This window comes from Paraburkholderia sp. GAS82 (assembly GCF_050436285.1).
GTDB classification, from domain to species: domain Bacteria; phylum Pseudomonadota; class Gammaproteobacteria; order Burkholderiales; family Burkholderiaceae; genus Paraburkholderia; species Paraburkholderia phenazinium_B.
On the sequence record NZ_JBNDLX010000004.1, the window covers coordinates 517958 to 633300 of the forward strand.

At 61.5% G+C, this 115343-nt stretch carries 104 protein-coding genes (2 of these 104 running past the window's edge); 55 read left to right on the top strand and 49 right to left on the bottom strand.

Annotation, left to right across the window (positions count from 1 at the left end; all coding sequences use genetic code 11):
- Window positions 1–279, top strand: partial view of a phosphate ABC transporter substrate-binding protein PstS gene (pstS, locus tag P3T17_RS15685; RefSeq protein ID WP_429407710.1) — the 3' end only. It extends 813 nt beyond the left edge of the window; only the last 279 of its 1092 coding nucleotides appear in the window; its start codon lies beyond the left edge, outside the window; it ends in the stop codon at window positions 277–279.
- Between the two features lie 72 nt (window positions 280–351).
- On the opposite strand, the gene P3T17_RS15690 is transcribed toward pstS, so the two are convergent.
- The 6 genes from P3T17_RS15690 to P3T17_RS15715 form a co-directional block, all read right to left on the bottom strand.
- On the bottom strand, window positions 352–570 hold the full coding sequence (locus P3T17_RS15690) for a hypothetical protein (RefSeq protein WP_429287507.1): 219 nt from the start codon (window positions 568–570) through the stop codon (window positions 352–354).
- A 212-nt stretch (window positions 571–782) separates the two neighbouring features.
- The gene (locus P3T17_RS15695; RefSeq protein WP_429407712.1) at window positions 783–1436 is read right to left on the bottom strand and encodes a hypothetical protein; all 654 of its coding nucleotides are present in this window, start codon (window positions 1434–1436) and stop codon (window positions 783–785) included.
- 312 nt (window positions 1437–1748) lie between these two features.
- The gene (locus P3T17_RS15700; RefSeq protein ID WP_429407714.1) at window positions 1749–2246 is read right to left on the bottom strand and encodes a hypothetical protein; all 498 of its coding nucleotides are present in this window, start codon (window positions 2244–2246) and stop codon (window positions 1749–1751) included.
- 41 nt (window positions 2247–2287) lie between these two features.
- Window positions 2288–4042, bottom strand: coding sequence for a ShlB/FhaC/HecB family hemolysin secretion/activation protein (locus P3T17_RS15705; protein WP_429407716.1), 1755 nt, complete (start codon window positions 4040–4042; stop codon window positions 2288–2290).
- A gap of 71 nt (window positions 4043–4113) precedes the next feature.
- Window positions 4114–4380, bottom strand: a complete 267-nt coding sequence (locus tag P3T17_RS15710; protein ID WP_429407718.1) for a hypothetical protein — start codon at window positions 4378–4380, stop codon at window positions 4114–4116.
- A complete protein-coding gene (locus P3T17_RS15715) occupies window positions 4377–5234 on the bottom strand; it encodes a hypothetical protein (protein WP_429407720.1) in 858 nt (285 codons plus the stop codon). The genes P3T17_RS15710 and P3T17_RS15715 overlap by 4 nt, the downstream gene beginning before the upstream one ends.
- Window positions 5235–5324: 90 nt before the next feature.
- Between P3T17_RS15715 and P3T17_RS15720 the strand changes: the two genes are divergently transcribed.
- Window positions 5325–5492, top strand: a complete 168-nt coding sequence (locus P3T17_RS15720) for a hypothetical protein (protein WP_429407722.1) — start codon at window positions 5325–5327, stop codon at window positions 5490–5492.
- A gap of 42 nt (window positions 5493–5534) precedes the next feature.
- Here P3T17_RS15720 and P3T17_RS15725 read toward each other — a convergent pair whose 3' ends face one another.
- Genes P3T17_RS15725 through P3T17_RS15740 form a run of 4 tightly spaced genes read right to left on the bottom strand, consistent with a single transcriptional unit; the run spans window position 5535 to window position 16139 of the window.
- The gene (locus P3T17_RS15725) at window positions 5535–5786 is read right to left on the bottom strand and encodes a hypothetical protein (RefSeq protein ID WP_429407724.1); all 252 of its coding nucleotides are present in this window, start codon (window positions 5784–5786) and stop codon (window positions 5535–5537) included.
- Window positions 5783–6592, bottom strand: coding sequence for a hemolysin (locus tag P3T17_RS15730; protein WP_429407726.1), 810 nt, complete (start codon window positions 6590–6592; stop codon window positions 5783–5785). The genes P3T17_RS15725 and P3T17_RS15730 overlap by 4 nt, the downstream gene beginning before the upstream one ends.
- Before the next feature lie 20 nt (window positions 6593–6612).
- Window positions 6613–6837 carry a hypothetical protein gene (locus P3T17_RS15735; RefSeq protein WP_429407728.1) on the bottom strand — a complete coding sequence of 75 codons (225 nt, stop codon included), beginning with the start codon at window positions 6835–6837 and terminating at the stop codon, window positions 6613–6615.
- Window positions 6834–16139, bottom strand: a complete 9306-nt coding sequence (locus P3T17_RS15740; protein ID WP_429407730.1) for a hemagglutinin repeat-containing protein — start codon at window positions 16137–16139, stop codon at window positions 6834–6836. Before P3T17_RS15740 ends, P3T17_RS15735 begins: the two co-directional genes overlap by 4 nt.
- Before the next feature lie 406 nt (window positions 16140–16545).
- On the opposite strand from P3T17_RS15740, the gene P3T17_RS15745 reads away from it, so the two are divergent.
- The gene (locus P3T17_RS15745; protein ID WP_429407732.1) at window positions 16546–17484 is read left to right on the top strand and encodes an aldo/keto reductase; all 939 of its coding nucleotides are present in this window, start codon (window positions 16546–16548) and stop codon (window positions 17482–17484) included.
- Window positions 17485–17516: 32 nt separating this feature from the next.
- Here P3T17_RS15745 and P3T17_RS15750 read toward each other — a convergent pair whose 3' ends face one another.
- A complete protein-coding gene (locus P3T17_RS15750) occupies window positions 17517–18056 on the bottom strand; it encodes a YbaK/EbsC family protein (RefSeq protein ID WP_074266127.1) in 540 nt (179 codons plus the stop codon).
- Between the two features lie 172 nt (window positions 18057–18228).
- Here P3T17_RS15750 and P3T17_RS15755 point away from each other — a divergent pair, with 172 nt between their 5' ends.
- Window positions 18229–19089: an alpha/beta hydrolase gene (locus P3T17_RS15755; protein ID WP_429407734.1), complete on the top strand. Its 861-nt coding sequence runs from the start codon at window positions 18229–18231 to the stop codon at window positions 19087–19089.
- 70 nt (window positions 19090–19159) lie between these two features.
- Here P3T17_RS15755 and P3T17_RS15760 read toward each other — a convergent pair whose 3' ends face one another.
- Window positions 19160–19462: a DUF4148 domain-containing protein gene (locus P3T17_RS15760; protein ID WP_429407736.1), complete on the bottom strand. Its 303-nt coding sequence runs from the start codon at window positions 19460–19462 to the stop codon at window positions 19160–19162.
- A gap of 164 nt (window positions 19463–19626) precedes the next feature.
- A complete protein-coding gene (locus P3T17_RS15765) occupies window positions 19627–19827 on the bottom strand; it encodes a hypothetical protein (protein WP_429407738.1) in 201 nt (66 codons plus the stop codon).
- Between the two features lie 314 nt (window positions 19828–20141).
- Here P3T17_RS15765 and P3T17_RS15770 point away from each other — a divergent pair, with 314 nt between their 5' ends.
- On the top strand, window positions 20142–20594 hold the full coding sequence (locus P3T17_RS15770; RefSeq protein ID WP_429287501.1) for a hypothetical protein: 453 nt from the start codon (window positions 20142–20144) through the stop codon (window positions 20592–20594).
- Between the two features lie 90 nt (window positions 20595–20684).
- On the opposite strand, the gene P3T17_RS15775 is transcribed toward P3T17_RS15770, so the two are convergent.
- Window positions 20685–24221, bottom strand: a complete 3537-nt coding sequence (locus tag P3T17_RS15775) for an ABC transporter ATP-binding protein (RefSeq protein ID WP_429407740.1) — start codon at window positions 24219–24221, stop codon at window positions 20685–20687.
- 128 nt (window positions 24222–24349) lie between these two features.
- Between P3T17_RS15775 and P3T17_RS15780 the strand changes: the two genes are divergently transcribed.
- Complete coding sequence (locus P3T17_RS15780; protein WP_074265155.1) at window positions 24350–25261, top strand: LysR family transcriptional regulator; 912 nt, start codon at window positions 24350–24352, stop codon at window positions 25259–25261.
- 13 nt (window positions 25262–25274) lie between these two features.
- Here P3T17_RS15780 and P3T17_RS15785 read toward each other — a convergent pair whose 3' ends face one another.
- Both P3T17_RS15785 and P3T17_RS15790 read right to left on the bottom strand, forming a co-directional pair.
- On the bottom strand, window positions 25275–26771 hold the full coding sequence (locus P3T17_RS15785) for a M81 family metallopeptidase (protein ID WP_429407742.1): 1497 nt from the start codon (window positions 26769–26771) through the stop codon (window positions 25275–25277).
- Window positions 26772–26816: 45 nt separating this feature from the next.
- On the bottom strand, window positions 26817–28130 hold the full coding sequence (locus P3T17_RS15790) for an MFS transporter (RefSeq protein WP_074265157.1): 1314 nt from the start codon (window positions 28128–28130) through the stop codon (window positions 26817–26819).
- A gap of 135 nt (window positions 28131–28265) precedes the next feature.
- On the opposite strand from P3T17_RS15790, the gene P3T17_RS15795 reads away from it, so the two are divergent.
- A complete protein-coding gene (locus P3T17_RS15795) occupies window positions 28266–29201 on the top strand; it encodes a LysR family transcriptional regulator (RefSeq protein WP_074265158.1) in 936 nt (311 codons plus the stop codon).
- 24 nt (window positions 29202–29225) lie between these two features.
- Here the strand turns inward: P3T17_RS15795 and P3T17_RS15800 are convergent, their stop codons facing one another.
- From P3T17_RS15800 to P3T17_RS15810, 3 genes are all read right to left on the bottom strand, one after another.
- Entirely contained in the window at window positions 29226–29786 is a 561-nt protein-coding gene (locus tag P3T17_RS15800; RefSeq protein ID WP_074265159.1) for a GNAT family N-acetyltransferase, read from the bottom strand.
- Between the two features lie 117 nt (window positions 29787–29903).
- Window positions 29904–30704 carry a phosphodiesterase gene (locus tag P3T17_RS15805; protein WP_429407745.1) on the bottom strand — a complete coding sequence of 267 codons (801 nt, stop codon included), beginning with the start codon at window positions 30702–30704 and terminating at the stop codon, window positions 29904–29906.
- Window positions 30705–30875: 171 nt separating this feature from the next.
- Entirely contained in the window at window positions 30876–31766 is an 891-nt protein-coding gene (locus P3T17_RS15810) for a LysR family transcriptional regulator (RefSeq protein WP_429407907.1), read from the bottom strand.
- Between the two features lie 122 nt (window positions 31767–31888).
- Between P3T17_RS15810 and P3T17_RS15815 the strand changes: the two genes are divergently transcribed.
- Both P3T17_RS15815 and P3T17_RS15820 read left to right on the top strand, forming a co-directional pair.
- Window positions 31889–32629, top strand: a complete 741-nt coding sequence (locus tag P3T17_RS15815) for an SDR family NAD(P)-dependent oxidoreductase (RefSeq protein ID WP_429407746.1) — start codon at window positions 31889–31891, stop codon at window positions 32627–32629.
- Between the two features lie 48 nt (window positions 32630–32677).
- The gene (locus P3T17_RS15820; RefSeq protein WP_429407748.1) at window positions 32678–33271 is read left to right on the top strand and encodes an NADPH-dependent F420 reductase; all 594 of its coding nucleotides are present in this window, start codon (window positions 32678–32680) and stop codon (window positions 33269–33271) included.
- Here the strand turns inward: P3T17_RS15820 and P3T17_RS15825 are convergent.
- Window positions 33240–34898: a tetratricopeptide repeat protein gene (locus P3T17_RS15825; RefSeq protein ID WP_429407750.1), complete on the bottom strand. Its 1659-nt coding sequence runs from the start codon at window positions 34896–34898 to the stop codon at window positions 33240–33242. The two genes, P3T17_RS15820 and P3T17_RS15825, sit on opposite strands and share 32 nt — an antisense overlap.
- 238 nt (window positions 34899–35136) lie before the next feature.
- On the opposite strand from P3T17_RS15825, the gene P3T17_RS15830 reads away from it, so the two are divergent.
- The 3 genes from P3T17_RS15830 to P3T17_RS15840 are packed head-to-tail and all read left to right on the top strand — an operon-like array spanning window position 35137 to window position 39223.
- Window positions 35137–36507 carry a cytochrome c gene (locus P3T17_RS15830; protein ID WP_429407752.1) on the top strand — a complete coding sequence of 457 codons (1371 nt, stop codon included), beginning with the start codon at window positions 35137–35139 and terminating at the stop codon, window positions 36505–36507.
- The gene (locus P3T17_RS15835) at window positions 36504–36959 is read left to right on the top strand and encodes a (2Fe-2S)-binding protein (protein WP_074265166.1); all 456 of its coding nucleotides are present in this window, start codon (window positions 36504–36506) and stop codon (window positions 36957–36959) included. The genes P3T17_RS15830 and P3T17_RS15835 overlap by 4 nt, the downstream gene beginning before the upstream one ends.
- The gene (locus P3T17_RS15840) at window positions 36956–39223 is read left to right on the top strand and encodes a molybdopterin cofactor-binding domain-containing protein (protein ID WP_429407754.1); all 2268 of its coding nucleotides are present in this window, start codon (window positions 36956–36958) and stop codon (window positions 39221–39223) included. The genes P3T17_RS15835 and P3T17_RS15840 overlap by 4 nt, the downstream gene beginning before the upstream one ends.
- An 83-nt stretch (window positions 39224–39306) precedes the next feature.
- Here P3T17_RS15840 and P3T17_RS15845 read toward each other — a convergent pair whose 3' ends face one another.
- Window positions 39307–40401 carry a porin gene (locus tag P3T17_RS15845; protein ID WP_429407756.1) on the bottom strand — a complete coding sequence of 365 codons (1095 nt, stop codon included), beginning with the start codon at window positions 40399–40401 and terminating at the stop codon, window positions 39307–39309.
- A gap of 486 nt (window positions 40402–40887) precedes the next feature.
- On the opposite strand from P3T17_RS15845, the gene P3T17_RS15850 reads away from it, so the two are divergent.
- The 3 genes from P3T17_RS15850 (at window position 40888) to P3T17_RS15860 (ending at window position 43830) form a co-directional block, all read left to right on the top strand.
- Window positions 40888–41706: an IclR family transcriptional regulator gene (locus P3T17_RS15850; protein ID WP_074265169.1), complete on the top strand. Its 819-nt coding sequence runs from the start codon at window positions 40888–40890 to the stop codon at window positions 41704–41706.
- A 36-nt stretch (window positions 41707–41742) separates the two neighbouring features.
- Window positions 41743–42771: a 2Fe-2S iron-sulfur cluster-binding protein gene (locus P3T17_RS15855; protein WP_429407757.1), complete on the top strand. Its 1029-nt coding sequence runs from the start codon at window positions 41743–41745 to the stop codon at window positions 42769–42771.
- 66 nt (window positions 42772–42837) lie between these two features.
- Complete coding sequence (locus P3T17_RS15860; protein WP_074265171.1) at window positions 42838–43830, top strand: 4,5-dihydroxyphthalate decarboxylase; 993 nt, start codon at window positions 42838–42840, stop codon at window positions 43828–43830.
- A gap of 84 nt (window positions 43831–43914) precedes the next feature.
- Here P3T17_RS15860 and P3T17_RS15865 read toward each other — a convergent pair whose 3' ends face one another.
- From P3T17_RS15865 to P3T17_RS15875, 3 genes are all read right to left on the bottom strand, one after another.
- Window positions 43915–45189 (bottom strand): MFS transporter, encoded by a 1275-nt coding sequence (locus P3T17_RS15865; RefSeq protein ID WP_429407759.1) that lies wholly within the window; start codon window positions 45187–45189, stop codon window positions 43915–43917.
- Between the two features lie 14 nt (window positions 45190–45203).
- Window positions 45204–45602, bottom strand: coding sequence for a hypothetical protein (locus P3T17_RS15870; RefSeq protein WP_429407761.1), 399 nt, complete (start codon window positions 45600–45602; stop codon window positions 45204–45206).
- 179 nt (window positions 45603–45781) lie between these two features.
- Window positions 45782–47068 (bottom strand): aromatic ring-hydroxylating dioxygenase subunit alpha, encoded by a 1287-nt coding sequence (locus P3T17_RS15875; RefSeq protein WP_074265172.1) that lies wholly within the window; start codon window positions 47066–47068, stop codon window positions 45782–45784.
- A 153-nt stretch (window positions 47069–47221) separates the two neighbouring features.
- Between P3T17_RS15875 and P3T17_RS15880 the strand changes: the two genes are divergently transcribed.
- The 7 genes from P3T17_RS15880 (at window position 47222) to P3T17_RS15910 (ending at window position 54845) form a co-directional block, all read left to right on the top strand.
- Entirely contained in the window at window positions 47222–47551 is a 330-nt protein-coding gene (locus P3T17_RS15880; RefSeq protein WP_429407762.1) for a non-heme iron oxygenase ferredoxin subunit, read from the top strand.
- Window positions 47552–48544 (top strand): PdxA family dehydrogenase, encoded by a 993-nt coding sequence (locus P3T17_RS15885; RefSeq protein WP_429407764.1) that lies wholly within the window; start codon window positions 47552–47554, stop codon window positions 48542–48544.
- Between the two features lie 100 nt (window positions 48545–48644).
- Window positions 48645–50273, top strand: coding sequence for a methyl-accepting chemotaxis protein (locus tag P3T17_RS15890; protein ID WP_429407766.1), 1629 nt, complete (start codon window positions 48645–48647; stop codon window positions 50271–50273).
- A 145-nt stretch (window positions 50274–50418) separates the two neighbouring features.
- Window positions 50419–51054, top strand: a complete 636-nt coding sequence (locus P3T17_RS15895) for a CoxG family protein (RefSeq protein WP_429407768.1) — start codon at window positions 50419–50421, stop codon at window positions 51052–51054.
- A gap of 14 nt (window positions 51055–51068) precedes the next feature.
- Complete coding sequence (locus tag P3T17_RS15900; protein ID WP_429407770.1) at window positions 51069–51959, top strand: FAD binding domain-containing protein; 891 nt, start codon at window positions 51069–51071, stop codon at window positions 51957–51959.
- A complete protein-coding gene (locus tag P3T17_RS15905) occupies window positions 51952–52455 on the top strand; it encodes a (2Fe-2S)-binding protein (protein WP_429407772.1) in 504 nt (167 codons plus the stop codon). The genes P3T17_RS15900 and P3T17_RS15905 overlap by 8 nt, the downstream gene beginning before the upstream one ends.
- Window positions 52449–54845 (top strand): xanthine dehydrogenase family protein molybdopterin-binding subunit, encoded by a 2397-nt coding sequence (locus tag P3T17_RS15910; RefSeq protein WP_429407774.1) that lies wholly within the window; start codon window positions 52449–52451, stop codon window positions 54843–54845. Before P3T17_RS15905 ends, P3T17_RS15910 begins: the two co-directional genes overlap by 7 nt.
- Here the strand turns inward: P3T17_RS15910 and P3T17_RS15915 are convergent.
- From P3T17_RS15915 to P3T17_RS15930, 4 genes are all read right to left on the bottom strand, one after another.
- On the bottom strand, window positions 54838–55473 hold the full coding sequence (locus P3T17_RS15915; RefSeq protein WP_074265180.1) for a TetR/AcrR family transcriptional regulator: 636 nt from the start codon (window positions 55471–55473) through the stop codon (window positions 54838–54840). The two genes, P3T17_RS15910 and P3T17_RS15915, sit on opposite strands and share 8 nt — an antisense overlap.
- The gene (locus tag P3T17_RS15920) at window positions 55470–57389 is read right to left on the bottom strand and encodes a S9 family peptidase (RefSeq protein ID WP_429407777.1); all 1920 of its coding nucleotides are present in this window, start codon (window positions 57387–57389) and stop codon (window positions 55470–55472) included. The genes P3T17_RS15915 and P3T17_RS15920 overlap by 4 nt, the downstream gene beginning before the upstream one ends.
- An 84-nt stretch (window positions 57390–57473) precedes the next feature.
- Window positions 57474–57953 (bottom strand): VOC family protein, encoded by a 480-nt coding sequence (locus P3T17_RS15925; protein WP_429407779.1) that lies wholly within the window; start codon window positions 57951–57953, stop codon window positions 57474–57476.
- Between the two features lie 136 nt (window positions 57954–58089).
- A complete protein-coding gene (locus P3T17_RS15930) occupies window positions 58090–59022 on the bottom strand; it encodes a LysR family transcriptional regulator (RefSeq protein ID WP_429407780.1) in 933 nt (310 codons plus the stop codon).
- A gap of 115 nt (window positions 59023–59137) precedes the next feature.
- On the opposite strand from P3T17_RS15930, the gene P3T17_RS15935 reads away from it, so the two are divergent.
- The 5 genes from P3T17_RS15935 (at window position 59138) to P3T17_RS15955 (ending at window position 64891) form a co-directional block, all read left to right on the top strand.
- Window positions 59138–60016 carry an alpha/beta fold hydrolase gene (locus tag P3T17_RS15935; RefSeq protein ID WP_074265184.1) on the top strand — a complete coding sequence of 293 codons (879 nt, stop codon included), beginning with the start codon at window positions 59138–59140 and terminating at the stop codon, window positions 60014–60016.
- A 46-nt stretch (window positions 60017–60062) separates the two neighbouring features.
- The gene (gene leuC / locus P3T17_RS15940; protein WP_429407782.1) at window positions 60063–61487 is read left to right on the top strand and encodes a 3-isopropylmalate dehydratase large subunit; all 1425 of its coding nucleotides are present in this window, start codon (window positions 60063–60065) and stop codon (window positions 61485–61487) included.
- Window positions 61480–62118, top strand: coding sequence for a 3-isopropylmalate dehydratase small subunit (leuD, locus tag P3T17_RS15945; protein WP_429407784.1), 639 nt, complete (start codon window positions 61480–61482; stop codon window positions 62116–62118). Before leuC ends, leuD begins: the two co-directional genes overlap by 8 nt.
- A gap of 49 nt (window positions 62119–62167) precedes the next feature.
- A complete protein-coding gene (locus P3T17_RS15950) occupies window positions 62168–63478 on the top strand; it encodes an MFS transporter (protein ID WP_429407786.1) in 1311 nt (436 codons plus the stop codon).
- A gap of 87 nt (window positions 63479–63565) precedes the next feature.
- The gene (locus P3T17_RS15955) at window positions 63566–64891 is read left to right on the top strand and encodes a hypothetical protein (RefSeq protein WP_429407787.1); all 1326 of its coding nucleotides are present in this window, start codon (window positions 63566–63568) and stop codon (window positions 64889–64891) included.
- A gap of 62 nt (window positions 64892–64953) precedes the next feature.
- On the opposite strand, the gene P3T17_RS15960 is transcribed toward P3T17_RS15955, so the two are convergent.
- Window positions 64954–65916 (bottom strand): GlxA family transcriptional regulator, encoded by a 963-nt coding sequence (locus P3T17_RS15960; RefSeq protein ID WP_429287476.1) that lies wholly within the window; start codon window positions 65914–65916, stop codon window positions 64954–64956.
- Window positions 65917–66043: 127 nt separating this feature from the next.
- Here P3T17_RS15960 and P3T17_RS15965 point away from each other — a divergent pair, with 127 nt between their 5' ends.
- Both P3T17_RS15965 and P3T17_RS15970 read left to right on the top strand, forming a co-directional pair.
- On the top strand, window positions 66044–66451 hold the full coding sequence (locus tag P3T17_RS15965; RefSeq protein WP_429407789.1) for an MAPEG family protein: 408 nt from the start codon (window positions 66044–66046) through the stop codon (window positions 66449–66451).
- Between the two features lie 13 nt (window positions 66452–66464).
- The gene (locus P3T17_RS15970; RefSeq protein ID WP_429407791.1) at window positions 66465–67376 is read left to right on the top strand and encodes a LysR substrate-binding domain-containing protein; all 912 of its coding nucleotides are present in this window, start codon (window positions 66465–66467) and stop codon (window positions 67374–67376) included.
- On the opposite strand, the gene P3T17_RS15975 is transcribed toward P3T17_RS15970, so the two are convergent.
- Window positions 67283–67978, bottom strand: a complete 696-nt coding sequence (locus P3T17_RS15975; protein WP_429407792.1) for a cupin domain-containing protein — start codon at window positions 67976–67978, stop codon at window positions 67283–67285. The two genes, P3T17_RS15970 and P3T17_RS15975, sit on opposite strands and share 94 nt — an antisense overlap.
- A gap of 270 nt (window positions 67979–68248) precedes the next feature.
- On the opposite strand from P3T17_RS15975, the gene P3T17_RS15980 reads away from it, so the two are divergent.
- Window positions 68249–69136, top strand: coding sequence for an SDR family oxidoreductase (locus P3T17_RS15980; RefSeq protein ID WP_429407909.1), 888 nt, complete (start codon window positions 68249–68251; stop codon window positions 69134–69136).
- Window positions 69137–69531: 395 nt separating this feature from the next.
- On the top strand, window positions 69532–70101 hold the full coding sequence (locus P3T17_RS15985) for a hypothetical protein (RefSeq protein ID WP_429407794.1): 570 nt from the start codon (window positions 69532–69534) through the stop codon (window positions 70099–70101).
- Window positions 70102–70294: 193 nt separating this feature from the next.
- On the opposite strand, the gene P3T17_RS15990 is transcribed toward P3T17_RS15985, so the two are convergent.
- Both P3T17_RS15990 and P3T17_RS15995 read right to left on the bottom strand, forming a co-directional pair.
- The gene (locus tag P3T17_RS15990) at window positions 70295–70993 is read right to left on the bottom strand and encodes a glutathione S-transferase (RefSeq protein ID WP_429407796.1); all 699 of its coding nucleotides are present in this window, start codon (window positions 70991–70993) and stop codon (window positions 70295–70297) included.
- Between the two features lie 217 nt (window positions 70994–71210).
- A complete protein-coding gene (locus P3T17_RS15995; protein ID WP_429407797.1) occupies window positions 71211–71891 on the bottom strand; it encodes a DJ-1/PfpI family protein in 681 nt (226 codons plus the stop codon).
- Window positions 71892–72013: 122 nt separating this feature from the next.
- On the opposite strand from P3T17_RS15995, the gene P3T17_RS16000 reads away from it, so the two are divergent.
- From P3T17_RS16000 to P3T17_RS16070, 15 genes are all read left to right on the top strand, one after another.
- Complete coding sequence (locus P3T17_RS16000) at window positions 72014–72988, top strand: GlxA family transcriptional regulator (RefSeq protein WP_074265201.1); 975 nt, start codon at window positions 72014–72016, stop codon at window positions 72986–72988.
- 336 nt (window positions 72989–73324) lie between these two features.
- A complete protein-coding gene (locus P3T17_RS16005; protein WP_429407799.1) occupies window positions 73325–74329 on the top strand; it encodes an ABC transporter substrate-binding protein in 1005 nt (334 codons plus the stop codon).
- A gap of 250 nt (window positions 74330–74579) precedes the next feature.
- The gene (locus tag P3T17_RS16010) at window positions 74580–75053 is read left to right on the top strand and encodes a MarR family winged helix-turn-helix transcriptional regulator (protein WP_074265204.1); all 474 of its coding nucleotides are present in this window, start codon (window positions 74580–74582) and stop codon (window positions 75051–75053) included.
- Between the two features lie 91 nt (window positions 75054–75144).
- On the top strand, window positions 75145–75555 hold the full coding sequence (locus tag P3T17_RS16015; RefSeq protein ID WP_074265205.1) for a MarR family winged helix-turn-helix transcriptional regulator: 411 nt from the start codon (window positions 75145–75147) through the stop codon (window positions 75553–75555).
- A 14-nt stretch (window positions 75556–75569) separates the two neighbouring features.
- Window positions 75570–77153 carry a DHA2 family efflux MFS transporter permease subunit gene (locus tag P3T17_RS16020; RefSeq protein ID WP_429407801.1) on the top strand — a complete coding sequence of 528 codons (1584 nt, stop codon included), beginning with the start codon at window positions 75570–75572 and terminating at the stop codon, window positions 77151–77153.
- A gap of 527 nt (window positions 77154–77680) precedes the next feature.
- Window positions 77681–78256 (top strand): TetR/AcrR family transcriptional regulator, encoded by a 576-nt coding sequence (locus P3T17_RS16025; protein ID WP_429407911.1) that lies wholly within the window; start codon window positions 77681–77683, stop codon window positions 78254–78256.
- Between the two features lie 122 nt (window positions 78257–78378).
- The gene (locus P3T17_RS16030) at window positions 78379–78963 is read left to right on the top strand and encodes a TetR/AcrR family transcriptional regulator (protein WP_429407803.1); all 585 of its coding nucleotides are present in this window, start codon (window positions 78379–78381) and stop codon (window positions 78961–78963) included.
- 69 nt (window positions 78964–79032) lie between these two features.
- The gene (locus P3T17_RS16035) at window positions 79033–79773 is read left to right on the top strand and encodes an SDR family NAD(P)-dependent oxidoreductase (protein WP_429407805.1); all 741 of its coding nucleotides are present in this window, start codon (window positions 79033–79035) and stop codon (window positions 79771–79773) included.
- 246 nt (window positions 79774–80019) lie between these two features.
- On the top strand, window positions 80020–80895 hold the full coding sequence (locus P3T17_RS16040) for a helix-turn-helix domain-containing protein (RefSeq protein ID WP_074265209.1): 876 nt from the start codon (window positions 80020–80022) through the stop codon (window positions 80893–80895).
- Window positions 80896–80981: 86 nt separating this feature from the next.
- Complete coding sequence (locus P3T17_RS16045) at window positions 80982–81893, top strand: PhzF family phenazine biosynthesis protein (RefSeq protein ID WP_429407806.1); 912 nt, start codon at window positions 80982–80984, stop codon at window positions 81891–81893.
- On the top strand, window positions 81890–82435 hold the full coding sequence (locus tag P3T17_RS16050) for a RidA family protein (protein WP_429407807.1): 546 nt from the start codon (window positions 81890–81892) through the stop codon (window positions 82433–82435). The genes P3T17_RS16045 and P3T17_RS16050 overlap by 4 nt, the downstream gene beginning before the upstream one ends.
- A 62-nt stretch (window positions 82436–82497) precedes the next feature.
- On the top strand, window positions 82498–83250 hold the full coding sequence (locus P3T17_RS16055; protein ID WP_429407809.1) for a transporter substrate-binding domain-containing protein: 753 nt from the start codon (window positions 82498–82500) through the stop codon (window positions 83248–83250).
- The gene (locus P3T17_RS16060) at window positions 83247–83903 is read left to right on the top strand and encodes an ABC transporter permease subunit (protein WP_429407810.1); all 657 of its coding nucleotides are present in this window, start codon (window positions 83247–83249) and stop codon (window positions 83901–83903) included. The genes P3T17_RS16055 and P3T17_RS16060 overlap by 4 nt, the downstream gene beginning before the upstream one ends.
- On the top strand, window positions 83900–84628 hold the full coding sequence (gene glnQ, locus P3T17_RS16065) for a glutamine ABC transporter ATP-binding protein GlnQ (protein ID WP_429407812.1): 729 nt from the start codon (window positions 83900–83902) through the stop codon (window positions 84626–84628). Before P3T17_RS16060 ends, glnQ begins: the two co-directional genes overlap by 4 nt.
- A gap of 46 nt (window positions 84629–84674) precedes the next feature.
- Entirely contained in the window at window positions 84675–85859 is a 1185-nt protein-coding gene (locus tag P3T17_RS16070; protein WP_429407814.1) for a serine hydrolase domain-containing protein, read from the top strand.
- 6 nt (window positions 85860–85865) lie between these two features.
- Here P3T17_RS16070 and P3T17_RS16075 read toward each other — a convergent pair whose 3' ends face one another.
- Window positions 85866–86699 carry an oxidoreductase gene (locus P3T17_RS16075; RefSeq protein WP_429407816.1) on the bottom strand — a complete coding sequence of 278 codons (834 nt, stop codon included), beginning with the start codon at window positions 86697–86699 and terminating at the stop codon, window positions 85866–85868.
- Window positions 86700–86793: 94 nt separating this feature from the next.
- On the opposite strand from P3T17_RS16075, the gene P3T17_RS16080 reads away from it, so the two are divergent.
- Window positions 86794–87765, top strand: a complete 972-nt coding sequence (locus P3T17_RS16080) for an AraC family transcriptional regulator (protein WP_429407818.1) — start codon at window positions 86794–86796, stop codon at window positions 87763–87765.
- A 381-nt stretch (window positions 87766–88146) separates the two neighbouring features.
- Window positions 88147–89418 carry a hypothetical protein gene (locus tag P3T17_RS16085; RefSeq protein ID WP_429407820.1) on the top strand — a complete coding sequence of 424 codons (1272 nt, stop codon included), beginning with the start codon at window positions 88147–88149 and terminating at the stop codon, window positions 89416–89418.
- 48 nt (window positions 89419–89466) lie between these two features.
- Here P3T17_RS16085 and dsdA read toward each other — a convergent pair whose 3' ends face one another.
- From dsdA to P3T17_RS16130, 9 genes are all read right to left on the bottom strand, one after another.
- Window positions 89467–90855: a D-serine ammonia-lyase gene (dsdA, locus tag P3T17_RS16090; protein ID WP_429407821.1), complete on the bottom strand. Its 1389-nt coding sequence runs from the start codon at window positions 90853–90855 to the stop codon at window positions 89467–89469.
- Between the two features lie 34 nt (window positions 90856–90889).
- Entirely contained in the window at window positions 90890–92419 is a 1530-nt protein-coding gene (locus tag P3T17_RS16095) for an amidase (protein ID WP_429407823.1), read from the bottom strand.
- A 126-nt stretch (window positions 92420–92545) separates the two neighbouring features.
- Complete coding sequence (locus P3T17_RS16100) at window positions 92546–93463, bottom strand: LysR substrate-binding domain-containing protein (protein WP_429407825.1); 918 nt, start codon at window positions 93461–93463, stop codon at window positions 92546–92548.
- 70 nt (window positions 93464–93533) lie between these two features.
- Complete coding sequence (locus tag P3T17_RS16105) at window positions 93534–94784, bottom strand: MFS transporter (protein WP_429407826.1); 1251 nt, start codon at window positions 94782–94784, stop codon at window positions 93534–93536.
- Window positions 94785–95028: 244 nt separating this feature from the next.
- Entirely contained in the window at window positions 95029–96345 is a 1317-nt protein-coding gene (locus P3T17_RS16110) for an aspartyl protease family protein (RefSeq protein ID WP_429407828.1), read from the bottom strand.
- Window positions 96346–96411: 66 nt separating this feature from the next.
- The gene (locus P3T17_RS16115) at window positions 96412–97179 is read right to left on the bottom strand and encodes an SDR family NAD(P)-dependent oxidoreductase (RefSeq protein WP_429407830.1); all 768 of its coding nucleotides are present in this window, start codon (window positions 97177–97179) and stop codon (window positions 96412–96414) included.
- Window positions 97180–97307: 128 nt separating this feature from the next.
- The gene (locus P3T17_RS16120; RefSeq protein WP_429407831.1) at window positions 97308–98225 is read right to left on the bottom strand and encodes a LysR substrate-binding domain-containing protein; all 918 of its coding nucleotides are present in this window, start codon (window positions 98223–98225) and stop codon (window positions 97308–97310) included.
- A 119-nt stretch (window positions 98226–98344) separates the two neighbouring features.
- Window positions 98345–98845: a DoxX family protein gene (locus P3T17_RS16125; protein ID WP_083611443.1), complete on the bottom strand. Its 501-nt coding sequence runs from the start codon at window positions 98843–98845 to the stop codon at window positions 98345–98347.
- Window positions 98846–99049: 204 nt separating this feature from the next.
- A complete protein-coding gene (locus P3T17_RS16130) occupies window positions 99050–100081 on the bottom strand; it encodes an NAD(P)H-quinone oxidoreductase (RefSeq protein WP_429407833.1) in 1032 nt (343 codons plus the stop codon).
- A 151-nt stretch (window positions 100082–100232) separates the two neighbouring features.
- On the opposite strand from P3T17_RS16130, the gene P3T17_RS16135 reads away from it, so the two are divergent.
- Window positions 100233–101108: a LysR family transcriptional regulator gene (locus tag P3T17_RS16135; protein ID WP_429407835.1), complete on the top strand. Its 876-nt coding sequence runs from the start codon at window positions 100233–100235 to the stop codon at window positions 101106–101108.
- Between the two features lie 26 nt (window positions 101109–101134).
- Here the strand turns inward: P3T17_RS16135 and P3T17_RS16140 are convergent, their stop codons facing one another.
- Window positions 101135–102373 carry a serine hydrolase domain-containing protein gene (locus P3T17_RS16140; protein WP_429407837.1) on the bottom strand — a complete coding sequence of 413 codons (1239 nt, stop codon included), beginning with the start codon at window positions 102371–102373 and terminating at the stop codon, window positions 101135–101137.
- Window positions 102374–102685: 312 nt separating this feature from the next.
- On the opposite strand from P3T17_RS16140, the gene P3T17_RS16145 reads away from it, so the two are divergent.
- Window positions 102686–102946, top strand: coding sequence for a hypothetical protein (locus P3T17_RS16145; RefSeq protein WP_074265230.1), 261 nt, complete (start codon window positions 102686–102688; stop codon window positions 102944–102946).
- A gap of 44 nt (window positions 102947–102990) precedes the next feature.
- Here P3T17_RS16145 and P3T17_RS16150 read toward each other — a convergent pair whose 3' ends face one another.
- Window positions 102991–104829, bottom strand: a complete 1839-nt coding sequence (locus P3T17_RS16150) for an FAD-binding oxidoreductase (protein WP_429407839.1) — start codon at window positions 104827–104829, stop codon at window positions 102991–102993.
- Between the two features lie 180 nt (window positions 104830–105009).
- Between P3T17_RS16150 and P3T17_RS16155 the strand changes: the two genes are divergently transcribed.
- A complete protein-coding gene (locus P3T17_RS16155; protein ID WP_429407841.1) occupies window positions 105010–105444 on the top strand; it encodes a GNAT family N-acetyltransferase in 435 nt (144 codons plus the stop codon).
- A gap of 65 nt (window positions 105445–105509) precedes the next feature.
- Here the strand turns inward: P3T17_RS16155 and P3T17_RS16160 are convergent, their stop codons facing one another.
- Window positions 105510–106523, bottom strand: coding sequence for an alpha/beta hydrolase family protein (locus tag P3T17_RS16160; protein WP_429407843.1), 1014 nt, complete (start codon window positions 106521–106523; stop codon window positions 105510–105512).
- Between the two features lie 115 nt (window positions 106524–106638).
- Between P3T17_RS16160 and P3T17_RS16165 the strand changes: the two genes are divergently transcribed.
- Window positions 106639–107586 (top strand): LysR substrate-binding domain-containing protein, encoded by a 948-nt coding sequence (locus tag P3T17_RS16165; protein WP_429407845.1) that lies wholly within the window; start codon window positions 106639–106641, stop codon window positions 107584–107586.
- 202 nt (window positions 107587–107788) lie between these two features.
- The gene (locus P3T17_RS16170) at window positions 107789–109018 is read left to right on the top strand and encodes an MFS transporter (protein WP_429407846.1); all 1230 of its coding nucleotides are present in this window, start codon (window positions 107789–107791) and stop codon (window positions 109016–109018) included.
- 252 nt (window positions 109019–109270) lie between these two features.
- On the opposite strand, the gene P3T17_RS16175 is transcribed toward P3T17_RS16170, so the two are convergent.
- The 3 genes from P3T17_RS16175 to P3T17_RS16185 all read right to left on the bottom strand — a co-directional run bounded on the left by P3T17_RS16175 (window position 109271) and on the right by P3T17_RS16185 (window position 111136).
- On the bottom strand, window positions 109271–109672 hold the full coding sequence (locus P3T17_RS16175) for a hypothetical protein (RefSeq protein WP_074265235.1): 402 nt from the start codon (window positions 109670–109672) through the stop codon (window positions 109271–109273).
- A 69-nt stretch (window positions 109673–109741) separates the two neighbouring features.
- A complete protein-coding gene (locus P3T17_RS16180; RefSeq protein WP_429407848.1) occupies window positions 109742–110554 on the bottom strand; it encodes a GNAT family N-acetyltransferase in 813 nt (270 codons plus the stop codon).
- A 165-nt stretch (window positions 110555–110719) separates the two neighbouring features.
- Window positions 110720–111136 (bottom strand): organic hydroperoxide resistance protein, encoded by a 417-nt coding sequence (locus P3T17_RS16185; RefSeq protein WP_429407850.1) that lies wholly within the window; start codon window positions 111134–111136, stop codon window positions 110720–110722.
- Window positions 111137–111602: 466 nt separating this feature from the next.
- Between P3T17_RS16185 and P3T17_RS16190 the strand changes: the two genes are divergently transcribed.
- Window positions 111603–111890, top strand: a complete 288-nt coding sequence (locus tag P3T17_RS16190; RefSeq protein ID WP_074265238.1) for a DUF1488 domain-containing protein — start codon at window positions 111603–111605, stop codon at window positions 111888–111890.
- On the opposite strand, the gene P3T17_RS16195 is transcribed toward P3T17_RS16190, so the two are convergent.
- Window positions 111856–114609, bottom strand: a complete 2754-nt coding sequence (locus P3T17_RS16195) for an excinuclease ABC subunit A (RefSeq protein WP_429407913.1) — start codon at window positions 114607–114609, stop codon at window positions 111856–111858. The two genes, P3T17_RS16190 and P3T17_RS16195, sit on opposite strands and share 35 nt — an antisense overlap.
- Window positions 114610–114868: 259 nt before the next feature.
- Between P3T17_RS16195 and nudC the strand changes: the two genes are divergently transcribed.
- On the top strand, window positions 114869–115343 hold the 5' end (the start) of the coding sequence (nudC, locus tag P3T17_RS16200) for an NAD(+) diphosphatase (RefSeq protein WP_429407852.1). The gene runs 476 nt beyond the window's last position; the window shows 475 of its 951 coding nt (coding positions 1–475); the start codon lies at window positions 114869–114871; its stop codon lies beyond the right edge, outside the window.

Sequence of the window (115343 nt, forward strand, 5' to 3'; positions counted from 1 at the left end):
GCGGGCGCCGCTTCGCTGGGTCCGCGCACGCCGGCCGACGAACGGCTGAGTCTGGTGTATGCGCCGGCCTCGGGGTCCTACCCGCTCGTCAACTACGAGTACGCGGTGGTCTCGACGAAACAGCCCGATCCGACGACGGCTGCGGCAGTGCGCCGCTTCCTGCTGTGGTCGATCGTGCCGTCCGAAACCAACGAGGCGTACCTCGATACCGTACATTTCATTCCGCTGCCGCCGCATACGTGGGAGCTGAGCCAGGCGCAGATCCAGTCGATCAAATAAGGACCCGCACAAACAGAACGGCGCACCCGGTTCGAGAGTGCGCCGTTTGTCTTTTAGCAGCGGCTAAATCGATTAATGGCCGCTATGCAGATGCGCCGCCTTCTTGGCCGCATGCTCGGCGTGCTCGCCAGCGTGCAGCCCGTGACCATGGGCGAGATGCGCATGGTGGCTTGCTGCCTCGTGATCGCCTGCCTCAGCATGCTTCGCTGCTTCGCGATGATGCTTGGCCGCTGAATCGAGATGCTTGGCTGCTTCGTGGTGATGGTGATGAACTTCGTGTTGATCGCTCATGGAAGTCTCCGGTATGTGCAACGGCTCACTCCACGATAGGAGTGAGCCTCTTCACGATAGTGAAGTGCAGTGTCACTTGCGTGACCCCGGAAGCGGTATACGAGATTGCCGCCGGCGAACGATACGATCAAGACGAGCGCGAAGTTCTTTGCGTCTTTTCCTCTTTGCCTATTTGCTTCTTTGCCGATACGACCCTGCGTTACGACTTCAAATTACGATTTTGCAGGGCGACCGGTTTTGACAGTTTCGACCGCCGAAATCGCAGCCAGCAGGCGTTGCGAGGTTGCGCCTTCGAGCAGCAGCAGACCGGCGCGCAGCACTTCGCTTTTCTTCACCGAAATGCCGACTTCGAGGCACTTTTGTTTCAGGACGGAGATCTTTGCATAGTCGGACTTGGGCATCGTGAAGCTGTCGCGGACGACTTTTTCTTTCTTGGCGACTTCTTTTTTCGCTACTTCTTTTTTCGCTACTTCCGTCTTCGCGACCACCTTCTTCGCCGTTTCCTTCTTGGCCCGCTTCGGCTTTTCAGCTGCAGCTACGCTGGCGTCGGCGGCCTTCTCTTTCGGTGCGGATTTTTGCTTCGGTGCGGCCTTGGACTTCGGTGCAGCTTTTTCTTTTGCTACGGCTTCGGCCTTTGGGGCGGCTTTTTCTTTCACTGCAGCCTCGGTCTTCGAGGTGGCAGCGGCCTTTTCAACGGACTTGCGACGCGATGCCTTCGGTGCTGCAGTTCCCTTCGTCTTCTCGGGTTTCGCGGTTACTTCCACCACTGCGTCGGTTTGACTGGCATCGGCCGTTACGCCTTCCGTAGCGCTCTTCGGAAAGTGGAAGGTCTTTTTGGTCGGTTTTTTCAGGCTAGGTTCGTTCATTTTCATCTCCATGTCATAAACAATATAAACAGTATATACCGTTTATATTGATTGGCGCAGGTTTGGGGATGAGGCGCGCAGGAACGCCGGGGTACGAGTTGTCCACACATTCCGTTCATAAGGATGTGGATAAATCACGCCCTGCGATAAACAGCCCCGCTATATAAGCCTTTCCGGTCGGCGTGCGGGGCAAACTTCTTTCCCCTCCCGCCCTCAAACATCCATTCCCCCGCGTTCCCCCCACGGCACGCCAGCACTGCGCCGTAGCCTACACTCCGGCTGTGACGCGGGAACATGCAATGCAGCCGCGATCTATTCGAGTTTCTGAAGGGCAAGATAGCCAAGTCGATCCTGGTAATCCCATCGAAAAGCCATCCGATAACCGTCTGGCAGGACGGACATCGTCCGCACCGGTGTGAACACGCCAGTGGGCGTAGGCGGATAATTTTCGCCATTGGGAAGTTCCTTCAACGAAACGTAAGGGTAGTCGCCCAAGACGAGCGCACTTTTTCCACAAGAAAGTTCGTCGGATGCCAGTGTGCACGATCGTGGACTGAAGCCACCGAGCAGCTTTCCGCTCTTGTCATAGAGCTTAAAAAGAGGTTTGTTCTTGTCGCTCGCATAAATCTCTACACGGCCAATTCTGTTCTGGAAATTGCTCGCATCCGTCACCTTGTAGTTACCGTACAGTCTTGGCATCTCCTCTAGATTTCCCGACATTTTCGTATCGAGTATGGGAAATTTCGAATAGTCAATCGCGCACGCCGACAACGAGACGCACAACGCTGCAATCGCAAATTTACTTAACATGGTTGGCTCGCAAAAAAGCATAGTTAAAAATTGGGTCCCACTCAGAACTGAGCCATGGCCTGCACTCCCACCGTCACGCGCGAGGTCGGGAAACCGCTGGGTTTGTAGACCGGCGTCCCGGCGAACAGGTCGTAGGAGAGACCGACAAAGCGCGAAGGCAGACCACCGCGTATGCCGATCACCGCACCCGCCAGTTGTGTTCCGGCCAGAAACGCCGTGTTCGGCCCGAACACGCGACCGTAGTCGATCCCCGCGTACAGCGCCTGTCCCGTCTGGCCAATGGGCCATTGCAACTCATTGCGCCAATAGAAACCTTTTTCTGCCGCCAGCATAGTTTCGCCGTCGAAGCCCCGCACCGTGTAACGGCTGCCGATGGTCAGGTCGTCCAGATAGAACAGCGTGTCGTTGGTGAACTGCGCGTGAACGGTCGTCACGTAGCGCAAGCTGTGTTGCGCGACCGCGAACGGCACTGACAGGTTCGCATCCAGCACCGCCATGTGGTAACGGTAAGTGGGACCGTCGGGGTACGGATCAGGCGTCGCGCCCAGCCCGCCAATCCCCTGACGGTACGCAAGCGTGCCGTCGAACTGCGACGCGCCAAAGTAGTGCCGGTCGGTCAGGCCCGCTTCGATGAACGTGTTGTTGCGCCGCTGCTGCGGTATGTCCTTGTCATCAATGAAGCTCTCACCGAAACGCTTCGATAGCTGGAACTCCACGCCGAATACATCGCTCTGGCTGCGGCTTAGTACGCGCGCGAGCCTCAGTGCGGCTGTCTGCGAGTTACCGCTGGACACGAACGTCTGGTTCACGCCCGCAATGTTCTGGTAGTAGGTGTTCGTGTTGCCAGACAGCGTTGCCGTCCAGTATCCCCACGGCAGCGAGTACGAACCGTTGAAGCCGTGCGAGCCGAGCGCCTTGTTGCCGAACGACAGGTCCTGATTTGCGCCGACCGTGAAAATGTCGTTGAGTCCCAGCGGATTGTCGATGCCAAGGCTCACGTTGCCCTGCCACTTGCCGGTCGCATCCGTACCCGAGTTATCAACCGATGCGACCAAGCTCCACGGTTTCGCGCGCTTCACGCTCACCACGACATCGCTTTCGCCGGGAGTATTGGTCGGCTCGATCTTCATGTCCACGTCCTGCGACGCGACGCGCTTCATCTGCTCCAGGCCCTGCTCAAGGTCGCGCAGGTCCAACAGGTCGCCGTCGCGGGCGGGGAATGCAGATTTAAGGGTGCCCCGTGTCTCAGCGTCCGCAAGACGGAGCTGGTGGACGACGCCAGGAACGAGCGCAAGGGCCAGCGTGCCGCTGGATAGGTCCTGCTGCGGGACAAGCACGCGCGTCGTGACATAGCCACGGCTCAGGATGGCCTGCTGCAGCCCCTTCGTCAGTGTGTCAATGCCGGACCTGCCGATGCATTGGCCCCTGTAGTGATCGAGCCATTCGCGCGCAAAGGCGAACAGGTCCAGTGATAGGGCCGACGCTCCCCTGCTGCGCACGGCAGCGGGCAGCGTTGTCGGGACATCGAGCGCGAATTTGCCTATGCGGAAGCATGGTGTCTCGACCGGCAGCAGCGGATAGCCCTCGAATGTGGGAAGGGTCGAACGCACGGCAGGTGCCTGCACGGTTGCGTCACGCTGCTGTGCGTCGAGCTGTTGCTGGACCTGCTGGTTCTGCTCGGCGTTGGCCCGGGCGGCGGCGGCTTCATCGGCCGGCGTCGGCGCATGCTGCGCGTTCGACGCGAGCGACACCAGGGCTGTGAGCGGCAGCACCGCCAGCCTCTTTCGGATTTTCATCGGTGTTTCATTCCGTGATTCGATACGACACGCAACAGCGGGCATCGTTAGCCCGCTGCTGTCTCAGCAGCTCATTTGCCGCTCCCGTCATCTTTCGACTTGTAGCTATCGCGCGCTTTCTTGTAGCTATTATCGAAGGGCTTGATATTAAGCAATTTAGCTCGACTGGTCATTCCGCCCACGAGCACTGAGAAAAAGCCAACTAACAAAAAAGCTCTCGCCCAAAAAACCGGGAGTTCACATCCAAGCGCGACCGCGGCAAGCCCTATTCCGATAACGATTAGCGTCAAACGAAGCCATGCGGCCAAGTTGCCGTTGTCGATGAATTTGACCTTCATTTTTTCACCTTGGAACTTTGAGGTCCAAAAATGGCATTTATCTTGTCTTGCATGTTCGTAGCCGCGCCACTTCCGTTTACTTGATTCACCAACTCATTCACAGCAGGGGTTAGCACGGGCGATGCCGCTGATATGTAGTTCGATGCAATAGACGTTGATCCGTTAAAAAGGTACTGCCCGGTATTCGGTCTAGCCAATTGCCCAACCGCATCTGCAGCGATACCTATGACTGTTCCAGTGTATGCGACACCTTCACAAACCAATGAGCAAGGCGTTAATGCCGCACCCGCTGCTGCAAGGGCCGACACACGTCCAGCGTTAGTCGAGACCATCCCCGACGCATCTGCCGTAGCGTTACGCATAAAGTCCGCGTCGCTCTTGTCGAACTTGGTAAACGGTCCCGTTATAGTTGATGACTTCGAGCCGGACAACGGGCTGTATGAAACTGTGCCCGGCACGTCGGTCGCATAGTTCGACAGAATATATGACTGCAACTCCGGATTCGCCAGTGCCGTTATCTGTGTCAGGACCGGCTTGCCGTCGGCGGTTGTTCCTGCCGACATCCACTGTGCACCAGAGTCCGTGGGTGCCTGACCAATTAAGGTCGTCGGTGCGCCCGACTCGTTGGTCCCGTTCGAGGTTGCACCCATGATGCGCATCTGGTCTTCAATCTGCGCCTCTGTGTATTTGCCGCCGCTCTTATCCGCGAGCTGCTTGGCGACTGTTTTTTCTTCGGGGTGCAGTTGTCGGTTGAACCGAACACCACACCCCGACACGCCCGCCGTTGTCGATACAGGTTTTCTCCTGACGCGACAGGAACTTGCAAACCGGTTTTCCATGATGCGCGTTTCCATCCGCAATTTTTTGCCCCGACACGGGTTCTGGCCAGAAGGCGCGAGTTTGCCAGAGGACGCATTGCACCCATCTCAATTACATCGCATACCATGCTCGAACACGCTGGCTTCCTGCCAGGGAACCAGGTCCTGTTCAGCATCGGTTACCGGTACCGGCACATCACCATCACACCCGACTATGACTACCTGGTCGCCGGCAGGTATATGAGCGCGCCAGAAGCCGAAGCCACGCGGCAACGACTCAGCAGACGCAAATGAACAACTCACAAACAACAAACCCGGCCAGCGCCGGGTTTGTTGCTAATGATCTTCACTGCTCGGAGATTCTTCCGCCTCACGCTCCTCATACTTCAGCGCACGAAGCTCCTTGGTAAATTGATAGGTAACTGCACCGACGAATGTCACATATGCTGGCAAGCCTATGAGCACCGGACGCCAACCGGCACCTTTTACCAAGGACACAAGCAGGATGAAGAATGGTAATGCACAAGCGGCAGCATAGGCTATAGCCGCTCGGCGATATATATTGCGCCGCTGTTCCGCCTGCGTCATTTGCCACCCTTCTTATCAACTGTTTTGGTGATTGCGTTCTGCGTCGGTCCGGATAGGATTTGATTGATCTGGTTTAAGAAGTTGCCCATTGGGCCAGGCATCATCGTCGTCATTACCGTTCCAAGCACAGCGGAACCTGCTCCTATACCACCAGATAAATCCGCATTCCCGGAATTCGTTATAGCTGTTGCCCCGAACGCTCCTGCCCCGCCTGCCGCAGCGTTGTATCCCCCAACAGCAACCTTGCTAGCCATACCCGTGCCTAGAACATCGAGCGGCAACAGAAGAGGTGTCATCGCCCCAGCTATCCCACCGACCGTGAACGACTTCGTAAAGTCCGGCGTATCGGATGATAGTCCCATCGCATGACTGATCGCATCGCCGACAAAGTCGTATGTCGTACCCAGCCCCCAAGCCATAGCAACCGCCGGAGCAACAGCACCAAGTGCGACCAGCCCAACTCCCGCGCCTGCGGCCACGCCGATCCGTGGATGCGCGTCGTGGCCTGGCAATGCATTCTGTTCCGGTGTCAGCGAACCGTTCTTGTTGCCATACAGGAACGGACTGTTGTACTCCGCTGGCGTCGTCGCTGTGAACAGGCCGTTGCTGTTCTGGCTAATAAACGCCACCGCAGTCGCGTCGCCACCAGGCCCCTTGCTTGCTGCTGCATCGACCAGACGGTAACCGTTCGCCAGCAACATGTTCTGCGCCTGATCCGCCGTGATCGACTGGCCAGTCTTCTCCTCGTAGAACTGGGCAAACTGTTTGGCGTTATCTCTCGCCCACTGTCGCTCGTCGGGATGCAACTGCCAGTTGAACCGTACTGCTACAGCCGATTTCTTACCCTGAGATATTGCACGACTGCAAACACACAGAAGACTGAACCTAATAAAAAACCCTTAACAAACACATCTTCAGCATCATGCCAGCCCCATAGGTGACTGCCACCATAAAACAACTTCGCCATGTAAGCAATCGTGACCTTCATGGCCGCCACACCAAGCAGCGAGATAGCGAAGGCATAAACAAAGAGAAGTAGCAACCGAATCATCTCTTGCCATCCACGTGATTTTTGATGCTGTTGATTTCAGCATTGCCGAACTCCGACCCGAAGCCTCCGCCAACAGAAGAGCCGATAGTTGGTAGATTGTTCGGTATAAGGAAGTTCAACCCCGACGGCCCAGCCCATTTTCCGACATCCGCCCAGCCCGAACTGTTGATCGTTGGCCGCAGGATGGAGTTGATCCCTGTCTCCATGCCTTTGCCAACACCATAACCGAAGGCCGCGCCAGCGCCGCTCACTGCGCCGCCAAATATGACGCTGTCGCTCTTACCATATACGGCGTTATTGATCGCCGTGCCTGTCGCACCACCCACGCCATTCACGAACACGTTCCATCCCAGCCCGCCGGATGCGCCAACGCCTCCCGATATCGCAGCAATGGCCACGTCAATGGGATTGACCGTCCCATTCTGGTAATACTGCGAGCCTGCATTGATCCCCGCGCTAATCGCGCCGGTCCCCACCGCCGAAGTCCATGCAGTCGAACCCAATGCCCCGTCAATCCCGAAGATCGGCGCACCCGGTATTGCTGCCAGTGCAGGAAGGACCGCTGGTGCGGCCAAGGCTCCCGCAATTGCGAGGCCGAGTTTAGGGTTAGCTACAGCTCCCGGTAAAGCCCGTTGTTCCGGCGTCAACGAACCATCCTTGTTTCCATAGAGGAAAGGACTGTTGTACTCGGCTGAAGTAGCGGTGAACATGCCGCCTGCGTTCTGACTGATAAACGCCACCGCAGTTGCATCGCCACCAGGCCCCTTGCTTGCTGCTGCATCGACCAGACGGTAACCGTTCGCCAGCAACATGTTCTGCGCCTGATCCGCCGTGATCGACTGGCCAGTCTTCTCCTCGTAGAACTGGGCAAACTGTTTGGCGTTATCTTTCGCCCACTGTCGCTCGTCGGGATGCAACTGCCGGTTGAACCGGTCAACGTTATAGCCTTCGAATGCACCTGCATTGCCGCCGACTGCCGCACCCGCGCCCGTAGCAATGGCGTTCGCCACGATGTTGCCGAGCGCGGTGTCGATGTCGGCGTTACCGGTCGGGTTCAATCCTGCAATTGCGCCGCTTAGTTTGTTCAGCTCGCCCCCTGCAATCGACGCGATACCCGCTCCTGCCGCACCACCGAGCGCGTTTCCACCTGCAAGGCCGGTCACGAGTGCCGCGCCTGCAGCTTGCATTTCTGCCCGATATGCACCGCCTTCTGCCCATGCCGGATCGCCCGTTGCCTTGGCCTGTGCGTCTGCGTAGTCACCAATGCGCCGCGACACCGCTTCACCCGCAGCGCTTGCCGCCGCCATCATGTCCGCCTGACGGTCCAGCAGGTTGTTCACGTCCGGCAGTTTGGCGACCGTGCCGTTCGTGTTCGACGTGTCACGGTTCAGGCTCGCGATGTCCTGCGTCTGGCTGGCTGCGTCGGTAACGCTGATGGTCCCCGCACTGATGCCGCTACGCGTGGTCGCGCTGTCACTGCCGCTGTCGTTCTGGCTCAACATCGGCGCACCGCCGCCTGCATTGGGCCCGTTCGCCGTTGAACCCGGGCCGTGGGTGCTGTAGTTCGCGCCACCGTCACCCGTTGTCACGCCTGCACTGAAGCCGCCCGAATGCGCGTCATAGCTGGACTGGTTCTGGATATCGCTGAAAGTCAACGTGCCAGTCGAGAGATTGTTCTTCGACGCGTCCGCATCACTGGCAATCACCGCACCCTTGAGGTCGGTGTTGCCCTTGACGCTGATATTGAACCCACCGTCGCCCGCCGAGATGCCAGCCTGTTCATTCACGCCCGCGTAACTACCGTTCGCGTTCGCATTGGTATGGCTGAAGCTAGCGCTGCCGCCGCCCTGGCTGATCGCGAAGCCACCGCCCGTGCTTTCCTGATGCGCGGCGCTCGACATCGTGTCCTGCACGCTCGCGATGTTCAGGTTGCCACCGACATCGGCATTCACCTGACGGCCATTCACATTCGACCCGATGATGCTGGTGTCGCCCCCCGAAATGATCGTTGCAGTGTTGGCCGCCGTCACATGCGTGTTGTTCTGCATGGCGGCATCGCTGTTGCCGTTGCCGTGCGCCTTCGACATCGACGCATCGACTCCCCAGCCTTGCGTGCCATAGGAGATACCGACACTCGCACTGCTGGATTCGTTGCTGCTGCGCGTCGAGTCGGTGTCGGTCGTGTTCACGAGATTGACCTGATTCTTTGCCGCCAGGATCACGTCATTCGCGTTCACGTTCGAACCCGCAATCGTCACATTGCCACTTCCCGGTGTGCCGTCTCCGGTCGCCACGAACGCGGCCGTGCCGCCCGCCGTGACACTTGAGCCGCGATTGGTCGTGCTGTCTTCCGCGTAGGTGTTCTTGCTGTGGCTGCTGCCATAACTGAGTTCGATCTTGGCCGAGGGCGTTTGTCCATTGGCAAGCTCGCCTAATGCAGTGCCAGCGGCGCCCATCGAATCAACCGCGCTACTCGCCGCCGCCATGCCGTGCAATGCCGCAGCACGGTCATCCTGACTGTGGCTCGCCGCATGTGCCTGGTCAACCGTGTTGTACACCGCATCAATCACCGGGGCCTTGATCGCGAGCGTAAAGCCGCTCTGTTTGACCTCGTGCGTCTCGTCGTGATGCATCGTATCGACGGCAGAGTCAATCGTGACGTTAGCGCCGGTGCCGGTGACATTCTGCGCGGCAACCAGCTCGCTGCCAGTAACGTGCAGGTCGTTGCCTGCGGTGATGTTCAGACTGCCATTCAGTGACCCGACCGTGCTGCCCGTATTCGTTACCTGAGTGGTATTGGCCGTGTCGGTCTGTGTCCTGCTGCCCACCGAAATACCGATCCCGCCGCTCGTGCCAAAGCCGGACTCATGCTTCTGGTAATAGCTCGATGTACTCTGCGTGTCCTGCGAGGTCGTGATGTTCACGTTGCCCGCCGCCGCCAGGTTCACGTCGTTCGTGCCTGCGATCGTCGAACCCTTCACGCCCAGATCCTTGCCTGCACTGACCGTGACCGTGTCGCCGGACACGGTGCTGCCCACGCCGATGTTCGCCTGCGTGTTCTGCATTGTGTCGGTGGTCGAGCCGTGGAAACTGCTGCCACGCTTCGATTCGGTCGCCGAGTAAGAATCGTGTTCCTCGCGGCCTTCGTTGATAGTCACGTCACCCGTGGCCGCAATGGTTGCCGCGCCGCTACCCGCTGCCAGCGACGAACCGGTGAGCGTGACATTGCCCTTCGCCGGATCGGCGCTCAGGGCCGCGAGCGTCGCGCTGCCGCCCGCGGCCAGGCTCGTCCCGACCGCCTGCTCGTCGTAGCTGCGGTCGGCCTGCTTGCGGGTTTTGTCGTCCGTTGCCACGTTGTTGTAGGTCGCGGTATTCGTGACGGTCGTTGCCGTGAGGTTGCCACCCGCGACCACCGCCATATCGCCACCCGCGCTGATCGTCGCGCCCTTGAGCATCGTATCGTTGCCGCTCTGCATCGCGAGACTGCCGCCTGCCGTGATCGCGCCAGTCTGGTTGATCGTGCTGCTGGCTTCCCAATGATGGTCCGCATTCTTCGTCACCGACTGCGACGTGTCCGACTGCACGGTATCCACCGTCATATCGTGACCCGCTGCGATCTGCGCATTACCACCTGCTGCGATGCTCGCGCCATGAACCGACAGGTCATTGCCCGCCACCACCAGCAGGTCCCCCGTCGATGCAATCGTGCCCTGTGCGCCGAGCAGGCTCTGGCTGACCTTGCTGTTGCCCACTGTCGAGCTGACGCCAACCGTGTCCACCAGCGTGGCGTTGACAATGTCATGACCGGCGAGCACGGCAACCCGGTTGCCGGTGATGCGTCCTGACGCGTTGACGACATCGTTCGTCGCGGACACCACGGTCGTGCCGTTGTCCGTGCTGCTGCCGATAGAGCCGCCCCGGTTCAGGATGTTGGTCGCGGCGACGACGGTCTGCGTACCGCCCTTGATAACGCCTGAGTTGGTCGCGTTACCGGTGGCGTGAATCTCGACGTCATCGGCGGCGATCAGTGCGCCGGTCGGCTGCAGGTCGTTCGCATGGGCGTGCGCCAGATAGACGACCGGCGCCAGCACCGTTTGCGTCGTACCATCCGGCAGCGTGACGCTCTGGCTGACCAGCCAGACGATATCGCTCGTCAGCGCGTCCATCTGCGCAGCGGTCAGCGCCAGCCCCGGTTCAAGGTTGAACTCCTTCGCGACGTTCACGCCGTTATTCATCAGCGCGCGGTACTCGTCCTCGTTGCTCGTGTAGCCCTGCAGGTAGACGTGGCCTGTGAGCTGCGTGATCTGGTTGCGCACCATCTGCTCTTCGTAGACGCCATCGCCCAGCCGCTTGATGAGCTTCGACGGATCGAGGCCGAGCGCTCCCAGCATGTAGTCGCTCGAAATGAAACTCGCGTAACTCGTCAGGCGCGGATCGGTAACGACGAGATATGACGCGCCCGGGGCCGCGTTGAACGTGTACAGGCCACTCGACGGCAGCGTGATACTGAGTGCGCCGTCCGGTCCGGCAATCGACTGCGGCGCGTTGATGGTCTGCGTCTGGCCGGTGGCGAGGTTGACGGTCTGCGCCCCTGTGCCGGTGATGCCGCCCACGGTTCCATTCGCCCCGAGTGTGCCGCCCGTCGCGCCGGTTGCCGAGTTGGCCGCCGCCACGTTGGTGTTGTTGATGTCGGTTGCGTCGATCTGCACCGAGTTGTTCGCGATGATCGTGCCACCCGTTCCGCCAATGGCAACCGGGGACAGGACTATCGACGGCTCAACCACGGTGCCGACATCGCGCGAAATGTTCTCGTTCCATGCGTAGGTCGAAACGATGTCCTGCGTCTGGTACTGGTAGAGCGTCTGGCCGATGTTGTTCACCAGCGTGCCGCCATAGTTGCCGCTCGCCACATCGCCGGCTGCGTCGGCGCTGCCAATCTGGATCGAGCCGCCCGCGCCGATGGCGCTATACGCGTTGTTCAGCGTGCCAACGTTGGCGAGCACCATGTTGCCGCCCGCCATGATCTGCGCCTGCTGCGCCTGCGGGCCGGTTACCTGGTCCTGCTGCGTGGTGGTGGTCGTGTCGCGTGCGATCTCGACGCGCTGGTAACCCTTGTGGGCGTCGTTGCGCGAAGCGTATTCGGTGCCGGGATCGTAATTGACGTTCGGATCGTAGCCGTCCCAGTAGCTGACGGTGATCGTGCCGTCGGTGTTGGTCGTCAGCGTGTTGTAGTAGATCGTCTGCGGCTGGCCGTTGACGTTCACCACCAGCACCTTGTCCGTCGCGTTTGGGCCGGTGGTCTGCGACACGACGTCTGAACTGGAGAAGGTCGCGTTGATCGGCGCGATGTAGCCGTCGTCCCACATGGCCTGCGTGCAGTAGCTCTTGTCGGCGTTTTCTGTCGTACAGGCCATGTACTTACTGCGCTTGGTCTGGTGGACGGTATCGACATCGGTTGTCACCGTTTCCACCGTCGGCGCGGGGCGGGCGTTGGTGATCGTCTGTGCGGCAATCTCGATGTTGCCCTGCGCCTCGATGGTGGACTGGTCGCTGGTGACGGAATTGCTGCGGTTGGCGAGCAGTCCGTTGGCATCGCGCGTGCCATCCGCCGCGATATTGATGTCGCCGAGGCTGAAGAGGTTCGCGCCGCCCGTGTTCGAAATGTCGCCGGGCGAATAGAGATTCAGTTGCGAAGCTGCGGCCATTACGGCGGCAGCGCCCGTGTTGGCGATCAAACCGGCATTGAGCGTAACCGTATTGCCGACAATCGTTGCGGTGTTGGTCAGCGACGCGCTATGCGTCGTCACATTGTCACCTTCGATGCGGCCTTCGTTGGTGATCCCATTCGCCGCATTGACCGTCGTAGCCGACGAATTCAGGTCCGCGCCCGCCTGGTTGTCCACGTTCGCCGCGTTCACCGTCAGCGCGTTCACCGCGCCGAGCGTGCCCTGGTTCGTGAAAGCGCCCCCCGTGGTAAAGATCAGGTTGTTGTTGGCCTGGATCTGGTTGCCGCCGGTGAGCGTGTAATCGCCGTTGACCGTGACCGTACCGTCGTTACCGGCGATGATCCTGCCATCGCCCGTGAGCTGGCTGGTTGTGACGCTCAGGTTCTGGTCGCTGCCGATTGCGCCGTCCTGGTTCGCGAGCGTACCGGCATTGACGGATATCGAACCGCCGCTTCCGGTATCGTTGCCGATCCGGCCCGAGGTATTGTCGAGCGAGGCCGTGTTCAGCGCAATCGCACCGTTGCCGTGGATCGAACCGCCCACATTGATGACCCCTGCGTTGGGGCCGTTCAGCGTGACGTTATTTGTACCCGACAGCGTGGCGCTCGTGTTGTCCGCGAGCTGCGCGATGTTCAGCGTCAGGTCGTGACCCGACACGAGCTGCGCGCCGTTCGTGTTCGACAGCGTGGCCGCATTCACGGTCAGGTCGCCGTTGCCGCCAATGGTGCCCGCGCCAGCGACACCGCCCGTATTGCTGTTCGCGATGGTGGCCGCGCTGATGGTCGTCGCGCCCGATCCGGTGTTGGCGATGCGGCCGTTCGTGTTGTCGAGCGACGCGCCTGTGACCGCGAGCGTGGCCGCCGTGCCGCCTGCCTCGATCTGCCCGCCGGTATTGTCGATAGCGCCCAGAGCCGACACCGACACGATGTCCGTACCCTGAATCAGGCCAGCCCGGTTATCGAGCGTGCTGCCGGACTGCACCATGGCCGCGCCACCCGCCGTAACGGTGCCACCCGCATTGCCGATGCTGCCACCCGATACCGATACATCGCCATTGCCACCAATCAGGCCGTTGCCCGTGTTCGCGATCGCACCGCCAGCGCTAACCGTCGTCGTGCCCGTACCGCCATTCGCAATGGAACCGCCGTCGTTGACGACTGACTGCGCCGAGACGGACAGCGTGTCGTCCGCCTGGATCGTCCCGCCGGCGTTGTTCAGCGCGCCCGAGTCTGTGAGTGAAACGGTCTGCGCGCCGATGTAGCCGCCCACGCTGTTGTCCAGCGAGGCGACGTGCAACGTCGCACCCGTTTGTGCGGCCAGCGTGCCGCCCCGGTTCGAAGCCGCACCCGACCGGACATCAAGCGCGCCATTCGTCGCGATCGTGCCGCCATTGTTCGACAACGTGCTCCCACTGATCGACAGCGTGCCGGTGCCGGAGCTGGCAATTGTGCCGTTATCGTTGACAAGCGCAGCGGGGCCGAGCGCCAGGTTGTCGCTGTTGGTCTGCAGCGTGCCGCCCGAATTGTCGAGCGTGCCCGTTACATCCATGGTCGTCGCGCCGTTGCCGGTTTGCGTGATAGTGCCGCCATGATTGACGAGGTTCGCCGCATGCAGTGCGATCTGATCCGCACCGAGGCTGCCACGGCTGTTGTCGAACGATGCCGCGGTGAGCGTAGCCAGATGGCCTGCTGCGATGGTATTCGCGTTGGTGAACGTCGAGCCTGCGGACACGGTCACGTTACCGTTCGCCGCGAGTGTCCCGCTGTTGAACAGCGTCTGCACGGCACTGGCAATCAGCGACTGCACTGCGGTGATCGAGCCCGCGTTCGCGATCTGACCGGCCTGCACGTTCACGTTACCGTTGCCGCCGATGGTCCCGCCCGCGCCATTGTTCAGCAGACCCGCCGCCGCCAGCGTGAGGCCGTCCGCGCCCAACGCAGTAACATGACCGCCTGTGTTGTCGAGCGAACCGGCGCTAACCGAAAGTGCGCCGGCTGCCTGCAATGTGCCGCCCTGGTTCTGCAAGTCACTTGTTGTCGCGACGTTAAGCGTGCTGCCCGAGACAATCTGCCCGTTGCGGTCGGACAGCGCGCCCGCCGTGACGCTCTGTGCGCCGCCCGAGGACAGTACACCGCCGTCGTTCGTGAGCGTCCCGGAGGCGCGCGTGTCCAGCGCAGCGCCTGCCGTCACGGTCGCGCCCGACAGGTTCAGGTCGCCGCCGCTGGCTGCAAGTTGGAGTGACCCATTGGCCGAGGCACTGCTGCCGGCGAGATTGACCGCCGTGCCGTTCAGCGACGCATCGCCGCCTGCCGCATTGCGTCCGGTCGTGGTCAATGTGCCGCCCGCCGTCACTGACAGATCGCCCGTCTGCGCAAGGCTGCCGTCGCCGTTCACGCCCGCGCCGAGCGTGCCGGTCGATGCCACGCTGCCCGCGTTGACCGTCGTGTTCTGCTGCGCCGCGAGCACACCGCTGTTCGTCAGCGCGCCAGACGTGTTGACGCTCACGCCCTGCTGCGCATACGTCGTCCCGCTATTGTCGATGCCGCCCGCCGCCGCGAGCGCCATGTTGCCGCTTGCATTGGTCTGCCCGGCCAGCGTCAGCAGCCCATTGGTGCTCAATACCAGATCACCCGCCTGCGCCGCCAGCACGCCTTTATTCGACACACCGACGCCATTCTCCGTGCCCACAAGCACAATCCGGTTCGCGTACATCCCGCCAAGCTGGCTCACGTCGATGGACACACCCGGCGCCGGACCGTCGCCCGCAATCGGCGTTGCATTGAGCGTGTCATGGCTAATGCTGTTCGCACCGGTCACGACATTCAGGTTCTTCGCGTAGATCGCGGCATTCGCCTGCACGGCGCGCGACAGCAGGTCGACCTGATCGGTGTCGCCCGCATTCAGTCCCGCGCCCTGGATGCTGATGTTGCCGCCCGTCACGTTAAAGCCCGCGAGCGAGCCGTCCGGCGCGAAATTCGGCGTGCCGGTGGTCAGGATGGCCCGCGACGTGTTGATGAAGCCGCCACCGTTCACGGAAATCCCGCTTCCGTTAGCAATGACCACCTCTGCGCGCTGGCCCGCAACTTCAAGATGCCCGTTGATCTGGCTCGCCGCGCTGCTATTGACCTGATTGACGATGACGCGCGCCGACTGGCCAGGGCCGAAGTTCGGATTGCCGTTAATCATGCCCGCCTGCTGCGTCTGCACGATCACCGGTGAGTTGTTCAGGATCGCGCCTTTCGACTGCACATCGAACCGACCATAAGTGTTCATCGACACACCCGCACCCGAGGGCCGGTTGACGTTGACCTGCGGCAAACCGTTCTGTGTCTGGATGACGGATGGAGCGTTAGCGCCACCCGGAACGATCTGCGCACCCGACCACGAAGGCAGCGTGCCAAGCAGGGCAAGCGCGGCAAACGCGACCTGCCGCAGCATAAAAATCACGCCCTGTGATTCTTCACTGCGCGCCGTGGTCTGCCCAGTTTCCTTTCCCGATGCCGCAGCGGTTTCCTCGACAGCCACGAGCATTCCGCGCAGGCGGTTATACACAAGTCGAAAGTTGTTCTTGTTCATCAGGTCTATTCCGCACGCCGCTTTTAACGACCGCGTAATCTAGCGCCAGATGAAACAACCCGGGTCAAACGGGCCGCCGTTCTTGAGCCGAAAACAACGAATCACATCAAATCGGAGTTGTCCTATAGGACGTTGACGGGAGATGAAGTAGCCCGGATCAAACGCTTGCGGGACCGGTGCGCTGCGCGACAAAGTTCTCCACAGAAACCGTTCATAAGGATGTGGACAACTACCGGGCAAACTTCGCAAGCCGTTGATGTGGTGGAGGATTTATGAGGCGCGTGGAGGTTGCGCAGGTGCCGCGCGCACGGGCACCTCCCGTCATGGGCGGCCGTTTCGTGAGAGCATCAGGTATGGCGTCGCGCAACTTACCGTGCGAACGGCACCCGGACGCAAGGAGGCAGGCGTGACCCCAGCACGAACGACCCCACACCCAACCCGCCGCACCCTCCTGCGCCTCGCCGCAGGCACCATCCTGACCGCACCGCTTAGCACCCTGCTCAAAGCGCAACCCACCCCATCCATGCACACACGCCCAATCCCGAGCACCGGCGAGCCACTCCCCGTAGTCGGCTGCGGCACATGGCGCACCTTCGACGTCGGCGACGACCTCACCGCCCAGGCACGTCTAGCCGAAGTACTCCGCATACTGTTCGCCGCCGGCGGCTCCGTCATCGATTCATCGCCCATGTACGGCACCTCCGAGGCGGTAACCGGCACCTTGCTGACCCAACTCGCCGCCCACCAGAAAGCGTTCGTCGCCACCAAGGTATGGACGCAAGGCCGCGAAGCAGGCATTGCGCAAATGGAAGAGTCGATGCGGCGCCTGCAGCAGCCGCATATCGATCTGATGCAGATTCACAACCTGCTCGACTGGCGCACGCAACTGCCAACGCTGCGCGACTGGAAAGCCAGCGGACGGATCCGTTACCTCGGCATCACGCACTACACCTCAGGCGCGTTCGACGAAGTCGAGGCCATCATGCGCAGCGAGAAACTCGATTTCGTGCAGATCGATTATTCGGCAGACGATCGCGCCGCTGAAGAACGCATCCTGCCGTTGGCAGCCGAGCGAGGCATAGGTGTGGTGATCAATCAGCCGTTCGGCGGCGGCAGCCTGCTCGCACAACTGCACGGGCGTCCATTGCCGGGATGGGCCGCGGAAATCGGCTGCACCTCATGGGCCCAGGTTCTGCTCAAGTTCGTGCTGGCGCATCCGGCGGTGACCTGCGTGATCCCCGGCACTGGACGCCCCGAATACATGATCGACAACTTGCACGCCGGTATCGGTGACTATCCCGACCAGGCGCTGCGCAAACAGATCGTCGCCGCGCTCAGCGCATGAGCGCGTAACCACGCAGCGGCAGCCAACGGCGCCTATTCCGCAGGCAACGTCAACTGCGCAACCTCGCAGTTTGGCAAACCGCGCAACACCGCTGGCGGCAACAACAGCTTGGCCACGCGCACACCGGCGCCCATCACGACCTGCTCACGCTCCATCACCGCAGCATCGACGAGAATGCGCCAGTCGTCAGGCACTCCAAACGCCGTGATACCGCCGAATTCCATTCCGCTATGTTCGACCGCAACCTCCCGCCTGGCGAACGAGAGCCGCTGCGCGCCGAGGTGTGCCTTCACCGCACCGTTGATATCGAGCCGCAACGAGCCGAGCGTCACAATCGCGGCATAGTGCTCTCCGCCATCCTTCCTGTAGCGAATCACGATGGTATTCGCGCAGTCTTCCAACCCGAAACCATAACGCTCGCTGAACGCGGCCGTATCCGAGGCGTCGTCGCTGACGGCGAATACGACGACACCATTGGGTGGCAAATGAGCGATGACCTGCGCCGGCAGATGGTCGGCGAGCTGATCGGCTTCGATAATGTCCAGCTTCTGAAGAGATTCGTGTGAGTGCATGATAGGCAGGCTGATTGTCTTGAGTCTATTTTGCGCCAGATTGCCATACCCTGAAAATATGGCAACCGTCGTTCACATGTATTTTCAATTTGGCGCGGTGTCTCGTATCCTCGCATGTGTCATCCACGGGATGGCAAGGAAGTCCTGAAGATACCCGACCTAGAGGCTTTGCGTGTTCTCACATCAAACTGGCCGCCTTCGCTCGGCCCTCGTTGCCGCCGTTCTCTGCACGCTGTCCATTGCCGCTGATGCATCCACCTTCGAGATCCATCACCACCACCCCGCGAACGAGGAAGCCATCAGCGCAGCGTCGCAAGGCGGTGTCCTCGTGCGGGACCTGCCGCTTGCAGACGGTGGCTTTCAGCGGGTCCTATACGACGCACCGCCCTCGGAACCGCGCGGCATCATCGTGATGTTTCCGGGCGGCGCAGACGACATCGGCATCGAGAAAGATGGTGTGATCAAACACGGCGACAATTTCGTCGTTCGCTCGCGGGACCTATGGAAAGCCAAGGGTTATGGCGTCGTGCTGGTGGACGCGATCGACCATGAGTCGATGCGCGGCAAGCGCAGCACCGCTGCCTACGCTGAAGTAACGCGGGAGATCGTGGCCTTCGCTCATGAGCAGGCCAACGTCCCCGTCTGGGTGATGGGCACGAGCCAGGGGTCGATTGCAGCGATGAACGCGGCTTCACACGAGAAAGGCTCGCGACTTGCGGGCGTGATCCTGACCGAATCGGTGTCGATCCTCGGCGCCTCGCACGAGACCGTCTTCGACGCGCATCCCGATGATGTGCACGTACCCGCGCTCGTGGTCGCGAACAAGGACGATCAGTGCTGGGTCGCACCACCTTCGATGGCCGACGCGATTGCAAAGTCGATGCGCAATACGCACAGCACCGTGATATTCGTGCAAGGGGGCACGGCGCATTCGTCGAACCAGTGTGCCTCGCTGTCACCACACGGCTACTACGGGATCGAGGGCGAGGTGGTCGACGCCATCGCTGGCTGGATGGAGCACGCAGGCGCCTGACACCAACGCGGTAAGCGCGCGCAGGCATCGAACGCCTGGCGCGACGCCCTTACCCGCAGCCTGAAACGAATCAGCTGTTCGACGGCGGTACCGCCGTGGCGTTCTGATCTGGTTTGCAGTCCGTAGCGTACTTCGCCATCAAACGCGCCCGCGCATCGGTGATATCGAGGGAATAGTTGTCAGTCGAAGGCCGGTACCCGACGGACTCCAGTTCGCGCAGTTCCCGGATCATGTCGCGGTGCGTCACCTCTCCCTGCGTGTGCTTGAATGGATACGAGTTGCACTCGTGCGGCGTGAGCTGGCCTGAGGCCATCGCGCAGGCGCTGGCCATCATCAGCCCGAGGGGCAATGCGTACTTCAACGGGGTCTTCATGGTGTCTTCCTCCAGTGTCTAATATTGCCCTGCGGCAAGACGGCCTGTGTCGCGATGGAATTGGACCGTTGCCGAAGTTGCGTATTCAGAATAGGCAGGAAGAGGTGTCGTTCCGGCTTCGGACACGTGAAGGTTTTTTCACGCTGTGATATAGATCGCGAACCTCAGGTGTACAGCCGGTCGATCACGACGCCGTCGTCCTTGCCGACCTCCGTCCGCCCTTTCTCGCCTGCCTCTGATCTGAACCGCTCCAGATACCCTTCCACCACGTCGTTATCGAGCACCCTGACAAGCTTTCGATTGGTAAGCCCGCTGGCGGAACGTGGTACCGTTACACCGCATCCTGCGGCGCAAGAAGCCGGCATGAAACGTTTCCGGTGCCGTCAGGATGGAATTGACATTTCGAACCTGCATTTCAGGGGTCAAGCGCGAGACGTATCGATGCTGCGTCTTTCGTGGACCGGAAACGCATATAGATAGGGGGGCACTAATGTTTTATCAGTCCAGTGGTCGTTCTTCCGTAGCACGGCGATCCGCAGCAATTGCGGTCGTACTAGGTCTGTCCTCGTGGCTTTCAATCTGCGCCGCGGCCGACAACACGGCTTCGGAACCGGCAGCCGCTTCGGCAGCGGCCGTCAGTTCACAAAGCGACAAAACCGTTGACCACGCAAACGGCACCGTGAGTTTCATCGACAAGAAGAATTCGATCATTGTCGTGACGCTCAAAAGCGGCCGCGAACTGAGTCTGAACGCGAAGGACCATAGCGACGTGCTCGACCGGGTTAGCGTAGGCAACAAAGTCGCCATCGCCTATCTGGAGCCGTACGTCACCGCGCTTACTCCCATGAAGGGTGCCAAACTCACGCGCTTGACGCACAGCGTCAAGGTGACCCAATCGGCAGCCGATTCCGGCCAGGACGGTTTTCGCGCAGTGCGAACCTATGACGGGGTGGTGGAAGTCACGGCGATCAATAGCAAGCTGAATCTCCTGACCATTGCCGACCGGACCGGCACGGCGCAGTCCGTGAAGGTGAGCCAGCCGGATCTCGTCACCGTGATGAATTCATTGGCGCGCCACGAGCACGTCCAGTTGACTTACGAGTCTGCCTTCAAGGTATCTATCACGCATTAAGGCCGGACGCGCGCCCGTTTGCGGGCGCGCGTCGCTGGTCACCGCCCTGCACCGCTGTACTGGCATCCTGATGCCAGCGCATACGTCCAATTACGCGGCCACCACGCCCGACTGGTGCGCGACGAGCCTTGCATAGGCACCGCGCGCAGCCAGCAGTTCGTCATGACTACCGGCCTCGACCACGCGTCCGCCATCCATCACGAGAATGGTGTCCGCGTTCTGAATGGTCGACAGACGATGCGCGATGATGATGGAGGTACGGTGCGCCATCAATTCTTCCAGCGCCGCGCGGATCTGCTGCTCGCTGATCGTGTCCAGATGCGAAGTCGCCTCGTCCATGATCAGGATCGGCGCGTCCTTGAGGAACGCCCGCGCAATCGCCACCCGCTGACGTTGACCGCCAGACAGTTGCACGCCGCGTTCGCCCACCCGGGTTGCAAGTCCCTCCGGCAAGCGGTCCACGAACTCGCTCAGCGCTGCCCGATCCAGTGCGCGGCGCACATCCTCGTCGGACACGTCACGTCCCGCGAGACGGATGTTCGCTTCCAGCGTGTCGTTGAACAGATAGGTGTCCTGCGCCACCAGCGCAATGTGGCTGCGCAGATCGTCAAGGCGCAGCTGGCGCAAATCGGTGCCGCCCAGCTTGATTGCGCCTTGCTGCGGATCCCAGAAACGCAACAGCAGATTCGCTACCGTCGACTTGCCCGCCCCCGATGCACCCACCAGCGCCACAGTGCTGCCCGGACGTACAACAAAGCTCACGCGGTCCAGCGCCGGCACGCTGCGTCCCGGGTACGAGAACGTCAACGCTTCGATCTGGATGGGCGGGTTCGCCGGCACCGGGAGGTCGCCGTCGGTCACCGGTTCGTTCTCGCTTTCGACTACATGCAAGCGGCGCGTGGAGGCGATCGTATCGGCCAACTGACGCGCTACCTGGCCGATCTCGGCGACGGGCATGAAGGCCGCGACGGCCACCAGCACCAGCAACGGCAGCCACTCGTGGGCAAACCAGCCGCGCGAAGCAAGCACGGCGCCCAGCAAGGCCACGGCGAGTCCACCGAGGCCGGTCGCGATTTCCAGCGCGGCGCTCTGACGCGACAGATCGTCGAGCAGAGCGGAGCGCTGCTTCTGGTAAGCCTGAAGGTCTGCGAGAAACACTGCGCGGCGGCGCCCCGTGGCCTGGAAAGCGGCGAGTTCGGCGAGGCCCTGGATCGTCTCCGTGAGATGCGCGCCAAGCTGTCCTAATGCGGCGCGTGCCTCGCCACCGAGACGGTCGATCTTGCTGCGCGCGAAGACCGGAGTGAGACCGGCCCACGCAAGGAAAGGCAGCAGCACCAGCGCGAGCGGCCAGGCCGCCCATGCGAGCAATGCGAGCACGCCAGCGGGAATCAACACTGCGACGAATGCCGGTGCCACGGTATGGGCATAGAAATATTCGACGGTCTCCACGTCCTGAGTGGCCAGCGCCACCAGGTCGCCGGAACGGCGACGCAGCAGATACGCGGGCGCGAGACGCTCCAGCTTCGCAAACAAGGCAATGCGCATTTCCGCCAGCAGACGATAAGCCATGTCATGGGCGAGCCAGGATTCCAGCCAGTGAAGCGTCGCCGCAACTGGCGCAGCAATTAGCAGTCCGATGGTCAACGCGAGGACTGGCCGCCCCGAAGAGACACCGGCCACAACCAGCGCAGCCAGCACGCCAACCCCGATGAAGCTCAGGACACGGCCGATGCCGCACAGCACGGTCAGCGTCAGCTTCGTGCGCCATGGTCGAACGAAGCGCAACAAGGTCCGCAACGTATCGCCCCAACCGATCGCCGCGGCGTCCTCGGCGAGCGCTCGCACTTGCGGCCCCGACGAAACTGCCGCGGTCCGTACCCGCTCGATCACAGCCGGCGCTTCGCCTCTCGCCGAGACCTGCGGTACCATCAGACGGCGATACGCCCCCGGACGATCGATCAACTCGGCATGCGTGCCGCTCTGCACCACGCGCCCCTGCTCCAGCACGAGAATCCGGTCGGCGCCGATCACGCTCGACAACCGGTGCGCGAGAATCAGCGTCGTGCGACCGCGCATCAAGCGGTCGAGCGCTTGCTGGATGACTGCTTCGTTCTCCGCATCGACTGCGGAAAGCGCCTCGTCGAGTACGAGGATCGGCGCGTCGCGCAGCAACGCCCGAGCAATCGCGATGCGCTGGCGCTGTCCGCCGGAGAGCGTGGCGCCACGTTCGCCGATACGCGTCGCGTAACCGTCGGGTAGCGCGCTAATGAAGTCGTGGATATTGGCCGCAGTCGCGGCGGCGATCATGTCCGCGTCGCTGGCATCGTGCCGGCCGAGCCGCAGGTTATCGGCGATCGTGCCGTCGAACAGCGTGGTGTCCTGAGCGACGATCGCAATCATGCCGCGCACCTGGTCGGGATTCAGCGTGCGAATGTCGTGACCGCCGATGCTGATTGCACCGGCCTGCGCATCGTGCTGGCGTAACAGCAGGCGCAGGATGGTCGATTTCCCCGCCCCGCTCGGCCCGACGATGCCCACCGTTTCGCCGGCGGCAATCGTAAAGCTCAGCCCGGCGTGGGCATCGGCGCGGCGGCCCGGGTAGGCAAAGCCGACGCTGTCGAATGCAATGCTGGGCGTCAGGTCCGGGACCTGCGCGCCGAGCGCAGCCGGAGCATCGCTACGGGCCTCCAGCAGCGTGTGGATAGCGTTCGCCGCCGACTGTCCGATCATGCCCGAGTGCAGCACCGACCGCAGATCGCGCAGCGGACGGAAGATCTCCGTGCCGGCCATCAGGATGATCAGCAAGGCTTCAAGGCTCATCTCGCCGTGACGCACCCGCCAGGCGCCTACCGCGATGGCAACCGCCGCGCCCAGCCCGGTGCCGAGATCGGTAAAGAAGCGGGTCAGCAGACCCAGGGCGAGCACCCAGAACGTGCTCCCGGACAAGGCTCGAGCGTGAGCCGCAAGCTTTTGCGCGAAGGCGCCGCTCTGGCCGAATGCCTTGAGTGTGGGCAGACCTTGCACCGCGTCGAGGAACTCTTCGCCGAACGCCTTGAACGCCGCCGCGCGAGCGATGGCCGCGCGCTTGTCGGCGTTGTGGACCAGCATCGGCAGTGCGAGCGTCGCGAGCGCGGCGACCAGCAGCACGGCGGCGGTGGGCACGTCCCACCAGGCCAGCACGGCGAAGATCACCACCGGCGCGCAAGCGGCGATAACGAGTTGCGGCACATAAGCGCCGAAGAAAGTCTGCAACTGCTCCACACCGTCGATGACGGCCAGCATCACGCCACCGGTGCGTTCGGCGCCGAACCAGGCGGGGCCGAGCTCGGCGATGCGGTCGAACAGGCGTGCGCGCAGCACCGACTGAACGCGTCCGGCGGTGCCCTGCGCCAGCACGACGCGGCGATGATCGAGTGCGGCCCGCAGCAGCATGCAGGCCACCGTAGCGGCTGCGGCGAGCGCAATCTGTTGCGGTGGTGCACCTTTGAACGCGAGCGCGAGAACCCGGCCGAGAAAGACGAAGCGCATCACGCCAAAGCCCATAGCGAGCAAGCCCAGCACCACCGCGCCGGCCACGCGTAACCGCAGCCCCGCCATCATCATCCATAACCTGCTATCGAAATACATCCGTTTCTCCGGTCGGTTCAGCGCAACGTCGCTTTTTATATTCGGGTTTATGCGACGTTACCAAGCGCCGGACCGGCAGGCAAAAGATGGTTTTTCAAGGGGTGTTGAATATCCTACAATACCCTCCTATGTCCAATATCCCTCCACTGTCGGCGTTGCGTGCGTTCGAGGCGGCGGTTCGGCTCGGCGGCTTTGCCCGCGCGGCGGTCGAACTGAGCGTGTCGACCAGCGCCGTGAGCCATCAGATCCGCAGTCTGGAAGAATCGCTGGGCACCCGTCTGCTCGAACGCAGCACAGGGCTGGGGGGAATTCGCCTGACACCGGCAGGTTCGAACCTGATGCCTTCGGTCAGCAACGCGCTGGCGCTGCTCGAGGACGCCTGTTCGCAGATCAAGGGGGTCTCCAGACGGCTGACCGTCTCTGCTAACGCATCGTTTTCGACAATGTGGCTGGCGCGCCGTCTCGCCGAGTTTTCTTCCAGCCATCCTGATGCCCCACTGAACGCCATCATTCAGGATGGCGAACCAGAATTCGCCCGCCACAGCATCGACCTCGCCATCCTGCACGTATCCGAACGCGCCCTGCGTCCCGATGACATCGTGCTGTTCCGCGAAGAGGTGTTTCCGGTCTGCAGTCCCGATCTGTATGAGTTCGCCTCTACGAGAGTTTGCCGTTGCCGTCTGCTGCAGGAAACGCACGAGGATTTCCCTGAGATCGATTGGCGCAACTGGTCAGCGGAGTTCGGGCTGCCTGGCGATTTCGAAACCAAAATCGTCCGCTATAGCAGCTTCAGTCAGGTGCTGAGTGCTGCCGTTGGCGGTGCGGGACTCGCGCTTGGGCGCTCGCCGCTGATCGACGCGGAATTGCGCAGCGGGCGTGTGGTGCGGCTGTTTCCCGACCGCTCCCGGCCGGCGTCGTGGTGCTTCGTTCTGCGGCGCGGACCGACGCGCCGGCATCGCAAGCTCGACGCGTTAATCGAGTTTCTCTGCTCGGAGGCGACCGTGCCTCCGATGCACACGCTGGTTGCAGCGAGAGCATAGCCTCAAGGCGCCCTCAGCCGCCAAACGACTTTCCCATAGGCCGAATCCTGATACCTCGCGCGAGCCGCTTCCATGGCAAGTCGGCGGGATCTGCCGTCATCGGACCCGGCGCCTTCGCGACCAGCACCGTGTGCGCGATCGGCTGGAAGTCGGCCCGAAAATGCACGGAGCTCTTGTTCACCAGTATTTTCATTTGCTCCGGTTCGATGCCCGCGACCCGATAGAGATTGCGATCGAGCATCTGTGCCTTGGTCGAACTTACGGCGATGCGCACCCCCCCTATCTTCAGGCAGGCCACCGGGCCCAGCTCTACCTGCATGCCGTGCATCATCGGACCATCGTAGCGGCAGCGGCCGTCGGAAAGTGCGACGACTTCGAATGTGCCAATGAAAGGAGCATCGCCCGGCGTTCCCGAGCGGCCTCCCAGTGCCAGCTCCAGCGTTGCGCCCACGCCCGCTGCGTGTGCCTGCGCGGCCGCCTCAGGGTCCCAGATCAGGCCGAGCGCGGCATCCTGTGCGCCGTTGTCGAGCAGCGCGCGCAGCATGCCGGTCGTGTTCGAATCGGCGCCGGCGCCGGGATTATCCTGCGTGTCCGCGATCACCACGGGCTTCTGCGCCGTTGCACTGAGGCGGATCGCTTCAGCCACGGCAGCATCGGGCGACAGGAACGGCACCGCCCATTGCGCTTCGTTGCGCAGCATTGTGTCGTACAACGAATCGACGGCGTCGCGCACCGCTGAGGCCTCCTCACCATAACCCCAGATGACAGGCCCGCATTCCGGAAAATCAGCGGCGGGAAAGCCCGGCGCGAACGACAGCGAGACGACCGGTCCCTGCTCCAGCGTGCCGAGCGCTTCGTACATCGAGCGAGCCGGTTCGAGCATCGTGCACATGCCATTGATCGGAATCAGGAACGGCAGACGACGGGCGGCTCGTGCAAGTGGCTTGCGCTCGTCGAGCAAGCGCACCAGCAGGCGCTCGGCCCGCGCGCCCGTGTCGGCCATGTCGACATGCGGATAAGTCCGGTAGGCGACGAGCGCATCGGCGCTGGCAAGCATGCGCTCGGTCACGTTCGCATGAAGGTCGAGCGAAGCGACGACCGGCACAGACGGACCGACCTTGGCACGGATGCGTGCGAGCAGTTCGCCTTCGCCGTCGTCCACATGCTGCGCCACCATCGCACCATGCAAGTCGAGGTAGATCGCGTCGAAGCCACCCTCGCCCGCTGCCGCCACGATCTCACCGACGATGCGTTCATAGGCGTCTTCCGTCACCTGCGCGGAAGGACTCGCGGCGGTCCAGATGACGGGCAGCAGCGTGTGCCCTTGCCGCTCGCTGGCCTGGATAAAGCCGCCGATCGGCAGGTTGACGTCGCGTATCGCGAGCACAGCGTCGCCTCGCGCCATCGGCGGATGACCCTCGCCACGTACGAAGCTTTCATAGGTCGCCGGGGACGGCGCAAACGTGTTGGTTTCGTGCTGGAAGCCAGCAATCAGGATCTTGTATGCCAAGTTCGTACTCTCCATTAAAGACAGCGCACCAGCGCGTGCATGGGATCAGGCCCGGGCACGCTGAGCGACGACCTCCGTGCGCGACGGCAAGCGGATCGCCAGCAGCAGGCCCGCGCCGAGCGCCAGCAACGCGACCATCACATATAGGCCAGCCTGCAGGCTGCCGGTCGCGGTCTTGGCCCAGCCGATGATGGTCGGGCTCAAAAAGCCGCCGAGCAAACCGATCGTATTGATCAAGGCAATACCGCCCGCAGCGACATCGCCTTTCAGATAGTCGGATGGAATGGCCCAGAAAACCGTGTAGGAAACCCACATCGCCGCCGTGGCGATGGTCATGAAAATGAGCGACAACGCAAGCTGACCGCTCGCCAGCGTCGCGATAGCCAGTGAGATCGCCGCGACAAGCGCCGGCACCGCGCTGTGCCAGCGGCGTTCGCGATAGCGATCCGAGCTACGTCCTCCTAAATACATGCCAATCACGGCAGCGATGTAGGGAATCGCCGAGTACAGGCCGATCTGCATGGTGTCCGTCACCTTGTCGGCCTTGATGATGGTCGGCAACCAGAAGTTGACCGTATAGATGCCGCAGATCACGCAGAAATAGCCCAGCGCCATCAGATAGACACGGGGGTCGCGCGCCACCTGAGCAAATGAATGATGCGCGGCGGCAGGTGTACCCAGGCTCGCCGTGTGTGCGCGCTTCTCTTCCGCCGACAGCCACTTCGCGTCGCCCGGCCGATCGACCAGGAAGAACCACGCCACCACACCGAGCACGATGCACGGCAAGCCTTCGACGAGAAACATCCATTGCCAGCCGGCGAGTCCGAACGCGCCGGCGAAGGTCGTCATGGTCCACGCCGATAGCGGCCCACCCACTACGCCGCTGAGCGGGCCGGCAATCATCACGGTCGCGATCGCGCGCGCCATGCGCTCCTCGCCGTACCAGTAGGTCAGGTAAAAAATCATCCCCGGCGCGAAGCCGGCTTCGAATACGCCAAGCAGAAACCGCAACCCGTAGAACATCGGCACGTTGTGGACGAACAGCATCGATGCGGATGTAAGGCCCCACAGCACCAGAATGCGGCTGATCGTTTTACGCGCGCCCAGTTTCGGCAGCAACAGGTTGCTCGGCACTTCGAACAGCACATAGCCGAGGAAGAAGATGCCCGCGGCGACGCCATAGACCGCGTCCGAAAAGTTCAGATCGGTCTGCATCTGCAGTTTCGCAAAGCCGATGTTGAGGCGGTCGAGACAGGCAAACAGGTAGCAGATCAGCAGAAACGGCAGCAGACGCAGATTGAGCCTGCTGTAGAGCGCCGTGGTCTGGTCTGCGCTCGGATTCGATGGAATGGCGGACACGGACGATCTCCGGAGAAGGGTCGTAGGGGACGGCTGAGGCACCGAATCATGGTCGGCAGCCAAAAACGGGATAGCAAGAGCAACTAATGTGAAGTAACGTTGCTCAATGGGCAACGGTCAGGAAAGGACCCGACAATGCGAGAGATCAATCAGCGCCGGCTACGCTACTTCCATGAAGTGCTGACCCACGGCTCGATCCGCGGCGCAGCGGACCGGCTGAATACGGCGGCTTCGGTGATTACGCGGCAGATCAGGCTGCTGGAGGAGGAAATCGGCGCACCGCTGTTCGAACGCCGTGCTCGCGGCGTCGCGCCAACCGAAGCGGCGCTGCATCTGGTCGAGTTCTGGCGTGGCTGCCAGGCGCAGCAGGAGCAGTTCGAACAGCGGTTACAAGCACTTCAGGGCTTGCAGCAAGGCCATGTGCGGCTCGCAATAAGCGAAGGGTATATCGACGGCCTGATGGACGAAGTGCTCACCGACTTCTGCGCGCAGTATCCGCAACTCGACATCACGGTCGACGCGCTGCCCGTCAACGATGTGGTCGGCGAAGTGGTGGAAAGCCGCGCGCACATCGGGCTGGCTTACAACCCGCCGACGCATCCGGACATCGAGTATCGTGCGACGTCGTCGCAGCGGGTGGAGTTGCTGGTCCACGCCGGCCATCCGCTCGCGCTGCGTGGCGGACCGGTGAGCGTCAGCGAAATGCTTCAGTGTCCACTCGCGCTGATGCCGCCCGCGTACGGACTGGGCCAGGCCGTGCAAATGCTCGCGTTCGCCGAAAATATCCCCATCCGGGCAACGGTTTCCACCAACTCGCTGGCGGTGATGAAGCGCTTCGTCAAGAAAGGCAATGGCGCGACGCTGATTGGGGGATTCGCGGCGATGCGTGAAATCGCCAGCGGCGAGCTGGTTGCATTGCCGATCGATCACCCGCTGTTTGCATCGGCGAAGGCTCGTTTGCTGATCCGGGGCGGGCGGCCGTTGAGTGCCGCGGCAGATGAAGTGCTGAAGTGGATGGTGAGCCGGATGTCCATGTTTAATCCGGCGGGTGCGTCAAGGGCTGGGGGCTGAGGCGTTCGCCTTTGCGGCGACGCTTCAGCGGCGAGGCAACGGCTTCCATTCCCGTTTGAGGAGCCCATACACCGAGGAATCCGATACCTCCCCGTCCACGATGCAATCTTCACGCAGCGTGCCTTCGTGCACGAACCCGAGTTTCTCCAGCACGCGGCCCGATGCCGTGTTGCGTGTATCGGTCTCGGCCTGAACACGGTTCAGGTCCAGCGTCTCGAAGGCCCATTGCAACAAAGCGTTCGCTGCTTCAGTGGCGAAGCCCTGGCCCCATGCCACGTCATCGAGGCAATAGCCCATCTTCGCGCTGCGATAGACCGGATCCCATTTGCCCAGAGAGCACCAGCCGATGAACACACCGTCGGCGGCCCGCTCGATGGCCAGCCGCGCGCCGGTGCCTTCCCGCTCAATCTGCCTGCAACCGGCGATAAAGCGCTCCGCTTGTGCGCGATTCTTCCAGGCCGGCGCGTCCCAGTAACGCAGCACGCGCGGGCTGCTTTGCAGCGCGAAGATAGCGTCCATATCGGCGTCGGTGAACGGGCGCAATAGCAGGCGGGCGGTATGCAGCGTCGGGGTTGGCAAGGACATGTGTGAGGTGTGTATTCGTCGAGTTCGATGTGCACGGAGTTCTCAAACCCGAAACGGAAGGTTACTGGCACCTACGTGCCAGGCGGCCAGTGGGGGGGGCCGTCCTGTTAGTGAAGTCTAGGCAAACGGCAGCGGTCCCTCAAAGCGCCCGATGTAGCACAAGTGCGAAACCGCGGAGCCCGCCGGGTCTGCCCAGCGATGCAACATAAATGCAGGCGGTTCAAGATAGGACGCCGGCTCGGCGTCCGGTTCGACGCGCAGCGCGATCTGCGTCGTCGTGCTCGGACACGTCAATACGGGCACAGATCCAACGCGCGTCTGCATCGAGCGGTGAACGTGACCTGCGACGATACGGTCGATATTGCCGTATCGAGACACGAGCTCGGCGAAGGCGCCAACATTTCGCAGGCCGTACTGATCAAGATACGGTATGCCGGTGATGAACGGCGGATGATGCATCGCGATGACGACCGGTCTATGCAAGTTTTCAGCAAGTTCCCGTTCGAGCCACGTGAGCGACGCGTGGCTTAGTTCACCGTGGTGGAGACCCGGCACGCTCGTGTCGAGCGCGAGAATCCGCACTGCGTCCACGTCGATGCCAAAGTGAAGCTCGCCTTCGGCAGGCAACCACAAGTGATCGTCGAAGGCGGCGCGCAAATGGTCCCGGTCATCGTGATTGCCGGGCATTACGGCAAACGCATGCTTTAACGGCGCGAGCAATTCACGCAGTGCCTCATATTCTTCGGGAGATCCCTCGTCCGTCAGATCACCAGTAATCAGCACGAGATCAGGAACGGGATGCAGCCGGTTGAGCGTTTCGATCGCGTGCGCGAACATCGCATTGGAGTCTACGAGATCCTGATAAAGCATTCCTCGCGGTCGAACATGAATATCTGAAAGTTGCGCGATCACTGTCATGGATACCCTGCTCTCCGGTCACGGTCTGTTGGAGGAAGACAATTCGATGTTGCGTGAAGGCTAAGCGACCAAAAATCGTTTGTGGCAAGCCAGTGCGCGGTAATCCAACGTCCATCGCGACTGCCCACATCCGCAGAGACGACACTCCGCGCTCCGGCGGGTTCCATTGGTCTAAAGTCGCTCCGCCAAAGCCGCAGCAAAAAAATCCGTCGCACGACGTACGCGTGCAGGCACAAATCGACGCTTCGGCCAGATGAGGCTCACATCCCGGGCATCGCTTATATATTCGTCGAAAATGCTGATCACGTCCGGATCCAGGAGCTCATCGGCAAGAGAGACTTTGGCGAACAGGCCAATTCCAACCCCGGCCAGCACACCTGAGCGAATCGTTTCGACGCTGTTGGACGAGAGATTTCCACGGACGGCCACACTGAACCGGCCTTGCGGCCCGACGAACGGCCAGTTCGCCGATTCGATCAGGCCTCCATATAAAAGGCAATTGTGATCGACGAGCTCGGCGGGGGTCTTCGGCATTCCGTGTTGCTCGAAGTAACGACGGGAGCCGACGCACACGAGCGGAGTGCTGCCCACGCGCCTGACGACCGCATCGGGATCGTCGACCGGGCCCACACGAATCGCCAGATCGATCCGGTCTTCCACCATATCTCGTACGAAGTCCGAAAGAATCAGATCGACCTGAAGGCCGGGATTCAGCGCCAACAGGTCGGGGATAAGCGGAAGAATGTGCAGGCGTCCGAAAGTTCCGGACGCGGCGATCCTGATCAGGCCGGATGCATTGAGCGTGCTGCTGGTCAGTTCGCTATCGGCTTCATCCATCTCGTCGACCAGCGGCTTGGTCCGATCGTAGTATCTCTGCCCTTGGTCCGTCAGCGTCACGCTGCGCGTGCTGCGGTTGAACAGCATCACGCCGAGGCGCTTTTCGAGCGCACCGATAGCCTTACTGATGGCGGACTGCGATTCGCCCGTTCGACGCGCCGCGGCGGAAAAGCCCCCCGCTTCGACAACAGCGATGAAGGCGTTCAATTCGTGAAACCGGTCCATTGCATCTCTCCCGTTTAACCCATTCTCTCTGAGAATGGATCTTATGGGAAATCGGCGGATTATCATCGCCGGCGATGACAATTACCATGAACTTGTCAATCACGAACAGGCAGAAGGTTTCAATGTCCACACTTACAGGCAAGATCGCCGTCATTAGCGGCGCAACGACCGGTATCGGTCTGGCGACGGCCAGGCGCTTTGTCGCTGAAGGCGCGCACGTGTTTATCTTTGGCCGTCGGCAGGCACAGCTCGACGAGGCCGCCAGACTGATCGGTCGCAACGTGACGGCTATCAAGGCCGACGCTGCGAATCTCGATGACCTCGACCGTGTCGCTGCGGCAGTCAAAGAAGAAAAGGGTGTCGTCGACATCATCGTGTCGAACGCGGGCTTTACGGAGCAGGCTCCGATCGACACCCTCACGCCCGAGCATTTCGACAAGGCGTTCAACCTCATGGCCCGCGGCCCCGTCTTCATGGTGCAGAAGCTGTTGCCGATGATGACAGGCAGCGGATCGATCATTCTGGTCTCGTCAGCCATGCATCAGATGGGTATTCCTGGCCACACCGCTTACGCGGCGACCAAGGCGGCATTGCGTTCCTATGCCCGCACCTGGGCTGCGGAATTTAAGGATCGCGGCATCCGCGTCAACATGCTCAGCCCCGGCGCTACCGACACTCCGATTCTCGATTCGCAGTCGGACACTCGCGAGAATCTCGTGAAGATGTACCAGGGCATGATCCCGCTCGGTCGACTCGCCCAGGCCGAGGAAATTGCCAGCGCGGCTCTATTCCTCGCGTCCGATCAGAGTTCTTACGTGACGGGCTCGGATCTGATGGCCGATGGCGGCATCAGTCAGGTCTGACACCAGAGAAGCGCCTCCAGGGCGTTCCGATACATCAAGGAAATTTCAATGAGCTATGCAATCATCGGGCTTGGCAAGATTGGCACGGCCATCGCCCAGGCATTTTCCCATCAGGACATCGAAGTAATCGTGGCAGGGAGACGACCGGTCGATGCGCTCGCGGCGAAGATCGGTCCGTTACTCGTGCCCCAGCGAATCGAGGACGCGGTCAAGGCGGACGTCGTCATCCTGGCCGTGCCCTTCGGCAATCACCGGGACATCGGGCGGGCTGCCGCCAACTGGGAAGGGAAGATCGTAATCGACGCAATGAACGCGTACGGCGTGCCTCCAGAGGAACTTGGCGGGTTGCCGTCGAGCGCTGCGGTGGCGAAGTCGTTTCCCGGAGCGAAGGTGGTGAAGGCCTTCAACCATCTGCCTGCTGCCACCCTGGCCCAAGGGGCGACGACACGGCAAGGCGGCCGGCGGGTCGTGTTCGTCTCCAGCGACCACGACGACGCTAGCGCCTCGGTGGCGGCCCTGGTCGATCGCCTGGGCTTCGCCCCCATCGAGCTTGGGAAGATCGGCGAAGGCGGTCTGCTCGTTCAGGCTCGCGGTAATACGTGGGCACAACTCATTTTCCAGGACCTGACAAAGTTCGACTGAGGTCATATTCCGGGAACCGCTCCGCACACGCTTGCCGCACCTGTTCGCTAACCGCGGGCCACTGTCCGTCCAAAGGTTGGCGGAACAGACGAATCGTCCCGGGATACCAGGGCGAGTCACTGCGTTCGTGCATCCAGCGCCAGTCGACCTCCTCTGCCGGCAGCATCACCCAGCAAGACGTTCCCACTGATGCTGCGAGATGCGCGATCGACGTATCCACGCAGATCACAAGATCGAGTTGCGCGACGATCGCGGCGGTGTCGGCCATGTCCGCGATGTCGGAGCCGAGATGCAACAGGGGTTGGTCGACCGGTGGTGCGGCAGCTTCATCCTCGCCCTCCCCCTTCTGCAGACTCACGAAACTGATTCCCGGCACACTCCAGAGCGGAGCCAGCATCGCAAGCGATCGCAGCGAGCGGTGCGCATCGCTCTGATGTTTGGCGTTGCCTTTCCATACGAGACCGATCCTTCGACCCGGCGGCAGCCCCGCGAGGCGCACACGCCAGGATTCGACGAGGGACGGGTTGGGCTTCAGCCGCATAGGCGATGGAATAGTTTCAAGCGTCGTACCCAGATACAGCGGCGCGCTCAAGAGACTCGTCCAGTAGTCGTAACAGGCCGCCTTGGCCCGCCCCGCTTCGTGACTCAGCACCGCATCGACGCCCTCAGCCCTCGCGAAGAGCCGCTGCAGCGCCGGCGCGCAGACAAACGCGACCTCCGCCGCTCCTTGCGCCTTCAGCAGCGAAAAGTAGCGCCCAAAGTGAATCGCATCGCCAAGACCACCTTCCTGCCAGACCAGCAGCCTTTTTCCCGCCAATGCTTCGCCACGCCAGCGCGGACGGCCAATGATCTTCTGCGTCCTGTGCTGGATGGAGTTGGGGTCCTCGTGACGCTCCTCGTATAGCTGCCATCCTTCTTCGAAGCGTCCCATGCTGATCAGCAGTGTAGCCAAGGCAAACTTCGCAACGTGATAATCGCCGTGGATAGCAAGTGCATCGCGGTAGGCATCCTCGGCTTCCGGCAGGCGGCCCAGCTCCTTCAATACATTGCCGAGGTTGCTGTAGCCCATGACAAAGCCCCGGTTCATTTCGACTGCCCGTTGATACGCTTGCGCAGCTTCGCGCCAACGGCCAAGCGGCCTCAGCACGACGCCCAGGTTGTAATGAAATTCGACGCGGTCAGGGCGAAGCAGCGCAGCCTGCCGATAAGCCGCCTCAGCTTCGGAGAAGCGCCCCTGGTCCTGCAGCAACGAACCAAGCTGGTTGTGGACATCCGCGAGATGGGGACGGACATGCAGCAATTGCCGAAACAGTGCCTCCACCTCAGGCAAGCGGTTTAGCTTTTTCAGCAGCGTGGCGAGGTTTAAGTACGCATCCACGAAGCCTGGGTTCGCAGCGATCGAACGGCGCCAATACGACTCGGCATCGTCGAACCGGCCCAGACCGAGCGAACTGACCGCTGCGATCTGCAACGCCTCAGCAAGCTGGTGCTCCGCTAACGGCGGCTCCATCTCGAGCAGCGGCGTCACCTTCGCGAGCGCGTCCGTGAATCGTGCTGCCTGGTCCGGATGCGCTGTCGACAAGTCATCGCGCGTGCTGGAGGGATCGCTTGTGGAGGATGAACTCATATCTGTTCAGAGAAATCAGGTTGCGACGCTTCGTGCTCGCGGCGGATAGCGTCCGCAGCGAGATGATAATCCTATCGGCTGCAGGCCGATCGCCTGGTGTATGTCACCTTCGCGTTACCTGCGCGCCATTCTCGTGCCATCATCGGTGTCAAAAGTTCGAACCGCAAGCGATGATGTTATTTGTGCGCGGCGTATGTGCTATACATGCCGACGGGTCGAACATAACGACAGAGACGCAATGAAGACGAGGTCGATCGGGTTGTCGGCATGGCTGTGCGTGTTGGCGTGCACCGCGTTCGTCGCGGCGACGTCGTGCTGGTTCGTGCATCCGCTCTTCGCGGCAACGGCTGTCGCGGAAGCGCCCATAGCACCGCCGGCGGCCGATGAAACGGCCACGCTTAAACGCGGCGCGGAACTGGCTGCGATCGGCGACTGCGTCGTGTGTCATACCGCGAAGCATGATGCGCCCTTCGCGGGCGGCCGTCCGCTCGATACGCCGTTCGGTGTGATCTATTCCACCAACATCACGCCCGACCGCCAGACCGGCATCGGCGCCTGGTCCCTCGACGACTTCAAGCAGGCGATGCGGCGCGGTGTCTCCCGCGACGGTCATCTGCTCTATCCAGCCTTTCCGTACCCGCACTTCACACATATGACGGATGCCGACATCGCCGCGGTCTACGCGTATCTGATGTCGCGCGATGCGGTGCAGGCCACCGCGCCTGCCAACCGTCTGATGTTTCCGCTTGGCTTTCGTCCGTTGATCGCGGTATGGAACCTGTTCTTCCTGAACCAAGGCGTCGAACCGGATGATGCGTCCTTTGCTGCGGCGGCAACGTCAACCTCGACGCCAACCGCATCGCACGAAGAACAGCTATTGCGCGGCCGATATCTGATCGATGGGCCAGCGCATTGCGCAGCGTGCCACACGCCGATGAATCTGCTCGGAGCCGAAAAGCGCGATGAGGCATTCGACGGAAACGTGATCGAAGGCTGGCAAGCACCCGCGCTGACCACTTTGCTGCGCGCGCCTAAGCCGTGGACACACGATCAGTTGACCGCGTATCTGCGTACCGGCCTAGCTGATCAACATGGCGCGTCGGCTGGGCCAATGCGGCCGGTCACGCAGTCTCTAGCGGATGCGTCCGATGCCGACGTCGACGCCATGGCCACCTATCTGCTCTCGCTGCAGACAGCAAGCGCTACAGCATTGACAGACGCGGCACCGCAAGAAGCACAAGCGCAAACTCAAACCACCCCGCCCGACAACATGCACGTGCAAAATGGCGCCGTGCTCTTTAGCGCCACGTGCGCATCATGTCACGCAGCCCATGCGCCGATGACGACCTTTGGCGACCGGCCATCGCTCGCGCTGAGCACAGCCGTCAATGCGCAAGACCCACGCAATGCCCTGCGGCTGATTCTCGACGGGATTCCTAACGAACGTGGCACGAGCGGCCCCTACATGCCGGCCTTCGCCGGCACGCTCACCGACGCGCAGATTGCCGATCTCGCCGCGTACCTGCGTGCCAACTTCAGCAGCCAACCCGCATGGAGCCTCGACGCAGCCAACGTCGAGAAACTGCGTCAGGAGACCAGCGAACCATGATGACACTCGTCGTGAATGGCGTACCGCATCAGCTCGATATCGATCCATCGACGCCGCTGCTCTACGCCTTGCGCAACCAGCTCGGCCTGCACGGCGCCAAGTTTGGTTGCGGTCTCGGCCAATGCGGTGCGTGCACGGTGATCGTCGGCGACGAGCCGGTGTTCTCGTGTCTGTTGCCCGTCGCAGCGGTCGGCACACGTCCCGTACGCACGATCGAAGGACTTGGTACCGTGGACAAGCCCGGCAAGCTGCAACAGGCGTTTATCGACAGGCAGGCAGCGCAGTGCGGCTACTGCATCGCCGGCATGGTGATGCGAGCTCAGGCGCTGCTCGAAAGGGTCCCCTCACCCACCGACGAACAGATCCGCGCACACATGGAGCCGAACCTGTGCCGCTGCGGCACGCATATGCGGATACTCGCAGCGATCCGTGAAGCGGGGCAACACGCATGAGCAACGACACACCCACCGCACCCGACAGCGTCAGCCGCCGCCGCTTTCTCGCGGCGGGCAGCGTGATGGTCGGCTTTACGCTGCTGCCTGCGGCGCGCGCGCTCGCGCAGACCACCACCACCGAAGCCGGCACCTTCACCGCGTCCGCGCCGAGCCTGCCGGGCAGTCTGAAAACGGCGCCGATGCTCGACGCGTGGGTCAAGATCGACGAGACGGGCCGCATCAGCGTGTTTACCGGCAAGGCGGAACTCGGCACCGGCATTCGCACTGCATTCATGCAGATCGCCGCCGAACAGTTCGGCGTGATGCCCGAACACATCGCGCTCGTGACCGCGGACACTAACTCGACACCGGATGAGGGCTACACCGCAGGCAGCCATTCGACGGCCGACAGCGGCACCGCAATCGCCAACGCCACGGCTCAGGTACGAGCGCTCCTGCTCGAGGCAGCGGCCGCTCGATTGAACGTGGACGTTGCCGCGTTGACGACCCACAACGGCGAAATCGTCGCCGCCGATGGCCGTCGTCTCACATTCGGCGAAGCTGTCAGCGGCGTCAATCTGCATCGCAATGCCCAGCCCGGCGTGCCGACCAAAGATCCCAGTACGTATAAGGTGATTGGTCAGTCGTTTCATCGGGTCGATATTCCGGGCAAGGTAACCGGCGCTCCGCGCTATGTGCAGGATATGAAGCTGCCCGGCATGGTGCACGCGCGTGTGGTGCGGCCGCCGTCGTACGGTGCGACGTTGAAGCCGGTAGATGTGACGTCGGTACGGTCGATGCCAGGTGTGATCGCCGTCGTGCAGGACGGCAGTTATCTCGCGGTCGTGGCCGACGATGAATGGCGCGCCATCACCGCCATGCGCGCGCTGACAGAGCTCGCGCAATGGCAAAGCGGGCCGCCGCTACCGGCACAGGCGACGATTCACGAGACGCTGGAAAAACTGCCCGCGCAGGAAATCTCGGTTGCCAACACGCAGGGCGCAGCGCCGCCCGCAGCGCAGACACTACACGCGCGCTTTACCAAACCGTATCTGACGCACGGTTCGATCGGTCCGTCGTGCGCCGTGGCATGGCTCAACGATGGACAGATGACGGTCTGGACTCACACGCAAGGTGTCTTCCCGATGCGCAAAGGGCTGGCCGAGATGCTGTCGATGCCGCCTGAGCGCGTGCGCTGCATCCATGTCGAAGGCTCCGGTTGCTACGGACACAACGGTGCCGACGATGTCGCCGCCGACGCCGCGCTGATCGCGCGCGCCGTGCCGGGCAAACCGGTGCGCGTGCAATGGATGCGCGAGCAGGAACACACGTGGGAGCCGTTCGGACCGGCGATGTCGAGCAACATTTCTGCGTCGCTGGATGCGAACGGGCAGATCGTCGACTGGAAGTACGAACTCTGGAGCAACACGCATAACAACCGCATCGAAAATGCCGGGCGCTTCATGCCGACATGGTCCCTTTCGAAACCCTTCACGCCCGCGCCACCGAAGCCGATTCCGATGCCGGAAGGCGGTGGCGACCGCAACAGCATTCCGTTGTATCGCGTGCCCAACCTGTACGTGCAGCATCATTTTTTGCCCGACATGCCAATCCGTGTGTCGGCGATGCGTTCGCTCGGCGCGTATCACAACATCTTTTCGATCGAAAGCTTCATCGACGAACTCGCGCTTGCTGCGCATACCGACCCGGTCGCGTTTCGGCTGAAGCATCTGGACGATCCGCGCGCGCATGCCGTGATCGAGCGCGCGGCGCAACGTTTCGGCTGGCCGCATCTCGCACACTCGGGCGCACCGTCGCGTGGCGTCGGCTTCGCCTTCGCGAAGTACAAGAATCTGATGGCGTACTGTGCACTGGCCATCGAAATCTCGATCGAACGCGAGACCGGTTACGTGACGATAGAACGCGTCGCGAGCGCGCTCGATTGCGGACAGATCGTGAATCCCGACGGCGTGCGCAATCAGATCGAAGGCGGCATCCTGCAATCGGCCAGCTGGACGCTGTTCGAAGCCACGACCTTCAACGAGCACAACATCACGAGTTTCGACTGGAGCGCCTATCCGATCCTGCGCTTTTCTTCCGTGCCGAAAGTACTCGATGTCGATCTGATCGACCGGCCGGGCACGCCGTTTCTCGGCGTTGGCGAAGCATCGCAAGGGCCGATGTCAGCGGCACTCGCGAATGCGATTGCCAACGCGACCGGAAAGCGCTTCAGGGATTTGCCTTTATCGCCGGAAAAGTTGCGCGCGGCGTTGCGGGTCTAATACCGGCGTCTTCAAACCAGAGCAATACGCGACGAGCTCGCGCAACCCAAAGAGGCGTTGCGCGAGGTTTTTCAAGCCACCGCTCAGAACACCGTGTGAATACCCACGCGGAACACGGTCTGGCTATTGCTGCTCGAACCGGGACCGGTATCCGTGATGCCGCTGATTTCCGCCGAAGCGCCTTCATTGGCGATCTGATAGATCGAACTCACGTAGACCGTCGTGCGTTTCGAGAGGATATAGAACAGTGTTGCGCCGACCTGATTGGCGTGATTGTTGTCGAGAAACGTATTGCCTTTCAGGTACATATACTCGCCACTCAACATCCAGGTCGGTGTGAATTGCCAGCGCACCCCCCCTGACATTTCAGCCGCGGCGGCGCTGTTACCCATGTTGTGTACGGTCGTGATCAGTCCGTGCAGCGTGATGTTGTCGAACGTGTACAAAGCGCCCACACCCCAGTTGCGTACGCTCACCTGCGGGCCGCCCGTGACCACATACTTCACATCGGTATAGGCCGCACCGAGCTTCAGATTGCCCACCAGGTAGTCAAGCCCGAAGCTCGATGAATTGCCCGTGCCGACCGACCCCGCCACATTACCGAAGCCATACATGGCGCCGACCGTCAAACCGCCCAACGACGGGCTCAGATACTTGACCGTGTTGGCGATCGCCGTGCCCTCGCTGCGATCCCAGTCGAGTTCGCCGGTGGGATTGTTCGGAATGCCGAGACGCTGGAACGGGCCCGCTGGAAAGCCGAAGAAGAAGCCGCCGTCGTCGGCCGTATCGATACCCGACGCCCACAGCGACATCGCCATGAAGTCGTACTGGCTACCCATCGTGAACGTTCCATAGCGGTCGTCCTGCAAGCCGATATACGACGTCTTCGAGAACAGTTGCTGACCAGGTGTGATGCTGCCCGTGTTGACCGAGAACTGGTCGGTCAACTGAAAGATCGCCCTGAGTCCGCCGCCCAGATCCTCGATACCCTTGATGCCCCACAGGTTCGGCGTGAACACACCGTCATTGGCCTTGACGAGGCCGTGCCCGTGCTCGTTGCTGATATAGCTGACGCCGTTGTCCATCAGGCCAAACAGCGTGACACTACTTTGCGCATACGCGGCACCGGTAAAGGTCAAACCCAGTGCTGCGAAAAGCCCCAACAGTCCTGCTCGCATCCTGCTATCTCCTCGTGTTTTTTTGATGCAACTGCGCCGAACAAACCTGTGTCAGACGGTGTTCGCAAGCTGGCATCCCTACCGCTCGCCACCACCACCCACGCTAGACGCGCGCCGTCCCCGTCGGCCGGCATCGCTCCGCGCCCGCTCGCCGTACGTTCCTTTATACGGAACGTCGTTCCTGTTTGCGAGCGGTGGTATTTGGCAATCTCCATTGATCTGTGTCAAGAAATATTCAGCCAGGGTAAGCCCTGAGAGCGTTTCTAGCGGCCCTTCCATTTTCGAGTCAGAGCCATGTGCCGTGCGGTTGTGGGAGGCCTTTCGTCAATTCGCCAGGCCGCCGTGGAGCGAATATCATTTGGCATGCCGCAACACTTTCGTCTTCGTGAGCAGTCACGTCCGCTACTGGACAGATCCTGTCAAAAACTGCACAATGTTCCCTTATACGGAACGATGTTCCATTCAATAACTTTTGAGGTAAAGTCTATGGCAACGAATGCATCTGAGGCGTCGCGTCCGAAAGAAGCGGCGGTTGAAAGTCCTGCAGAGGGGCGGCTGTCATCGGTCACCGCGGCGGTCCGCGTGCTCAAGGCATTTTCGGAGGAAGAGCCGGAAATCGGTATCAGCACGCTCGCCAAGCGGCTGAAACTCGCCAAGAGCACCGCGCACCGGCTTGCCACGACATTGCTTGCCGAGGGGCTGTTAGAGCAGAACCTGGAGAATGGCCGTTATCGGCTGGGGATCGAACTGTTCGCGCTCGGCGCGCTCGTGCGCCGGCGGCTCACCGTGTCCACCCAGGCGCTGCCGTTCCTTCACGAATTAAGAGAGAAGACCGATGAGACTGTTCACCTCGCCATCCTCGACGGCACCAGCATCATTTATCTGTTCAACCTCGAGAGCAATCAGGCCATCCGGGTGCGGTCATACATCGGGGTGCGCAAGCCCGCTTTCTGCACGTCCGAAGGTCTCGTCCTGCTCGCGCATAGCGCGCCCGACGTGGTCGGCCGGGTCATCAAGGAAGGTCTCGTGGCGCGCACGCTGAACACCAATACGAGTTCGGCCGCCCTGCTCAAGGTGCTCGAACAGGTTCGCGTCGAAGGCTTTTCGATGGACGACGAAGAATCGGAAGCCGGCATGCGCGGCATTGCCGCGCCCGTTCGCGATCTGACCGGACAGGTTGTGGCCGCCATCAGCGTCGGCGGTCCGACTCAACGTCTCACCAAAAAAGCATTGCGCGGATTCACTCCGCTATTGATCAACGCCGCCGAAGGTATCTCGACCCGACTGGGATACCGGCGCCCATAAATCTTGTTTCCTGCCCGGAAGGGGAATAGTGGATCCATGTCTGAACTGACTCATTGCATTACCCTGGAAGGCGGCGACGTCACATTTTCTTGCCCGCCCGACGACACCATTCTCCGATCCGCGCTGCGCGCAGGCATTGCCTTTCCCTACGAATGCAATGTGGGCGCCTGCGGAAACTGCAAGTTCCAGCTCGTCGACGGCGAGCTCCAGCAACGCTGGGCCGAAGCGCCGGCCTGGAGCGACAAGGATCGCGAACGCGGCCGATTCCTGGGCTGCCAGTCGGTGCCTGGCTCCGCCTGCACGATCAAGGTCAGGCCTTCGGCGCTCTACGCGCCCGTGCATCGGCCGCGCCGCGTGGCGGCGACCTTGACGCAAAGCCGGCCCATTACGCACGACATTCACGAATTCCACTTTTCGCTCGACGAACCGCTGCCGTTCGAACCCGGCCAGTACGCGCTGCTGTCGTTGCCCGGCGTGACCGGCGTGCGCGCGTATTCGATGAGCAATGTCGCTGAAGCGCCGGCCTTGACCCTGCAGTTCCAGGTGCGTCGCGTACCGGGCGGAAAAGGTACCGCCGCGCTCTTCGAGGGCTTGCAGCCCGGCATGCGTATCGAGATCGACGGCCCCTATGGCCGCGCCTATCTGCGGCGTGATGCGCAGCGCGACATTGTGTGCATTGCCGGCGGTTCGGGTCTTGCGCCGATGATTTCGATTGCCCGTGGTTTTGCTTTCGACCCCAATCTTCAGGACACCAAACTGCACTTCCTGTATGGCGCCCGCACCAGCAAGGACATCTGCGGCCGCGACATGCTCGAAGTTCTGCCCGGCTTCGGCGAACGAATCCAGTTTCATGCGGTGGTCTCGACGCCCGAACCAGGCGATGCTGACGCTGCTACCAGCTACACCGGCTTCGTGCATGAACTGGCCGACACATTGCTCGGCGACAGCCTTCGCGACATGGAGATCTATTTCGCAGGACCGCCGGCAATGGGCGAGGCCATCCAGCGCATGTTGCTTGCCCGGAAGATTTCCTTCGATCGCGTGCATTTCGATCAGTTTTATTGAACCCACTGCGCAACGGCGACGCGCGCCGTCGGTCGCGCGCGCTGCGCAGGCCTCAGGAGCGACCACGTGTCAAAGCTTAAACTCACCTTCGGCTGCTGGAACTACGACCGCACTCGCGGGCTGATGGACGGATCTGTCCAACCCGACGGCATCGATCTGAACTATCTGAACATGCCGGTCGAAGAGACCTTCTTCCGGATGCTGCGCAACCGTGAATTCGATGCGGCGGAAATGTCGCTGTCGTCGTACACCATGTCGTGCTTCAAGGATCCGCAGCCGTTCATTGCCATCCCGGTGTTTCCCTCGCGCTTTTTCCGGCACTCGTGCATCTATGTCAACGCGAACTCTGGCATCAAGAGTCCTAAGGATCTGATTGGAAAGCGCATCGGCAACCCTGAATACCAGATGACGGCGCCGGTCTGGATTCGTGGCATCCTGTCCGACCATTACGGCGTGCCGGTCGACAGCGTCACCTACTTCACCGGTGGCGAAGAAGAACCGAACCGTTCGGAAAAGCTCAAGCTCGACTTGCCGGACAACATCCGCGTGGAACGGATCGGCCCGGACAAGACCCTGTCGCAAATGCTCTACGACGGCGAAATCGATGCGCTCTACACGGCGCGTATGCCCTCTTCGTACCGGAAGGGCGACGGCAAGGTGACGCGGCTGTTCGAAAATTACGTCGATGTCGAGCGCGAGTACTTCAAGGAAACGGGGCTCTTCCCGATCATGCACACGGTCGTCGTGCGCCGCGAGATTTACGAGGCGAACCGCTGGGTCGCACAATCGCTTTACAAGGCGCTCGTAGAATCGCAACGCCGAACCTACGAAGATCTCAACGAGACTGCTGCGCTAAAGGCAATGCTGCCGTGGCTGAACTCGCACGTCGAGGAAGTCCGCAAAGAGATGGGCGACGACTTCTGGCCGTACGGCTTGCAGAAGAATCGCGCGAATCTGGAAGTGTTCCTGCGCTATTCGTACGAGCAAGGTCTTTCCAGGAAACTCCTGACGCCGGAAGACCTGTTCGCACCCGAGACGTTCGAGTCGTTCAAGATCTAAGATCTGACGCGTATGTAGCAAAACGCGCGGCACGGAGAGAATTCACCGTGCCGCGCGAACATCTGTACTGCTCTTCTGTTCTGCCTAGCGCACGGGCTCCTGAACTCCCGCATCGTCATCAGGTACAGGTGCGTACACCGCGTAGACGTCCCGCCGTTCGGGATAAACGTACGGCCCGAGGCGGCAAATCGACACGATCGATACGGCAGTCAGCCCCACAAAAGCCCACAGCGCGACGTGGTACGAATGCAGCAGGTCGTAGCACAGACCGGTCAGGAAGATCATGATGCCGGCGCCCCATCCCCAGCAGGCCCAGATACCGCCGCAGACGCGCCCAAACAGTCTCAGGTCGAAATAGCGGCTGACGATGAAGGTGATGATATCGGCTTCGGCACCGATGCTCACGCCGATCAAACCAGCCGCTACCATCGCCGAAGTCCCCGTAGCGCCGTTCGCCAGAATCAGCACACCGATCATGGTGATCGAGAACGACACCGCAGCCACATACGGCGCGTGCACGCGGTCCATCAGATACCCGGCCAGCAAACGCCCGACCGCGGACGACAGGCCGGCGATCGATAGCATGCTGGTTGCGACACGGATCGTCGCGCCGCGGTCCATCATCATCGGCACCAGTTGCGATAGCAGCGCGAGCATCACCCCCGACATGCAGAAGATGGCCAGGCCCAGCTGACGAAAACTGCGGCTCGTCCGCGCGATCTGCGAAAGCTTCGGCAGGTCCGCATTGTTCTTTCGGGTGCGCGGCGTGAGCTGCGAATCACGGGGCATCTTCACGAGAAAGTACAGCGCGGGTAGAGAGAACGCGGCAACCGCAACCGCGACGCCGAGATAGCCGACACGCCAGCCGAAATTTCGCAGCAGATAGCCTGCGTACTGCGGCATCAGCGCGCCGCCCACTGCAGTGCCGCCGACCGTCAAGCCGAGCGCAAGACCGCGATGACGGTCAAAGCGGGCACACACGACCTTTGCGTACGGCAACGCATTGCTGCCGGGCGCAAAAAATCCGACCAGCACGAACGCGAGGCAGAACAGCGGCACCGATGGCGGCATCACACTGACGAGCGCGATCGAAAGTGCGAACAACGTCAGGAACAGCAGCGTGGGTTTGCGCACACCCCAGCGGTCGACCAGCGAGCCGAGCACGATCGTGCCCGGCCCCATCGCGAATTCGAAAATGGTCAGGCCGAGCGATACCTCCGATCGTCCCCAGTGATTCTGTGCGGCGATGGCACGGATGAAGGTGCCAAACATGAATGCCGAGATCACCCCGGCGCCCACCGAGAGGCAGATGGCGCCGCCTACGACGGTCCACCATCGATTCAATTCTTTACTGTTCAAGTCTCACTCCACAATTATTCGCCGACGCCCAGTGCGTCCAGCAAATCGTCGAGATAGCCGGTGTCGTTCACCAGCATCATCGTCGTACACAAAGGCCGCAACGTGTCCGAAGTCCGCGAGTCTGTCGACGCGGTACCGGGACGCCGGCGGATCAGCCCTGAGATCGTGACAGACCGGCCGCGGTAAGCACGCGCGGCCAGCACACCTGCAGCCGGATCATCCCCTTCGTCGCCGACGATGAGGACAAGGTCCACGGGGTCCGCCCACTGCGCGAGGCGTTCGGCCGCTGTCGAGCCGGAGCCGGAGCCGGAGCCGGAGCCGGAGCCGGAGCCGGAGCCAGGCTCGGCGAACGCATGAAGCTCCGCCGGCCCCGAGACTCGCACATGCGCCGACGGCGCCCGCGAGCGGCACAAGGCCATCTCCGGGTCTGCCCCGTTCAGGAAGATTACCCGAGCCGTGCGGGGCGACGCATTCGCTGCCCGTATCCGGAAGCGCGCTTCCGGCCAGCCGGAGGAAGAGGATCGCGCCTGAGCGCGCCTGGATTCGGATTCGCCTGTTTGCATCAGTGGACGTTTTTGCCGTTTGTCCGGTATCAGACCGTGGTATGGGACTTGCCCGGTTCGGCGCGCAGCGCGTCTTTCGCGCCTTCCTTGAACGGAACATCGCGCGCGAGCACCGTGGCAACCGAACGGATGCTCTGCGCCGCGGCGTCGCGGCCCGGCGGCAATTGCCCTTGCTCGGCCAGTGCACGGGCGGCTTTCATCAAGCGGTTGCGAACCATGATGATGCCGTTGTCGGTCGACACGAGGTTTTCTCGCGTGCGGTCCTGGATCGCCCCCATGCTTTCCTGCAGCGACGCATCCTGCATGCCGATGCCTTCCACACCACTGTATGTATGACCCGCCTTTTGCGCCGCGCGGTCCATCAGGTAATCGTTGTCCTTGTTCTGCAGCGGACGATAGGTACCCGGCACGTATTTGACGTGAATGCCGTGGCCTTCCTTCATTGCCTGGATTTCCCCCTGCGTCAGGTCGCGTGTAGGGTGGTAATCGAAGCTCCAGGCCCAGCAATGCTCGTCGTCGATCGGCACCCAGAAATGCCCGTGCACCGGATGGTCGCCGCGCGGCGGCACCAGTGTGAAGCAGGGCATCACCCACGGCGTGATGCGCCAGTAGTACTGCTCGTTCTCCGCATTGCGGCGCGCACCGATGAAAAGGCCACCCTCTGTGTCGACCACTTCGAACACCGGGCTCAGGTCGCTGAGGTTGTACTGATTACCTTTTGCCCCTTTAAACAAGGGGTCGTGATGCAGGCTGGCGCTGTGCAGAAACGAGACGTGGCTCGAGTCGACGCCGCCTTCGAGCGCCTGCAGCCAGTTGGTTTCCTGAAAGCGCTTGGTAATGAAGCTGCGACCGAGCGGCAACGTCGCAAACTCGAATTCCGGCGGGGGCGGCTGATCTTCCGGCGGACCCATATACACCCAGACAATGCCGCCGCGCTCGATCAGCGGATACGACTTGAGTTTGATGCGGTTGCAAAAGCCGCTTTCAGCAGGCTCCGAAGGCACCTCCATACACTGGCCGTTCACGTCGTACTTCCAGCCGTGGTAGGGACAGCGAATGCCGCCCTCTTCGTTGCGCCCAAACCAGAGTGATACGCCACGGTGCGCGCAGAACTCGTCGATCAGGCCGAGACGTCCCTCGGAATCGCGAAACGCCAGCATCCGCTCCGACAGCAACTGCAGTTTGACCGGCGCCCCACCCGCTTCCGCAACTTCCTCGGCCAGCAGCGCCGGCAACCAGTAACGGCGGAACAACTCGCCCATCGGCGTGCCATTACCCGTTTGCGTCAGCAGATCGTTTTGTTCTTTCCTCAACATGTTTTGCCCTTGCGTTCTTGATAGCAATTCTTCCGTCCGGCGCCGTGCCAGTAGGACCTCAAAATTTCACTTGTTCCATATGTAAGAACAGTGTTCTTTTCAATAGAACAAAGTTATCATCCGCTCGAATCCTTTGTCAAACGGAGATTTCCGATGCCGCAGTCGTGTACCCGCATGGGGCTTTGTAAAATTTCAGATGTCAGTTCCGGGAAGGCCATCAAGATCGAGAAGCAAGGTCTGACGCTCGCCGTGTTCAATGTCGCCGGTGACTATCTGGTCACGGACGACGCCTGTACACATGGCCCAGGTTCACTGTCGGAGGGGTGTATCGATGGGGAAGTCGTGGAATGCGACTTCCACAATGGCGCCTTCAATATCCGCACGGGTGAAGTAGTGGCGCCGCCATGCATGATCCCGCTAAAGACGTACAAGACCTATGTGGAAAACGACGAGGTCGGAATCGAACTGGTGGAGTCCGAGTAAATGAGCCGCCCCAAAATTGCCATCGCACTAGGCGACCCCGCCGGGATTGGCCCGGAAATCGCGCTCAAAGCGGCGCTTGACCCACGCGTTCTGGAAATCTGCGAACCGATCCTCGTGGGCGATGCTCAGGCACTCGCCTATCACGCGAAGGCCAGCCAGATCGATGCTCACATTCATTCGGTTCAGTCGGCGAAGCAGCCGGCGATTACCGGTCCCGCAGATGTCACGCTCATGGCGCTCGACCACTTCTCGGCCGAACCGCTGCGTGTCGGCAAGATCGCGGCGGCGCATGGACGCTCGGCTATCGAGTCGGCACGCGTTGCCATCGAAGCGGCCATGGCGGGCGACGTTCGCGCCGTGGTCGCCTGCCCGCAGACCGAGTACGCCATCAAGGAGGCGGGCATCGAGTTCGACGGTTATCCGTCGTTTGTCGCGCGTTGCACGGGCACGCCCGTCGACGATGCCTATCTGATGTTGTGCTTCGATTCCACGCGCATCGTGCATACGACGCTGCACGTGAGTCTGCGCCACGCCCTGGATCTGATTACCGAAGCACGTGTCCTGAGCGTGATCACGGCGACGCATGCGGTGCTCGCGCGCCACGGCAAGCCCGTGCGGATCGCTGTCGCGGGTCTTAATCCGCACGCCAGCGAAAGCGGCATGTTTGGCGACGATGAGGCTCGCATCATCGAGCCCGCGCTGAAAGCGGCACGCGAGCGCGGCATCGATGTCGACGGTCCATTCGGCGCCGATACGATGTTCAAGAAGTCCGGCTACGACGCGTTCATCGTGATGTACCACGATCAAGGGCATATCGCCGCCAAGCTGCTGGCTACCAACCGGACGGCAGGCATGACGATCGGCACGCCCATCCTGTTTTCCTCTGTGGCGCACGGTAGCGCGCTGGATATCGCCGGCCTCAATCAGGCAAGCCCGGAAGCCGTCGTAGAAGCGGTACATCGCCTCGTGCACGCCTCGCCGGATCAGGTCTGAGCGTTGGGTACGAGACCGGCTTGATTGTCGTGACGGCGCGCGCAAGACGCCGCTAACAAAAAGAAGTTCCTTTCCACAGGTCGCTGTGCAGGAGACACCCATGAGCCGCCTGAGCCTGAATGCGAAACTATGGTCGGTCCTCGTCATCATGTGGATCGGGCTACTGTTGCTAGCCTGCTCCACGGCGTGGGAATCGCGCCAGAGGATGCTCGACGATCGCAAGAGCGCCATCGAGAACATCGTTGAAGCAGCAACCGGTGTAGTCGACGATCTCGCCGCTCAGGCGGCGACGCATGCAATCAGTGAGGATGAGGCAAAGAAGCAGGCGCTGGCCCGCCTGCAGTCGATGCGTTACGGCAAGGACGGATTCGTGATGGTCACCGACTCGCATCCCGTCGTGCTCATGCACCCCACCCTGCCTGATTTACGCAACAAGGATGTCAGCGCGTTCAAGGGACCAAACGGCACGCTGGTCTTCGTCAATATGGTGCAGACGGCGCAGGCGCATGGGCAAGGCTACGTCGAGTATCTGGGGCGTATCCAGAAGGCCTCAGGCTACGTCGCCGCAAATAAGCTCACCTTTGTCAAACGGTTCAAACCATGGGACTGGTATATCGAATCGGGTCTCTATCTGAACGACATCGACGACCTGTTTCATGCCATGTTGCTGCAATACCTGCTGATCGTTCTCACGATTGGCGCGCTGGTCTCGGCGGCGATGCTGCTCATCAGCCGTAACGTGCGGCGCAGCCTGGGTGGCGAGCCGTCCTACGCCGCTGAAATCGCCAACCGGATTGCCAATAACGATCTGACCGCGGTAGTCGATACCACGCCGGGTGACCGCTCGAGCATGCTGTTTTCAATGAAGCTCATGCAGGACCACCTCACGCGAACCATCGGCACGATTAAAAATTCTGCCGACTCGATTGCCACTGCCTCGCAGCAGATAGCGGCAGGCAACCTCGACCTCTCGCAGCGGACCGAAGAACAGGCCGCGTCGCTCCAGGAAACTGCCACGAGTATGGAAGAACTGACGAGCACGGTTCATCACAACACGGAAAACGCCCTGCAAGCGAGCGCGCTGGCCAATAGCGCCTCTGATACCGCGCAGCGTGGCGGGGCAGTCGTGGGACGCGTCGTCGAGACGATGCACGGGATCTCCAGCAGTTCCGCCAGAGTGGCCGACATTATCAACGTCATCGAAGGCATCGCGTTCCAGACCAACATACTCGCGCTCAACGCGGCGGTCGAGGCAGCGCGAGCCGGCGAGCAAGGCCGCGGCTTCGCCGTGGTTGCCAGCGAGGTACGCAATCTCGCGCAACGCAGCGCGACCGCCGCCAAGGAAATCAAGGCGCTTATCGGCGAGTCAGTGGATCGGGTACAAGCCGGCGCCAGGCTGGTCGAAGAGGCCGGCAATACGATCGAAGAAATCGTCCATGCCGTGAAGCGCGTGACCGAGATCATGAGCGCAATCTCGTCGGCATCGCAAGAACAGAGCACTGGCATCGAGCAGGTCAACCGGGCGGTCACGCAAATGGACCAGGTAACCCAGCAGAACGCTGCGCTCGTCGAAGAGGCCTCGGCGGCGGCGCAGTCGATGGCCGATCAGGCTCAGGAACTGCGTCACGCTGTGGCGGGCTTCAAGGTCGGCAATCTCGACCCGGCGCGTACTACCGGCGCCGGAACCGCGCACCTGGCATCCCCACTGCCCTCGTTTGGGCCATCCTGACCCCATCAAATCCCCCGTTAAGCGGGCGTCGCGCTGCGATTTCACATGATCCGGCAACGCGTCTAAAAACACTCCCATATTTACCAACCGGTTAATAAGGCGCAGAATAGCGCATGAAATTGGGGTTTATATCAGGAGACGGCAGATGGAATTGTCCGGCAACCAGTTGATGGCGGCGCCGAGAAGCGCCGTATGGGAAGCGCTTCTCGACCCGGCGGTCCTGCAGCGCTGCATCCCCGGATGCGAGGACGTCGCCCGGGTTTCGGATGAAGAAACGCACGTGCGGATTCTGGTCAAGCTGGGTCCGGTGCGCGCCAGGTTTACCGGCAAGATGTTCATGTCCGAGGTCGATCCGGCCAGGCATTGCAAGCTTTCGTTCGAAGGCGTGGGCGGTGGCGCGGGGTCGGCCAAGGGCTCTTCGAACGTCGAGTTGTCGGATGAGGCCGGTGGCACGCGGCTGACCTACTCGGTGGCGGCCTCCGTCGGCGGGAAGCTGGGACAGATCGGCGGGCGGCTGATCGATTCGTCCGCGAAAAAAATGGCCGACGAGTTCTTCGCCGGCCTGCAACGGCAACTCAGCGGAGGCGTGATTGCCGATGATGCCCCGCTTGTCGCCGAAGCCACGGCTGGCCCGACGAACGCGCCCCCCTCGCCGGAACGCCGGCCCAACACCTCGCCGTCGTCGCTATGGCCTGAAGGGCGATTCGCGCCCGAACTGGCGCGGGCCGGATGGTTTGCGCTCGGTGTGCTCACAACGCTTCTCCTGACGCATCTTGCGTAAAGGCAGACTCGCTCATGAAAGCAGCCGCGTTTGACTATGTACGCCCTCGGGAAATAGCCCAGGTTTTTGCACTGCTCGAAGAGTACGGCGATGAGGCCCGGATCATTGCCGGCGGGCAGACGCTGCTGGCAACGCTCAACATGCGCTTGTCCGAACCTCAGCTATTGATCGATATCGGCGCCCTAGACGCACTGCGCGGCATCAGCGTTTCCGGCGATCACTTGCGGATCGGCGCGCTCGTCACTCATGCGCAAATCGAAGACTCGGATCTCGTGCGGCGCCACGCGCCGCTGCTCTCGGAAGTTGCGCCGCACGTTGCTCACCGGGCGATCCGCAACCTCGGGACGTTCGGCGGTTCGATCGCATTCGCTGACCCCGCCGCCGAGTGGCCCACCTGTCTGGTCGCGCTGCGTGGCTGGGTGATCGTTTCCGGCGCCACTGGCGAGCGGCGGATCCACGCCGACGACTTCTTCCTCGACCTGTACACCACCGCCTTGCAGCCAGGCGAGGTCGTCCTTGCCTGCGAAGTGCCAGTGGCGACTGCGACATCGAATCATCAGTTTGACGAACTGGTCCGGCGTCATGGCGACTACGCCATCGTCGGCGCAGCGGTCACGGGCGGCATGACGGCCAACGGGCTGATTGAAAATCCACGCGTGGTCTTTCTGGGCACCGGCAATGTTCCCGAAAGAGCCCATGCCGTGGAGGCTTTGCTGGAAACGACCGCCTTGACCCGCGACACGGCGGCGCAATTCGCCGACGCGCTCGACATCGATCCGGCTGCCGATCTCTATCACTCCGCGCAAACCAAGCTGCATTTGTCCCGCGTGGTCCTGAAACGCCTGCTGCACAAGTTCGCCGAGGCCCGCATCGAAGTTCGGCACGAAGGAGACCAACATGCCTGAGCGCATGACTATCCGGCTTGAAGTCAACGGCCGCGCGGTTAGCTGCGAGGTCGAACCGCGTACGCATCTGATCGACTTTCTCAGGGACTCGCTGCAGATCAAAGGCGCGCGGGTCGGCTGCGAGCATGGTGTATGCGGTGCCTGCACGGTCCGGCTCGACGGCAGGATGGTGCGCGGTTGTCTGCTGCTCGCGGTGCAGGCGCAGAACGCGCGGGTCGAAACAATCGAAGGCTCCAGCGACCGCGGTGACCTCGCCGAGCTACAGGCCGCGTTCCACGCGAGAAATGCCTTGCAGTGCGGCTTCTGCACAGCGGGCATGCTGATCGCCGCGGCCGAACTGATCGAACAGAGACCGCACGCCAATCGCGACGAGATCCGCAAATTCATGTCCGGCAATTACTGCCGCTGTACGGGGTATCAGGCAATCGTCGACGCCATCGCGGACGTTCTCGAAGCACGCCTGCAGCGCACCGCGGCACAGGTGCCATCATGCTGAGAAAACGCCAGCAGAATGACATCGGGCTCGATGAACGGCGCTATATCGGCAGCGCAGTCGCCCGGCCGAATGCACGCCGGCTGCTGCAGGGACGCGGCACCTACGTGGACGACATCGCGCTGCCGCGCATGGCGCATGTGGTCTACTGGCGCAGCCCCGTCGCTCATGCGCGTATCACCGCCTTCGATAGCAGCTTCGCGCGCATGATGCCGGGCATCATCGGCATCTATCAGGCGAGCGATCTGGAAGGCGTATGCAAGCCGTGGGTGGCCACGTTGTCGCACCTCGCGGGGATGAAGTCGGCGGTCCAGTACCCGCTCGCACCGGGCCATCTTTGCTGGCAAGGCGAGCCGGTCTATGCGGTGGTGGCCGAATCGCGCCGTGAAGCGGAAGATGCCATGCCGTACCTGCAGGTGGAATGGGAGGAGCTGCCGGTCGTGGCAGACATGGAGCACGCCCTCGACGCCGATGCTCCCGTGATTCATCCGGAGCTTGGCGACAATCTCTGCTTCAGCCGCACCATCGACACGGGCAATGTGAGCGCGGCCTTCGCGAGCGCAGACCTGGTTGTCGAGGAGACCTACCATTTCGGCCGTCATACCGGCGTCACGATGGAAACGCGTTCGGTGCTCGCGGACTTCAATGCCGCGGACAACACCCTGACCGTATATCACTCGCACCAGGCACCGCACATGATGCAGGATCTTTACTCCCGGCACCTGGATTTGCCGGAGGGATCGGTGCGCGTTATCTGCAAGGACGTGGGAGGTTCTTTCGGCATCAAGGTCCATTCCTATCCCGACGACTTTGCGACAGTGGCATTAGCCAAAATCCTGAAGCGGCCCGTCAAGTTCGTTGCGGACCGGTTGGAGTCCTTCGCCAGCGACATCCATGCGCGCGAGCATCGCGTTCACGCGCGGCTCGCCGCGATGGCCGACGGGCGCATTGTCGGCTTCGAAATCGACGATCTGAGCGGTGTCGGGCCCTACTCCGTGTATCCCAGGACTAGCGGCATCGAGGGAAACCAGGTGCTCAATATCACCGGCGGCCCGTATCAGCACGAACATTACCGTGCGGTCCTGCGCGTCGTCTTTCAGAACAAGTCACCGATGAGCCAGTACCGCGGGGTCGGCCACCCCATCGCGTGCGCGGTGACCGAAGGCATCGTCGATCTTGCGGCCCAGCGGCTCGGTATCGATCCGCTGACATTGCGGCGCATGAACGTCATGCGCGACGACAGCTATCCGCGCACCGCCGCTTCGGGCATCAAGCTCGAGGGTCTGTCACACGAGGCATGTCTGGATGAGATTGAGGAGATGATCGATTACGGGCGGCTTCGCGAGGAACAGCACACGCTGCGTTCGCAAGGCGTATACCGGGGTATCGGTATCGCCAGCATGGTGGAACTAACTAACCCTGGCGCGGCTTTCTACGGCGTCGGCGGAGCACGGATTGCTGCGCAGGACGGAGCAACGGTGCGGCTGGATGCGGGGGGCGGAATTAGCGTGCTGGTTAGCGTGGGCGAACAGGGCCAGGGTACGGAAACCATCTTCGCGCAGATCGCGGCGGATACGCTCTCGATGCCCATCGGGTCCGTCCGGGTCGTCACCGGCGATACTGGCGTCACGCCCTATGGCGGTGGCACCTGGGCCTCCCGAGGCGCGGGCATCGGCGGTGAAGCGGTGCTGCAGGCTTCGATCGCACTCTGCGCACAGGTGATCGACTTTGCGGCCCGCCTCCATCAGCGCGAGCGCACCGGCCTCACGCTGGCAGACGGCGCTGTCGTGGACACCGCGACGGGCGAAACCGTTGCGCGCCTCGCCGACCTCGCTACCCAGGCATACTTCCGCCCGGACACCCTGCCGCCCGGCATTCATCCGGAACTGTCAGCGACGCGGCACTACGCCCAGCGCGACTATCCCTTTGTGTTCACTAACGGCGTGCACGTATCGCATGTCGAAGTGGACGTGGAAACCGGCATGGTCAAACTGCTCAAGCACTGGGTAGCGGAAGACTGCGGCAGAGTGCTCAATCCGATGCTGGCGGACGAGCAGATTCGCGGTGCCGTGGTGCAGGGAATTGGCGGCGTGCTGTTCGAGGAATGTCTTTACGACGCGGGCGGTTCGCTTCGCAACGGCAACATGGCCGACTATCTGGTCCCCATGGCCGCCGAGATGCCCGACATCGAGGTCGCGCACATCGAAACGCCTACGGCAACGTCACAGCTTGGCGCCAAGGGAGCGGGAGAAGCGGGCACGGCGGGCGCACCAGCGGCCGTCATGAACGCGATAAACGATGCACTCGCGCCGTTCAATGCCCGGCTTACGTCCCACCCGATCACGCCCGAAAAAATATTGATCGCACTGGGGACGGTAAGCGCTTCTAGGTAATGAAAATGTCGCCGGCGCCTTTCATGAACGCATGCACACGATCGCCGATGATCCGGTCCAGGTTCCGCGGAAAAGGCTGCCCATAAATGAACACGCGAATGCCAATATAGAAGATGCCGCCGTGCAGTCCCCACAGATGCTCGAGTTCGGCATCGTCGAGCTTTCGAGAGGAGGGACGGCCGAGATGGACGCGCGTCTCGCGAATGATCAGCGGGAACAGTCGACGCTTGAGCAAGGCCAGATACTTTCTGGGGATGTAGCTGTCATTCATGCCCGACAACAGCAGGATGCGGACCCAGTCGCGCGTCAGGATGGTGCGGGCATAGTCGATATAGAAACGCGTCAGGCGTTGCTCCAGCGGCACCTCGGCGTCGACCACCCACTGCTCCCATTCGCGCTTCCATCTGCCTAGATAAACTTCCTCATAGACCCGTTCGATTAACGCCTGCTTGGTCGGGAAGTAATGGTAAAGAAGAGGATGCGTGATGCCGATCTCTTTGGCGAGGTCGCGCATCTGCCCTCCCAGTCCCTGCTCCGAGAAGAACTGCACCGCGCCTTCCACGATCTGCTGTTCGCGGGCCTCGGTGCTGAGGCGACGCCGTGGTTGTCCCGCTGCAGATCCGCTCACTTCTTCGCGGCTCCGCCCAGATACTCGGCAAGGAACGTGTCCATCGCCTCATAGAACTCGAACATGTTCTCTTCGTTGTGAAAACCGTGCCCTTCGTTTTCCTTGAGGATGTATTTGACATCCACACCACGGGCCCGCAATGCGTCGACGATCTGATCGCTCTCTGCCTGTTTGACTCGCGGATCGTTGGCGCCTTGCGCAACAAGAAGCGGCGTCACGATCCGGTCCACGAAGAACAGCGGCGACGCATTGTGCAGTGCCTGCTTGCCCTCTTCGGTCCGCGGGTCGCCGATCATCTCGTACAACATATCGAGCATCGGCTTCCAGTACGGAGGCATCGATTCGAGAAACGTGAAGAGATTCGATACCCCGACATAGTCGACGGCCGCCACATATCGGTCCGGCGTAAACGTGACGCCCGCCAGCGTCGCATAGCCACCGTAACTGCCCCCGTAGATCGCGATTCGCGCCGGATCGACGATCCCTTGTGACACGAGCCAATCGACGCCGTCGTCGATATCGTTCTGCATCGCCCGGCCCCATTGCCCGAAACTGGCCTCCCAGAAAGCGCGTCCGTATCCCGTGGAACCGCGGAAATTGATCTGCAGCACCGCGTAGCCGCGATTCGCAAGCAGTTGCGCTTCGGCATTGAAGCCCCACATGTCTCTCGCCCAGGGACCGCCGTGCGGATTGACGACCAGCGGAAAGCGCTCGGCGACATCCTGCCCCAGCTCGAATCCCGCGGGCAACGTCAGATATCCACTGAGTGGCAGGCCGTCGCGTGCCGTGAAGCGAATCGGCGACATCGGGACCATATCGGCCGGATCGAGCCACGGCATCATGTCCGCAAGCCTGGCTAGCTGTCGACGCGCGACGTCGTAGATCCACACGGAGCCCGCCGACCGATCGCTTGTGGTACGCACGATCGCGCGCGACTCGTCGCGTGTGATACTCGCGATGTTAATTTCCTGATCCGGCAATTGCCGCTCAAGATCGGCCATGACGTCTCGCGCCCAGTCGTCGAAAAAGTGGCGATGAACCCGATCGTCGATGTATGACGCAGCTGTCAGCACGCGCCGATGTTCTGAATACGCGAGATCGCCCACATCGACATGCGCGGTTTCGAACAGCAACGCACCCTCTTCACCTGTCTGCGGATCGAACTCGAAAAATGCGGCTTTGTCGCGCCCCCGATTCGACAACACGTATAAGCGTTTGTCATCGAAGGTAAAGAACAGCGGCGCAACAGTCTCGCGAAAGTCCGTCGTCAGAATGGCCCGGAAAGGCTCTGCCTCGGTGTCACGGTAAAGCAGCGTCTGGTTGACACCATCGGATGCGATCGCGGCGCGCAACCGCCCCTGGTGGTCAGTTAGCCAACCCATGACATTGCCAGGATTCTCGGCGATCGGTGTCAGATCGCCTGTTATGACGTCAACACGAAAAACGTCGAAGACCTGCGGATCGCGACGATTCATCTGGATCAGCACGTGGCGGTCGTCATCCCTCAGGTCATCGACAATGTCGGCCTTGACGCCATCGAACGGCGTCAGATCGCGCGGCTCGCCACCGTCGATCGGCACCGACAGCACGTGGAAGTTCTCGTCCCCGCCAAAATCCTTGACGAACAGAATGTGGTCGTTGCCTTTCCATGCGTGGCCGGGCACGTCCCGTTCCGTCTCGCTGGTCAACGGACGCGGCTCGCCTATGGGATTGCCTTCAGCATCGATGCCCTGCACGAATACATTCTGGCGGCCGGCGTGTCGCGCAAGAAAGGACAGATGCTTTCCATCGGGAGCGATCGTGAACGAATGCTTGTCGGGTTTGCGAAAGAAGTCTCGCACCGTGTAGTGTCTGGCCGGGCCACGTTTGGCTGGGCCACCGTTACCGCTACCCTTTTGTCGATCGTCAGCAACCATGCGTGTCTCCATGAAAACTGCATTTGAACACGAGACGCGCCTTGATGTGCGCGTGACGGGCCCGTAGTCTGGAAGGATGCGCGTTCATTCTCGAGCTGCCGCTGCGCGCTCTATGGCAGCGATATCGATCTTCTTCATTTTCATCATCTCTTCCATCGCACGCCGTCCCGCATCACGATCACTGCCGCCGACAAGCTCGATTAGCCGCCTCGGCGTGATCTGCCACGAAAAGCCCCAGCGGTCCTTGCACCAGCCGCAAGGCGCTTCCTCTCCGCCATTGTCGACAATGGCATTCCAATACCGGTCGGTCTCTTCCTGGCTATCCGTGTAGATCATGAAACTGACCGCCTCGTTCGGCTTGAAATTGGAGCCGCCGTTCAGGCCAAGAAAGCGCTGGCCGAGCACAGTGAAGTCGACCATCAACTCCGCGCCTTGTCCAATCCCCGGTATGGGCGAGACATGACCCGCGTCGACATGGCTGTCCGGAAAGTGGGCGGCGTAAAACTCTGCCGCTTCGCGCGCTTTACCTTGATCGAACCACAAGCATGTTACGAGCTCAGTCATCGCAATCTCCTTTCAGAAACACGCAGCACCAACTGGTTTTGAGGGCAGCATCCTGACACTCACGCCAGCGGAACAGTTGGCATGAGCGTCGATAATAGCCTGGGTGTACAGAACGAAGTGCACGAGACCAAAGATCTCATCTGGAAGTCTCCATGCCGCCTGTTGCTCCTCCCCCGTCAAACGCACTTCGCAGGTACTCGCCCAGGAAGTCGACGAACGTGCGCAGCTTGGCAGACAGCCTGTTGCGTTCGAGGTAGATCGCGTGAATATCGGCGTTCGGGAGGGCCCATTCGACGAGCAGCGGCACCAGTTCTCCGCGTTCGATATGGCCGCTGATCTCCCACTGCGAGCGCGCGACGATACCGCGCCCATCGAGCGCCCACTGCAGCACGATGCTGCCGTCATTGCTCGACAGCGAACCATCGACTTTCACCGTCTCCGCACGCTTGCCCCGCGAGAAATGCCATGTTCCGTACGCCGAATCATTCTCGCGCAACACAATGCACGACTGGCGGGTCAGGTCGTGCGGCACAGAAGGCTGGCCATGCCGCTTCAGATACGCCGGCGATGCGCACACGATGCGCCGGTTCTTCAGCAACAGACGAGCGTTGATACGCGCGTCGGGGACCTCGCCGAACCGGATGCCGAGGTCGAAGCCTTCTTCCTGCAGACTCAGCGGCCGCTCAGTCAGCTGCAACTGGATCTTCATCGACGGAAAGCGCTCGACGAACTCCGATACCGCGGGTGCGATATGTGTCCGTCCGAAACCGAACGACGCATTCACTCGCAGCAGACCCGTAGGTTCGCCACGGCTACGCGTGACGAGATGCTCCAGTTCCGACAGGTCGTCGAGGATGCGCGAGCCGTTGGCGAGATAGAGCTCGCCTTCCGGCGTGAGGGAAAGACGCCGCGTTGTCCGGTTCATCAGCCGCACGCCAAGGCGCTGCTCCAGTTGCGCGAGCCGCTTGCTGACGGCGGGCGGCGTCACGCCTAGCTCGCGCGCCGCAGCCGCCAGGTTGCGGTTGCGCGCAACCAGCGCAAACAGATTCAGATCGGAAAAGCCATCCATCGCGTCACTCCCTGCCCAGGCTCATTCGTTCCTTAAAGTTACGACCGGATTGCTTTTGTGGAAACCCAATCGCCCATGGCATGAATTAGACTGCAAACAACTTCAGGAGACAACCATGTTCGAAGCGTTCTGCGACGCATCGACAACCGTCGACGGCGTCCGGATTCACGCGATCAAGGGCGGACGCGGCCCCGCGCTGCTGCTCTTGCACGGTCACCCGCAAACCCACGCGATCTGGCACAAGGTCGCGCCCACCCTGGCCGAGCACTTTACGGTGATCGCCGCCGATCTGCGCGGTTACGGCGACAGCGACAAACCCCAAGGCGCCGACGACCATGCCAACTACTCGAAGCGCCGCATGGCGCTCGACCAGGTCGAACTGATGCGCGCGCATGGATTCACGTCGTTTGCGGTCGTCGGTCATGATCGCGGTGGGCGCGTCGCAGCACGGATGGCGATCGACCATCCGGATGTAGTGACGCAACTCGTAACACTCGACGTCGCGCCGACCGTCGCGATGTACGAACAGACCTCATTCGAATTTGCGCGCGCCTACTGGCACTGGTTCTTTCTCGTACGTCCCGCACCCTTCCCCGAAACGCTGATCCGCGCCGACCCCGACCTCTATCTGAAGCAGACCATGGGTGCCCGCAGCGCGGGGCTCAAGCCGTTCACGTCCGAGGCTTACGCCGCCTATCTGCGTTGCCTCTCCGATCCGGCCACCGCGCACGGGATCTGCGAAGACTACCGGGCCTCGATCACCATCGACCTCGAGCACGACCGCGCGGATCTTGCGGCAGGCAAGCGCATCGTCTCACCGTTCCTCGCGCTATGGGGCGCGGACGGCGCAGTCGGCAAGTGCTTCGATCCGCTGGCGGAATGGCGCCACTGGAACGCCGACGTCAGCGGCGAGGCGCTGCCTTGCGGTCACTACATTGCCGAAGAAGTGCCGGCGTTACTCCTCGAACGCGTGCTGGCATTTCTTCAGCGCTGATTCGCTCCTGATCCGTACGTTTGATCCTTACCAGTCGGGTTTCATCATGTCCTCACAAACGCTTTACCGGAAACTGGTCGATTCGCATACCGTATCGATTATCGACGCGGAGCACGTTGTGCTCTACGCCGATCTGCACATCATGAACGAGTACACCAGCCCACAGGCATTCGCGGGGCTGCGTGAGAAAGGCCTGCGCGTGCGACGTCCGCATCAGCAGATGGGTATCGTCGATCACGTGATTCCGACGCGGCCAGTGCCGGTTCGCGCGCGCACGATCGAGGTCGTCGACGCCGCAAAACAGGCTACGAATTTCACGCGCAATTGTGCGGAGCATGGCATTCATCTGTTCGACGTCAACGATGCGATGCAAGGCATCGAGCACGTCGTGGCGCCCGAGATCGGACTAATCCGTCCCGGCATGGTCGTGCTGTGCGGCGACAGCCACACCACCACCTACGGCGCACTAGGCGCGCTCGGATTCGGCATCGGCACCTCGGAGGTCGAGCACGTTCTGGCCACGCAGACGCTCGTCTACCGCGTCGCGAAAGACATGCGTATCGTCGTGGACGGCACGCTGCAACCGGGCACGACTTCGAAGGACGTCGTGTTGCACATCATTGCGCAGATCGGCGCGCAAGGCGCGCGCGGATACGCGGTCGAATACGCAGGAGAGGCGATAGCCGCGCTCTCCGCCGAGGCGCGCATGACCCTCTGCAATATGACGGTGGAAGCCGGCGCGCGCGCCGCGTTGATCGCACCGGATCGCACGACGCTCGACTATGTCTGCAGCAAGGTCCGCGATCTCGATGCGAAAACGCTAGACGCCGCGCGCTCAGCGTGGTCGCAACTGCGCTCGGATGCCGATGCGCATTTCGACGTCGAACACCGTTTCGACGCAACGCGCGTCGCGCCCTATGTCACGTGGGGCACGAGCCCGGACCAGGCGATTCCGGTCGACGGTCGCATTCCCAACGCCGACACCGCGGACGGCTCCGGTCTCGACGTCGCGACGATGCGCAAGGCGCTCGACTACATCGGACTGCCCGGCGGCGCGCCGATCGAAGGCACGGCGATCGATCGCGTGTTTATCGGCTCGTGTACGAATGCGCGGATCGAAGATCTGCGCGCGGTCGCCGCCGTGGTGCGAGGCCGCAAAGTGGCATCGACGGTGCGCGCGATGGTTGTGCCGGGCTCGGGCATGGTGCGTGACCAGGCGGAGCGCGAGGGCATCGCGCAGTTGCTAATAGACGCCGGATTCGAATGGCGCCAGCCGGGCTGCTCGATGTGTCTGGCGATGAACGACGACGTGCTCGCACCGGGCGAGCGCTGCGCATCCACGACGAACCGCAATTTCGAAGGGCGCCAGGGGCGCGACAGCAAAACCCATCTGATGAGCCCCGCGATGGCCGCCGCTGCCGCGATCGCCGGACGCATCGTCGACATTCGCAAGGAGCTGACTCATGGCTAAGCCGTTCATGATCGCGGGCACCGCCGCCCCGCTGCCGGTCAACAACCTCGATACCGACCAGATCATGCCGAAGCAGTTTCTGCTCGGCATCGACAAATCGGGGCTCGCGCGCGGCCTGTTGCACGACCTGCGCCTCGATGCGGATGGCCATGTGCGCGAGAATTTCGTGCTGAACCGCCCCGAATACAAGGGCGCGAAAATCCTGATCGGCGGTGCGAACTTCGGCTGCGGATCGAGCCGCGAACACGCGGTATGGGGCCTGCAGCAGGGAGGTTTCGAAGCGGTGATCGCGCCGAGCTACGGCGAGATCTTTTACTTCAACTCGACCAACAACCGTTTGCTGCTTGTCACACTACCGCCTGAGCAGATCGAGGCGCTCGTCGCCGAACTCGAGAACGGCAGCGACAAGCACGTATCGATCGACGTTGAGAACGAGGTCGTGCAGACGCCTTCGGGACAGCGCTATCGGTTCTCGCTGCCCGCGCGCCAGAAGCAGATGCTGGTGGAGGGGCTCGATATGATCGGCTTGACGCTGCGCGAGGAGAAGGCGATCGACGCCTTTGAGACGCGCCACTGGGCAGCGCAACCGTGGTGCCGTATCGATCTGCCGGCGCAGCAGAATCACCATTAAATAAGACCAGGCGCCAGGCACGCTTGATAGCGTTACATAGGAGACAAGAATGAGCACCACCATAGTCCATCCGCAGGAGGACGCCGCGCTGGAGACTCGCGTCGTCAGAAGGATCTCGCGGCGCATCACGCCGTTCATCATCGTCCTGTACTTCCTGAGCTTTCTGAATCGCGTGAACGTCGGCTTCGCGGGCCTCACGATGAATCACGACATCGGCCTCACGCAGGCCATGTTCGGTGTCGGTGCGGGGATTTTCTTCGTCGGCTATATCGCTGCCGGCATGCCGTCGAATCTCGCGCTGCAACGTATCGGCGCGCGCCGTTGGATCGCACTGCTGATGGTCGCGTGGGGTGTTCTGTCGGCGGCCACGGCGTTCGTCAGCGGTCCGTACAGCTTCTATACGCTGCGCTTCGTACTCGGTCTCGCGGAAGCAGGCTTTTTCCCCGGCATCATCCTGTACCTGAGCTACTGGTTTCCGGCGCGCCATCGGGCGTTCGTCACGGCCATGTTCATGACAGCGGCGCCGCTGTCGAACATGATCGGCTCGCCGATCTCCGGTGCGTTGATGAGCCTCGAAGGTTTCGCCCATCTGCACGGCTGGCAGTGGCTGTTCCTCGTCGAGGGCGCGCCGACCGTGCTGCTCGGCGTCGTCTCGTTCTTCTTCCTGACCGACCGGCCGGAGGATGCGCAGTGGCTAGCGCCCGCCGAGCGCCAATGGCTGAGCAGCGAGATGCAGCGCGAACGCGATGGCAAGGCGGCGCAGAGCAAGTCGAGCGTCTGGAGCGCGGTGAAGGATCCGCGCGTGCTGCTGCTCGCGCTCGTCTATGCGGGCACCTCGACCGGCCTGTACGCGATCGGCATCTGGGCGCCGATGATCATCCACCGCTTCGGTTTCAGCTACTTCGAACTCGGTCTCGTGAACGCGATTCCGAATCTCTTCGCGGTCGTCACGATGGTGCTGTGGGCGCGCAATTCGGATCGCACCAACGAACGCCGCCTGCACGTCGCGATCGCGTGTCTCGCGGCCGGGATCGGGATGCTGATGTCTGGACACGCAAGCACGGTGATCGTGCTGATCGTCGGACTGTCGATCGCGAACTTCGGCATCAATGCGGCAAAGCCGCCTCTGTGGAGTATGCCGACGCAGTTCCTGTCGGGCTCCGCCGCGGCCGCGGGCATTGCGCTGATCAATGCGATGGGCAGCCTGATCGGCGGCACGATTGGTCCGATGGTGATCGGCCGGTTGCGCGATATGAGCGGCGACTACTCGCTCGGCTTGTATTTCGTCAGCGCGACGCTGCTCGTCTCCGCGGTGCTGTCGTATCTGTTCGGTAGGCGCACGCGGCGCGGCGGCGCGTGAGGTCGCAGGGACTTCTTTCGCTGGCCGCTTCCGGGGTATCCTACGCAAGATCCGATTTACCGCTGTTCGATACCCCCCTTCACGCGCATGCAAAAGCTCATCATTCATATTGGCGCAGGCAAATGCGGCAGCTCTGCGATTCAGGCCTATCTCGGTGCCAACGCGGCATCGCTCAGAGCGCAAGGCGTACTGATTCCTGGCCTCGACCTGACGATGAACGCGAGCATCGCCGGTCAGCAAATCAACTTTTTCCTGAATCTGGTCAACGCGTCGCCGTCCGCTCAGGCTCCGCATCAGCCTACCCGGCTGGACGCGGTGTCCATCGTGCGGCGACGTCTGGCCGCACTCAAGGAAGAGATGATCAGAAGCAATCTGCACACGCTGGTGATCAGCGCCGAGAACCTGTCCGTTCAGCACGCGTTTTCGAGCCTCTTTGCAGAAGAGAAAGCCCACTTCGATGTGCATATTGTTGCCTACATCCGGCGTCAGGACGAGTATCTCTCGTCTGCATGGGGGCAATGGTACGTAAAGGCTTACGAGAGTATCGACGAATACCTCGCGGCCCGTGTTCCGGTCGACGGCGACTGGTACGCCATGCTAAGCCCATGGTTGCGAGACTTCGGCCGGGACCGGGTTCACGTCCGCCGGTTCGATCGAAAGTCCATGTACAACACAGACGTTGTCGACGATTTCATCACCATCACGGGTCTGCCTGTCGACGCAAGTCATAAGAGAGTCGGCGTCATCAATGAAAGCAATGACGAGCGGTTGATCGCTCTGGCACACCATGTGCGGGACGAGTTCTCGTCGATCCACGACACGTCTTTCTACGACGTCATGAACGGCGTCCTCGGCAAGGAGAACCGTCCAAAGAAATCGAAGCCTTATCTTTTCGATCGAACAACACGGCTGAGAATTCTGGATGCTTACGCCGGGAGCAATGAAAAAGTAAAGACGACATTCTTCCCGGAGATCCCTTCCGACACTGCCCTCTTTCCGCCGCCAGGTGAAAACGATGTGCTGGATTTGAGCCCCGTCGAGAAGCTCGAACGGGAAGTGTCCATGCTGACAAGAATCGTCTATTCTCTGGCGAAGAAATTGAGTGAGCCCGCCGCCAAAGAAATTCCTGTCGCGCAGACCGTGAGTTCACCGGCCAAAGGAAATCCGGTGGTTACTCAAATCATTGGCACGATCGCCGTTCCCGGGTCCAAGGTGTTAAGAGAAGCCCTAAGCAGCCAGTGGTATGCGGAGCGGAACCAGGACGTCAGGAACGCGGGCTTCGACCCCTACTCGCATTGGTGCGATTTCGGAATGAAGGAAGGCAGGTTGCCGGCTCCGGACCTTGAGAAGCTCATGGCTGAGTTATCGGCAGAGCGAAACGCACTATCGCAGCAGAAGCCTGGGCCTGCCTAGGCGGAACGCTCGCCCAACAACGGTAGATCGAATCAGCCCAGGATCGGGACAAGCGCGTTGTATCAACGCATCTCCGCGCGCAGTTCCCGCACCCCTCGGCCGAGCTTGCGACGCAACAAGGTCCGCAATGTCGCGGCGTCGGCATAGCCCACCTCGCTCGCAATGGATTCGACATCGAAACCAATCGAAACGAGGTGCTTCGCCCGTTCGATTCTCAGGTCCTGGAAGAACGCCATCGGCGACTTGCCGAGCACGGCCTCGGTGCGGCGCTGCAAGGTGCGTGTGCCGACGGACAATGCGCTCGCCGCATCCTGAAGCGAAAACCCCCGTGCCAGATGGTCGCGAGCCCAACGCTCGAAGCGTGCGATCAGCGGATCGGCGTGGGCAAGATAGTCCGGAATGATGTAGTGCGCCTGCGACGACCGCTTGTCGATGAGCATAAAGCGGGCGACGAACGCAGCCAGATCAGGACTGGCCTGGCGCACCAGCCACAGCGCGAGATCGAGGTGGCCCATCATGGTGCCCGCGGTCACGACGCGATCTGCTGCGACGACCATGCGCGAATCGTCCAGCGTAACCGCCGGATAGCGCTGACGGAAGAGCGGGGCCAGCGGCCACGCTGTCGTTGCCGCAACGTTGTCCAGCAGCCCGGCCTCCGCGAGGAGAAAGGTCCCGAGACACGCCGCCGCGATGCCGACGCCTTCTGCATGCCAGGCACGAAGGTACGCGATCGCGTCGCGCACGTCGGATCGTTCCAGCGCTGCAAGCAACCGCTCGGGCTGTTTGGTATTCGGCGCGGGGACCACCACCCAATCCGTCTGACCAATACTGCTAACCGGCTCGACCGCGGCGGACAGACCGAGCGCCGTACGGACCTGTCCGCCGAATCCGACGATCTTCACGTCGAAGGGTGGCGCGGCGAATCCTTGTGCCGCGGCCAGTTCGTTGGCCGTCGCGAAGGTATCCAGCAGAACCGTCAGGCCGGTGTCGAATACGCCATCAAGAGCGAATATAGCCAGTCGCATGTCGCAAATGAACCCGTTAATGTCATTAGCGACTATAGCCCCTCGCAGAAGCGACGGCTAGACTGCGGAGCAATGCGGCCACGGCAATCCGGTTGGCCGAACAACCGATCCGCCGGAGCACCGCTCAATGAAACTCACGCCCGAACTCTATTTCCTCACGCTCGTCGCCTCGGCCACGATCCTGATGTGGGTTCCCTACACGCTCGCCAGGATCGTGACGCGCGGGTTAATTCCGACGTTAGGCAATCCCGATCCTTCGCTACCGCCCGATCCTGCCTGGGCCGAACGGGCACGGCGCGCTCACACCAATGCGATCGAGAACCTCGCCGTCTTCGCCCCTCTGGTGCTCACCGCAGCGCTCATCGGCGTAAGCACGCCTGCGACCGTCCTCGCTGCAAAGCTTTATCTCATCGCCCGACTTGTCCACTATTGCGTCTATGCTGCTGGGGTTCCCGTCTTGCGCACCCTCGCCTTCCTGGCCGGCGTCGCGGCGACGGTCATGTTTGCGCTCACCCTCCTCCACCATATTGCGTAGCTACGCATCCGCCATGTCCGATCTGCGTAACCTGACCTTCGAACATCTTCTGAATTACATCGCGGTAGTGGAGACCGGTTCGTTCACGCGGGCAGCAGAGCGGCGCGGCGTCGGGAAGACGACGGTCAGCGACAGCATCCAGCGGCTGGAACTCGAGCTGGGCGCCACGCTCCTTGTCAGGACGACGCGGCGTATCAGTGTGACGGAAGCAGGCGCATCGTTCTTCGAAACGTGTCGCGAGATCGTGCGTCTTGCCGAAGAGGCCATGTCCCTGGCCAGCCCTTCTCAGGATGATCTGCGCGGCACCTTGAGGGTCGCGTCTTCGGTCGAGTACAGCGCGATCGTTCTTGCTCCGGTGCTTGCGCGCATGCGAAGCGCGCATCCGCGGCTGCGCCTCGAGATCGTATCCGGGGATCGCGCTATCGATCTGATCGCGGAAGGCGTCGACGTCGCCATCCGCCTGGGTGAACTGACTGATTCGAGCCATCGCGCGGTGCGCATCGGCGAATATTCGAAGTGGCTGGTCGCCGGTCCCGACTTTGTCGTGCGCAATGCGCTTCCTGAAGACGTTGGCGATGCGGCGAAGCTGGCCTTCGTGGGACTCTCGGTTCTCGCACAGCCGTCACGCTTCGAGTTGTGTAGCGCCGCTGGGAATTCACGCGAGATCGAATTCGTTACCGGTCTGTTTGCCGATACTGTCTACGCGTGCCGTGCGGCAATCGCGGAAGGCGCGGGCATCGGCCTGCTGCCCGACTTCTCGGTTCGCGCGGATATTGCCGCGGGCCGGCTCGTACGTGTGTATCCAGACTGGTCAACTGCGCCCATGACGATTCATGCGTTGCTCCCCCCGGGCAGACATACCGCGCCGAAAGTCCGGGCGTTGATCGATATGCTCAAGGAACATTCACGCGTCGCAAGCAGATGACCGTGACGAAGCAGGATGACCGTCGGCACTTCGGCGAATGGCGCGTGCCGGGCGCCTGGATGGAGGCGCAGCCACGTTCCAGCAGGATAGCGTTCGTTCGCATCCCTGAGTTCTCCGCTCAACACGAATATTTCTTCGCCGCTCGGATGCGTGTGATCGTGCGTCTGCGCGCCCGGGTGAAACTCGACCAGGCTGACGTGCAGCCTGCCGCTCGCTAGCGGAGCAATATGCATCCGTGGATTGATTCCATTGCGCCACACTCGCGCTCTCGCACTGCGAACGATTGGATCACAGCGGGAAGCGGATGCTTGGCGATAAATGAGCAGACGTGCCCCACCGTCGCCCGCTTGCACGAGGGGTGCGTCGCAGCGAATGAGGAAGTCGTCGGTATCGAAGGCGTGGCCGTTTATCGCAACGTTGCCTCGCAATACATACAGATCGTGCCGCTTCCCCGCATCGAGCGTGTACGTCGCCGAGGGGCCGAAATCTACGATGCCGGCCCACTGCGGTTCCGCTGCATCGGTCAGATCGGTGACCCTGCGCGTCTCTCCCGGCACCGCGTCCGGATCGATCCACTCACGTTCAATCAGTTTCGTTTGCATGATGTGCCCCCTGGTTTGGCTGATGCGAGCGCTCACCGGCCGGTTAGCCGTCGAAGCCATTGTGCGCAATGACATCGCATGTCAGAAGGGGCCGGCGCGGCGAAACACAATCCGGGTTTGCCGGACAATGCGCTGCCGCTGGCGGTAGCAAAGCGTGTCCAGCCTCCCCGCCATCCGGATCCTGTTAGTGCTCTTACTATGATGACGTCACTACTGCTACGGAACGGGAAATGGCCGGATAGTAGAGGAGACAACCAGGGAGGTTTCAGTATGCGTATTTTTCTAACCGGCGCGACAGGCTTTATTGGCGCGACCGTGGTCCCCGAACTCATCAAGGCTGGACATCAGGTAATCGGCATGACGCGTTCCGACGCGGGCGCTCAAGCGCTGATCGACGCGGGAGCGGAGGTGCATCGCGGAACGCTGGAGGATCCAGACACGCTTCGCAGCGGCGCGGAGAAAGCAGATGCCGTCATCCACACGGCATTCGATCACGACTTCTCCCGCTTCGTCGAGAATTGCGAAAAGGACAAACGTGCGATTGCCGCACTAGGGTCGGCGCTGGCGGGCTCCGATCGTCCTCTCGTCATTACCTCCGGAACCGGCATAGGCAGCGGTGAACATGGTGAACCGGCGACGGAAGATGTCTTCAATATCAGTCATCCTAATCCGCGCATCGCATCCGAACTGGCCGGAAATGGGCTGCTGGAGGCAGGCATCAACCTGTCGGTGGTACGACTGCCGCAGGTTCACACCCCGTACAAGCAGGGTCTCATCTCGCCGCTCGTTGCCATCGCTCGCGAGAAAGGCGTCTCCGCTTATGTGGGCGAGGGCCGCAACCGCTGGCCGGCATGCCATGTCTCCGATGTCGCGCTGCTCTACCGCCTCGCCATAGAAAAGCGCCAACCGGGCGCGCGCTATCATGCCGTCGCCGAAGAAGGCGTCAGTAGCCGCGAGATCGCCGAGGCGCTTGGACGCGGTCTGAAGTTGCCCACCGTTTCAATCTCCCCAGATGAGGCGGCGGCACATTTTGGCTGGATGGGCATGTTCGTCGGCCTCGATATGCCGGCCTCGAGTGCCAAAACCCAGGCGCTGCTGAACTGGCACCCAACCGGTCCGACACTGATTGCCGATCTCAACGAAGCGCGATTTGTCTAGTCGCTGCGTTGGTTAAGGCCGATTGTTCGCCGCGGAAACAATCGAGGTTAAAGCGCTCGTCGCGACGAGCGCTCACCCTTCCCCCATTTGCCGGACTTTGGCGGCGAACGCGTTCAGGGCGAATGCTGACGGCCGTCTTCGATGAAATTCACCGCTGCGGCCGGGGTTCGGCATAGTGCCGCTGCCAGACTGGAAATTTCGTCAAAGGCCTGGCAGTCACGCCGACAGGCGCCTCGCGAAAGATCCCGAAACGAAAATATTTCAGGAAATCGGCTCAAGAAACGCTTCAGCCTGCCGTTATCACGAGGATAGGCCGGTAATCGGGCGCTTCTCTGGTGTTGGCCAGTCAGCCCCAAAGCCGCGTCGCATTGCTTTCGAGCCAATCGAGGGATTCCATGCAAATCCAGCCGACCACCACCGCCACGGCTTTCACCGCCGGTACAACCACCGCGACCACCTCGGGTGACGCGCCGTCCGCTTCGAAGGCTCGCACTGCCGCCTCGTCAGCCGCGGCTAGTGATGTGTCCGCTAACGCGGTCGCCTCGCCTGGGGCGACGTCATCGAGCGGAGCATCGGGCGCAGCGTCGTCCGGGTCGACCTCCTCCGCTTCCGCTTCAGGTACGGGCGGCGCAGGGGGTGGCGGAGGCGGAGGCGGCGGATCGGTGTCTTCCAGCAGTTCCTCGACCGAGCTCGACGAAATGAATGCGCTCGCCCTTTCGCTCGAAGCCCAGCTGGCGCAAGTATCGTCCGCCGGCGGCTCGGCGGGAGGCGCTGACGCCAGCCAGATCAACCAGATCAAAGCCCAGTTGCAAAGTGCTCAAAGCTCGTTGAGCGAAGCGCTGCAGAGTTCGAATACCAGTGAACTCAGCCAGATCGAGAGTCAACTGCAAAGCGCGCAAGGCGCCCTCGCGCAGTTGATGCTGGCTAGCGGTCAGACGACGGGGTTGGTTTCGAGTAGTGCTTGAGGGGGGGTGTCGCAGTTCGACCCGTTGTCGACTGGTCAGTCTGCGAAGACCGCCGCGTGCTTCCGAATGAACGCCTCAACAGTCATAGGCGGGGTTCCCGTCAGTTCTTCGACCACCTTGCGAATCCCGCCAAAAATCGACGGGTTTTTCGTCGCCTGGTAGGACTACTTAGCTTTAGAAAAATGAAATTTTTTCATGCAGCCGCTGGTACGGAGAACGCCGGCTGCGTGCTTACGCTGGGCCGCTCCTGCATTCTTTCGTACCATGCCAGGAGCGCGGTGCACTCAGCTGGCACTGGCAGCTTGACGATAGAAGCGAAGACCAGGCCGCCGATTACGGTGATGTCGGCCATTGAAAATTCTTTGCCGGCGACATACGGCTGATTTCGAAGAACAGCATCGAAGTAGTGCATTCCGCGTAGAGCCTTGTCGCGCTGCCTGAATCCCCATTCGGCGTTCTGGTACAGCTCAACGTGCGGCCCCAATCCCGGCGTTCCATGATGGAAATACACGCTTATGGCGTCGAGCAATTCCAGTTCGGCACGCTTGCTCATCATGTGGATCAACCCTTTTTCGAGCGGCGCCCTGCCAGTCAGAGTCGGCACGCCATCGAGTCCGTCGAGGTACTCCGTGATGGCTGTGCACTCGGCAATACAGGTCCCGTCATCGAGTTCGAGCACCGGCAGCGTGCCCGAGTAGTTCTTGCTCGCCATGAATTCGGGATTCTTGTGCTCGCCCGCGTACAGATCGACCAGCACGAACCGCACTCGCGATTGCAGATTCTTTTCCGCCAACGCAATGCGCACACGCGTCGGATACGGCCCTTGCGGGAAGTCATAAACCGTCATCGTCGACAAGTGATTGTCATTGATACTCGTTGCGATAGCACTCATTTGGCTTTCCTTTCGTAGTGGTGTCGTAGCGAACGACAATCTTGCATACCTACCTATCGTTCGTTAGGTTTACAATATGCGTTACAATCCGAGTTGTCAACACGGAGTAGTCGACCCATAAGTCACCTTCGATTTACCCGGCCACCCAATGCAATCGGCACACGCTGCCTGCTACTGGCAAGCCGCCGATCGACGGCGCGCGACGCGAAGCGGCAACTCAGGTTCCATCTGCGGTGATTTCCATGACAATTCGTCGTCGAGCGGCGAACCCCTGGTCGGACCGTTGCTTTACTAGCTCCACGACCGCCCGCGGGGCGACATCCGGCCCACCAGCATTGAATGGCGGCGCCGGAGCATATTGGAGTTCGAGCTGAATCGCCTGCGCTTCCTCTACCCCCGCCAACTCTGCAGCCACTGTCAATCCAAAATCGATGCCCGCGGTCACACCTCCGCCGGTGATGAGGTTACCGTCACGGACTACCCGACCGTGCGTCGGAATGGCACCAAGTGGCTCAAGCAATGTGTGGAAGGCCCAATGAGTTGTGGCACGCCGTCCGCGAAGCAACCCTGCAGCACCAAGCAACAATGCGCCGGTGCAGACAGACGTGATGTAGCGGGCACCGGCGGCCTGTTTGCGAACAAACGCGATCGTTTGAATATCCTGCATCAAGTTCGTCACGCCACCTCCGCCGGGAACACAAATCACGTCGAGTGGCGGGCAATCCCCATAGGTCGTTGTGGGCGTAAGGAGCAATCCATTGCTAGATGTCACGGGGTCACGTGTTTTCCAGATCAAGTGGGTCGTTGCGCCGGGAAGCGATGCGAGTACGTCGTGGGGACCGGTCAGGTCCAGCTGTTGTACTTGTGGAAATACCAGAAATCCGATTTGGAGCGTCATGAGGATACCTTGTCAAATGTATAAGCGATTTTCACCAGCGACGGTCTTCGAGGTGGACGGATCGATTCTATGCAGGTAGCCTTTGGCAAGATTGCCATTTACCCCTCAGTTTCTGCCATGTAATGTCAACCAAAGCGCGATCCATATTGCTGCTTGCTTTCCCGGACGTTCAACTCCTTGACGTCAGCGGGCCATTGCAGGTTTTTGCCTCCGCCAATGAACTGGCAGCGCAGCAGCGGCTCGCCGAACCCTACGCACCTCGAGTTGTTGCGGCCGAAGCCGGGCTCGTGACCTCATCTTCCGGCCTGGCCCTGCTGGCCCATTCCATAAGTTCAGTGAAAGGGCTCATCGACACGCTCATCATTCCGGGTGGCCGCGGCGTTTCCGCGGCATCGGAGGATGCGCGCTTGACCCGTTGGATACGGCGTCAGACCAGCCGATCGAGGCGCATCGCCTCCGTGTGTTCAGGAGCGTTCCTGTTGGCAGAGGCCGGATTGCTGGATGGGCGGCGCGTGGTCACGCATTGGGGCCGTTGCGACGAACTGGCGAACCGCTATCCAAAGCTGCGCGTAGAAACTGATCCAATCTTCGTTCGCGATGGCGATATCTGGACATCCGCAGGTGTGACCGCAGGAATCGATCTCGCCCTTGCGCTGGTGGAAGCGGACCTCGGCCGTTCGATCGCACTAGAAGTCGCTCGCGAACTCGTCGTCTTTCTGAAACGACCGGGTGGCCAGTCCCAGTTTAGCGCCGTGCTGTCGATGCAAAGGGCGGACGACAGGTTCGGCGACCTGCATGCATGGATGGTGGCACACCTTGCCTCGGACCTGTCCGTCCCTATGCTCGCCAGACGACTCCACATGAGCGAACGCAGCTTCATGCGTCACTACAAGGCGGAAACGGGCCGCACGCCTGCGCGCGCGGTTGAGCAACTCCGGGTCGAGGCAGCACAGCGACTACTCGGCGAGACCTCATGGCCGGTCAAACGCATCGCATCTCGCTGTGGATTCGGTAGCGAAGAAAGCATGCGGCGCAGCTTCGTCCGACTCCTGCGGGTCGCTCCGCAAGCGTACCGAGAGCGGTTCTCGTTTTGCTAGCACGCGCATCATGCGTACGCCATGCGATACAACGTTGACCGCGCCAGTCATTCCATCGAAAAACCGCCAGACCGTTGACGAATTTACAGAGAACGTCGAGTGACCGTTTGTGGCCGGTCATTGCCTGACGATGATCAGCGATGCCCGCCGCCCCGTCACTAGAAGCGATACAGCAAGCACCCCGCTCTTTCAACCTATGCAATTCACCTCTGAGCCGATTTAGATCTTCCAATTCGATATTGGCCTTGCGTGAGCCACGCTTCCTATAATGGCCCGCCGATCGCCGAGGACAGAAAAAAATCTCGCGCCGACGGCGGTTTCCGAAGGAGCGCTTCGATGTACACACTGTCGGCATCCCGCCGCCGTTTGCTCAAGCGCGGCGTGGCGTTAGCGGCGGCCCCGCTTGCGCCTCGCTTCGCGTTCGCGTCCACCGCACCGGCAAATGCCGAGGCGCTTGCCAACGTCACATTGCGCGTCGCCACCTATAAAGGCGGCTGGCCGCCGCTGCTCGCCGCTTCCGGGCTTGCAGATACGCCATACCGCATCGAGTGGCACGAGTTGAACAATGGCCTCTTACATATCGAGGCAATTAACGCGGACGCGCTCGATATCGGTTCGGGCAGCGAAATTCCTGCAGTATTCGCTGCGCGCCAGAATGCAAACGTGAAGTTCATTGCGCGTACCCGCGAGGATCTCAACAACCAGGCGACGCTCGCCCGCAAAGACACGCCTATCCAGCGGATCGCCGATCTGAAAGGAAAGCGCGTCGGGTATGTGCGTGCGACCACGTCACACTACTTCCTGTACCGGCAGTTGACCGAAGCGGGCTTGTCCTTTGACGACATCCACGCAATCAACCTCGCGCCTGCGGACGGCCTGCCCGCGTTCGCCGGCGGGGACATCGACGCCTGGGCGATATATGGCTATAACGGTCAACTTGCACGCAACCGCTATGGCGCACGCGAACTGGCAACAGGTAAAGGGTATCTGTCGGGCAATTTCCCGATCTACGCGAATCCGCGGGCACTCGACGATGCGCGCCGCCGCGCTGCGATCGGTGACCTGCTCGTGCGGCTGCGGCATGCATATGCGTGGGCAAATCCACACTTCATTGATTATGCCCGTGCACAAAGCGCAGAAACACGCGTACCGGTCGACGATCTGGTGGCCATGTTTAATAGACGCAGCGACGATTTCGGGCTGCTGGCCGTCACGCCCGATGTGATTTCAGGGCATCAGGAAGTTGCGAACGTGTTTGCGCATATCGGTGTGCTGGATGGCCCGACGAACGTCGCTCCGTTTTGGGACGCATCATTTACACCGATCATCCAGTCCGCGTGAAGCGAACAACCTGCCCCAGATCGCAAGCCTCAAACCGGCCGTGCCTGTCGCGTCAGACCTCGCCCAGTCCAATCGCCGATTGACGGCGATCGGCAGCGCGCGCCGCAAGATAGCAGGCCTTCAATCGATCAAGTTGAGCGATGTGGGAGATAAAAGACGGGTTGGCGGTCGAACCGCCCGTAATAAAGATGCGAACGAAATCGCCAAAAAAATACTTGAATATGTGCATATGCATCGATACACTGCACCCATGAACCGTTCACTCCGTCACGATGAATGTCATTGCTTCGCCATGCGTCAGGCGGCGCGGTACATGACTCAACTCTATGACCGGCATCTCCAGTGTGCTGGAGTGACAGCGGCCCAATTCACGATTCTCGGCAAGCTCGCGAGTCAGTCCGAAGTCAGGATTGCCAGCCTTGCAACGGAAATGGTGATGGACCGGACCACGGTTTCACGTGCGCTAAAACCGTTGGAACGAGAAGGGTTGATCAGATTCGAGCTCGACGAAGATGATGCCAGGGTTCATCTGCTGACCCTGACGGAGCATGGGAAACACGTGTACGAGCAGGCGAAAATGGCGTGGCGCAATGCACACGACGAAGTCGAACGCAAGTTTGGAAAGGAACGCACGACAGCACTTCGTCGTGAACTGTTCCTGTTGACACACGACGCACAACCCAACAGCAATATCGGCGGGTCGCGGCGGGCGAGCGGACGCTAGCTGCACCGTTTTTTTTTGGCATCAAAACGTGCGTATGCACGTTTATTTTTACCCAATTGCATGCATATGCACTTTTGAAGGCACGTGATCAATGGAAACCCTGCCCGACGACGATTGCTTTGCCCTGCGCCAAGCGTCGCGCTTTATCTCTCAGATCTACGGTCAGCATCTTGCAAATGTGGGCCTGACGACGACGCAATACTCCATCCTCGACCGTCTGCACAGGCATGGAGACATGACCATGCACCAGCTCTCCATGGCCATGGTCATGGACCGCACGAGCATCGTGCGCGCGCTCAAACCCATGCAGCGTGACGGTCTCCTCGAGAGCCGAAGGGATGGCGGCCGCGAGTCGACCATAGCCCTGATGAAAGCAGGCGTCACGCGTCTGAAAAAGGCCCGCCCCTATTGGGCTACAGCGCAAGCCGAATTCGAAGAACGTTTTGGAAGCCAGCGAATAAGAGCGCTGCGGAGTGAACTGTTCGATCTGACCGACGACTAGCCGTACCCGCGAACATGAATACCTCTACTGCCACTCCACTGCGGGATCCGATGGATTTGCCGGCGCGCACGAAGCTCGTCGCTTTCGGCATCATGTGTCTCGGCTTCTTCATGGCCACGCTCGACATTCAGATCGTCGCGTCATCACTTCGGGACATCGGAGGCGGGCTCTCGGCCAGTCAGGACGAACTGTCATGGGTCCAGACGTCTTATCTGATTGCGGAAATCATCGTCATTCCAATGTCGGGCTGGCTTACGAGAGTGTTTTCGACACGCTGGGTCTTCGCCTTTTCAGCGCTTGGATTCACGATCACCAGCATGCTTTGCGGGCTCGCGTGGGATATCGACTCGATGATCCTGTTTCGCGGTCTCCAGGGCGCGATGGGGGCTGCAATGATTCCAACGGTCTACACAACGGTATTCGTGATCTTTCCACCCAGGCAGAGAATTATTGCTGCCACCACGATTGGCGCGCTTTCGACGCTCGCACCGACGATCGGGCCGGTTATTGGCGGTTGGGTGACATCCGAGTGGTCGTGGCACTGGCTGTTTTACCTGAACGTCGTGCCTGGCATTATCGTCACGCTCTTCGTGCCGCGGTACGTCAACTTCGATCATGCCAATCTGTCGCTGCTGAAGAAAGGAGATTATGTGGGTATCACGTTGATGTCGGCGTGCCTTGCCTGCCTGGAATACGTGCTCGAAGAGGGACCACGCAAGAACTGGCTCGGTGATGAGGCCATTCTCCTGTGCACGTGGGTCAGTGTTGTGAGTGGCTTCCTGTTTATCGTGCACGCACTGACAGCAGACGAGCCGATCATCGACCTGCGCGCACTTGCCGTGCGCAACTTCGGGATCTGCAGCGTGCTGTCGTTCATCATCGGCATCGGCATCTTTTGCACGGTGTATCTGACACCGGTTTTTCTCGCGCGGGTACGAGGTTTCGATTCGCTCCAGACGGGAATGGCACTACTGTCGGTGGGATGCTTCCAGTTGCTCGGCATGATCGCCTATACCGTGCTCGCGCGGCACATCAACATGCGCTACCTGTTGATACTGGGACTGACGATGTTCGGCCTCGGCTGCTACCTCTACGAGCCCCTGACAAGCGACTGGGGCTGGCAGCAGTTGCTGCTTCCGCAAGCGCTGCGAGGCTTTGGCCAGCAACTCGCCATTCCACCCATTGTCATCATGGCCCTGGGTTCGCTGCCAGCTTCCCGGCTGAGATCCGCGAGCGGCCTGTTCAATCTGATGCGCAATCTCGGTGGCGCGATCGGCATTGCGGTGGCGAGCACCATGCTCAACGATCGCCTGAACTTCCACTATGAACGGCTTGCAGAACATGTCAGCATCGGACGTCCGGTTGTCGGAGCGTTTTTGCAAAGCAAGACCGGTCACATCTCCGAAGTGGCGGGCGATACGCTGAACGCTGCCAATGCAGGACTAGGTGAGTTGCATGCGCTCTTGATGCGGGAGGCGCTCACATTGACATTCGCCGACGCCTTTCTCGCCGTCGCGTTGTGCTTCTGCGTGGGGCTCATCAGTGCGTTTTTCACGCAACCGGTCGCTAATACCGCTCCGCCGCCCGATGCACATTGAATTCGCCCGCTCATTGCGATGAATGGTGGGCGCCGATCGCTTCCTGTTCGAAACAGAATTCATCGGCGCCGGCTTAGGTCTTCTCGATCCGCTTGACCTGAATTACATGCCGGACAAGTCCGGATGGAGATTGCGAACCGGGCTCACGCTTTCCAGCAGCGAAGCCAGATGCAGAAGTGTAGATTCCGCCATCCACGGCGAGACCAGTTGCACTCCGATCGGCAGCCTGGATAAGTAGCGAACAAGGCCAGGCTTTTAGCCGACCTAACGTTTGTTAGTTAGAAGATTGGGCGTTATACTTCGTCTCGTCAACACTCTTTGAACCGCAAGGGATGAGCGGAGGCTCTGGCAACGGCAAGCGCGACGGTCATCGCGGACTGATGGAATCACGCGCCCCTACCCCATCCGCAGAAGCTGAGGCAAACTACTGTCGGCAACTCAGCAATACTTGCTGTCGTGAGGCCTGCAACTTAAGCTAAGCCACCTCTGTAATTGCGGGGTGGTTCATGTTCAATGAGGGGAGATTCGTGGCGAACCAGGCAAGCACCAGTTCCAGTGACAAGATCCTGGCTGTCGCGACGAAGATCGCACAGGCGCACGGCTATGGTGGATTAAACCTCCGTACCCTTGCGCAGGAAGTGGGTATCAAGGCTGCAAGCCTGTACCACCATTTCCCGAGCAAGGCCGACCTGGCCGCCGCCGTCGCCAGGCGTTACTGGGAAGATGCGGCGGCGGCGCTGGAAGCGTTATCGGCCACGACTGCAGATGCGGCCGACTGTTTGCGCAGATACCCGGGGACGTTTCGCGAGGCGCTGGAGAACGACAACCGCATGTGTCTGGCCAGTTTCATGACCGCCGAATATGACGATTTGCCCGAGGTCGTGCAGAAAGAGGTCCAGGCCTTTGTTGAGGTCAACGTTGCGTGGCTTGGAAAGATGCTTGCGGCAGCGAGAATTGTCAGCTCCAGAGACGCCAAGAAGCGGGCCCGCGCCATATTTGCCGCAGTCTCAGGCGCACAACTGATGGCGCGAGGCCGTTCCGATATCAAGCTCTTTGATGCCTTGATCGAGAGCTATCGGGAGGCTGGACTCTTACCCGCGTAGGAATCCAATCGCGGTGAGGACCACACGCTGCACAATGCCCGCAGCGCCCTCGCCTTCGTCCGCGATGGCACTTGCCTTGGATGGTTATTGACAGATTGGTCCAGAACAAATAATCTCGGCTCATGGCTAGACCTAGAGAGTTCGATCGGGAAGAGGCACTGGACCGCGCTACGCGCGTGTTCTGGGCGAAAGGCTACGCCTCGACTTCAACTGAGGACCTGCTCGCTGCGATGGAAATCGGGCGACAGAGCCTCTACAACGCATTCGGCGACAAACGAAAACTCTACCTGGAAGCCCTGGAACGCTATCAACGGGAAAGCACCACGGGCCACCTGGAGCGTTTGAACGGCGCTGCATCGCCGGTAGGCGGTATGGAAGCGCTTTTGCTTGGCCTCATCGCCGAGGACGAGAACACTCGCGCACTTGGGTGTATGGGTGTCGGCGCTGTCGGTGAATTTGGGGCTGCAGATCCGGAGCTTGTGATGCTCCGGAGCAAAGTGGGACCCAAGCTTTCCAGGCGCCTGGCTGAACGCATCCGTGAGGGACAGACTTGCGGAGAAGTCGACTCCGCCATCGACGCCCGTGAAGCCGCCGCCTTTCTACAGATGACGATGCAAGGCATTCAACTCGGCGCCCGCGCGGGCGGCGACGCGAAGAGCCTGCGCATGCTGGCCAGATTTGCAATCAACCGCCTTAAATCGCGCTAGGTAAAGAAAAAACTGGCGCAGTTTCCGCGCGCCCATTTATGGACTGATCTATCAAAAACGGAGACAGAATTGAACGAGAATCGCAAACTTACGGGAAAGGTGGCCATTATCTTTGGCGGTTCGCGAGGCATTGGCGCGGCGGCAGCAAGGCGCCTGGCAAACGACGGGGCCAATGTAGCGGTGACCTACGTGTCGGCGCCGGAGCGAGCGGCAGAAACGGTTGGGGCGATAGAGGCCGCCGGACGGACCGGCCTTGCCATCGAGGCAGACAGTGCTGATCCGGCAGCGATCGAGGCGGCTGTCGCGCAGGCCGTGGATCGCTTTGGGAGACTGGACATTGCAGTTGTCAACGCAGGCATCCTGTTGCTTGGCGACGTTGCGACGGTGAGCGTGGAAAATCTTGACCGGATGCTGAACGTCAACGTGCGTGGCGTCTTCCTCTCCATCCAGGCTGCGGCTGCGCGTCTCGCTGACGGTGGCCGGATCATTACGATCGGCAGCAACACTGCGGTACGAAGCGGGCATCCGGGTTCGAGCGTCTACTCGATGACGAAGGCTGCAGTTGCAGTCATGGTGAAAGGCATCGCCATCGACCTCGCAGGCCGTGGCATCACGGTCAACAATATTCAGCCCGGGCCTACGGTTACGGATATGACAGTCGATCATATCGAGAGGATCAAGCCGCTCATTCCACTCAAACGCGCGGCAGATCCGGACGAGATTGCCGGTCTGGTTGCGTACCTCGCCAGCAAGGAGTCAGGCTATATGACCGGCTCCAGCCTCACCATCGACGGTGGCATGGTGCTGTGACTGCCAGTGAACGGACGGACCAGGCCAACTGCCCCGCCTGAATCCGGGCGCCATTGTTTTCGAAGGTCATCTTGCGGCAACGCGGGGCGCGGGTAGGTATTCACCCAGCCGTATTTTGCGGTGCTATCCTGCCCAACATCCCTTAGATGCCAGCCCGTCCGGCCTTTCGCGATTCCGCGCCGCACAACGCGCTTCAGCCGCCCCGGTCAAGATATGAAACTCTTCTGAATCGCATGGAGTACCGCCATGCTACGAACGTTCACCCAGCTCTGTCAGCCCGCCAACAAGGCCCTGCTCGTCGCCGCCGATGACGGACACGCGACGCTCACCGGCAGCGGCACCTACGCGATGCCATGGCACTGGCACGACTGCCTGATGTTCATCCTGCCGAGTCACGGCGCCGTCGAGTTATGCCACGAAGATCGCCGCGCGGGCACCTGGCTGTCGCAGGATCGCTTCGCAGTCGTACCCCAGGGACAGGCCCACCAGACCCGCGCCGGATGCGCCACTCACACGCACGTCGCCGTCTACGTCACTGGCGACGCGTTGCGCAAGCTCGATACCGGGGTCGGCTCGCTTGGCGAATTCCGCCGTCGCACGCGCACTCCCATCCTCGTGCGCCGGACCGCAGCGATTCGTGCGTTGCAAGACCTGTCGTTGCGCAACGACATGGGAGCCTATGGCGGCGCGGCCACGCGCCAGGCCCTGTCGGCGGCCTTGCTGATGCAGTGCATCGGCGAAGTCATCTCTGGAAAAACAGAGCCGGGGACCTCGCCGCGCGAGCATGGCATGGCGCTCGTCGCCGACCTCGAAGCCTTCGTGACTCGCCACGCGGACCAGGATATTCCGCTCGACGCGCTCGAAGAGCGCTTCGGCATTTCCCGCCGACACATTACGCGTCTGTTCCGCGAAGGCACCGGACTCTCGATCGGCGAGTTCCAGCAGCGCAAGCGGTACGAAAACGCCTGTCGGCTGCTCACCGACACGGACCTGCCGATCGGCGAAGTGGCATTCCGCGTCGGCTTTGAAAGCGGCGCGGCCCTCGCGCGCGCGATGCGCCGCATCGGCGACCATTCGCCGTCCGATCTGCGCGCGACGATGGCCCGTTCGGTCAAAAGGTAAGGCCCGTTCGAACGCGCGGCCCGGCGTCGATCCCCGTAAATTGACCGGATGGAAACACATCCCCGGTCAGCGGGGCTCACGCCGTCATGTCTTCACGTCATCAGGTCGAACTCGTCAGCGTATTCGCCGCCGGCCCCGGCGGCGGCAACCCGGCGCCTATCGTGGTCGACGCAGCCGGCATGTCCGACACGGAAATGCAGGAGGTAGCGCGGCGCTATGGCCACGAAAGCGGCTTCGTCCTGCCGGCGCCGCCCGGCTCCGGCTGCGACTACGAGTTTCGCTTCTGGGTCCCGAATCATGAGATGTCGATGTGCGGTCACGCCACGGTCGGCGCAGTCTGGCTGCTCCATCAAACCGGGCACTTACAACGTGACCGGCTAACCGTCCAGACCCGCAGCGGCCAGGTCGGAATTCGTATTACGGATTACACGGCCGAGGGCGCCGCGGTCGAAATCTCCCAACCCATGGGCCGGGTCGAACCATTGCCGCAGGCGCAACTCAGCCGCGACGAGATCCTCGACGCGCTCGACATCACCGAGGCACAACTTGCGCCGCTGCCGATCCAGAACGCCTGCACCAGTCGCGTCAAAACGCTGATTCCACTTGCCAGCCCGGCCGATCTCGACGCGCTTCGGCCGCGCTTCGAGAAAATCGAGGCGCTATGCGAGCGGATCGGTTCCACCGGTCTCTACCCCTACGCGAGCTTCGACACCAGCCGGCAAATCTTCGATGCCCGGCAGTTTCCGCGCGCCTCAGGCTATCCGGAGGACGCGGCAACCGGAATCGCTGCCTCCGCGTTGTCGTTCGGTCTGCTCGCCAATGGCCTGGTCGAGGCGTCCACGCGGACCATCACGATCCGCCAGGGGCGCGCGATGAAACGCCCGTCGCAAATCTCGGTGCGCTTCAGCTTCGAGGACGATGCCGCGTCCGGCCACCCCGACGGCTGCTGGCTCGGCGGCCCGGTTCGCTTTGAGACGCGTGCCGTGGGGGCGTCATGACGACTGTTATCGCGGACCGGCTGGCGCAGCTGGGCATGACTCTGCCGCCTCCGCCATCGCCGCGGGGCGTCTACGTGGGCGTGGTGACCCACGACGGTATCGCCTATGTCAGCGGCCAGGTCAGCCGCGTCGGCGACGAGATCATCGCCGGGCCAGTCGATCGCACCACCCCGCCCGAGCTGATCCGTCATGCGGCGCGGACCTGCGTGCTGCGCGCGCTGAGCGCGCTTGCGGCAGCGCTGCCGTCTACGACCGCGGTCGAACGCATTCTGTACCTGCGTGGCTTCGTCAATGCCGTGCCTGACTTCGTGAACCACAGCCAGGTGATGGATGAAGCCTCCGCGCTGCTGCATGAAATCTTCGGCGAAAGCGGCCGGCACGCAAGATCGGCACTCGGCGTCGCCGGCCTGCCGGGCGGCGGTCTTTTGGAAATCGAACTCACTGTCGCACTCGCGCGCGAATCCGTTCACGCGCAGGAAGGCGCCGGCAACCCCAGTGAAGCCGGGCCACAACACACCGGCGCACACCAACGCACGCCATAACAAGACGCGGGATCGCCGCTGAAACCGGCAGATCCGCACGATCATTTACCTCGGAGAACACCATGAATCGTCGTCAACTGCTGCAACTCGGCCTTGCGGCCGGCCCCGCCATCCTGTTGTCCCGCTCCATTCAGGCGGCCGACGCCGAACTGGTGGTCGGTTCCAACGTGGGCGCCCCGCCGTTCGCGTTCAAGCAGGGCGACAGTTACTCCGGCTTTGACGTCGAGGTCTGGAGCGAAGTCGCCAAGGGCATGAACCGTAAATGGCGCCTCCAACCGATGGAGTTCGGTGCACTGATCCCGGCACTTCAGACGCACAACCTCGACGTGATCGTCTCGCAGCTTTTTATCAAACCCGAGCGCCAGCAGGTTATCGACTTTTCCACGCCGTACTATAAAAGCGGCCTGATTGCGCTGACGCGCATCGACAACACCACCATCCACACCCCGGCCGATCTCGATGGCAAACACATCGGCACCGAAACGGGTACGGTCGCGGTCGGCTACGTCAAGGATCACTTCAAGGACGCTACGCTCGAGCAGTTGCCGAGTATCAACAATGCGCTGCTGGCACTGGAAGCCGGCCGTACCGATGCGGTCGTCTACGATAAGCCCCTGTTGTTGTACTACGCCAACACCGCCGGGAAGAACAAGGTCAGAGTGATCGTGCCGCCTCTGGAGGGACTCGATGTCGGCATGGGCTTCCAGAAGGGCAGCCCACTGGTCACAGCGGTCAACCTTCAGCTCGCCGCCATGAAGGCAGACGGCCGGCTTCAGGCGCTCAACCAGAAATGGTTCGGCGAGGCGTCGTCATGAGCTTTGATTGGGCGGCTGTCGTTGCCGCAATGCCGGACCTCTTGCTGGGTCTGCGGCTCACGCTCCTGATCGCTCTGGCCGGGCTGCTCGGAGGCATCGCGCTCGGGGTTCTGGCAGGCGTGACGCTGACTTACGGCAGCCGGCTTGCAGCGTTGCCGGCGCAGGTCTACGTGGCCCTGATCCGCGGCACCCCTATCGTGGTCCAGGTGATGTTCGTCTACTTCGCGCTGCCGATCATGATGAATATACGCATTAGCGCCACCAGCGCCGCCATCATCACCTTGATCGTCAATTCTGGCGCGTATAACGCGGAAATCATCCGGGGCGCGCTCGACGGTGTTCCAGGTGGATTGCGCGAGGCGGGCCTCGCGATGGGCCTTCGCTTTCATACCGTGCTGGCGCATGTCATCACACCCATCGCGTTCAGGCGCGCACTACCGGCGATGGGGAACCAGTTCGTCAACCTGGTCAAGGACACCTCGATTTTTCTCGTCATTGGCGTCGGCGAGTTGACCCGCCGGGGACAGGAAATCATGGCCGAGAACTTTCGGGCGGTGGAAATCTGGACCGCAGTGGCGATCATCTATCTGCTCGTGATCAGCCTGCTTGCGCTGGGTCTGCGAGTGCTCGAACGGAGAGTACGTTTGCCATGAGCATGATCGAATTTCAGCAGGCCTCCAAACGATTCGGCCAGCATGTCGTTCTGCAGCCGCTCGATCTCGCGATCTCGGCTGGCGAAGTCGCCGTTATCGTCGGGCCTTCCGGCTCCGGTAAATCGACCATGCTCCGCTGCATCAACGGACTGGAAACCATCAGTTCCGGCAACCTGCTGGTCGACAACATCAGCGTGCTGGGCTCCGCACACGACGTCAGGCGCATCAGACTCGAAGCGGGCATGGTGTTTCAGCAGTTCAATCTGTTTCCGAACCTGACAGCGATGCAGAACGTCATGTTCGGACCGATCCGGGCTCGCGGTCAAAGCAAGGCCGAAGCGCGCGAGATCGCCGGTGCGCTGCTGCACAAAGTAGGCCTTTCCGAACGCATGCATCACTATCCGTCGCAGCTTTCAGGCGGTCAGCAGCAACGCGTGGCGATCGCACGGGCACTCGCCGTCCGGCCAAAGCTGATGCTATTCGACGAACCGACTTCGGCACTCGATCCGGAACTGCGTCAGGAAGTTCTCAAGGTCATGCAGACGCTCGCCGGTGAGGGCATGACCATGGTCGTCGTCACGCATGAGATGGGCTTCGCGCAGCGCGTGGGCTCGCGTCTGCTCTTCATGGAAGGCGGCCGCGTTGTGCACGACGGCAACCCCGTGGAAATGCTGTCCACGCCGCCGGGGGAACGCTTCCGCGAGTTTCTTCAACATGTTCATTGATGGCCTTGCACTTCACGCTCGCACGCCATAGGAGTCTGCAGTCAAAATGATCCCGTCGCACTTTGAAAACGCTTACGGCTTTCGTCGGGACAGTGTCCGGCACGACAACTGGCGCGAAGCACCATGGAATGTCTGGGCCTTTCGCCATGTCCACGAAATCATCCCGACAGCGCGAATTCCAGCCACACCGGGTCTTGCCGAAGAACCCAACGTCAATGCCGACGCGCTGACCGAACACGTACTCGTGGTCCGCGGCGAACACCACACGATCGCGTCGATCCTGCAGCGGACCTCGACCGATGCCCTCACGGTGATGCGAGCCGGACGTTTCGTCGCCGATTTTCATGCGCCTAACTTTACGCTGCAAAGCCGCCATATTCTGTTCTCGGCCAGCAAGTCGGTCGCGGGACTGCTCGCCGGCATGCTGGTCGGCGACGGTCTTCTCGACCCTGACGCGCCAGTGGCGCAATACGTGCCCGAACTCGCGCGTTCGGCCTTCGGCGACGCCCGCGTCAGGCACGTGCTGGATATGCGAACCAGCCTCGCGTTCAACGAGGACTATCTCGATCCGAACGGCATCTACGCGCGCTATCGGCGGGCCGGCCTGCTGGACCCGCGCCGCGAAGGCGAGCCGCCGGAGACGGTGCTCGACCTGCTCGCTTCCCTGACCAAAGGTGCGGGCGAACATGGTGGTCCGTTCCATTACTGCTCACCCAACTCTGACGTGCTCGGCCTCGTGATCGAGCGCGCCTCGGGACAGCGCTACGCCGACTTCGCGGCCACGCGTCTCTGGCAGCCGCTGGGGTTGCGGCAAGACGGTTGCGTCACCGTGGACATCGCGGGCACAGCGCGCTCAGGCGGCGGCTTGTGCATGACCGCGCGCGATCTGGCGAGAATCGGCGAACTGGTGCGTCTCGGCGGTATGGTCAATGGGCGCAGGCTGATATCGGCGGCCTGGATGACCGATACGCTTACGGGCGGCAGCATAGAGGCATGGCGACAAGGAAAGTTCTCAAGCTGGCTGCCGAACGGCAAGTATCGCAACAAGTGGTATCAGGTCGGCAACGCCAGCGGAGCATGCTTTGCGATCGGCATTCATGGCCAGTGGCTGTATGTCGATCCGCTACGCGAGACGGTGATCGCCAAATTCTCGTCACAGCCCGTTCCGACCAGCGACGAACTCAAGCTCCTGAACCTCGCACTGTTCGAAGCGATTGCGGCGATGGCGTAAGGTACTTCAGCCGTCCGTCGACACCGTCACCGCCTCCCATTCCCGGATCTCACTCTCCAACGCGCACAACTTGTCCCTCACGAGCCCGAGCGCATCGCTACCGAGCAGGAGATGCGTAGGAGGGCAATCCGCGGCGATTGCGGCGAGCATCGCGCGTGCGGCCTTTTGCGGATCGCCCAATTGCTTGCCGCTCTTCTCCTCGCGCGCTTTGCGGATGGGATCGAAGACCTGGTCGTAATCCGCAATCGAACGGGGCGTTCGCGTCATCGAACGCCCCGCCCAGTCGGTGCGGAACGAGCCTGGCGCGACGGCTGTCACGGCGATGCCGAAAGGCTTGACCTCTTTGCCAAGCGCCTCGGAGATGCCCTCCAGCGCAAATTTGCTTCCGCAGTAGTAAGTAATCCCTGGCATGGTGATGTAGCCGCCCATCGAGGTGATATTCAGAATGTGGCCACGTCTGCGCTCACGCATCAAGGGCAGCACGGCTTTTATCATGGCGACAGCGCCGAACACATTCACATCGAACTGTCTGCGCATCTCGGACAAAGGCGATTCTTCCATAACGCCTTCGTGGCCATAGCCGGCATTGTTGACCAGGACGTCCACCGGTCCGACGCTCGCCTCGATTTCGGCCACGATGCCGTCGATGGCATCGAAGTCGGTTACGTCAAGTACACGTCCAAAAGCCGCGTCCGCAGACAGCGACTCGAAATCACGCTTTGCCTGCGCACTTCTCACGGTACCGACGACCTTGTACCCCGCCGCCAGTGCCTCTTGTGCGAGCGCACGGCCGAAGCCGCTGCTGACGCCCGTGATGAGCAGAATTTTGCTGGATGCCATCGAAGCTTCTCCCGAATGTTGACTGGAAAGTGCATACTAGTCTGAAGGATAAAGCTATCTAAGCCAGATTCCGCTATTTTTATTGCCTAAAACTATGAACGCCAGGCGCGCCTCTACCCCCAATCCCGACCTCTCCTCGGGAAACCAAAAACGGATGATTGCGTTGCTCCACACGTTGGCGCCCGATGAGGGCTACAACCTCACGGCGCTACCGAGCGTCCGCATCCTGCGCTCAAACCGGCCGTTGTCGCGCACGCCGGTTCTCTACGACCCCGGCATCGTGATCGTTTGTCAGGGTCGCAAGCGCGGTTATTTCGGCGACCAGCTCTATCTGTACGACGAGCATCACTATCTGGCCGTGTCCGTGCCGGTTCCGTTCAGCATGGAAACCGACGCAACCGAGGAGCGCCCGTTGCTCGCGCTGTACCTTCACCTCGATTTCACATTGGCCGCCGACCTGGCGGTACAGATCGACCGTGAAGGCGCAACCGAGCACGTACAAGCGCCCCAGAGCATGATGTCGACGCCGATGGATGACACGATGCAGGCGTCCGTGTTGCGCTTCCTCGAGGCGATGCAGCGACCGCTCGAAGCCGCGGTACTGGGCCCGGGCTTACTGCGCGAACTGTATTTTCGCGTGCTCACCGGAGCGCAAGGGAGCTCGATGCGCGAGGCTTTGGCGATGAGAGGACAGTTCGGGCGGATAGGCAGATCGCTACGCCTCATCCACGCCGGCTATGCGCAGCCGCTGGACGTGATGCAACTGGCTGAGGAAGCGGGAATGAGCGTTCCCAGCTTCCACAGCCACTTCAAGTCGATCACGCAGGTTTCGCCGATGCAGTACGTCAAGTCGACGCGCCTGCATCAGGCCCGCCTGTTGATGGTCCGCCAGGAACTGACCGCGGAGGCGGCAAGCCACGCGGTGGGTTACACGAGCCCGTCCCAGTTCAGCAGAGAGTTCAAGCGGCTTTTTGGCCTGACGCCGGCGGCGGAAACGAAGCGTATGCGCGAGAGCTTCGCCATTCCGGCTGCGTTCGAGAATGCGACGTACGTTTCGTCGCACTGAGTTTGGCATACCTCATTTTCTCTACGGATGTTTTTCGAGGTCATCGCTCATATCTCCGTTGAAAAGTCTCCATGAAGAAAAACCGCTCGTCTCTGTTTCCCCGCCAACGCGACGCATTTCTTACAATGTAATATCAACCGCCACAGTTGCCCCCTGCGAGCGTTGCCACTGACCAGGCAAAAATTCCCGACCCAAGACCTCGTACGGCTACGATCGTTCGGCATACATATAGTCTTTCGCCTGGGTTATACCCGGAAACATTATCCTGGGCCCTTCAGGACATGCTAAAAAGAGTCGATATCCCGGAAGGGCGACTGAAGGTCCGGTCCGGAGATTGGAGAATCCCACGCGGACTGTCGCACGGAATCCCGAGGTGAAAGTATGGAAAAAAAAGTGCTCGTCGCGGTGGCCGCCGCGCTGATGTCTTCCGTGGGCGCGCTGCATCCCGAATCCGCCCGTGCCGCTGATGCTGCAGCTTCAGCCTACGAAGACTCGACCGTCGACGCATCCCTCGATCCCGGCGAAGAACGCGTCTCTGCCGATGCCGACAATCAGGCCCGACTGAAAGACCTGCGCTACGCGTATTTCATCGGCTACAACGCGCGCGCCAGGGAAGACTCGAAATCCTATGCGACTTTGGGCGACGAGGTAAAGCATCCGCAGAAACAGCTTACCGCGGCGCCCCTGCCCCCCGCAACGCCGAAACCAGTTGCCGAACGGGTTGCGCCGCCAAGGCGCCCCGTGGCGCAAGCCGCGCCGTTGAGGCAAGTATCCGTGCCGGCCGCATCGACGAAGCAGGTACCCGCGCCGGTCACATCGCCGAAGCGGGTTGTCGTCGCGCGGGCCACGCAGTCCAGGCTGGTCGTTGCACAGGCTGCGCCTGTGCCGCTCAAGCGCGTTCCCGCGCAGGTGGCGCCCGTACCGCAGAAACATGTTTATGCGCAAGTCGAGTCTGTGCCGGCGAGACGGGTCTCTGTACCGGTCGCGCCGTTGAAGCAGGCTTCGGTGCAGGTCACGCCGCCTAAGCGGGTTGAAGTGCAAACTGTATCTCTGAGGCAGGTTCCTACCCGGACAACGCCTCCGAAGCTGTTTGGTGCCGAGTCCGAGCCGCCGATCCTGATTCCGACGCAAGCCGTGACGTCATTGCCCGAATCCAAATCCGACAATGACGACGACGCGCAGGTGACGCCGGGCCGCGATGCGCAGAACACCCAGCGGGCGGCGCCGCAGTATCGGCAGACCGATGAGGAATCGCAATACGCCACGGAGCAAGGAACTCAGGCGGCGCAGAACCCGCAACCTCGCCAATATCAGAGTCGACAGCCCCAGCAATACGCGGCGGCGCCGGCCTATAACCAGGTATCGACAGAGTATCAGCAGCCAGGCGGGTACGTCGGACGGCAATACACGCCGCCGCCCCCGCCACCGTCTCGGACCGTTCCGGCTAACCAGTACGCGCCTGCGCAGTACCAACCGGCTTACGCGCAGTCCGGCTACGTCCCTCGGCCGCCCGCTCAGGCCTCGGCGCAGCAGGTCGTCGTCGTGGGCCGCCCGCCCGCCTACCCGGCAGATGACGAGATGTACACACCGCCTGAACTGCGGCGACAGTACCCCGCCGGTAACGGCAACTGGAATCAAACCGTTTCCCAGTAAGGCCTCACCTTCCCAGCTAGCGAACAGGTCGCGGGTTCAGAAATCGATTCACGCTCTGGCGACAACTGCGCAGCGTTCTGCGCTGCCCAGTTGTCGCTCACCTTCGGCGACGTACTTGTCCATCTCCTCACGCGGAACCATGCCGCCGCCTGTCGCCCAGACGATATGCGTAGCGGCCGCCCTTCGCGTCGCGTCGAGACCGATGCGCGCGTGATAGCCATCGACCTCGGCGAGCACGCGCGCGAATCCGGATGCGCCCGCCAGTGCCGATGGTTCCAGGCGTATGTCCTCGGTGTTCGCCATCAGATAGAGCAGCGCCAGCAACTCGCTGTCTTCGACGGTGAAATAGCCGTCGATCATCCGTTGCATCGACCGTCCGACAAAGCCCGATGGCCTGCCGACCGCAAGGCCGTCGGCGGCCGTCACGTTATCGATGCCGAAGTCCTGCACTGCAAGCTGGTCGTGCAAACCGGTGTACACCCCCATCAGCATGCACGGCGAGTGCGTCGGTTCCGCGAAAAGGCAGTGCACGGCGTCGCCGAATGCGAGCTTGAGTCCAAACGCAACGCCACCAGGACCGCCGCCGACACCGCACGGTAGATAGACAAACAACGGATGATCCGCGTCGACGCGCGTGCCTGCCGCTTCGAGTTGGCGTTTCAGGCGTTCGCCCGCAACCGCATAGCCGAGAAACAAGGTGGTCGAATTCTCGTCATCGATGAAATGACAGGAAGCATCGGCGGCCGCCTGGCGGCGACCGCTCTCGACTGCTTCGCCGTAATCGCCCGCGTATTCGATGACGTTGACGCCATGTGCACGGAGCCGGTCTTTCTTCCACTGCCGTGCATCGGCAGACATGTGCACTGTGGTCTCGAAGCCGAGCGTCGCCGCCGCGATTCCGATCGACATCCCGAGGTTGCCTGTCGATCCGACCGCAATCTTGTGCGCACGGAACAGTGCCTGACACGGCGCGTCGGCGAGCACGCGGTAGTCGTCGGCGAGCGTCAGCAAACCCTGTGCGAGGGCGAGCTTTTCCGCATGGAACAGCACTTCGTAGATGCCGCCACGAGCCTTGATCGAGCCCGAGATCGGCAGATGGCTGTCTTTCTTCAACAGCATCCGTACCGGCTCCGAGACGCCGTAACGTGCGCGTACGGCGTCCGCGAAGGCGGGAACCGGCGTCAAAGGCGATTCGATGATGCCGTTCGCCGGCGCTACATCGGGAAACGCCTGTGCAATGAACGGCGCGAAACGCGTCAGGCGATCGCTTGCATCGCGAACGTCAGCGGCGTTCAGCGAGATGTCGGCGAGCGCGTCGGCCAGAGGTGCGATGGCGGGATTAAACCACGCGACTGGTCGATGTTGCATCAAAGGGTCGAGCAGCGGGAATTCGGCTCGCCACGTCGAAAGCGGCTTGCCGTAGAGCGTTTCAGTCATGTCAGGTGTCGGAATCAATCGTATCGCAGAGCAATCAAACGGCAGGACGGTCGCCCTCTGCAGCAGCGGACGCGCCGAGCACCGGCGGATGCGTGACGATCGCCCGCAAGTCCACCTGGGTTTTGGACAGCGCTTGCAAATCCGGCTTCGGACGACGCAGCTCGGGCGAGCCTTCACACACTGCCTCGACAGCATGCGCTGCGAGCAGCAATTCCAGGTCGCCGCGAAAGCGGCCGATCATCTGCAGGCCGAACGGCATGCCGCGATGATCGCTGCCGACCGGCAGCGATAGCGCCGGATTGGTCGCGAGCGTCACCACGTACGTGAGCGACAGCCACCTGTAGTAATTTTCGAGCGCGACGCCATTGACCGACTTGAGGTACGGTTGCGTCCAGGGAAACGGCGACACCGGAGTGGTCGGCGACAGGATCACGTCGTAGCGATCAAACAGCTTCTGGAATGCGCGGAAGATCAGCGTCTGTTCGTTGTGTGCGCGCACGCAGTCCTTCAACTTCAGGCTCGCGCCCATTTCATAGTTCGCGCGCGGGTTCGGCCCGAGCAGGTCGGGATCTTTGTCATAGGCTTTCTGCAAGCTCATGACGAAGGCTTCCGCGCGCAGCACGTCGAAACAGGTGTGCGCGTCTTTCATCTGCACTTCGACAGGCTCGCAGACCGCAAAAGCGCTGCGCAGTGCATCGATTTTTTTGCGAAATACCGCGCGGATCTCGTCGTCCACTTCGCATACGCCAAAGTCTTCCGTGTAGCCGACTCGCAGCCGCGAAAGATCGGCGGGCCGTGCGCTGTCAATGGACGGCGGCATCGTGAAAGGGTAACTCAACGGATCCGTGCCGGATACGCCGGCGGTGGCGGCGAGCTGCAGCCATGTATCGGCGACGTCACGCCCCATTGGACCGACTACGGCAAGAGGCGTCCAGCCGAGTTGCTTGCGCTCGCTCGGCACCAACCCCGGCGAGGTTCGCAGACCAACCACGCCGCATTTCGCCGCCGGAATCCGCAGCGATCCGCCCGTATCCGAGCCGCTGCACAACGGCACCATATCGACTGCCAGCGCCGCCGCCGAGCCGCCCGACGACCCCCCTGCATTCAGCTCCGGGTTGAATGGATTGCCGGTCGCACCCCAGACCGGATTGAAGCTGTTGGCGCCCGCGCCCATTTCCGGCACATTGGTCTTGCCGACGACAATCGCACCTGCGCCACGCAGGCGTTGCACCAGGGTGTTGTCTTCTGACGGGACGTTGGAGCGAAACAGCGGCGAGCCGTACGTGGTCAACACGCCTGCGGTTTCTTCGAGGTCTTTAATGCCGATAGGCAGACCTTGCAAAATGCCCTGGCGATTGCCATTCGCGAGATCGCGTTCTGCCTCGCGCGCTTCGGCACGCGCGCGGTCGAAACAGGTCGCCGAGAACGCATTGATCTTCGGATTCAGCGTCTCGATGCGCTCGATACACGCGTCGAGCAGTTCAACCGGCGATATCTCGCGGGCATCGAGACGTTTTTTCAATTCGACTGCACTTTGACTCACCAGCTCGTCTGTATGGGACACGGTTCGCTTACCTTTCGCTACGTTGAAGAACGATGCGAATGAATGTAGCCGAGTCGTGCGTACGCGGCTATTGACGAATATAGAAAGGCGATTTCCCTTTTGGACAACAGCAGACTGTATGCCGGTTTATTGCGCGGAAGGCGCCGGCAACCATACCTTAACAGTTGCGATGAACGCTTCCATCAGTGGGGGCAAATCGCGGCGAGCCAACGTTTGCACTTCAATATTGCGGTCGCTGACATGCAGTTCGGGCACAGGCAACGCCACCAGTTGACCGCGAGCGAGACGGCTGCGCAGAAACAGTTCGCCGGAGAACGTAACTGCCTCGCCGGACAGCGAGAAATTGAGCAGCGTTTCGAGTGTCTCGCTGTCGAGCACGCTCTTGTAGTTGATGCCCTCGCGGCTGCAATAGATATCCAGCAACTGACGCAGCGTCGAATTCGGTCCGGGCAAAGCGAGAGGATGTTCGAACAGTTCGCGCAAGGACACTTCGCTGCGCCGCGCGAGCACATGGCTGGGCGCAACGACGGCCAGCATCGGCGCAGGTTGGGAATACTTGACGTGGATATCGCGGGCCGGCCCGAGGCTAAACGTCAAGCCGAGATCGACTTCGGCTTCGCGGACCTGGCGCGTGACCACCGATGCAGCCGCCACCGCCAGGTTGAAGCGCGCCGACGGGTGTTCGCGACGGAATTGCGTCATCACGCGCGGCAGGAATTCGGTGGCGAAGCCTTCAGTGCAGGCAATGCGGATGGTGGTCTCGGTATCGGCGCGCAATGCGTCCAGTTCGGCGCTGACGTGCTCGGCGTCAAGCAGCGAACGTCGCGCATACGCAGCCAGTAATTCGCCCGCACGGCTCGGCACCATGCCACGCGACTGGCGCTCGAACAGCGTCGCGTTCAGCTCGCTTTCGAGGCGGCTGATCTGACGGCTGACCGCTGAGGGCACCACGTGCAGCTTGGCCGCGGCATCGCTGATCGAGCCGGTATTGACGACTTCGAGGAAATAGCGGACGGCGGCTTCTTGCAGGATGCGCGGGTTCATTGGGCGGAAGAACAAGTGATCGACCGCTCAATGATAGCCCGGAGACTGTGGGCCGGCGCTATCGCCGTGCTCAGGCTTCCGCTTCGTTCGCAAGTTGCACGTCGCGGATTCTCGACGCATTGATGGTCAGACTGACCAGCGTCGCCATCGCCGTGGATGCAATCAGGAACATGAACGCAGCGTCGTAGCTGTCATAGTGCGAGACCAGCAAGCCGATTACGAGCGGCGCAACGAACCCGGCCACCTGTCCGCCAAAGTTGACCATCCCGACACCCGTTCCGACGAGGCGCTGCGGCAGGATCTTGGTTGGCAGTGCGAATGCAGTGGCGAACACGAACGACTTGAAGAAGTAGACGATCGACTGATACGTAATCACGCCGGCCACCGTTTGCGCGGTGTACATCAGGTACAGGAACACGCCAGTGATTGCGCAGCAACTCATCATCAGATACTTCTCGCGCCCATCGAAGAAGCGGGTCATGACCCAGCCACCCATGGCGGTCGCGATACTCGCGGTGATGAACGGCAGCGGCGTCAGCATTCCGACCGCTTTCAGATCGAGGTGGCGCGCGGTCAGCAGATACGCGGGCATCCACGCGTCAAGCCCCTTGTTGACGATGCTCAGACCGAACCACACCGTCAGTATCTTCCACATCAAGGGCATCTTCAGCAGATCCCTGGTGCCGCCCCTCCCACCCTTGCCGCTGTTCAGAAGCGCCTGCGCGGCCGCCTCGTCGCGACTCATGCGAGGCGCCTTGACGAATACCAGATAGACCAGCGCGAACACCACACCGGCGACGCCAATCGCGACGAACGCATGACGCCAGCCGAGATACAGGATCAGCGGTGCAATGACCAGGGGCGCAATAAAGCTGCCTACGTAGTTGGACGAAATCAGCAGCGACGACATCCTGGGGCGGTCAACGCGCGGATACGCTTCGACCACGCCTTTGACCGCCGACGCCGGATAGCCGCCTTCACCGAGACCGAAGATAAAACGGATCGCAACCAGCGACGCCAGAGACCACGCAAGGCCCGTCAACGCGGTGAACAAGGACCAGAACGCAATCGACACCACCACCACGACCTTGCTGCCGAAGCGGTCGGCGAGCCAGCCGCCCGGAATCTGCATGATCGAATAGCTCAGATAGAACGCGCTGAGGATCACGCCGAGTTGCGCCGGATTCAGATGGAAATCGCCACCGATATGTACCAGCGACAACGATACGGCCGACCGGTCTATGTAAGAAATGCAGTAGCCGACATAGAGCAGGATAAAAACCAGCGTCCGTTTGGTGCGGGGTTCAGTTCCAGCAATCATTGTCCAGATCCGGTAAGAGCACTGATGGGCGGCTGCCTGGGCGCGGCAGGCCTGAAGCGGCGTGCATCGTGACGACAACGCCATTCCCGACGGTTCGAACCGATCGTATGGATTCAAAAACGGGGTAACAAGTGATAGATTCCGACGCCTCCTTTGCCAAAAAAGCAGGGTTGCTGCAGTGCAGCCTCGACCGCGCGGGCGTTTGCCCGAATTCTGATCGACGGGTTTTGTCAGCTGTCAGTTGCTACGGCGAGATCAGATCCTGAAGTACCAGATGCACTCGTTGATCGCCGCTCGTCCGGTTCACGAGGATGGGAACGCTCGCGTTGCCCGGCTCCTGAAGCAGCGCTCGTATCCTGAACAAGGTGCTCGCCTCAGCGGGAAGCGCGCCAACTTTGATAACGATGTCACCGGCGTGGATGCCGGCCTGTGCCGCCGGTCCATTCGCCGTCACGTCGATGACGCGAAGCCCTCGCTGTCCGGATAGTCCTAACCACATGCCGCTCCGGTCATAGGGCTCAGGAGCGTCGAAGCCGGTGCTCTTCGAGAGCCACATCACATGATGGCCGTAATCGAAAGAGACCGTAAATCGCTTCAGGATTCCCATGCCGATACTCCCTGCCCGATCACCCCGGGTAAAAGCACCTGCCTTCTGAAGCGACAAACGCGTAACAGGTGCCGGCACGGCAAGATCGCCGATCGAAAAGCGCTTCGGCCGCCCCACGATGCCGCGGATCGGGCCTCCGCCGCCGTAGCCGGTCATCGCCTCGACGGTAGTCCCCATTTGCCCGTCCAATCGATAGGCGCGCCAGAAGGCGCCGAACAGCGTCAGGCTGAACCGGTCGCCCGTATCGATCTGAAACATCCCGGTTATTCCTGCCACCGATGCTGTCACAACGGGCATGTCGTTCTCGTCGAGCGAAAAGGGGATCGGTATCGCATCCGCCGCCGGCCTGAATCGATCCGCGTCCTGGATGGTCACCTGCTCTCGGGCGGCATCTAACGTTAAAACATACTTCCGGAATATCTCCGTCCCGAGCACGCCGTCGAAATGCTGAAATCCGATGACACGATTGAGCTGGCTCGTGTCCATTGCCGGGATATCCAGAGCGCCGACCGAGAATGGACCCACGCTCAGATCGTTAAGGTGAACGATCTTGAAAGACAGTTGCTGCTCGCCGGCGCCCGTTCCGGTGCCGGCGCTCGTGGGCGCAAGCTTCAGCTTTGCCGCCAGTGCGGTACTGACGGTCGAGCTGGACGAGCCCGTATCCACGATGAAAGAGAACGGGCCTTTGCCATCGACCTGCACGGCAATGAAGGGGCGATTGTCGACGATCGAAAGCGGGAATACCTGGGATTGCGGAGCATCGGAGGCGGATGCGGAACCGGTCACAGTACCGCACAGCCAAAGTAGCGCCAGTAAGCCCCTTCGTGCGAGACGCATGTTTTTCTCCCCTGATCGTAGCGAATGCCAACTGTAGTCGACCGGACAGAAAAATGCATCGTTGCCGTTCGTCGAACTGCTGGCGTCGTGACGCTGCCATTTGAACGAATCGCTCATGACATGCACGACCAGGATGAGACAGCAGGCGCACAGCGTGCTCGCGGAAGCGCCTTGCCGGCTTACTCAGGCAATCCATCCGCCATCGACCGTCAGACTTTCACCGGTGGTGTAGCCCGCTTCAGGACTTGCCAGATACGACACTGCCGCGGCAATTTCTTCGGGCTTGCCGAAACGACCCACGCTCGCGAGCTTCGTCATCGTTGCGTGGTCTTCCGTTCCGGGTTGCGGAGCCAATTCGGTGTCGATCGGGCCGGGCTGAACCGCATTGACGGTCACGCCATACTTCCCGAGTTCACGCGAAAGACCACGCGTGAAGCCTCGAATGGCAAATTTCGACGCGATATAAAGGGTCACGCCCGGCAGCGGCGCTGCCTCGCCGAAAGCCGAGCCCACGTTGACAATGCGGCCCCAGCCGGTCTTGATCATGCGCTGCGCAGCGTCCTTCGCCAGTTCGATCGGCGCGCGCACATTCAGATTGAAATGCGTGTCATACGACGTTTCTGACGAGTCGAGGAACGGTCCGTATTCGACGGTACCTGCATTATTGACGAGGATGTCGAGCCGGCCTTCGAAGCGGCCGCCGAAGACGCCGTTCAGCGAGTCGATCAATGCCGTGACGCCCTCGGGCTTCGCCAGATTGGCGCCGACTGCTTCCGCCTCGCCGCCCGCGTCGCGAATCGCCTTGACCACGGCCTCTGCACGCGCCGAGCTCGACGCGTAGTGGACGATGACCGATGCGCCATCGCGCGCAAGACGCGTTGCGATGGCGGCGCCGATGCCACGGGAAGCGCCAGTCACGAGTGCCAGTTTGCCTTTCAGAGCTTGAGTCATGATTACCTCGATAGTGAGTTTTGAACGATCTGCATATGTGCCAACACATTCATGCATTGGTTGATGCGTATCGTCCGCCACCGTCGCGAGGCAGGGTAGTCATCTGCGAGGAATAGGTGTTATCGCCGCTACACGCCCTTCTGGGTCTCAATGCCGCCGTTCTCACCCAGCAGGTGCTCGACGAACGCGACGAAGGCGCGCGCTTTCGTTGTCGCCATGCGGCCGGACGGGAAGACGGCCCAGACGTCGATGGTAGGTAAAGTCCATTCGGTGAGAACGGCTTGCACGGTGCCGTCGGCAAGCTCAGGGGAGAACATCCATTCCGATGCGACCGCGAGACCCATGTGCCCCAGCACCGCCGTGCGCATGCCCTCGGCGGCACTCACGCTGACCCGCCCCGACACAGCGACAGAGACTTCGGTACCGTCGTTGCCGCGGAATGACCAGGACTCGCCGCCGCCGCGCAACGAATAGACAATCGCCTGGTGCCGGCTCAGGTCTGCCGGTGTCGTGGGAATACCGGCCTCCGCGAAGTAGCGCGGCGTCCCGACCACCAGTCGCCTTCCTCGCAGGAGGCGTTTCGCGGTCATTGTCGAATCGTCGAGCGCTCCCATACGGAGCGCCACGTCGACGCCGTGCTCGAGCAGATCGATAGAACGGTCGTCGAGGACGATGTCGATACTCAGTTTCGGATGCTGGTCGAGGAAGGTCTTGAGCGCGGGCAGAACATGCAGTCGCGCGAACGTGACGGCCGCACTGATCCGCAAGCGCCCCGAGAGACCGTCCGACGATTCGCGCACGACCTGTTCGGCCTGATCCGCTTCATCGATCGCACGGCGAGCGTGCTCGTAGAATCGCTGCCCTGCATCGGTCGGCGCCAGGCCTCTTGTCGAACGCAGCAGAAGCCGCGCGCCGAGGTGCTCTTCCAGTTGCGCAATGGCCTTCGAGACTGCCGGCTGGCCCAACTTGAGCCGGCGAGCGGCGGCAGAAAATGAACCCGCGTCCACCACGGTCACGAACGTTTCCATCGCCGTCATGCGGTCCATGCAGTGCCCCTCGTGGAAACTGTTGCAAGAAAAGAGCATAGTCTACCGAGCATCGGAACCCGCTGTCTTCAGTTGCGAGATGCCTGCTGCGTTCGCCCCTCGCTTGCCATCACCCTCCCCTATTTCCGCCCGCGACGGGCAAGCCAGCCATCGACGGCGAACGGTCCCGATCCGCCCAGCACCAGCGCGGCGAGACACGCGAGATAAAGCAGATCGGTCTCGTAGCCAGGCGGCCCGAACTGCGCACCGGCTGACGTGACGGCCAGCAGCTTGATCGACGAAAACCCGTACTGAAGATGCACGGTCAGTGTCGCCACCATCAGCACCGCGATCATTGGCAGACTGACGAGCGGCACGAATGCGCCGACCATGACCGCAAGGCCGCCGACCAGTTCAGTGAGAATGGTCGCCCACGCCATGAAGTGAGGTGCCGGCACGCCGAGCGTATGCAAAATCCCGGCAAACACATCCGGGTTCTTGACGATTTTTGCGTAGCCGTGTTCCATGAATCCGTAACCGGTGATCAGCCGTAGTGGCAACGGGGTCCATCGCGCGAGACCCCAGCGGTGGGTCAGCTGGGCGGGATCGGTGAAACGAAGCAGGTGTCGTGCAGTGTTCATGCGCAAGGGTCTCCGGACGGACGTTAGCAAAGAACAGCGGGCAACGCAGCCAGGGACTGCATCGCCGCGCTCTCTTTGTAGTTCGTTGGAGAAGGACGCGCGGTTACAGCGCGGCTGACTATTTTTTTCCTGGCGCGCGGTCGCGTCCGCTGTCGCTACCGTCTGCTGATGGCACCGCAGACATGGCATGCGGCAAGCCAGGCTTCAGCCAATAAGATCCGCGCCTGTCGTCAGGACAATCTTGCCAAAGTGTGCGCCTGAATCGATCAACTCATGAGCGCCGCGAGCGTCGGCAAGCGCAAAGGTCTTGTAGACAACCGGCTTGACCTTGCCGCTCTCAATGTGCGGCCAGACCTCCCGCTCCAGTTCCTTGACGATAGCCGCCTTGTCCCCGGATGAGCGTGATCGCAATGTCGACCCCATATGCGTCAGACGTTTCGTCAACATCGGCAAGATGTCGAGATTCTTTGCCGGCCCCTTGATCACGCCCACCTGCAGAATCCGTCCGTCCATGGCTGCGGCTTCATAGTTTCTGGCCACGTAGTCGCCTGCGATGATATCGAGGATCACGTCGACACCTTTTCCATCGGTAAGCCGCTTCGCTTCGGCGACGAAATCTTCCTCGCGGTAATTGATCGCGAGGTCTGCGCCTAGCGCCACGCTGGCCTCCCGATGCGCTTGCGAGCTCACTGTCGTGATGATTTTCGCAGCGCCGAATGCCTTCGCCAGCATGGTCGCCGTGGTACCGATGCCCGACGCGCCGCCATGGATCAACACCGATTCGCCGGCAACCAGCTTGCCGCGCTGGAACAGGTTCAGCCATACCGTCATGAACGTTTCGGGCATGGCCCCCGCTTCCACCAACGTCAGGCCTTTGGGGATATGCATCACGTTGTCGGCGTGCGCGACTGCATACTCCGCGTAGCCGCCGCCAGGAATCAATGCACACACGAGTTCGCCGATCCGGAATCGGGACACGTTGGAGCCGACGGCAACCACTTGACCGGCCACTTCCAGCCCCGGAATGTCCGAAGCCCCAGCGGGCGGATCATACAGCCCTTTGCGCTGGAAGACGTCCGGGCCGTTCACCGCCGCTGCGTGGATACGGATCAGAACCTGATCGGCGTCCGGCATCGGCACCGGACGCGTAGTCGGCACGAGGACTTCGGGACCACCGGGCTGTTTGATCTCAATGGCCGTCATGGACGACGGCACACGATAAGTTGAGGCAGACATGGATACCACTCCTTCTATAGATGAGGCTCGATTGATCCGGGAGGATCATTGAACGAGAAACTCTTGCGCTCAGTATAGGTCTCGACATTGCTGCATATGTGCAGCATTATTCACGTCGATAGATGCAAATTTGCATCAGGAGGGCGGCACGATGAACTGGGATGACGCGCGAGTGTTTCTCGCGGTGGAGCGCGAAAAAACGCTCCGTGGCGCAGCCAGGACACTCAATCTCGATCAGGCGACGGTCGGCAGACGGATTGCGGCACTGGAGCACGCCCTGCGTGCCACGCTCTTTCTGCGCACTTCCGAGGGTTACGCGTTGACCGCCGCAGGCGAGGCTGCGCTGAAATCAGCGGAGAAAATGGAACACTCCGCAAACGAACTCATCAGACGAACTCAAGGCACAGACACACGGCTTGCGGGGGACGTCAGGGTCACCAGTACCGACTCGATCGCGCTCGAATTTTTGCTGCCTGCCATCGAACGCCTGCATGCTGCACATCCCGAAGTGCGCGTCCTGCTGGACACGTCGACGCGCATGCTGAATCTGGCAAAGCGTGAAGCGGATATCGCGGTACGCTCAGTGCGGCCGGACAATCCCGATCTTGTCGCGCGGCGCCTGGCTCGCTGGCCCATGGCGCTCTTTGCATCGAATGCTTATCTCGAGCAGCATGGTAAGCCCGTCCCCGGCTCTGCATTTGCGGGCCACGATCTCGTCGTCTATCAGGGCAACTGGACCGGCAATCGATCGCCAACGCTTGCCGGCGAACCTATACACGCGGGGCGCATCGTGTCGACCTTCAATTCCAGCCTCATGCTGCGTACCGCGGTAAAGGCCGGCATCGGCATCGGTGAGCTTCCAATACATCTGGCTGAACACGACGGTCTCGTGCAGATATGGCCTGAACCCGCACGTGGGGCCGTCTATGAAATCTGGCTCGTCACCCATCAAGACCTTCGGCATACCGCGCGCATTGCGGCAATGATTGACGGTATCGTTTCCGTGTTCGAAGATCGCGCGAACTAACACCAGGTCGACGGTGTGGCCCGCACTCATCCATATTGCGCGACGAGCGAGTACCACAAGGCGTAGATTTCCCGCATGCCTGGATCGTGATCGCTGGTCCACACCGCCGTTTGCACAAGTACGAGTTTCGAACGCGGATCGACAATGATTCGTTGGCCATCCATGCCTTGCAATGCGAACATGCGCCGCTCACCCGGGAGTATCCAAACCTGATATCCATAGCCGAAGATCGGATTGGCTATTCCAGGCGCGAGAAAGCTCGACGATGACTCGACCGTCGTTGCCTGTAAAAGCCAGTCGCGCGGGACGATCTGCTTGCCGTTCCACGCGCCGTCGTGCGCCAGCATCAGACCCAGCCGCGCCCAGTCGCGCAGCGTCGCGCTTACGCAGCAGTAGGTAATGTCCTGTCCGGTTGGATCGCGCCCCCATGACGCATCCGACTCCATGCCCATCTTCTTCCAGATGCGCTCGCTCGCGTACTGAGCCACGGACATATGTGTTGCGTGGCTCAAAACCAGGCCCAGCACTTCCGTTTCGATACTTGCGTAGCTGAAATGCGTGCCAGGCGCGCGCTCGCGTTTGTCGAAACTCTTGACGGCTTCGATTGCCCCTACGCCGTGCGTGCTCAAAAGGTCATGACCTAGCTTGTCGCGATCGTCGCCGGGATTGCTGTCTTCAAAGAAATGGACACCGGAAGACATATGCAGCAAATCGCGAATTGAAGTTTGCCCATAAGCATTGTTAGCCAACTCCGGCACATAGGCATCCGCGAGATCGTCAATCGAGTGAATCGCGCCTTCCGATATGGCGATACCAATCAGCATTCCGACGATAGTCTTCGCCATAGACTGCGACATGAACCGGTCGGCGTCCGTACGGGCGTAGCGATAGTGCTCGTAAAGAATGGTGTCGTCGCGCGCGATCAGCAGGCCGGTCACCGGGTTGCGATCGAGGTAATCGTTAATGTTGCGGTACTGACCTCCGTACGGATAGTTCAGGGTGAGTTCGTGTGCGGAGGTTTTGAGTGTCGATGGAGCACCGGCCCTGGCAATCGGATCAGCTGGATGAACTTCGTCAAAGTGACTGTAGTAGCCGACAAACTGCCTTTGTGTTCTCGCCTGCCCCGGTGCGGGTACGGGATAGTGGTCTGCGGCACCGTAAGCGTCAGCGGCATATCCGGTGTCGGAGAACACCGCGTCCGACTGAGCCACTGCGCACGACAACGCCAGAATGCAGCCTATGGTTACCTTGACGCCTTGTAGCATTGTCCAGTCCCTTTCTCGTTTAACGGTTGCGACATTTAGACAGAAGATGACGAGAGTCATCTCCTACGCTCCCGTTAAACGGCGGATGGCGCCAGTTTCCGTCGGCAAACCGCCCTGAAAAAATTCCCAGATATTGCGAACTGCCAGGCACGGCTATGTCGTCAAGATGAGGGGCTTCATGGAAAAAGCTCCTGGCCAAAACATAGCGGCGCGCCGCGCTCATTTTGACCTAATTCTCCCTGCCTACCATCGCTTTCATGGGTCACGTCCCCGGACCCGCAACGAAGCTCGATAACTCTCAGGAGAATTGCCATGAACACACTTTTTCGTTCCGCACTGCTTGCCGCTATATTCGTCTTGCCCACAGCGGCGTTTGCGCAATCGGTCATGCAGGTCGATGAAACCCAGGTTGAGATGGTCGCGTACGAGGCTGCGGGTCCGGATTCCGCGGCAGTGCAGGACCGCACCAGCACGCTGAGCGATCCTGCTGGCTCGCACGCAAGCACGCTTTCCGATGCTGGATTCAATCCCGCCGCTGACGTAGGCCTGAATTCGATTTACGTCCGTCACTGATGTTGTGGGTTACTCGCGCGGCAGCTGCACGGCCACGCTGATGTTCACGTCGCCAGCCGCGTGAAGCCGTCCGCGCTCCACGCGTCGGAATTCACGCCTTGGTGAATGAAGAACAGGCCATCGGGATCGTATCGGTGCTTCACCTCGCGGAGCCGGTCGTAATGCGTTCCCCAGTACGCATGTTGCCAGTCGGACTGAAAAAAGCTGCTTTCCGAAATGTAGGCACCTGCATTCGGCACCGCGCGCCGTAGCACGTCTGCCGCCTCACGGATCCTCACCGAGGCCTGCCGGGCCCGTGCGAGATCGGGGCCATCCCCAGGCATGCCCCTGAACGCGGGAGCGGCTTCGCCCGCGATAATCGCGAGCGCAAAGGCGTCGAGCACGGCCGGGTTCATCGCCGTCTCCGATGTCCGCTGACGTGCCTCAGGAGATCCGCCGCCAAGTCCCTTGTTGAAGTGCAAACCGATCGACCAGTGACGGGTGATTTCGAACAGCATATCCACGAGTCGGGCTTGCGCGGACTGTGTCAGCAACGATACCGGCAGCCACGCGGATTCGTAGCCATAGATAAACTGTCCCGCCTCGCCCTGATTCGCAGACCAGAACACATCGCCGGCGGTGGCACCGGGCCTGTCGTCGGTCATCATCGCGCCGGGCACGTGCTGCATGATGTAGGCGGGATCCCATAGCCGCTGTGCCGGCGCGGCGAGGATCTGCGGCGAGGATGCCAATGAACATCCCGAGGCGGCGCTGGATACCCAGTCGAAGAATGGCTGCCACATGGCCGCCGCCTGATCGCGGCTCAGCCCCTGAAACATCATGGAGATTCGCAAAGTGCCATCTGCGCGTAGCGACACCGTTTCGCCCCAATGCTCGTTCAGGAGAGTCTGTGCGTAGAAAGCAACGAACCTCGCAATCAGTTGCCGGAACGCCTCCGGCGAGTGCGTGTTGATGTTTGCAAAGACCACGCCGAAGTACTCGGGCAACGGATGGGTTTCGAGCGTCACACTCGCGACAGCAGCAAAGCTTCCGCCGCCCCCGCCTTTCAGCGCCCAGAACAGGTCCGGTTCCCGATAAGCGTTGACGACGCGGACGGCGCCATCGGCCGTCACCACTTCCGCCTGCAGCAGCGATCCGGCGGCGCTCCCGTAGCGTTTTGAGAAACTTCCAAAACCACCGCCTAGGACAAGTCCGGCGACGCCGACCGTCGCGCAGCCTCCCCCTTGAACGTATCGGCCACCGCGTGTGGTCACCGCATCGTAGACGTGCATCCAGATGGCCCCTGCTCCCACGGTGACTGCTGGCCGAGCTGCTTGCCGGCCCTCTCCGCCTTGAGGGGTAAATCCGTCATGCATTTCGATTGCACGCATGTGCCGCGTCCAGATCAACAGCGAGTCGGGCGAATTGGATGTCCCCTGATAGCTGTGTCCACCACCTTTGATCACCAGCCGCAGGTTGCGCTCGCGAGCGAAACTGATCGCTTCGGAAATGTCCCGCGAATCGCTGGCCGCGACAGCATAGGCGCTCGGCGTGGACATCCACGCGTCTACCCAGCCCGATGTCTGCGTCAGCGCCGGTTCATCGCCGAGGTAGTACGGGTTCTTCAGTTCGTGAAGCAGTCCCTGGCAAGTCGTACCGTCGGGCGCCTGCTGGCAGACGGAGAGCGGCGCCGACAACCGGCTCAGCCGGCCGCCGACTCGATCATTGAGCGCGGCCCAATCGCTCTCCGTGGGCCAGTCCGCGTCCGACGGGCGGCGGCGCCGCATCGCTCTATCCCCAGCGGCTCCGGCGTTGGTCGCGCATGCCGTCAGTGCGGGAACGGCCGCGGTGGCAGCGGCGCTTGCCGCGATCTTCAACAGGTCCCTTCGACTGAATCCACGCATCGTCTCTCCTCCACGATAGGGTGATTCGAAATGGTGAGGAATAGCCGCAATTTTCGAATACTAACTCACCCTCGGCTGTTAGCCGGCGAGCGATGGTGCGCGTCAAACACGTACGTCTTGCAACAGGACGGAGCTAGACGTTACGATCGCAAATCGATCGCGAGAAAATCTGGGGTAGCCGTGGACACCGATGTACTGCACATCTCGACAAACAAGCATGAACTTGATCTCGACATGATTCATGCATTCCTCCATGACCAGGCGCCGTGGTCGATCGGCATCGCGCGGCATACCGTCGAGCGGGCAATCGAAGGTTCGTTTTGCTTTGGCGCCTATCTCGGCAAACGGCAGGTTGGTTTCGCGCGCGTCATCACCGACTTCGTTACGTTCGGCTATCTCTGTGACGTGTTCGTGCTGCCCGAATTCCAGTCGCGCGGCTATGCGGCGTTATTGATGCAGCACGTCGTCGATTCGGATGTGCTGCAGGGACTTCGACGTATCGTGCTTGTGACTTCGAATGCACACGGTCTGTATCGCCGGTATGGGTTTGACAAGCTTGCGCATCCGGAAAAGTACATGGAGGTGCATCGGCCGAATATTTATTCGGCCAGCTAGGTGGATTCTGATATCGAACCGCTTCGACGACGACGTATCTGCCTTCAAGAATGACTTCCCTGCCCTTAGCAATGCGTCGAACTCCCAGCGCGCTGAAATACGACGCTGCCCGGCCCTCCCTCCAGCAACGCCCCCAACTTCAACCACGCGAGCGCAATCGGCCAGAGGCTGTCTTCAAAGCGGCTGTGAAAAAACGCGAAATGCCCGATCGCCGGCTGCCCGATCTGCCTCGGCCCAATGCGCAGATGCGTGAGCGCACTGCCCGTGAAATAGCGAAGCAGCCGTTCAATTGCGGGCACGGTGCCGAACTCGTCGTCGGTAACGCTAATTGCAAGTATCGGCGCACGCACCGCCGAAAACTGTGCGACAAGCCGCGCGCGTTCTGCCTCGCCGAGGGCGAACGCCCCGCGCCTGAAAGTGTCTTCGAAACGCGCCTTGCTGCAGCTCCACGATAAGGCTACGCCCTTGGGCGTATCCTCCATCCAGCCGAGACGCCTGGCCGGCACATAGCCGGCAAGTATCGCGAGAACCGGCATCAGCACATGCCAGCGCCACAGCATCGCGAGCTTGCGGCCCGGCGCATAGTCGCGCCAATGCGCGTACTGCGCGCCCATCGTGACGACTCGCCGGATCATCTCGTTCGACGGCGCGAGCCCGACGACAACGCCGCCGACGCTGTGCGCGACGACGTCAACCGGTTGGCCCGGAAATTCGCGCGCCGCGTATTGCAACACCGCCTCGAAATCGAGCTGCCCCCAGTCAAGCCACGACGCGCTAAAGCCGCGTAGCGACCGCGACCGCGGCCGCGACTCGCCGATGCCGCGGTAGTCGTAGACAATCGCGTCATAACCGTGGCTGAAGAGGAATGCCGCGAAGCGAAAGTAGTAACGGCAACGCACTGAGGTCGCCGCGTTGACGATCACCACCGGCCGCGCGCTTGCGTTGGATTCGTGCACGACGCTGCAGTCACCAGCATGGCGTTCGCCATGACGCCAGGCGAAGCCGCGAATCGGGCAGCCGTCCGCCGCAACGAGCGCGATTGCCTCAGGTTCGAGTGCGGTGGTTTTCGTCTCCTGCATCGTATCTCCAGATGAGTCGATTCCCGATTGCCCGAATTCGTGTACATCCACATTCCACTTGACTCATGCGCCCGGCTCAACCAACCTTCTCGCATCTTTCGCATGAGGTGCATGCATGCCAGTACCGCTTGTCCAACTCGCGCCGCTCGACCTGATTCGCGGCTTTGTCGCGGTCGGCCGCCGCATGAGCATCACGCTCGCCGCACAGGACCTGTGCCTCACGCAGTCCGCACTGAGCCGCCAGGTTCGTGCGCTCGAGGATTGGCTCGGCTTCGTGCTCTTCCAGCGCGGCTACCGGTCGATTTCCTTCACGCCCGAAGGCGAACGCCTCTTTCGCACCGCCGATGCCGCCGTCCAGCAATTGCAGGAAGTCTTCGAAGTCCTGGGGCACGCTCAGGAGGGGCTGCCCGTGACGATCACGGCCAGCATCGGCGTGACGGGCCTCTGGCTACTCCCGCGGATCAACGGATTCCAACGACGTTACCCGAATGTCGACCTGCGTATGGCGGCGATCGACAGAAACGTCGATTTGCGCGCCGAAGGGATCGATCTCGGCATCCGCTATTGCCCGGCCACGAATGCGCCTCCGGGCGCCGTGCGCCTCTTCGAGGAGGCCGTCGTGCCCGTCGCGCATCCCTCGCTCGGGCTCGTGCGGCTCGACGAGGCCGCGTTGCTGGGGCCTCAGGCGCTGCTCGAATTCGAGGGGCCGCGCAGGCCGCTCCTGCGGTGGTCCGATCAGCTCGCCGCAATGGGACTCGCCCACGCGCAGCCGGTCAGAATGCTCCGCTTTAACCAGTATGACCAGGTCATCGCCGCGGCGCTTGCCGGCCAGGGCATCGCGCTGGGCCGCATCGCGCTGATCGAGCCGCTCCTCGCCGACGGTCGGCTCGTCGCGCTTGCCGAGGGCGCCGCCGTGCGCACGAGTACGTACGGTTATTGGCTCTATCAGGCTGAGACACAACCGCGTCAGGACGTGCTCGACGTCGTCGAGTGGATCCGGTCGGAGGCCCGCGCCGTGGAGGCAGTGGTCAAGAAGGCGCTGGTGGCGCAGGCCGGCGTGTAGCGTTCCCTCTCGCATGCATGACATGCATGCGAACGCGTCCAAAACATTGATTGAAGCGCGCCGCGCGCCGGCATTTAATGCCCAGCATGGTGTGCGGACGCGCGACATCCGCAAACGTCACGTGGGGCTGCGCCGTGCGGCGCCGGCAGCGAAGGCGCGATGAGCAGCAAGCGCGCCACCCACACTACGCGGAGGACCGGCCGTGAGCGGACAACAGGACATCTGGCGAAACCGCTGGCAACCAGTGATTGCCGGCGGCGTTGTAATGGGCGCCGCTTTGGGCGTGCGGCACGTGCAGGGGCTCTTCCTGACACCGGTCACGATCGACCACGGCTGGTCGCGCGAAACGTTCGGTCTGGCGCTAGCGCTGCAGAATCTGCTCTGGGGCATCGCGCAGCCGTTCGCGGGGATGATCGCCGACCGCTTCGGGTCCGCCCGGGTGATACTCGCCGGCATGCTTGTCTATGCGCTCGGCCTCCTCGTCATGGCGTATGCAGGTACTCCTGGCATCTATACGCTCGGCACCGGCGTGCTGGTCGGCGTCGGACTCTCGGGCTCCGCATTCGGCGCTGTGTACGGCGCGCTCTCGCGGATCTTTCCCACCGGGCATCGCAGTTGGGCACTCGGCGTCACAGGCGCGATCGGCGGCCTTGGCCAGTTCTGCACCGTGCCGTTCGTGCAAAACCTGATGAGCGGCATCGGCTGGGTTTCGACGCTCGTCGTGCTGGCCACGGTGATGGTCCTGCTCGCGCCGCTCTCGGCCTGGTTGCGCGATCGCCCCGTGCGCCATGTCCCCGGCGAGGCATCCGCGCAATCGATGAGAGCGGCGATTCGCGAAGCACTCTCGCATCGAGGATTCTGGCTGTTGAACTTCGGCTTTCTGGCATGCGGCTTCCAGCTCGCATTCATCGCCGCGCACATGCCGGCGTATCTGCTGGACAAAGGCCTGAGCGCACGCAATGCGAGCGCAGCGCTAGCCCTGATCGCGCTTGCCAACGTGATCGGCACGTACGTGTGCGGATATGTCGGCGACTTCATGCGCCGGAAGTACGTGCTCTCGGCGATCTACTTCATCCGGTCCGCGGCGATGGCGGCGTTCTTTTTCGCGCCCCTCACGCCGGCAAGCGTCTACGCATTCTCGTTCGTGATGGGCCTGATCTGGCTCGGCACGGTGCCGCTGACAAACAGCCTCGTATCGCAGGTGTTCGGAGTGCGTTATATCGCAACGCTGTTCGGCTTTGTGTTCTTCGGACATCAGTTGGGGAGCTTTCTCGGTGTCTGGCTCGGCGGCATCGTGTACGACGCGACCCACGCCTACGATCTGCTTTGGTATGGGGCGATCACGCTTGGCGTCGTCGCGGGCCTCTTGCACTTGCCAATCAACGATGAAAGAGTCGATCGTCTCGCCAGGTCGCTTGCGCAGCCGGTGTGAGAAGCATGGGAGGCCTAAGGATCATCACGGGAGCTTTGATGAACTCGCCGCCTCTTCGGAAGGCTCTGATCGCAAGCGTGGCCACACTCCTTGGGCTGGCGATCGTGGCAGTGTGCTTCGTGGGTTACCTTACGCCCGCCGCGCTCTTCTCGTTTCTAACAGGAAGCGCGTTTTGCGGATGAGGTGATAGACGCCAACCGGAGTTCGGCAGTGGTCAACGCCAAGACTGCGGGCGACCCGTCGGGCCGCGAACTACCCGAAAACACGTCCCCATGCTGTCCGAATGCGTCGCGCACGGTCTTCGAAGAGATATGAAGCGACGAGTGTCAGTAGACCTGAAATCACTCCCGTCATGATGTGTTCGAGGTAGGGAATACGATAATGACTCATGTGTGAGTAGACGTCGCCTAACATGGTCAGGACTCCCACGATCAGCGCATTGCCATACCGATTCGTGTAAAGCTTCGCAGCAGGTGTGAACGTGAGCAGCACAGCGAGAAGACCCGTGAGCAGACCGGTGTGGAATGCAATTGTCCAGTGCCCAAGGCTCATGACGTTGCCCCAACTCCCCGGCATGCAGGTCATACATGCGCTGGTAGGTTGCCAGAAACGCTGGATAAACAGCTTGGCGCGGCGCGTCCACTCGCTTGACATGATGTGTCCCTGCGTATGTGTGAGAACCCCGAGGGCATTTCTCAGGAGATTAGACCGTTCTGTATGCGCTCAGCGCTCAGTTATGTTACGCGGCTCCTGACACAAACTGGCGACGCGCCCTTGTCGCTGAAAACCCATTGCCTCGTATATTTCGCCCGCGTGGTAAGCCTCATCTGCAACAATAACAAACTGGTGCGAACGTCCAGCGGTGCGCCTGATAACCTCGGCCATCAGGGACTTGCAGACATTCCGGTTTCGATGCTGAGGCGCGGTGATCACTGACTGAAAACGCGCGATCCCGTCCAGAAAGAACAAGCCCAGACTTCCGACCTGTTCGTCACCAATAAAAGCTCCCCACCAGTTTCCCAGACCGCGGTCGATCAGCGTTTTGTAGGCCGTCTGTTGATGCGCCATGTAACGTTGCGAAGTGATCTCCTCGGGATTGGGCATGTCGGCGAGTTGCATTCGGGACCAATCGTCCCAATCCTGCTGGACGGCAAACGGGCGCACTTCAACCAGCGCGCTTGTCGCGACCGGACGCAGGTCATCAGGATGCGCCGCCAGCACACGACAGACCGTCGCGTCATAGCCTTGCTCGATGAATGCGTCGAGGGTGACGACGCTGTCGACGCTCTCCGGCCACGTAAACGTGCGGTGTGCAATCGAAGGCGGTTTGCCGACGAGGTGTGCAAAGTCATGCTCCAACCGTTTCAGGTCACTTCCCGCGGGTTGCTGCGGCAAGACGAGCATATTGCCGAAAAAGTATTCGGGTGCATCGGGGGTGCGGACGACGATGTAGTCATCCCGCGACTCGACGATCCCGGTTTCTGCGTGCAGCAACAGATCGGTAGCGAGACCCAGGTTGTCGGGGAAATGGCGCATTTCAAGTATCGTTAGCAGTGAGCATCGGTCGGTCTTTTGCTTTTATGCGCGTTGACTTTCGATCAAGGCGGATCGCAACCGGCCGGAGGCGTCATAGGCCCCGGCCTCTGGTTGCGATTGTCTGCGATCCACTTCCCCGTGTCGACTGGCCGAATCTGGGCCGACCTAGACCACGTTGATCACGACGTCGATGTTGCCGCGTGTGGCCTTGGAGTACGGGCAGATCTGGTGTGCCGCGTTCGCCAATGCTTCGGCAACTTCGCGCTCAACGCCCGGCAGGCTGACGTTCAGACGAGCCTGCAAGGAGTAAGCGTCGTCACTTACACACAGGTCCACCTCTGCATCGACGGCGGTGTCTGCCGGCAGCGCAATCTTCATGCTGGCGGCTGCGCGTCGCATCGCGCCGATGAAACAGGCAGACCAGCCTGCCGCAAACAGCTGTTCCGGATTCGTGCCGGTGCCGGATGAACCGGGCGCCGATAGTTTGACGTCGAGCCGGCCGTCGGAACTGCGGGACGCTCCGTCCCGGCCACCGGCGGTATGGGTTTTTCCTGTGTAAAGCACTTTCTTGAGCTGGGTCATGATGGTTTATTTCCTCGGTTTACGTTTGGATCTACGGCGGCGCGTGAGTCTGTCATCCGGCGTTGATGCATTAAGCCCCGGCGACGTATCTGCCTTGTGTCGGAAAACGGGCCGATTGCAACGACGTGTATCACCGTGGCGACCAGATACATTGCGATACGAATCGGGCGTTTTGAGCAGGAAGGGAAAGCGAATCGCGGGCAGGTCGGCGAAGACCCCGCGGAATAAAAGACGCTGGTGGCTCGCGAAGGGTATACAGTGGGGAGACGGCTGGCTGCGTCTCGCGGCCGCGTGCTTCGGGACCCATCATGCCAGTACAGACCAAATCAGCTTCTACAGTCACCAGCGGTTCGAGTGCGTACACTCTCGAGCGCAGGACGCACGCCCTTGTCCTCGAAACAGCCGATGCGCTGCGCGCGGAACAGAGACGCGTCAGTTTTGCTTCAATTGATTCGAGTGCCAGTAAATGGCGTTACTCAGTTGCAAGCGTAAAGGGCTGATCGTGGCACTTGAATTCCCCAATCCCAGCCGGAGCTACGATGCCGCGAGGCATTGTGTGTGTTTCTGGGGATACGACAATTCGCGCGAAATCACCTTCCTGGTGGATGACGCGGTGATCAGGAATTTGCAGCCGGGTGCGGGCTCCGACGAGCGGTCGATACTCGGGGCGTTCGACCAGTTTCGGGAAAAGCTTCTGGAGATCGCCCGGAAGCGGTACGTCAGCGGTCCGCAGAACCGGTATTCGATTTCTTGAGTGGCGGCCTCTTCGACCTGACGTCGAATACGGCGCGCAGATAGCTCGCGGTACGACTGTCCTCGGCGAGCGCCACTGTCTCAGGCTCGCCGCTCACAACGATCCGGCCACCCTCCTCTCCAGCCCCTGGACCCACATCGAGGATCCAGTCGCTTTGCGCCGCGACGCGCATGTCGTGCTCGACCAGCACCACGGTATTGCCAGCATCGACAAGGCCATGCAGATGCACCATCAGACGATCGGTGTCGACGGGATGTAGACCCGTAGTCGGCTCGTCGAGGATGTACAGCGTATCGCCACGTTGCGCACGCTGCAGCTCGGTCGCAAGCTTGATGCGTTGCGCCTCGCCTCCGGATAGCTCGGTGGCCGGCTGTCCCAGCCGCAGATAGCCCAGGCCGATGTCGCGAAGCACGGTCAGCGAGCGCATCACCTGCGCTTCGTCGACGAAGAAGTCGCATGCGGTGTCCACGGTCATCGCCAGCACTTCAGCGATGTTGCGATCGCGCCAGCGGATCTCGAGCGTCTGCGGGTTGTAGCGGCTGCCATGGCACGTCGAACAAGGCGCGTAGACGCTTGGCAAGAACAGCAGTTCGACCATCACGAAGCCTTCGCCCTCGCACGTCGGGCAGCGTCCTTGCGCGACGTTGAACGAGAACCGGCCGGCGCTGTAGCGACGCTTGCGTGCAGCGGGAGTGGCGGCAAACAGCTTGCGCACGGTGTCGAACAAGCCACAATAGGTCGCGAGATTCGAGCGCGGCGTACGGCCAATCGGCTTCTGGTCGACGCGCACGAGGCGCTTGATCCTGTCCATGCCGGCTGTGATCCGGCCGTCGGTCGTGACAGGCGGGGCCGCAAAGAGCGGATCGACTTCGTCGTCTTCGGCAAGATCGAGTACGCGTCCGAGATGTTCCGCCACGAGTTCCGTCAGCGCCTGGCTCACCAGGCTGGACTTGCCGGATCCCGAGATGCCCGTCACCGCGGTCATGCAACCCAGTGGAAAATCCGCCGCAAGCTTGTGCAGATTGTTGCGCGTCACGCCTTCGAGCCGCAGCCAGCCGCGGGGCTCGCGGCGCGGACGGGGCGCGGCCTCGCTCCCCTGAGCGTCTGACTCGCCCTGCGCAAACAGGTAGCGGCGTGTGCGCGAGCTTTCGACATCCGCAAGGCCTGCGGGTGGTCCGCTGTAGATCACACGTCCGCCTGCCTCGCCGGCATCCGGGCCTACGTCGACGAGCCAGTCGGCGCGCTGCATCACGCTAATGTCGTGCTCGACCACGAACAGCGAATTGCCCGCGTCCTTCAGGCGCTGCAATGCTTCCAGCAACGCATCGCCATCCGCGGGATGCAGTCCGGCAGACGGCTCGTCGAGCACGTAGACAACGCCGAACAGCTGCGACGACAGCTGTGTGGCGAGCCGCAGCCGCTGCAGCTCCCCGGAGGACAGAGTCGGCGTCGCGCGGTCCAGCGCAAGATAGCCGAGGCCGAGGTCGATCAGGGTTTTCAGACGTTCGAGCAGTTCGATCGCAAGCCGCTGCGCGGCCACGCGCTTCTCGTCGGACAGGTTGGGCGTACGGCGCACGTCAGGGGCAGCCTGGTGAGCCTGTCCGCCGGCCGCGACACGGCGCGCGACCGCTTCGCGCCGGCTGGCCTTGTCCATAACTTCGCCATCAGCGGACGTGCTGGAAGACGGCCACTGGCCGCGCGAGACGGGTTCGAGCAAGGCAGCCAGCCGTGCGATGGGTAGCTGCGAGAGCTCGCCGATATCCATACCGGCGAACGTCACCGAGAGCGCTTCCGCCTTCAGCCGCTTGCCGTGGCACGACGGGCATTCACTGCCGAGCATGAACTGTGACACGCGTTTCTTCATCAACGCGCTCTGCGTATTGGCGAAAGTATGCAACACGTACCGGCGCGCGCCGGTGAACGTGCCCTGATAGCTGGGCTCTGCCTTGCGTCTGAGGGCGGCGCGTGTCTCCTTCGGCGTGAAGCCCGCGTAGACCGGCACCGTGGGCTGTTCGTCGGTAAACAGAATCCAGTCGCGGTCTTTCTTCGGCAGATCGCGCCACGGCGTGTCGACGTCGTAACCGAGCGTGACAAGGATATCGCGCAGATTCTGGCCGTGCCATGCGGGCGGCCATGCGGCGATCGCGCGCTCGCGGATCGTGAGCGAATCGTCGGGAACCAGCGAGCGTTCGGTCACGCTATAGACGCGGCCGAGCCCGTGGCAAGTCGGGCAGGCGCCCTGTACCGTGTTCGGCGAGAAGTCCTCCGCATACAGCATTGGCTGCTTCGACGGATAGCTGCCGGTCCGCGAATACATCATGCGGACGAGGCTCGACAGCGTCGTCACGCTACCCACCGACGAACGCGCGCTCGGCGTGCCGCGCTGCTGCTGCAAGGCGACCGCGGGCGGCAAGCCTTCGATCGCATCGACGTCGGGTGCGCCGACCTGCTCGATCAGCCGCCGCGCGTAGGGCGCGACCGACTCGAAATAACGCCGCTGCGCTTCCGCGTACAGCGTGCCGAACGCAAGCGACGACTTGCCGGAACCGGACACGCCGGTGAACACCACCAACGCATCGCGGGGAATGTCGACGTCGACGTTCTTCAGGTTGTGCTCCCGCGCGCCGCGAACCTGGACGAAACCGCGCGGCACAAAAGTGGACGACTCGGGAAGATCAACCGAATGCTTGAGGGTGGAGGACCGTGAGGGCTTGGCCATGGCGACAGGGATAGGTTCGGGGGTGACGGTCTTGCATGCGGTCGCAAGCGACGTGCCGCTGGGTTCGCCGTATGAGGCGATCATGACTTCGGTATCGCGTGCCAAGAAAAATCTGCACAAGCTTCATTCTAGCCAAACCGGCCATGGGCGGTTCCCTCGGTCAATGAGCCAACGACGGCTTTCCGGATCGTGGTCCGATACATCAAGCGGAACACCGTGCCATACTTCCCGAACATATGGCCCATATTTCCTGTTGACGATGACCACCTCTTCCACGTCCATCGGTTTTAACCACAATACGCTCGAGCGCCGCTCCGAAAGACGCGACGATCACGCCTTCATCGAAGCGCTACGCAACAACCCGGCTACGCGATTTCTCGTCTTCGACGGAGACGCTCCCGTGTTCAAGCGAGGCACCGAGCATGACCCGTGGTACATCGCGAGTGAAACGGCGACCTTCGGCGAGCCGCTTCACAGCGTGTTTCTCGGCGAGGAAAGCGACGGCAGCGGACGCTTTGCGCTCGGCTTCACGCTCAACCCCGCCGCGGACGATCCGTCGGGAGACACGCTCCACGAGCGCGTCGAGCTTCGCTCTATCGCGCTGCAGGGTCTTGTTGGCACTGCGACACTGGGAATGCTCGGTCAGGCGAAGTCGATGCTCGACTGGCAGCGCCGCCACTCCTACTGCGCGAACTGCGGCTCGCCGAGCCGCATCGCGGCGGCCGGCTGGCAAC

Bases quoted from the DNA above. Each gene is read 5' to 3' on its own strand.
- P3T17_RS16115 (WP_429407830.1), bottom strand. From the start codon at position 97,179: ATGACTCAAGCTCTGAAAGGCAAACTGGCACTCGTGACTGGCGCTTCC.
- P3T17_RS16010 (WP_074265204.1), top strand. From the start codon at position 74,580: ATGAACCGTTCACTCCGTCACGATGAATGTCATTGCTTCGCCATGCGT.
- P3T17_RS15930 (WP_429407780.1), bottom strand. From the start codon at position 59,022: ATGGATGGCTTTTCCGATCTGAATCTGTTTGCGCTGGTTGCGCGCAAC.
- P3T17_RS15775 (WP_429407740.1), bottom strand. From the start codon at position 24,221: ATGTATTTCGATAGCAGGTTATGGATGATGATGGCGGGGCTGCGGTTA.
- P3T17_RS15705 (WP_429407716.1), bottom strand. From the start codon at position 4,042: ATGAAAATCCGAAAGAGGCTGGCGGTGCTGCCGCTCACAGCCCTGGTG.
- P3T17_RS16195 (WP_429407913.1), bottom strand. From the start codon at position 114,609: ATGGCCAAGCCCTCACGGTCCTCCACCCTCAAGCATTCGGTTGATCTT.
- P3T17_RS16045 (WP_429407806.1), top strand. From the start codon at position 80,982: ATGTCTTCACGTCATCAGGTCGAACTCGTCAGCGTATTCGCCGCCGGC.
- P3T17_RS15830 (WP_429407752.1), top strand. From the start codon at position 35,137: ATGAAGACGAGGTCGATCGGGTTGTCGGCATGGCTGTGCGTGTTGGCG.
- P3T17_RS15855 (WP_429407757.1), top strand. From the start codon at position 41,743: ATGTCTGAACTGACTCATTGCATTACCCTGGAAGGCGGCGACGTCACA.
- P3T17_RS15910 (WP_429407774.1), top strand. From the start codon at position 52,449: ATGCTGAGAAAACGCCAGCAGAATGACATCGGGCTCGATGAACGGCGC.
- P3T17_RS15780 (WP_074265155.1), top strand. From the start codon at position 24,350: ATGTCCAATATCCCTCCACTGTCGGCGTTGCGTGCGTTCGAGGCGGCG.
- P3T17_RS15935 (WP_074265184.1), top strand. From the start codon at position 59,138: ATGTTCGAAGCGTTCTGCGACGCATCGACAACCGTCGACGGCGTCCGG.
- P3T17_RS15760 (WP_429407736.1), bottom strand. From the start codon at position 19,462: ATGAAGACCCCGTTGAAGTACGCATTGCCCCTCGGGCTGATGATGGCC.
- P3T17_RS16130 (WP_429407833.1), bottom strand. From the start codon at position 100,081: ATGTCTGCCTCAACTTATCGTGTGCCGTCGTCCATGACGGCCATTGAG.
- P3T17_RS15875 (WP_074265172.1), bottom strand. From the start codon at position 47,068: ATGTTGAGGAAAGAACAAAACGATCTGCTGACGCAAACGGGTAATGGC.
- P3T17_RS15980 (WP_429407909.1), top strand. From the start codon at position 68,249: ATGCGTATTTTTCTAACCGGCGCGACAGGCTTTATTGGCGCGACCGTG.
- P3T17_RS16075 (WP_429407816.1), bottom strand. From the start codon at position 86,699: ATGGCATCCAGCAAAATTCTGCTCATCACGGGCGTCAGCAGCGGCTTC.
- P3T17_RS15990 (WP_429407796.1), bottom strand. From the start codon at position 70,993: ATGAGTGCTATCGCAACGAGTATCAATGACAATCACTTGTCGACGATG.
- leuD (WP_429407784.1), top strand. From the start codon at position 61,480: ATGGCTAAGCCGTTCATGATCGCGGGCACCGCCGCCCCGCTGCCGGTC.
- P3T17_RS16140 (WP_429407837.1), bottom strand. From the start codon at position 102,373: ATGCTACAAGGCGTCAAGGTAACCATAGGCTGCATTCTGGCGTTGTCG.
- P3T17_RS15735 (WP_429407728.1), bottom strand. From the start codon at position 6,837: ATGATTCGGTTGCTACTTCTCTTTGTTTATGCCTTCGCTATCTCGCTG.
- P3T17_RS16050 (WP_429407807.1), top strand. From the start codon at position 81,890: ATGACGACTGTTATCGCGGACCGGCTGGCGCAGCTGGGCATGACTCTG.
- P3T17_RS15885 (WP_429407764.1), top strand. From the start codon at position 47,552: ATGAGCCGCCCCAAAATTGCCATCGCACTAGGCGACCCCGCCGGGATT.
- P3T17_RS15840 (WP_429407754.1), top strand. From the start codon at position 36,956: ATGAGCAACGACACACCCACCGCACCCGACAGCGTCAGCCGCCGCCGC.
- P3T17_RS15720 (WP_429407722.1), top strand. From the start codon at position 5,325: ATGCTCGAACACGCTGGCTTCCTGCCAGGGAACCAGGTCCTGTTCAGC.
- P3T17_RS16110 (WP_429407828.1), bottom strand. From the start codon at position 96,345: ATGAGCGATTCGTTCAAATGGCAGCGTCACGACGCCAGCAGTTCGACG.
- P3T17_RS16080 (WP_429407818.1), top strand. From the start codon at position 86,794: ATGAACGCCAGGCGCGCCTCTACCCCCAATCCCGACCTCTCCTCGGGA.
- P3T17_RS15765 (WP_429407738.1), bottom strand. From the start codon at position 19,827: ATGCCGGCTTCTTGCGCCGCAGGATGCGGTGTAACGGTACCACGTTCC.
- P3T17_RS15850 (WP_074265169.1), top strand. From the start codon at position 40,888: ATGGCAACGAATGCATCTGAGGCGTCGCGTCCGAAAGAAGCGGCGGTT.
- P3T17_RS16150 (WP_429407839.1), bottom strand. From the start codon at position 104,829: ATGCGTGGATTCAGTCGAAGGGACCTGTTGAAGATCGCGGCAAGCGCC.
- P3T17_RS15895 (WP_429407768.1), top strand. From the start codon at position 50,419: ATGGAATTGTCCGGCAACCAGTTGATGGCGGCGCCGAGAAGCGCCGTA.
- P3T17_RS16105 (WP_429407826.1), bottom strand. From the start codon at position 94,784: ATGATTGCTGGAACTGAACCCCGCACCAAACGGACGCTGGTTTTTATC.
- P3T17_RS15985 (WP_429407794.1), top strand. From the start codon at position 69,532: ATGCAAATCCAGCCGACCACCACCGCCACGGCTTTCACCGCCGGTACA.
- P3T17_RS16020 (WP_429407801.1), top strand. From the start codon at position 75,570: ATGAATACCTCTACTGCCACTCCACTGCGGGATCCGATGGATTTGCCG.
- P3T17_RS15880 (WP_429407762.1), top strand. From the start codon at position 47,222: ATGCCGCAGTCGTGTACCCGCATGGGGCTTTGTAAAATTTCAGATGTC.
- P3T17_RS15950 (WP_429407786.1), top strand. From the start codon at position 62,168: ATGAGCACCACCATAGTCCATCCGCAGGAGGACGCCGCGCTGGAGACT.
- P3T17_RS15955 (WP_429407787.1), top strand. From the start codon at position 63,566: ATGCAAAAGCTCATCATTCATATTGGCGCAGGCAAATGCGGCAGCTCT.
- P3T17_RS15740 (WP_429407730.1), bottom strand. From the start codon at position 16,139: ATGAACAAGAACAACTTTCGACTTGTGTATAACCGCCTGCGCGGAATG.
- P3T17_RS15920 (WP_429407777.1), bottom strand. From the start codon at position 57,389: ATGGTTGCTGACGATCGACAAAAGGGTAGCGGTAACGGTGGCCCAGCC.
- P3T17_RS16145 (WP_074265230.1), top strand. From the start codon at position 102,686: ATGAACACACTTTTTCGTTCCGCACTGCTTGCCGCTATATTCGTCTTG.
- P3T17_RS15795 (WP_074265158.1), top strand. From the start codon at position 28,266: ATGCGAGAGATCAATCAGCGCCGGCTACGCTACTTCCATGAAGTGCTG.
- P3T17_RS15845 (WP_429407756.1), bottom strand. From the start codon at position 40,401: ATGCGAGCAGGACTGTTGGGGCTTTTCGCAGCACTGGGTTTGACCTTT.
- P3T17_RS15810 (WP_429407907.1), bottom strand. From the start codon at position 31,766: ATGGACCGGTTTCACGAATTGAACGCCTTCATCGCTGTTGTCGAAGCG.
- dsdA (WP_429407821.1), bottom strand. From the start codon at position 90,855: ATGACTGAAACGCTCTACGGCAAGCCGCTTTCGACGTGGCGAGCCGAA.
- P3T17_RS16085 (WP_429407820.1), top strand. From the start codon at position 88,147: ATGGAAAAAAAAGTGCTCGTCGCGGTGGCCGCCGCGCTGATGTCTTCC.
- P3T17_RS16135 (WP_429407835.1), top strand. From the start codon at position 100,233: ATGAACTGGGATGACGCGCGAGTGTTTCTCGCGGTGGAGCGCGAAAAA.
- P3T17_RS15975 (WP_429407792.1), bottom strand. From the start codon at position 67,978: ATGCAAACGAAACTGATTGAACGTGAGTGGATCGATCCGGACGCGGTG.
- P3T17_RS15890 (WP_429407766.1), top strand. From the start codon at position 48,645: ATGAGCCGCCTGAGCCTGAATGCGAAACTATGGTCGGTCCTCGTCATC.
- P3T17_RS16180 (WP_429407848.1), bottom strand. From the start codon at position 110,554: ATGCGCCATTTCCCCGACAACCTGGGTCTCGCTACCGATCTGTTGCTG.
- P3T17_RS16070 (WP_429407814.1), top strand. From the start codon at position 84,675: ATGATCCCGTCGCACTTTGAAAACGCTTACGGCTTTCGTCGGGACAGT.
- P3T17_RS16040 (WP_074265209.1), top strand. From the start codon at position 80,020: ATGCTACGAACGTTCACCCAGCTCTGTCAGCCCGCCAACAAGGCCCTG.
- P3T17_RS16015 (WP_074265205.1), top strand. From the start codon at position 75,145: ATGGAAACCCTGCCCGACGACGATTGCTTTGCCCTGCGCCAAGCGTCG.
- P3T17_RS16165 (WP_429407845.1), top strand. From the start codon at position 106,639: ATGCCAGTACCGCTTGTCCAACTCGCGCCGCTCGACCTGATTCGCGGC.
- P3T17_RS15815 (WP_429407746.1), top strand. From the start codon at position 31,889: ATGTCCACACTTACAGGCAAGATCGCCGTCATTAGCGGCGCAACGACC.
- P3T17_RS15690 (WP_429287507.1), bottom strand. From the start codon at position 570: ATGAGCGATCAACACGAAGTTCATCACCATCACCACGAAGCAGCCAAG.
- P3T17_RS15805 (WP_429407745.1), bottom strand. From the start codon at position 30,704: ATGACAGTGATCGCGCAACTTTCAGATATTCATGTTCGACCGCGAGGA.
- P3T17_RS16000 (WP_074265201.1), top strand. From the start codon at position 72,014: ATGTCAACCAAAGCGCGATCCATATTGCTGCTTGCTTTCCCGGACGTT.
- P3T17_RS15925 (WP_429407779.1), bottom strand. From the start codon at position 57,953: ATGACTGAGCTCGTAACATGCTTGTGGTTCGATCAAGGTAAAGCGCGC.
- P3T17_RS16125 (WP_083611443.1), bottom strand. From the start codon at position 98,845: ATGAACACTGCACGACACCTGCTTCGTTTCACCGATCCCGCCCAGCTG.
- P3T17_RS15825 (WP_429407750.1), bottom strand. From the start codon at position 34,898: ATGAGTTCATCCTCCACAAGCGATCCCTCCAGCACGCGCGATGACTTG.
- P3T17_RS15725 (WP_429407724.1), bottom strand. From the start codon at position 5,786: ATGACGCAGGCGGAACAGCGGCGCAATATATATCGCCGAGCGGCTATA.
- glnQ (WP_429407812.1), top strand. From the start codon at position 83,900: ATGAGCATGATCGAATTTCAGCAGGCCTCCAAACGATTCGGCCAGCAT.
- P3T17_RS15800 (WP_074265159.1), bottom strand. From the start codon at position 29,786: ATGTCCTTGCCAACCCCGACGCTGCATACCGCCCGCCTGCTATTGCGC.
- P3T17_RS16185 (WP_429407850.1), bottom strand. From the start codon at position 111,136: ATGACCCAGCTCAAGAAAGTGCTTTACACAGGAAAAACCCATACCGCC.
- P3T17_RS15965 (WP_429407789.1), top strand. From the start codon at position 66,044: ATGAAACTCACGCCCGAACTCTATTTCCTCACGCTCGTCGCCTCGGCC.
- P3T17_RS16030 (WP_429407803.1), top strand. From the start codon at position 78,379: ATGGCTAGACCTAGAGAGTTCGATCGGGAAGAGGCACTGGACCGCGCT.
- leuC (WP_429407782.1), top strand. From the start codon at position 60,063: ATGTCCTCACAAACGCTTTACCGGAAACTGGTCGATTCGCATACCGTA.
- P3T17_RS15750 (WP_074266127.1), bottom strand. From the start codon at position 18,056: ATGCACTCACACGAATCTCTTCAGAAGCTGGACATTATCGAAGCCGAT.
- P3T17_RS16060 (WP_429407810.1), top strand. From the start codon at position 83,247: ATGAGCTTTGATTGGGCGGCTGTCGTTGCCGCAATGCCGGACCTCTTG.
- P3T17_RS16120 (WP_429407831.1), bottom strand. From the start codon at position 98,225: ATGGACCGCATGACGGCGATGGAAACGTTCGTGACCGTGGTGGACGCG.
- P3T17_RS15700 (WP_429407714.1), bottom strand. From the start codon at position 2,246: ATGTTAAGTAAATTTGCGATTGCAGCGTTGTGCGTCTCGTTGTCGGCG.
- P3T17_RS15905 (WP_429407772.1), top strand. From the start codon at position 51,952: ATGCCTGAGCGCATGACTATCCGGCTTGAAGTCAACGGCCGCGCGGTT.
- P3T17_RS15900 (WP_429407770.1), top strand. From the start codon at position 51,069: ATGAAAGCAGCCGCGTTTGACTATGTACGCCCTCGGGAAATAGCCCAG.
- P3T17_RS15970 (WP_429407791.1), top strand. From the start codon at position 66,465: ATGTCCGATCTGCGTAACCTGACCTTCGAACATCTTCTGAATTACATC.
- P3T17_RS15710 (WP_429407718.1), bottom strand. From the start codon at position 4,380: ATGAAGGTCAAATTCATCGACAACGGCAACTTGGCCGCATGGCTTCGT.
- P3T17_RS16100 (WP_429407825.1), bottom strand. From the start codon at position 93,463: ATGAACCCGCGCATCCTGCAAGAAGCCGCCGTCCGCTATTTCCTCGAA.
- P3T17_RS15995 (WP_429407797.1), bottom strand. From the start codon at position 71,891: ATGACGCTCCAAATCGGATTTCTGGTATTTCCACAAGTACAACAGCTG.
- P3T17_RS15715 (WP_429407720.1), bottom strand. From the start codon at position 5,234: ATGGAAACGCGCATCATGGAAAACCGGTTTGCAAGTTCCTGTCGCGTC.
- P3T17_RS15835 (WP_074265166.1), top strand. From the start codon at position 36,504: ATGATGACACTCGTCGTGAATGGCGTACCGCATCAGCTCGATATCGAT.
- P3T17_RS15820 (WP_429407748.1), top strand. From the start codon at position 32,678: ATGAGCTATGCAATCATCGGGCTTGGCAAGATTGGCACGGCCATCGCC.
- P3T17_RS16190 (WP_074265238.1), top strand. From the start codon at position 111,603: ATGGCGTTACTCAGTTGCAAGCGTAAAGGGCTGATCGTGGCACTTGAA.
- P3T17_RS15960 (WP_429287476.1), bottom strand. From the start codon at position 65,916: ATGCGACTGGCTATATTCGCTCTTGATGGCGTATTCGACACCGGCCTG.
- P3T17_RS16055 (WP_429407809.1), top strand. From the start codon at position 82,498: ATGAATCGTCGTCAACTGCTGCAACTCGGCCTTGCGGCCGGCCCCGCC.
- P3T17_RS16175 (WP_074265235.1), bottom strand. From the start codon at position 109,672: ATGTCAAGCGAGTGGACGCGCCGCGCCAAGCTGTTTATCCAGCGTTTC.
- P3T17_RS16160 (WP_429407843.1), bottom strand. From the start codon at position 106,523: ATGCAGGAGACGAAAACCACCGCACTCGAACCTGAGGCAATCGCGCTC.
- P3T17_RS16005 (WP_429407799.1), top strand. From the start codon at position 73,325: ATGTACACACTGTCGGCATCCCGCCGCCGTTTGCTCAAGCGCGGCGTG.
- P3T17_RS15695 (WP_429407712.1), bottom strand. From the start codon at position 1,436: ATGAACGAACCTAGCCTGAAAAAACCGACCAAAAAGACCTTCCACTTT.